General features: G+C 40.9%; 106 protein-coding genes and 4 pseudogenes (1 of these 110 running past the window's edge). 52 read left to right on the forward strand and 58 right to left on the reverse strand.

The features are described from left to right. Positions 1–166: 166 nt before the first annotated feature. From PR809_RS06615 to PR809_RS06630, 4 genes are all read left to right on the forward strand, one after another. Entirely contained in the window at positions 167–1273 is a 1107-nt protein-coding gene (locus PR809_RS06615) for a fimbria/pilus outer membrane usher protein (RefSeq protein ID WP_206276706.1), read from the forward strand. A 297-nt stretch (positions 1274–1570) separates the two neighbouring features. Then, positions 1571–2311 carry a MurR/RpiR family transcriptional regulator gene (locus tag PR809_RS06620; protein WP_102138738.1) on the forward strand — a complete coding sequence of 247 codons (741 nt, stop codon included), beginning with the start codon at positions 1571–1573 and terminating at the stop codon, positions 2309–2311. Positions 2312–2494: 183 nt separating this feature from the next. Then, entirely contained in the window at positions 2495–4051 is a 1557-nt protein-coding gene (locus PR809_RS06625) for a PTS transporter subunit EIIC (protein WP_102138739.1), read from the forward strand. A 14-nt stretch (positions 4052–4065) separates the two neighbouring features. Further along, entirely contained in the window at positions 4066–5436 is a 1371-nt protein-coding gene (locus PR809_RS06630) for a class-II fumarase/aspartase family protein (protein ID WP_102138740.1), read from the forward strand. Between the two features lie 70 nt (positions 5437–5506). Here the strand turns inward: PR809_RS06630 and ytfE are convergent, their stop codons facing one another. Both ytfE and norV read right to left on the reverse strand, forming a co-directional pair. Continuing rightward, positions 5507–6169 carry an iron-sulfur cluster repair protein YtfE gene (ytfE, locus tag PR809_RS06635; protein ID WP_102138741.1) on the reverse strand — a complete coding sequence of 221 codons (663 nt, stop codon included), beginning with the start codon at positions 6167–6169 and terminating at the stop codon, positions 5507–5509. Between the two features lie 59 nt (positions 6170–6228). Further along, positions 6229–7425, reverse strand: a pseudogene (gene norV / locus PR809_RS06640) (anaerobic nitric oxide reductase flavorubredoxin); the annotation flags it as partial. Positions 7426–7605: 180 nt separating this feature from the next. On the opposite strand from norV, the pseudogene norR reads away from it, so the two are divergent. Next, a pseudogene (gene norR / locus PR809_RS06645) lies at positions 7606–9119 on the forward strand (nitric oxide reductase transcriptional regulator NorR). Positions 9120–9166: 47 nt separating this feature from the next. Here norR and PR809_RS06650 read toward each other — a convergent pair. Beyond that, complete coding sequence (locus PR809_RS06650; protein WP_102138743.1) at positions 9167–10987, reverse strand: FUSC family protein; 1821 nt, start codon at positions 10985–10987, stop codon at positions 9167–9169. Positions 10988–11095: 108 nt separating this feature from the next. Between PR809_RS06650 and PR809_RS06655 the strand changes: the two genes are divergently transcribed. Further along, positions 11096–11557: a MarR family winged helix-turn-helix transcriptional regulator gene (locus PR809_RS06655; RefSeq protein ID WP_166266128.1), complete on the forward strand. Its 462-nt coding sequence runs from the start codon at positions 11096–11098 to the stop codon at positions 11555–11557. Positions 11558–11573: 16 nt separating this feature from the next. Here the strand turns inward: PR809_RS06655 and PR809_RS06660 are convergent, their stop codons facing one another. The 9 genes from PR809_RS06660 to PR809_RS06700 form a co-directional block, all read right to left on the reverse strand. Beyond that, positions 11574–12020, reverse strand: a complete 447-nt coding sequence (locus tag PR809_RS06660; protein WP_102138745.1) for a YbaY family lipoprotein — start codon at positions 12018–12020, stop codon at positions 11574–11576. Between the two features lie 26 nt (positions 12021–12046). Then, a complete protein-coding gene (locus PR809_RS06665; RefSeq protein ID WP_166266229.1) occupies positions 12047–12475 on the reverse strand; it encodes a winged helix-turn-helix domain-containing protein in 429 nt (142 codons plus the stop codon). Between the two features lie 318 nt (positions 12476–12793). Further along, positions 12794–13273: a hypothetical protein gene (locus PR809_RS06670; protein ID WP_102138746.1), complete on the reverse strand. Its 480-nt coding sequence runs from the start codon at positions 13271–13273 to the stop codon at positions 12794–12796. After that, the gene (locus tag PR809_RS06675) at positions 13263–13913 is read right to left on the reverse strand and encodes a hypothetical protein (RefSeq protein ID WP_206276704.1); all 651 of its coding nucleotides are present in this window, start codon (positions 13911–13913) and stop codon (positions 13263–13265) included. The genes PR809_RS06670 and PR809_RS06675 overlap by 11 nt, the downstream gene beginning before the upstream one ends. Then, positions 13885–14442, reverse strand: coding sequence for a hypothetical protein (locus PR809_RS06680; protein ID WP_102138748.1), 558 nt, complete (start codon positions 14440–14442; stop codon positions 13885–13887). Before PR809_RS06680 ends, PR809_RS06675 begins: the two co-directional genes overlap by 29 nt. Beyond that, entirely contained in the window at positions 14426–15175 is a 750-nt protein-coding gene (gene sctJ, locus PR809_RS06685) for a type III secretion system inner membrane ring lipoprotein SctJ (protein ID WP_166266122.1), read from the reverse strand. Before sctJ ends, PR809_RS06680 begins: the two co-directional genes overlap by 17 nt. Positions 15176–15178: 3 nt before the next feature. Beyond that, on the reverse strand, positions 15179–15475 hold the full coding sequence (gene sctI / locus PR809_RS06690; protein WP_206276703.1) for a type III secretion system inner rod subunit SctI: 297 nt from the start codon (positions 15473–15475) through the stop codon (positions 15179–15181). 52 nt (positions 15476–15527) lie between these two features. Next, the gene (locus tag PR809_RS06695) at positions 15528–15833 is read right to left on the reverse strand and encodes an EscF/YscF/HrpA family type III secretion system needle major subunit (RefSeq protein WP_166266119.1); all 306 of its coding nucleotides are present in this window, start codon (positions 15831–15833) and stop codon (positions 15528–15530) included. A 49-nt stretch (positions 15834–15882) separates the two neighbouring features. Further along, positions 15883–17091, reverse strand: coding sequence for a PrgH/EprH family type III secretion apparatus protein (locus PR809_RS06700; RefSeq protein ID WP_210848616.1), 1209 nt, complete (start codon positions 17089–17091; stop codon positions 15883–15885). Positions 17092–17316: 225 nt separating this feature from the next. Between PR809_RS06700 and PR809_RS06705 the strand changes: the two genes are divergently transcribed. From PR809_RS06705 to PR809_RS06795, 19 genes are all read left to right on the forward strand, one after another. Further along, positions 17317–18096: a helix-turn-helix domain-containing protein gene (locus PR809_RS06705; RefSeq protein WP_231068073.1), complete on the forward strand. Its 780-nt coding sequence runs from the start codon at positions 17317–17319 to the stop codon at positions 18094–18096. Continuing rightward, on the forward strand, positions 18086–19789 hold the full coding sequence (gene sctC / locus PR809_RS06710; protein WP_206276897.1) for a type III secretion system outer membrane ring subunit SctC: 1704 nt from the start codon (positions 18086–18088) through the stop codon (positions 19787–19789). Before PR809_RS06705 ends, sctC begins: the two co-directional genes overlap by 11 nt. After that, positions 19780–20877 carry a type III secretion system gatekeeper subunit SctW gene (sctW, locus tag PR809_RS06715; protein ID WP_206276896.1) on the forward strand — a complete coding sequence of 366 codons (1098 nt, stop codon included), beginning with the start codon at positions 19780–19782 and terminating at the stop codon, positions 20875–20877. The genes sctC and sctW overlap by 10 nt, the downstream gene beginning before the upstream one ends. A gap of 20 nt (positions 20878–20897) precedes the next feature. Then, positions 20898–22964, forward strand: a complete 2067-nt coding sequence (locus PR809_RS06720; protein WP_166266104.1) for an EscV/YscV/HrcV family type III secretion system export apparatus protein — start codon at positions 20898–20900, stop codon at positions 22962–22964. Between the two features lie 97 nt (positions 22965–23061). Then, positions 23062–23466: a type III secretion system protein gene (locus tag PR809_RS06725; RefSeq protein ID WP_102138757.1), complete on the forward strand. Its 405-nt coding sequence runs from the start codon at positions 23062–23064 to the stop codon at positions 23464–23466. 6 nt (positions 23467–23472) lie between these two features. Further along, positions 23473–24765, forward strand: a complete 1293-nt coding sequence (gene sctN, locus PR809_RS06730; RefSeq protein ID WP_206276895.1) for a type III secretion system ATPase SctN — start codon at positions 23473–23475, stop codon at positions 24763–24765. Further along, the gene (locus tag PR809_RS06735; protein WP_102138759.1) at positions 24765–25220 is read left to right on the forward strand and encodes a hypothetical protein; all 456 of its coding nucleotides are present in this window, start codon (positions 24765–24767) and stop codon (positions 25218–25220) included. Before sctN ends, PR809_RS06735 begins: the two co-directional genes overlap by 1 nt. Further along, complete coding sequence (locus PR809_RS06740; protein WP_206276894.1) at positions 25192–26541, forward strand: SpaN/EivJ family type III secretion system needle length determinant; 1350 nt, start codon at positions 25192–25194, stop codon at positions 26539–26541. Before PR809_RS06735 ends, PR809_RS06740 begins: the two co-directional genes overlap by 29 nt. Positions 26542–26543: 2 nt before the next feature. Continuing rightward, complete coding sequence (locus PR809_RS06745; RefSeq protein WP_166266098.1) at positions 26544–27476, forward strand: FliM/FliN family flagellar motor switch protein; 933 nt, start codon at positions 26544–26546, stop codon at positions 27474–27476. Between the two features lie 10 nt (positions 27477–27486). Further along, entirely contained in the window at positions 27487–28143 is a 657-nt protein-coding gene (locus tag PR809_RS06750) for an EscR/YscR/HrcR family type III secretion system export apparatus protein (protein WP_181490130.1), read from the forward strand. Between the two features lie 13 nt (positions 28144–28156). Further along, a complete protein-coding gene (sctS, locus tag PR809_RS06755; RefSeq protein ID WP_004262998.1) occupies positions 28157–28429 on the forward strand; it encodes a type III secretion system export apparatus subunit SctS in 273 nt (90 codons plus the stop codon). Then, complete coding sequence (gene sctT / locus PR809_RS06760) at positions 28426–29220, forward strand: type III secretion system export apparatus subunit SctT (protein ID WP_206276893.1); 795 nt, start codon at positions 28426–28428, stop codon at positions 29218–29220. The genes sctS and sctT overlap by 4 nt, the downstream gene beginning before the upstream one ends. 17 nt (positions 29221–29237) lie before the next feature. After that, complete coding sequence (locus tag PR809_RS06765) at positions 29238–30344, forward strand: EscU/YscU/HrcU family type III secretion system export apparatus switch protein (RefSeq protein ID WP_206276892.1); 1107 nt, start codon at positions 29238–29240, stop codon at positions 30342–30344. Positions 30345–30455: 111 nt separating this feature from the next. Further along, positions 30456–30950, forward strand: coding sequence for a type III secretion system translocator chaperone SicA (gene sicA, locus PR809_RS06770; RefSeq protein WP_102138765.1), 495 nt, complete (start codon positions 30456–30458; stop codon positions 30948–30950). 35 nt (positions 30951–30985) lie between these two features. Continuing rightward, complete coding sequence (sctE, locus tag PR809_RS06775; RefSeq protein WP_166266096.1) at positions 30986–32899, forward strand: type III secretion system translocon subunit SctE; 1914 nt, start codon at positions 30986–30988, stop codon at positions 32897–32899. A gap of 20 nt (positions 32900–32919) precedes the next feature. Beyond that, positions 32920–34248, forward strand: coding sequence for a type III secretion target, IpaC/SipC family protein (locus tag PR809_RS06780; protein ID WP_206276891.1), 1329 nt, complete (start codon positions 32920–32922; stop codon positions 34246–34248). A gap of 56 nt (positions 34249–34304) precedes the next feature. Continuing rightward, positions 34305–35255: a hypothetical protein gene (locus PR809_RS06785; protein ID WP_166266091.1), complete on the forward strand. Its 951-nt coding sequence runs from the start codon at positions 34305–34307 to the stop codon at positions 35253–35255. 75 nt (positions 35256–35330) lie between these two features. Continuing rightward, positions 35331–36911, forward strand: a complete 1581-nt coding sequence (locus PR809_RS06790) for a hypothetical protein (protein ID WP_272524495.1) — start codon at positions 35331–35333, stop codon at positions 36909–36911. Continuing rightward, positions 36908–37174, forward strand: coding sequence for an acyl carrier protein (locus PR809_RS06795; protein ID WP_272524496.1), 267 nt, complete (start codon positions 36908–36910; stop codon positions 37172–37174). Before PR809_RS06790 ends, PR809_RS06795 begins: the two co-directional genes overlap by 4 nt. Before the next feature lie 68 nt (positions 37175–37242). Here PR809_RS06795 and PR809_RS06800 read toward each other — a convergent pair whose 3' ends face one another. From PR809_RS06800 to PR809_RS06830, 7 genes are all read right to left on the reverse strand, one after another. Further along, positions 37243–38631: an amidohydrolase family protein gene (locus tag PR809_RS06800; protein WP_102138769.1), complete on the reverse strand. Its 1389-nt coding sequence runs from the start codon at positions 38629–38631 to the stop codon at positions 37243–37245. Between the two features lie 141 nt (positions 38632–38772). Further along, positions 38773–39723: a carbamate kinase family protein gene (locus tag PR809_RS06805; RefSeq protein ID WP_206276865.1), complete on the reverse strand. Its 951-nt coding sequence runs from the start codon at positions 39721–39723 to the stop codon at positions 38773–38775. Positions 39724–39804: 81 nt separating this feature from the next. Further along, positions 39805–41367 (reverse strand): xanthine permease, encoded by a 1563-nt coding sequence (locus PR809_RS06810; RefSeq protein WP_102138771.1) that lies wholly within the window; start codon positions 41365–41367, stop codon positions 39805–39807. Positions 41368–41636: 269 nt separating this feature from the next. Next, on the reverse strand, positions 41637–43052 hold the full coding sequence (locus PR809_RS06815) for a DUF1116 domain-containing protein (RefSeq protein ID WP_166266083.1): 1416 nt from the start codon (positions 43050–43052) through the stop codon (positions 41637–41639). Further along, on the reverse strand, positions 43052–44602 hold the full coding sequence (gene fdrA / locus PR809_RS06820) for an acyl-CoA synthetase FdrA (RefSeq protein ID WP_102138773.1): 1551 nt from the start codon (positions 44600–44602) through the stop codon (positions 43052–43054). Before fdrA ends, PR809_RS06815 begins: the two co-directional genes overlap by 1 nt. Continuing rightward, positions 44592–45515 (reverse strand): DUF2877 domain-containing protein, encoded by a 924-nt coding sequence (locus PR809_RS06825; RefSeq protein ID WP_206276864.1) that lies wholly within the window; start codon positions 45513–45515, stop codon positions 44592–44594. The genes fdrA and PR809_RS06825 overlap by 11 nt, the downstream gene beginning before the upstream one ends. Positions 45516–45550: 35 nt before the next feature. After that, complete coding sequence (locus PR809_RS06830) at positions 45551–46156, reverse strand: ankyrin repeat domain-containing protein (protein WP_102138775.1); 606 nt, start codon at positions 46154–46156, stop codon at positions 45551–45553. Between the two features lie 594 nt (positions 46157–46750). Between PR809_RS06830 and PR809_RS06835 the strand changes: the two genes are divergently transcribed. Further along, positions 46751–47683 carry a LysR substrate-binding domain-containing protein gene (locus tag PR809_RS06835; RefSeq protein WP_195698024.1) on the forward strand — a complete coding sequence of 311 codons (933 nt, stop codon included), beginning with the start codon at positions 46751–46753 and terminating at the stop codon, positions 47681–47683. Positions 47684–47685: 2 nt separating this feature from the next. Here PR809_RS06835 and PR809_RS06840 read toward each other — a convergent pair whose 3' ends face one another. Both PR809_RS06840 and PR809_RS06845 read right to left on the reverse strand, forming a co-directional pair. Then, the gene (locus PR809_RS06840; RefSeq protein WP_336298714.1) at positions 47686–48240 is read right to left on the reverse strand and encodes an alpha/beta hydrolase; all 555 of its coding nucleotides are present in this window, start codon (positions 48238–48240) and stop codon (positions 47686–47688) included. Then, positions 48237–48947: pseudogene (locus PR809_RS06845) on the reverse strand (TonB-dependent receptor plug domain-containing protein); the annotation flags it as partial. The gene PR809_RS06840 and the pseudogene PR809_RS06845, both read right to left, overlap by 4 nt. Positions 48948–49211: 264 nt before the next feature. On the opposite strand from PR809_RS06845, the gene PR809_RS06850 reads away from it, so the two are divergent. The 4 genes from PR809_RS06850 to PR809_RS06865 all read left to right on the forward strand — a co-directional run bounded on the left by PR809_RS06850 (position 49212) and on the right by PR809_RS06865 (position 56593). Continuing rightward, positions 49212–50306 carry an efflux RND transporter periplasmic adaptor subunit gene (locus PR809_RS06850; protein WP_195698026.1) on the forward strand — a complete coding sequence of 365 codons (1095 nt, stop codon included), beginning with the start codon at positions 49212–49214 and terminating at the stop codon, positions 50304–50306. Continuing rightward, positions 50303–53389 (forward strand): efflux RND transporter permease subunit, encoded by a 3087-nt coding sequence (locus PR809_RS06855; RefSeq protein ID WP_206276863.1) that lies wholly within the window; start codon positions 50303–50305, stop codon positions 53387–53389. Before PR809_RS06850 ends, PR809_RS06855 begins: the two co-directional genes overlap by 4 nt. Before the next feature lie 491 nt (positions 53390–53880). Continuing rightward, positions 53881–55053 carry a multidrug efflux MFS transporter periplasmic adaptor subunit EmrA gene (gene emrA, locus PR809_RS06860; protein WP_181490006.1) on the forward strand — a complete coding sequence of 391 codons (1173 nt, stop codon included), beginning with the start codon at positions 53881–53883 and terminating at the stop codon, positions 55051–55053. Between the two features lie 16 nt (positions 55054–55069). Next, the gene (locus PR809_RS06865) at positions 55070–56593 is read left to right on the forward strand and encodes a DHA2 family efflux MFS transporter permease subunit (RefSeq protein ID WP_102138781.1); all 1524 of its coding nucleotides are present in this window, start codon (positions 55070–55072) and stop codon (positions 56591–56593) included. 37 nt (positions 56594–56630) lie between these two features. Here PR809_RS06865 and paaY read toward each other — a convergent pair whose 3' ends face one another. From paaY to paaA, 13 genes are all read right to left on the reverse strand, one after another. Further along, on the reverse strand, positions 56631–57224 hold the full coding sequence (gene paaY / locus PR809_RS06870) for a phenylacetic acid degradation protein PaaY (protein WP_102138782.1): 594 nt from the start codon (positions 57222–57224) through the stop codon (positions 56631–56633). A 22-nt stretch (positions 57225–57246) separates the two neighbouring features. Continuing rightward, positions 57247–58185 (reverse strand): phenylacetic acid degradation operon negative regulatory protein PaaX, encoded by a 939-nt coding sequence (paaX, locus tag PR809_RS06875; RefSeq protein ID WP_102138783.1) that lies wholly within the window; start codon positions 58183–58185, stop codon positions 57247–57249. Positions 58186–58336: 151 nt separating this feature from the next. Beyond that, positions 58337–59647 carry a phenylacetate--CoA ligase PaaK gene (gene paaK / locus PR809_RS06880; RefSeq protein WP_094960845.1) on the reverse strand — a complete coding sequence of 437 codons (1311 nt, stop codon included), beginning with the start codon at positions 59645–59647 and terminating at the stop codon, positions 58337–58339. 118 nt (positions 59648–59765) lie between these two features. Continuing rightward, positions 59766–60968 carry a 3-oxoadipyl-CoA thiolase gene (gene pcaF, locus PR809_RS06885; protein ID WP_206276023.1) on the reverse strand — a complete coding sequence of 401 codons (1203 nt, stop codon included), beginning with the start codon at positions 60966–60968 and terminating at the stop codon, positions 59766–59768. Next, positions 60965–61405 carry a hydroxyphenylacetyl-CoA thioesterase PaaI gene (gene paaI, locus PR809_RS06890; RefSeq protein WP_206276022.1) on the reverse strand — a complete coding sequence of 147 codons (441 nt, stop codon included), beginning with the start codon at positions 61403–61405 and terminating at the stop codon, positions 60965–60967. The genes pcaF and paaI overlap by 4 nt, the downstream gene beginning before the upstream one ends. After that, positions 61402–62952, reverse strand: coding sequence for a 3-hydroxyacyl-CoA dehydrogenase (locus PR809_RS06895; RefSeq protein WP_206276021.1), 1551 nt, complete (start codon positions 62950–62952; stop codon positions 61402–61404). Before PR809_RS06895 ends, paaI begins: the two co-directional genes overlap by 4 nt. 2 nt (positions 62953–62954) lie before the next feature. Then, entirely contained in the window at positions 62955–63749 is a 795-nt protein-coding gene (paaG, locus tag PR809_RS06900; RefSeq protein WP_206276020.1) for a 2-(1,2-epoxy-1,2-dihydrophenyl)acetyl-CoA isomerase PaaG, read from the reverse strand. 2 nt (positions 63750–63751) lie between these two features. Next, positions 63752–64525: a 2,3-dehydroadipyl-CoA hydratase PaaF gene (paaF, locus tag PR809_RS06905; protein ID WP_195698033.1), complete on the reverse strand. Its 774-nt coding sequence runs from the start codon at positions 64523–64525 to the stop codon at positions 63752–63754. Positions 64526–64533: 8 nt separating this feature from the next. After that, positions 64534–65592, reverse strand: a complete 1059-nt coding sequence (gene paaE / locus PR809_RS06910) for a 1,2-phenylacetyl-CoA epoxidase subunit PaaE (RefSeq protein WP_102138795.1) — start codon at positions 65590–65592, stop codon at positions 64534–64536. A gap of 10 nt (positions 65593–65602) precedes the next feature. Then, positions 65603–66112: a 1,2-phenylacetyl-CoA epoxidase subunit PaaD gene (paaD, locus tag PR809_RS06915; protein ID WP_206276019.1), complete on the reverse strand. Its 510-nt coding sequence runs from the start codon at positions 66110–66112 to the stop codon at positions 65603–65605. Positions 66113–66116: 4 nt separating this feature from the next. After that, entirely contained in the window at positions 66117–66875 is a 759-nt protein-coding gene (gene paaC, locus PR809_RS06920) for a 1,2-phenylacetyl-CoA epoxidase subunit PaaC (RefSeq protein ID WP_166266047.1), read from the reverse strand. A gap of 10 nt (positions 66876–66885) precedes the next feature. After that, complete coding sequence (gene paaB, locus PR809_RS06925; RefSeq protein WP_004262911.1) at positions 66886–67173, reverse strand: 1,2-phenylacetyl-CoA epoxidase subunit PaaB; 288 nt, start codon at positions 67171–67173, stop codon at positions 66886–66888. 31 nt (positions 67174–67204) lie between these two features. Then, the gene (gene paaA / locus PR809_RS06930; protein WP_102138798.1) at positions 67205–68143 is read right to left on the reverse strand and encodes a 1,2-phenylacetyl-CoA epoxidase subunit PaaA; all 939 of its coding nucleotides are present in this window, start codon (positions 68141–68143) and stop codon (positions 67205–67207) included. 322 nt (positions 68144–68465) lie between these two features. Here paaA and paaZ point away from each other — a divergent pair, with 322 nt between their 5' ends. Together paaZ and PR809_RS06940 are read left to right on the forward strand one after the other, a co-directional pair. Then, entirely contained in the window at positions 68466–70529 is a 2064-nt protein-coding gene (paaZ, locus tag PR809_RS06935; protein ID WP_206276017.1) for a phenylacetic acid degradation bifunctional protein PaaZ, read from the forward strand. A gap of 63 nt (positions 70530–70592) precedes the next feature. Then, positions 70593–71390 carry a class I SAM-dependent methyltransferase gene (locus tag PR809_RS06940; RefSeq protein ID WP_206276026.1) on the forward strand — a complete coding sequence of 266 codons (798 nt, stop codon included), beginning with the start codon at positions 70593–70595 and terminating at the stop codon, positions 71388–71390. 34 nt (positions 71391–71424) lie between these two features. On the opposite strand, the gene PR809_RS06945 is transcribed toward PR809_RS06940, so the two are convergent. From PR809_RS06945 to proP, 3 genes are all read right to left on the reverse strand, one after another. Further along, positions 71425–71736, reverse strand: coding sequence for a monooxygenase (locus PR809_RS06945; RefSeq protein ID WP_166266041.1), 312 nt, complete (start codon positions 71734–71736; stop codon positions 71425–71427). Between the two features lie 79 nt (positions 71737–71815). Continuing rightward, complete coding sequence (phrB, locus tag PR809_RS06950) at positions 71816–73231, reverse strand: deoxyribodipyrimidine photo-lyase (protein ID WP_206276025.1); 1416 nt, start codon at positions 73229–73231, stop codon at positions 71816–71818. A gap of 95 nt (positions 73232–73326) precedes the next feature. Continuing rightward, on the reverse strand, positions 73327–74829 hold the full coding sequence (gene proP / locus PR809_RS06955) for a glycine betaine/L-proline transporter ProP (protein WP_102138803.1): 1503 nt from the start codon (positions 74827–74829) through the stop codon (positions 73327–73329). Positions 74830–75655: 826 nt separating this feature from the next. On the opposite strand from proP, the gene poxB reads away from it, so the two are divergent. Further along, on the forward strand, positions 75656–77380 hold the full coding sequence (gene poxB / locus PR809_RS06960) for a ubiquinone-dependent pyruvate dehydrogenase (RefSeq protein ID WP_206276016.1): 1725 nt from the start codon (positions 75656–75658) through the stop codon (positions 77378–77380). 62 nt (positions 77381–77442) lie between these two features. On the opposite strand, the gene PR809_RS06965 is transcribed toward poxB, so the two are convergent. Beyond that, positions 77443–78342: a DNA-3-methyladenine glycosylase family protein gene (locus PR809_RS06965; RefSeq protein WP_102138805.1), complete on the reverse strand. Its 900-nt coding sequence runs from the start codon at positions 78340–78342 to the stop codon at positions 77443–77445. Between the two features lie 160 nt (positions 78343–78502). Between PR809_RS06965 and PR809_RS06970 the strand changes: the two genes are divergently transcribed. Genes PR809_RS06970 through PR809_RS06980 form a run of 3 tightly spaced genes read left to right on the forward strand, consistent with a single transcriptional unit; the run spans position 78503 to position 79952 of the window. Next, the gene (locus PR809_RS06970; RefSeq protein WP_102138806.1) at positions 78503–79015 is read left to right on the forward strand and encodes a DUF2569 domain-containing protein; all 513 of its coding nucleotides are present in this window, start codon (positions 78503–78505) and stop codon (positions 79013–79015) included. A gap of 40 nt (positions 79016–79055) precedes the next feature. Then, positions 79056–79409 carry a DUF488 domain-containing protein gene (locus PR809_RS06975; RefSeq protein ID WP_206276024.1) on the forward strand — a complete coding sequence of 118 codons (354 nt, stop codon included), beginning with the start codon at positions 79056–79058 and terminating at the stop codon, positions 79407–79409. A gap of 18 nt (positions 79410–79427) precedes the next feature. After that, positions 79428–79952 carry a DUF2569 family protein gene (locus PR809_RS06980; RefSeq protein WP_272524498.1) on the forward strand — a complete coding sequence of 175 codons (525 nt, stop codon included), beginning with the start codon at positions 79428–79430 and terminating at the stop codon, positions 79950–79952. 42 nt (positions 79953–79994) lie between these two features. Here the strand turns inward: PR809_RS06980 and PR809_RS06985 are convergent, their stop codons facing one another. The 7 genes from PR809_RS06985 to PR809_RS07015 form a co-directional block, all read right to left on the reverse strand. After that, the gene (locus PR809_RS06985) at positions 79995–81566 is read right to left on the reverse strand and encodes an ATP-binding cassette domain-containing protein (RefSeq protein ID WP_206276014.1); all 1572 of its coding nucleotides are present in this window, start codon (positions 81564–81566) and stop codon (positions 79995–79997) included. Between the two features lie 357 nt (positions 81567–81923). Continuing rightward, on the reverse strand, positions 81924–83429 hold the full coding sequence (glpD, locus tag PR809_RS06990) for a glycerol-3-phosphate dehydrogenase (RefSeq protein WP_102138808.1): 1506 nt from the start codon (positions 83427–83429) through the stop codon (positions 81924–81926). A gap of 290 nt (positions 83430–83719) precedes the next feature. Then, the gene (locus PR809_RS06995) at positions 83720–84478 is read right to left on the reverse strand and encodes a DeoR/GlpR family transcriptional regulator (protein WP_004262881.1); all 759 of its coding nucleotides are present in this window, start codon (positions 84476–84478) and stop codon (positions 83720–83722) included. Positions 84479–84506: 28 nt separating this feature from the next. Further along, a complete protein-coding gene (glpG, locus tag PR809_RS07000) occupies positions 84507–85352 on the reverse strand; it encodes a rhomboid family intramembrane serine protease GlpG (protein WP_102138809.1) in 846 nt (281 codons plus the stop codon). Positions 85353–85368: 16 nt separating this feature from the next. Then, entirely contained in the window at positions 85369–85692 is a 324-nt protein-coding gene (glpE, locus tag PR809_RS07005) for a thiosulfate sulfurtransferase GlpE (protein ID WP_004262879.1), read from the reverse strand. A gap of 89 nt (positions 85693–85781) precedes the next feature. Beyond that, positions 85782–86360, reverse strand: a complete 579-nt coding sequence (gene nfuA / locus PR809_RS07010; protein ID WP_004266130.1) for a Fe-S biogenesis protein NfuA — start codon at positions 86358–86360, stop codon at positions 85782–85784. Positions 86361–86423: 63 nt separating this feature from the next. Further along, the gene (locus tag PR809_RS07015; protein WP_206276013.1) at positions 86424–87107 is read right to left on the reverse strand and encodes a DNA utilization protein GntX; all 684 of its coding nucleotides are present in this window, start codon (positions 87105–87107) and stop codon (positions 86424–86426) included. 54 nt (positions 87108–87161) lie between these two features. On the opposite strand from PR809_RS07015, the gene bioH reads away from it, so the two are divergent. Beyond that, entirely contained in the window at positions 87162–87941 is a 780-nt protein-coding gene (bioH, locus tag PR809_RS07020; RefSeq protein ID WP_102138811.1) for a pimeloyl-ACP methyl ester esterase BioH, read from the forward strand. Between the two features lie 48 nt (positions 87942–87989). Here the strand turns inward: bioH and PR809_RS07025 are convergent, their stop codons facing one another. The 4 genes from PR809_RS07025 to PR809_RS07040 all read right to left on the reverse strand — a co-directional run bounded on the left by PR809_RS07025 (position 87990) and on the right by PR809_RS07040 (position 93486). Further along, positions 87990–88223 (reverse strand): FeoC-like transcriptional regulator, encoded by a 234-nt coding sequence (locus PR809_RS07025; protein ID WP_102138812.1) that lies wholly within the window; start codon positions 88221–88223, stop codon positions 87990–87992. Between the two features lie 11 nt (positions 88224–88234). Continuing rightward, the gene (gene feoB / locus PR809_RS07030) at positions 88235–90553 is read right to left on the reverse strand and encodes a Fe(2+) transporter permease subunit FeoB (RefSeq protein WP_102138813.1); all 2319 of its coding nucleotides are present in this window, start codon (positions 90551–90553) and stop codon (positions 88235–88237) included. A 30-nt stretch (positions 90554–90583) separates the two neighbouring features. Continuing rightward, positions 90584–90814 carry a ferrous iron transporter A gene (feoA, locus tag PR809_RS07035; RefSeq protein ID WP_004262866.1) on the reverse strand — a complete coding sequence of 77 codons (231 nt, stop codon included), beginning with the start codon at positions 90812–90814 and terminating at the stop codon, positions 90584–90586. 341 nt (positions 90815–91155) lie between these two features. Further along, positions 91156–93486 (reverse strand): Tex family protein, encoded by a 2331-nt coding sequence (locus tag PR809_RS07040; protein WP_206276012.1) that lies wholly within the window; start codon positions 93484–93486, stop codon positions 91156–91158. Positions 93487–93669: 183 nt separating this feature from the next. Here PR809_RS07040 and greB point away from each other — a divergent pair, with 183 nt between their 5' ends. From greB to hemN, 14 genes are all read left to right on the forward strand, one after another. Further along, the gene (gene greB / locus PR809_RS07045) at positions 93670–94155 is read left to right on the forward strand and encodes a transcription elongation factor GreB (RefSeq protein ID WP_102138815.1); all 486 of its coding nucleotides are present in this window, start codon (positions 93670–93672) and stop codon (positions 94153–94155) included. A gap of 116 nt (positions 94156–94271) precedes the next feature. Next, on the forward strand, positions 94272–94991 hold the full coding sequence (ompR, locus tag PR809_RS07050; protein ID WP_004266122.1) for an osmolarity response regulator transcription factor OmpR: 720 nt from the start codon (positions 94272–94274) through the stop codon (positions 94989–94991). Continuing rightward, positions 94988–96319 carry a two-component system sensor histidine kinase EnvZ gene (gene envZ / locus PR809_RS07055; RefSeq protein WP_102138816.1) on the forward strand — a complete coding sequence of 444 codons (1332 nt, stop codon included), beginning with the start codon at positions 94988–94990 and terminating at the stop codon, positions 96317–96319. Before ompR ends, envZ begins: the two co-directional genes overlap by 4 nt. A 473-nt stretch (positions 96320–96792) precedes the next feature. Then, on the forward strand, positions 96793–97836 hold the full coding sequence (gene pstS / locus PR809_RS07060) for a phosphate ABC transporter substrate-binding protein PstS (RefSeq protein ID WP_102138817.1): 1044 nt from the start codon (positions 96793–96795) through the stop codon (positions 97834–97836). 130 nt (positions 97837–97966) lie between these two features. Continuing rightward, complete coding sequence (gene pstC / locus PR809_RS07065) at positions 97967–98923, forward strand: phosphate ABC transporter permease PstC (RefSeq protein WP_004262847.1); 957 nt, start codon at positions 97967–97969, stop codon at positions 98921–98923. A gap of 1 nt (position 98924) precedes the next feature. Next, the gene (gene pstA / locus PR809_RS07070) at positions 98925–99806 is read left to right on the forward strand and encodes a phosphate ABC transporter permease PstA (RefSeq protein ID WP_036958603.1); all 882 of its coding nucleotides are present in this window, start codon (positions 98925–98927) and stop codon (positions 99804–99806) included. 38 nt (positions 99807–99844) lie between these two features. Beyond that, positions 99845–100621: a phosphate ABC transporter ATP-binding protein PstB gene (gene pstB / locus PR809_RS07075; RefSeq protein ID WP_004262838.1), complete on the forward strand. Its 777-nt coding sequence runs from the start codon at positions 99845–99847 to the stop codon at positions 100619–100621. A 13-nt stretch (positions 100622–100634) separates the two neighbouring features. After that, entirely contained in the window at positions 100635–101351 is a 717-nt protein-coding gene (gene phoU / locus PR809_RS07080) for a phosphate signaling complex protein PhoU (protein ID WP_102138818.1), read from the forward strand. A gap of 339 nt (positions 101352–101690) precedes the next feature. Then, positions 101691–102530 carry an ABC transporter substrate-binding protein gene (locus PR809_RS07085; protein ID WP_206276011.1) on the forward strand — a complete coding sequence of 280 codons (840 nt, stop codon included), beginning with the start codon at positions 101691–101693 and terminating at the stop codon, positions 102528–102530. Between the two features lie 110 nt (positions 102531–102640). Continuing rightward, positions 102641–103393 carry an amino acid ABC transporter permease gene (locus PR809_RS07090; RefSeq protein ID WP_195698042.1) on the forward strand — a complete coding sequence of 251 codons (753 nt, stop codon included), beginning with the start codon at positions 102641–102643 and terminating at the stop codon, positions 103391–103393. 1 nt (position 103394) lies between these two features. Then, positions 103395–104147, forward strand: coding sequence for an amino acid ABC transporter permease (locus tag PR809_RS07095; protein ID WP_166266015.1), 753 nt, complete (start codon positions 103395–103397; stop codon positions 104145–104147). Positions 104148–104332: 185 nt separating this feature from the next. Further along, positions 104333–105667, forward strand: coding sequence for an NCS2 family permease (locus PR809_RS07100; protein WP_102138822.1), 1335 nt, complete (start codon positions 104333–104335; stop codon positions 105665–105667). Between the two features lie 366 nt (positions 105668–106033). Continuing rightward, positions 106034–106549 (forward strand): Der GTPase-activating protein YihI, encoded by a 516-nt coding sequence (gene yihI, locus PR809_RS07105; protein WP_166266012.1) that lies wholly within the window; start codon positions 106034–106036, stop codon positions 106547–106549. Positions 106550–106756: 207 nt separating this feature from the next. Beyond that, complete coding sequence (gene hemN / locus PR809_RS07110) at positions 106757–108130, forward strand: oxygen-independent coproporphyrinogen III oxidase (protein WP_166266009.1); 1374 nt, start codon at positions 106757–106759, stop codon at positions 108128–108130. A 175-nt stretch (positions 108131–108305) separates the two neighbouring features. On the opposite strand, the pseudogene ampC reads toward hemN, so the two are convergent. Continuing rightward, positions 108306–109446, reverse strand: a pseudogene (ampC, locus tag PR809_RS07115) (class C beta-lactamase). Between the two features lie 182 nt (positions 109447–109628). Here ampC and PR809_RS07120 point away from each other — a divergent pair. Next, complete coding sequence (locus tag PR809_RS07120; RefSeq protein ID WP_166266006.1) at positions 109629–110510, forward strand: LysR family transcriptional regulator; 882 nt, start codon at positions 109629–109631, stop codon at positions 110508–110510. 78 nt (positions 110511–110588) lie between these two features. Here the strand turns inward: PR809_RS07120 and PR809_RS07125 are convergent, their stop codons facing one another. The 8 genes from PR809_RS07125 to PR809_RS07160 form a co-directional block, all read right to left on the reverse strand. Next, positions 110589–110876, reverse strand: a complete 288-nt coding sequence (locus tag PR809_RS07125; RefSeq protein ID WP_102138826.1) for a helix-turn-helix domain-containing protein — start codon at positions 110874–110876, stop codon at positions 110589–110591. 99 nt (positions 110877–110975) lie between these two features. Beyond that, entirely contained in the window at positions 110976–111197 is a 222-nt protein-coding gene (locus PR809_RS07130; RefSeq protein WP_102138827.1) for a helix-turn-helix domain-containing protein, read from the reverse strand. A gap of 188 nt (positions 111198–111385) precedes the next feature. Beyond that, positions 111386–112372, reverse strand: coding sequence for a fimbrial protein (locus tag PR809_RS07135; protein ID WP_102138828.1), 987 nt, complete (start codon positions 112370–112372; stop codon positions 111386–111388). Between the two features lie 9 nt (positions 112373–112381). Continuing rightward, a complete protein-coding gene (locus PR809_RS07140; RefSeq protein WP_206276010.1) occupies positions 112382–112666 on the reverse strand; it encodes a helix-turn-helix domain-containing protein in 285 nt (94 codons plus the stop codon). A 51-nt stretch (positions 112667–112717) separates the two neighbouring features. Then, positions 112718–113215: a fimbrial protein gene (locus tag PR809_RS07145; protein ID WP_166265995.1), complete on the reverse strand. Its 498-nt coding sequence runs from the start codon at positions 113213–113215 to the stop codon at positions 112718–112720. 13 nt (positions 113216–113228) lie between these two features. Further along, positions 113229–113744, reverse strand: coding sequence for a fimbrial protein (locus PR809_RS07150; protein ID WP_206276009.1), 516 nt, complete (start codon positions 113742–113744; stop codon positions 113229–113231). 9 nt (positions 113745–113753) lie between these two features. Beyond that, positions 113754–114713 carry a fimbrial protein gene (locus PR809_RS07155; RefSeq protein WP_102138831.1) on the reverse strand — a complete coding sequence of 320 codons (960 nt, stop codon included), beginning with the start codon at positions 114711–114713 and terminating at the stop codon, positions 113754–113756. A gap of 14 nt (positions 114714–114727) precedes the next feature. Next, a protein-coding gene (locus tag PR809_RS07160) for a fimbria/pilus outer membrane usher protein (protein ID WP_206276008.1) crosses the window boundary here: on the reverse strand, positions 114728–115343 show its final stretch. It continues 1895 nt past the right edge of the window; only the last 616 of its 2511 coding nucleotides appear in the window; its start codon lies off the right edge, out of view — the gene reads right to left on this strand; its stop codon occupies positions 114728–114730.

Below are 115343 nucleotides of genomic sequence, written 5' to 3' on the forward strand. Positions count from 1 at the left end.
ATTTGATTATTTTAAATGAGCCAAATTATTTTAATAGAAATGACAACGTTAAAATAATATTAACTCCTCTTCAACTAGTAACATTGGGCTACTGCGTTAATAAAATATATTCCGGTTGAAAAATAACTCACAACAATAAATAACAAAAGGTGATGCAGTGAAAGGGATGAAATTAAATATAATTGCATTAGAGATTTTTTTTTGCTGCTATGCAATGGCACCCTCTTTCTCGCATGCCGAATCATATTTTGACCCTGGCTTATTAATGCATGGGAGCGGGATTGATGTTTCTCTACTCGATTTAAATGACTTCGCCAGTAGCAACACCTTAACCCCCGGCGAATACGATGTCATGGTCAATGTCAATTTGATCCCTTCTGGGGAATTCAATATTGCATTTGATAAACAGCCCGATGGCCAAATTATCCCTGTATTTACCGTAGGTGAGCTAAAAAAACTGGGGGTGAATACCTCTGCATTACCTAAATTAAGAGATCTTGGCGAAGAGGCTAAGATCGAAAAACTGTCTGACTATATTGCTGATGCAACTACCACGTTCGATGCCCAAACATTGACTGTGAATTTATCCGTGCCACAAATTGCCATGGTGCCTAACTTCGCGGGTTATGTGCCACCAGAATTGCGTGATGACGGCGTGACCGCATTAGTGATGGACTACGTCTTTAACTACAGTAATAACCGTCAGTTAGCTCAACATCACCAACAATCTAGTACCAGTGATTCTCTATTCGCTAACTTAAACGCGGGGATCAACGTCGGTGCATGGCGCCTGAGGACCAGCTACCTGTACAACTACAGTAAAAGTAGCGGAAACTCAAGCAACAGCGATTCCAACTTCACTAATACTTATGTTTATCGCACCATTAACGCGATTAAATCCACCTTGCGTGCCGGTGAGATTTCAACGGGAGGCAATATTTTTGACTCCATTCCCATGAAAGGGGCAACGCTGAAATCCAACCCTCAACTCGACCCCAGCAGTATGCAAGGGTTTGCCCCTGTGGTGGAAGGGTTTGCTAACACCAATGCCACTGTCACCGTGCGCCAAAACGGCAGCGTGGTTTACCAAACGTTCGTAGCACCGGGCCGTTTTATTATTCGTGATATCCCTGCCAGCGGGTTGGCGGGGGACATGGAAGTGACGGTGGAAGAAGAAGATGGCAAACAAACGGTCTTTACCCAAGCCTATTCCTCACTGCCGATGATGGAGCGCCAAGGCTCGTACAATTATGAGGTTTCTACAGGGCGCTAGGGGATGACTCGGTTCCGTTTCGACCCTTCATAAAACGGTCACAACGACCATTTTGAAACAATCAAAGCAGGCAGCTATCGCGGCAATATACAAGCGCTCACTCACTTAAAGTGGATGAGCGCAGATCTCATCGAAGTCACCTTTCGTGATAAGTATCTTTAGCATTTCACAAAATTTCTTCTTAAACTCAGCGCAGAATAATAATTTGACGTATAATCAACCAATTGAATGGCTGTATTAACTTTATTATCATAAAAAATAATCGTTTATAGGCTGGGTAAGTTCATTGGAGGGGATATGTTAGATTTTTTAAAAAACTACGACAATTTAACTATTAGTGAAAAAAAAGTCTTAAAATACCTGACCGATAATATTGCGGACATCCCCTACTTAAATATTAATGAACTCGTTGCTAAAACCTTCGTGTCTAAAACAGTTATCATTAACTTATCTCAAAAACTAGGCTTTAGTGGATTTAAAGAGCTTAAATTTCAGATTAATAATTATATTTTAACGAAAAATAAAACCGAAAAAACACTTCCCTCATCATATAAGAAACAGCTCGAAAAAAACATTAATAAAAGTTTTACATTAATTAATGAAGCGCAAATTAATGATTGCGCTAAAATATTGCATAAATCGAGAAATATTTTTATTGTGGCAAGAGGAACGAGTAAAGCGGTTGGTTATTACCTTGAGCATTTGTTATTTGCATTAGGCCTGCATTGCTTTTTCATTAATGACTACAACTTATCTGATTCCTTCACACGGCTAGTTAGCAAAGATGATACTGTCATTTTTATCTCACTGTCTGGCGGTACTAAAAAAATCATTGAAACAGCAAAAATTGTGCAATTAAAAGGGGCAAATATCATTAGTATGACTGCGTTTAATACTAATGAATTAACCAGTTATACAGATAATACTCTGTTTTGTTTTGCTGATAATTTTGATACCAAACGGGATGATACAAAATCCAGAATCGGATTTTTTATATTAGTTGATTTACTTATCAATGAATTAGAAAATCTACTTTAAATTATTGTTTTATTATTTGATCTATTTTTATTGTTAGATTCATTCATTAATGCGCTATAATAAATGACTTAGGTCATAATTTCTGACCTAAGATAATTTTTAAAACCGCGACATCATTTCTTTTATAAAACCCCCAAGCTAGTATGCCCTTAATTCTAATAATAGAAGTCATAAGGAAATAGTATGGCCAGAAGAAAGTTTGGTGAGTCAATTCAACGCTTTGGGAGAACATTACTCCTTCCTATCGGTGTATTAGCACCGATAGGTATGATATTGGGTATCAGTGGTGCGTTAGTGCAAACTTATATGATTGCACGTTTTCCTTTTCTCGGTAATGAAACGGTTAACGCATTACTTGTCAGCATTCGTTCAATTGCAGGTGTAATTTTCGATAATATTCCCTTGCTGTTTGCAATGGGGGTGGCCTATGGTATGAGTCATCGAGATAAGGGGATTGCCGTCTTCGCGTCGGTTGTCGGCTATTTATCGCTGATCATCACCATGAACATTTGGTTAGTGCTTACTGGTAAGCTTGCAGACCCTGCAATGATGGGCCAAGTGGGGCAAATTAAAGTTCTTGGTATACAAACCTTAAATATCAGTGCCGCAGGGGGAATTATTACCGGTTTGATTGCGGCCTGGGCGACGGATAAGTTTTATAACCTTGAACTACCTACCGCATTTGCTTTCTTTTCCGGGAAAAAATCCGTTTCTATTATAATGATAGGATTAATGATTGGGGTGGGGGCGTTATTACCATTTATTTGGGAAGTATTGGTCCAAGGTTTAATGAAACTCTCTTCAGTATTTTTAAGTCCTGTAGGGCCATTTTTTACCGCAGGTGGTGAACGTTTATTTATTCCATTTGGTTTACACCATGTATGGAACGTTTTATTTAGATTTACTGAAGCGGGTGGTACTTATGTTATTGACGGACAAACCTTTGTTGGTGTTGTTCCTGCATTAACTGAGGTGCTATTTAACCAAGGCCCGGATAGTGAATATTGGGCGATGATGCCAAGTTTGACTCGCTTTATGGCACAGCAACAAATGTTAGTCACACTATTCCTATTCCCTGCAATTGCCCTTGCTATTTATAAAACATCGAAGAAAGAAAACCGCGCAGAAGTGAAATCCATGCTGGTTACCATGGTATTAACAGCCATGCTTGGTAACGTCACGGAGCCACTCGAGTTTACTTTCGTATTTATTGCGCCATTACTGTACTTAATTTACGCCATTATTGTTGGTATCGGTGCGGTATTACTTTCTTTAGCTGAGGTCGGTATTGGTTATATTCGTGGAACCGTATTTGATTTCACTATTTTTGGTTTACTGTACGAAAATACTAACTGGATCTTCTTGGTTATTATCGGTAGCTGTTTAGCTGTCGTCACTTACTTTATTTTCTACTGGGCCATTATTAAGTTTGATATAAAAACACCAGGTCGCGAAGAATCGAGCAATCTGAAAAATACCTTAATTAAAGAAAAACGTTATGGTGAAATTGCAGAAATTTTAGTCCAAGCGTTAGGCGGCAAACAAAACATTCGTAACGTAGATAACTGTATTACCCGTATGCGTATTGATGTCGGAGAAGTGAACCAAATTGATAAAGATTTAATGTTGGAATCAGGATGTACCGCATTCTTCTTTCCATCGGCAAACCACGTCCATGTTGTATATGGACCGAAGGTTGAGTTCGTTCGCAATGCTGTTGATGAAGCAATGAAGAAATAAAGAAGGGATACGAAATGAGAGCATTATACGATTCTAAAAGTAAAACTATTGATGACCGTGGAATTAAAAACTTATTGTCTGATGAGGCAAAATATTCTACTTGGTTAATGTTTGAATCCATGTTGGCTCAAGCTCAAGCGGAACTGGGATTTATTCCTCAATCAGCGGCAGATGAAATTAAAGAAAAGGCCGTAATCGAAAATATCGATTTTGAAGAAATGAGCCGTATTTACCAAAAAATAGGCCATGGCTTTGTACCTTTCTTGAAAGTTTTAGTGAATGCGTGTTCTGAAGAAAGCGGTAAATATATCCATTATGGAATTACCACGCAAAATATTCAGCAAAGTTCACAGCTCTATATGATGAAAACTGTACACCATAAATTTATGTTGTTACTGGGTGAAATCATCGAAAACTTAGCAGGTTTAGCCGAAAGAACTAAACATATGGTGATGCCGGGAAGAACTCATGGACGTCATGCCATCCCTATCACCTACGGCTATAAAGTTTCGGTGTGGATCAGCGATTTCATTGATTGCTATCAACGCATGAAAGAGTGTGAAAAACGCGTTTTCACTATCATGATGGGTGGTGCAGTTGGTGCATTTAACTCAATGCCTGGTGTTGGTATGGCAGTACAAAAACGTGTCGCTGAACTGGTTGGGATGGAAGCCATGGAAGTGCCATCCAGAAACTTGAGCACACATAAGCTTGAATATATGGCAAATTTAGCGTTGATGGCGAATATTTGTCATAAAATTGGTGAAGAAGTCTATAGCACAACGTTAGAAGAAATTGCAGAGGTCTCTGAAGGATTTACCAAAGGAACTGTGGGTAGTAGCACTATGCCCCATAAAATAAATCCAAAATTGGCTAAAGGAATTATTGCTAACTCGCAGAAATTATATTCCTTACCGAGTGTTGGTATGTATTCCGCTGTAAGGCCTTATGAAGGTGATAGCAGTTCTTATATGTTATTTGATGGGTTAATCGAAGAAGCTTTGGAATTGACCACGGAAATTTTATTAAGAACCGAGGAGCTTTCGAGGACGATTGTGCCACATGAAGAGAGAATGCTTCATAATGTATTGAGAAACAAAGGGTTAGATAATACCGAGTATGTCATGATGAAGATGGCGGAAAAATTGGGTAAAGATAAAGCGCATTCCCTCCTGTATGAAGAAGCCATTAAAACGGCTGCGGATGGGGAAGATTTCTATACTAATTTAACCAAAAACAGTGTGATATCAGCGGCATTCAGCCATGAAGAAATTAAGGCAATGCTTGACCCGAGATCTTATATCGGGCTATCCGTTGAAATTGCAGAAAAAGAAGCAAAACGTGGACTAACCACGGCACAAGAAATTAAACAACAGTACAAATAGGTATTTTTAGTATCTATTAAAAATGTTTAAAACAAGGGGCTGTCTATTATATAGATAGCCCCTTGTTTATTTATTTGCCAGCGAGTGCTCTTGGGAATAATAAATTATTTTCTAGGTTAATGTGATTCATCAAATCATCAATCAATTCATTGATACCATTATATAGTACACGCCAGGTGGTGCAGGCTTCTGGTGGCGGTGTAACATTATTGGTAATACCTTTAATTGCCTCTAATATATCACCTGCATCATCGTGTTCTTGTTCCATAACGCTGATTGGGCCGGCTGCGTTTTTGCCCATTCCGTTTTTTATCATAGGAAACAAAACACGTTCTTCTTTCATCATATGGCTAGTCAATTCTTCCAGTAATGCTTCTAAGTATTTTGATAGCCCTGTTGGTACGGTTGGTTTGTTTGCATGAACTCGTTCAACCTTTTGTGCTTGTAGAATAAGTTCAGGTAATTGCTCTCTGTGCCTATCATGATAACGAACAATAATGAAATCAATAATGTCACTGAGTGGCGCTTCTCGCCAATCTTTCTCTAAGGTTTCTGTTGATAACTCAAGTAATTGACTTTCTAGCTGGTCAATGTCTAAGTTTAATTTTTCTGCACTTCGGCTGAGTGTTTGTTTTCCACCGCAGCAGTAATCCATATTATATTGACGGAACAACGATGAGGCTCTAGGAATAGATAATGCGAGTTGCCCAAGTGTTTTATCTCTAAATTGCATATGAGTTATCCTCTAAAAAATCATAAAATTCTGACGCTTTTTTCTAAATAAATTTATGCAGATAGTGCCCATTGACGAGCAATATTGCGCCCATATTCACGGCAGTCATCCAATGTTTTTGAATCAGGCTTCCATTTTGCTTTTAAAGATAATGCGGTATCAAAACCGGCATCCATCAAACGTGTTTGAACACGGTCAACGGCGCCACCATTCCAACCAAAACTTCCGAAAGCAGCGGCTTTTTTATTTAAAAAACGTAAGCCTGTAATTTCTTCAAGCATACCTGCTATTTTGGGCATCATGACATTATTCATGGTTGAGGTACCGACCAAAGCCGCTTTGGAGCGAAAAACATGAGTAATAATGTCGTTTTTATCACTGCGTGCAACGTTAAATATTTTAACTGCGACATTAGGGTCGGCTTCATTGATGCCTTGAGCGATCGCATCTGCCATTAAACGGGTATTATTTGACATGGTATCGTAGAAAATAGTGATGCGATCTTCTTGGTAATCTGCTGCCCATTTCAAATACAATTCAATGATTTGATTTGGATTATCACGCCATACAACTCCGTGAGATGTCGCTATCATATCGACGGGTAGGTTAAAGCCTAAAATTTCATTTATTTTTGGAGTTACTAAGCGGCTAAATGGGGTAAGAATATTCGCGTAATATCGTTGGCATTGTTCGAATAACTCATTTTGGTCGACTTCATCATTAAATAATCGCTCATCACAATAGTGCTGCCCGAAAGCATCATTACTGAAAAGTACTGCATCTTCAGTAAGATAACTCATCATGCTATCAGGCCAATGTAGCATTGGCGTTTCAATGAAGATCAATTGCTTATTATTACCTATATCGAGTGTATCCCCTGTTTTAACGATCTTGAAATTCCATTCAGGATGGTGGTGGTGACCATTAATTGAGTCAATGGCATTGGCGGTGCAATAGATTGGGGTATTCGGAATAAAGCGCATTAATTCAGTTAATGCGCCAGCGTGATCTTCTTCAGCGTGGTTAATGACGATGTAGTCAATATCACTTAAATCAATCTGTGAGCGTAAATTTTCAACAAACTCACGGCTAAATTTATGATCGACAGTATCAATGAGGACATTTTTTTCTTCACGGATTAAATAGCTATTATAACTACTTCCCTTTAACGTTTTATATTCTGTTCCATGAAAATCACGTACTTCCCAATCACGTTGCCCCACCCAATGAATGTTATTTTTTACATGAATCGCCATATTAATTTTGTCCTGTATTTTTTAAAGTATAAGAAGACATAATCAATATTCATGCCAATATTTAATATATTGATTTTTAATTAAATTAAAATAAATCATTATAATCTATGGTCATAATGACTATGTTAATCATGGTCATTAAGACTATAATTGTTGTCAAATTGACTATGAGGAATGGGCATGGGCTTTTCTGTTGAGGCACTAGCAAAGATTGCAATAGAATTACAAGATGGTATGGGGCATTCAGATCGTTTTCAGCGTTTGATTACCACGCTAAGGCAATCATTGGGGTGCGATGCTTGTGCGTTATTACGCTATGAATCAGGCCAATTTATTCCTTTAGCAATAGACGGATTAATGGCTGATGTTTTAGGTCGCCGCTTCTCTTTGGCGGGGCACCCCGGCTAGAGGCCATTGCAAGAGCCGGTGATGTTGTGCGTTTTCCCGCTGATAGCCAGCTCCCTGACCCATATGATGGGTTAATTCCTCATCATCAGCACCTAAAAGTTCATGCTTGTGTCGGCTTACCCTTATATGCGGGGCAAAATCTTATCGGCGCATTAACATTAGATGGCATGGAGCCTGATCAATTTGATGCATTTAGTGATGAGTCACTTAGATTAATTGCCGCATTAGCCGCAGGTGCATTAAATAATGCATTGCTTATTGAACAGCTTGAAAACCAAAATATATTGCCGAATAACCCCGTACTATTTAAACCTTCAGGAGAAACTGAAATTATTGGTTTATCTCTTCGTATGCAGCAATTAAAAAAGGAAATTGATATTGTTGCAGCGTCAGAATTAAATGTTCTGGTTGGCGGGGAAACGGGAACAGGAAAAGAGTTAGTTGTTAAATCTATCCATGAGAAATCCCTTCGAGCGGCTCACCCTCTTATTTATTTAAACTGCGCGGCATTACCTGAAAGTGTGGCGGAAAGTGAATTATTTGGCCATGTTAAAGGTGCTTTCACTGGGGCAATTAGCCACCGTAGTGGTAAATTTGAAATGGCGGATAATGGTACCTTATTTTTAGATGAAATCGGTGAGCTCTCATTAGCGTTACAGGCAAAATTACTGCGAGTATTGCAATATGGTGATATTCAACGAGTCGGTGATGACCGTAGTTTGCGTGTTAATGTCCGTGTGTTAGCGGCAACTAACCGTGATCTACGCGAAGAAGTGTTAGAAGGTCGGTTTAGGGCCGATTTATTTCATCGTTTAAGCGTATTTCCTCTATTTGTTCCTCCATTAAAGGAGCGCGGAGACGATATTATTTTATTAGCGGGGTATTTTTGTGAGCAATATCGTCAGCGTTTTAGTTTATCCCGTGTGGTACTGAATTCATCATTACAACGGTACTTACTCAACTATTCATGGCCAGGCAATGTGCGTGAATTGGAGCATGCGATTCATCGTGCCATTGTTCTTGCTCGTGCTTCAAGTGATACGGGTGAAATTATCTTACAGCCTCAATATTTTATTTTTGATGATAATAAACATGAATTAACGGAAGCATCACAAAAAGCCGTATCGCTAACTAAAAACTTACGTGAAGCAACGGATGACTTTCAGCGTACGCTTATTACACAGGTACTGGAAAAAAGCCACCATAATTGGTCTGCGTGTGCTAGAGAATTATCTTTAGATATTGCTAACTTACATCGACTAGCTAAACGGTTAGGTCTGAAATAAAACATTAATACCTGTTTTATCAGGAGTACTCATGAATACTTATCTTATTAGCAATGTTTCTTTTCCATATAGAGTTTTACATATTTTTTAAGCTGTTCAAGTTCCTTGTTATCATTTTCGTTACGCTGTAAATGCCGAAATAATATAGAGATTTTCTTTAAATCAACGTGGTTTTGTTGAATACGTTTTTCAAGCGCAATAAGGGCTCTTTTCTTTGATGCGTGGTGTGCAAATTGCTTGTGCAAAATAAGTAGATACAACCAAATACTTTGTCGAGTTATAAAAAAATCAAATATAGGCGAGTGAGGGAGATTTGCTTTTTTTGCTAGCAATAATCCACTAAATAAACGGTGCATAAATTGCGTTGTGGAAGGTTTATTTCCTTGAATTAAAGCCGTTACCCCTAATTTAAATTGCTGCTCAGATAGATAAATTAATTGCTGGTAACGTTTGGTTGGGTTGGTTGGATAAATCCACGCGAAAGCAGCCATTGCAACTAATGGGCCTGAAACTATTGCAATGGCATTACCTATACTTTGAGGGAGTGACAGAGAAAAAGGATAGCTTGGTTGGAGTAAAATTAAAGAAACCATAATATAGTCAAAAGCAATTAAAATTAGGCGGTTATAGGAAAAAATAACAACACCGCTAATAATCACTGGAACAATGAAAAAGGTCATCTGCCATGATGAAGAGGCAAAAGGCCATAAGTACCATGTACAGATTAACGCAGCAATAGCACCAAACAATTGGCCTGTGAAAATATTTTTCATGAATTTAGCGGGGTAATCGAGGGAGGCGAATAGAGCCAACATTACCGAAAGACCGAGAGTAAGATAAGCCAATACTTGCCACTGCGTCCATAGCCATAACAAGCCAACTACAGCGATAGCCATAAAAGAACGAGAGAAGGCATGCCACGCTGAAATTTTATCTTGATGGAGTTTTAATTTGTCGGTTTTATTTATCTTCTTGATTGATTTACCAAAAGTAGCATAGTAAAGCGGGACTAACAGCATTTTAAGTACCCCATTAGGACACAATGACAAAATGTGTTTCCATTGAGTATCTGTTGGCTCTTGCGCAGGAAAATAGAAAGGAGCAATAGGTTGGTATTTATCTAAGTGTAATAATATTTGGCTCTGAAACATGAGTTTTTGACGCGCTTTAGCGACTTGTTTACGGTGATAACGCCAACCAATACGGTGAGTTTCTAAAATTTCTTCATAGCTTGCCATGGTTTGCCAAAGGTGGTCGATCTCGTGTTGCTTAATTGGGCGCTTTTTCTCGAGTGAGTCATGTAATATTTGGAAGAAGAGCGTATTGGTTTGATTTTTAAGAGTAATGACATTATCTTGCTCACGCTTAGGCGTAAAAAGAAAATTGAAAATCACGGCTGAGAGAACGCCAACCAAAATCGTCCATAGCCGATCCCAAGCGACCATAAATAAATTGTCAGTAATGTGAACGCTCAACATGCTCACCATCACAGCGGAGTAACCCGCTAGAAAAGTGCCATAAGCGACAAAGCCCTTTTGTAATTGGCCAATACCACTGCAAATACCTAACCAACTCGCGAGCCCTATAATAAATAGTAATGGGTGAATAAGGTGAAGTTGAATCAAAACGACGCCGGCAAGTACACCAAAGACCGTTCCTGCAAAACGCCACCAACTTTTTTCCAGTAAATTTTCACGCCAAGGTTGGGCAGAAGCCCAGACAGTCATGGCTGCCCATTGAGGATGAACCAACTCTAAGTATTGCGCGATAAACAACGCGGCAATTGATGCACAAGCAGTAATAGCAGCAAAGCGAAAGCGTGCTGGGTTAAATCCCAAGAAATTCAGTAAACTTATTATTTGTGACATAGAATATGAGTGAATTTGGCGTGTTAAAAAGGTATTTAGTTGATAAAATCAACTAAAGTCAGTGTGATTATTCACTAATTGGTTGATAAAATCAACTAAAGAGGCGTTATGCGTACAGAACAGGCTCGAGTATTTGGGGTGATTAGCCGGGCAGCTCACCATTATATGAAATGGATGGGAGAGCCTTACGGTATCAATGCAATTGAGTGTTTGATGATTTTACATATTCATCAAAATGATGCATCAACCCTAGAGCAAATCACCAAAGCGATGGTTGTGGATAAATCAGTAACAACTCGAGGTGTGAGCAAATTTTTAGCTAAGGAGTGGGTTGCTAAAACGAATAGCTTAGTCGATAAACGGGTTTATCATGTTTCGTTGACCCCCCTCGGCAGAACGATTGTGAATGAGCTAAATTGTAAACTAGATAAGTGGAATGATTATTTATCAGCAGACTTGCCAGAGCTGGAGGCTGAGCAGTTATTTAACGCATTAGACAGTTTGGCAAAGCGAGCCATTGAAAGCTCAGTGGCAGATTTTCCGCGTTTATTAGAAGAACCAACTGAGTGAGGTTGAGTAACCAACGTTATGGCTGAATCGTGGACACAGGAAGTAATACTACTTCAGATAAATTCTCAGGTATGGGGCTGAGTTTATTACTCATCATGATTAATTCACCATCTTTTTCAATTCGTGCACTCATTCCTAAGGTATATCGTTTGGATTGAAATTCTTCAGGAAGAGTGACTGTAAATGCGATACTACGTCCTGTGCTTTGTGTTTTGAAACTGTAATCCAGATTAGACTTTGCACTGTTTTCATTTTGTTGTATTGAGGTCAATGACAGCGTAACTATAGCATTTTCAGGAATATCGTAAGAGTGTGAATAAATATTACCACTGATATGGTAAGTGGGGGTATGAGTAAAGTAATTCATTAAAGTATTACTGCAAGCAGATAGCATGAAGGTCATAAAAATTATGAATAATGAAAAAAAATGTTTTTTTGATAGAACGGAGTTAATATTTAACATTAAAATTTCTCTTTAGCAAAATTTAATTATAGTGATGAACGAATAAACATTTTTTGAAGGAAATATCGTATATAGGAATAAATATTTTTTTTTGTGTCATATTTAGAGAGTATCGGCATTTCTGATTTTTCTCCGGTGTATAAAATACCAATACGAGGTAAAGTCATAATTAAATTTTCATCAAGGTCGACTTTTTTAAAGGATTGTCGCAGTTGCCTGACAAGCTTGTAATAACTACTTTCAGTCACGATCGTGCCTCTTTTTTCCCAGATTTCATACATGACTTCTCTTTTGCTATTTGTTTTTATTAATAATAATTTAAGCAGGCATGATTCATTTTCGGAAAGGTTAACGACATTTTTTTCACGAGAGAGAGTTCGTTTCAGTGGGTCATATACGACATTCCCAGATAAGAGGATCATTGATTCCTTTTCATTATAGTCAATATTATTCATAAAATTTTGTACTGTTGATAAATCGGTCATAATTTATATCTATCCTGATTATCGATGAAATATATGTCAATACAAAAAGCGAAGCTGGATAAGATATTTAAAAAATAAAATCGTTTTTTGATATTGGACTCATATGTTTTGATGAGGTGAATTTAAACTATATTCGGAGGTTGTATATATCAATTTTTATTTGTATTTTTTATATTTTCTTATTTTTACCAAATAAATAGGCTTAGAATATTAATAAAATACACTAAACCTATAAATATTAGTCGAGGGATAATAAATGTAAGATGAGAATGGTAGGGGAGCTGATTATCAGATTAGTAATTCGTCTTCCTCATCATCATTCCCTTCTAAACTAATATTAGTCATATTATGACGAATTTGGTTGTTAAGAGGAATACTCATCAAACTGATAGACATATAATGGTTGAGTGAGCGCTTAAATTTTTTATTCAGTGAGGAGAGTTCAGGATCACTTGATGACTGTAATGTTTGGCTAACACCCGCAATAAAGTTTTGTTTTTCATCTTTACCCAATGTAATCATAGTCTTAAATACATGAGAAAAAAATATTTTGTCATCCCCTTTTGATTTAAGCTCATCAATAAATTTGTTAATTTTATTTATTTCTTTAGGGGATAGATCTATTTTTTCACTGGATTGATACGTGTTTTGGCGTTCCATGTTTTTTCCTTGCCATAATGAATTCATTTTACTTTGAGTATTCTCAGGATGAATTTGAGATTCATTGTGTTGAGGAGTGATAACCTTAGCTTGTAGATCAGTCAGCATCTTTGTGTTCTTCCTGTATTGAATTTATTGTTGCTATCAAGTTTTGATAGGCCTTTCTATGCATTTTTAAAATGTTGCATTGTGTTGGAACAGAAAATACATGAGGAATAATATTTTTAGAGGCAGTAATAGGGGAGAAATAGGTAATTTTATTATCAACCTCTAAGGCAATTGTGTTATCAGCAGTGGTTGAAATTTTCATATCAGAACCACTTTTGGCAATACGAGCTTGCATTTTCGCAGGTAGGTGTAATGTAGTATTGGCTATTTTTGCGTATTGCTTTTTAAAATAAGCTGCAACCGCCTCTTGTAGATGGTTATCACCAAAAATATCATTCAATATTTTCATCAGCTGCTCTTTGCTTTGACTGGTATTTTCTTGGTACTTAATTTCACTGGTCTCTATCGCATTAATAAAATCCGTTAATAATTGTTTGATACCGTCGTTATAGCCTTGTTGATAAGCCGTCTGGTAGAGCGCTTCTTGCTGTTGTTCTGCTTGTTGGTAATGTTCACTTGCCTTTTTTTGAGCATATTGAGTGATAGTTTTGTGGTATTTATCGGCACTCAATGCTTGGTATTTGATCAAGACTTTCTCAGACATCGTCTGTTTAACATTTGGGGGTGTTTTCTCTGACATATCGACATGTTTCTTCAATAGTATTCCAAGGTAGCATCGTTTTTACGGATGAAGGTATAAGTTGCTGAGTTTCAAGACTAAACATATATTTAGCTCGAAGAGTGTAAGCGGCGCCAAAGGGGGCTAAACACATCAATAATTGTTGTGCTCCAAGGGCCGTTAATACCTGTGGTGAAGTCGTGGGTTGATTTTCTGACTGCCAAAGTGGGCGACTTAATCGTGTATGTAATACACGGTATTTGGAAAGTTCAACCCACCAAGGGAGAGGTTCGGCGTGTAACAGAACCCCTAAGCCTAACGCCACCTCCGGTAGTAAAGCCCAATGTTCAGATAATATTTTGGGTAATAAGGGGGTTTTCTCATTGGGTAAAGGCAATGAGTATTGCAGAATCAATTGCTGGTTATGTTTACGTTGCAGTAAAGGAGGAAAGTCGTTATATCCGACCCCATTAAATTCGCTATGGAAATAGCAGCCTGGGGCGAGGAAAATGTTTCCTTGTGCAATGAGTAGGTTATTCAGCGCTGTCATCAGCAGGTTTCTCCACTAGATTAGTTGCCGGTTTTTTGTTACTTAGCTGGCGCCACAGTAATAGTAAAATAGTCAACAGAATGATAATCGCAGCGATAATTGAGCTGATTATGATTGGATTAAAAGTATATTCCGGTTCTGATTTAATTTGATATTGCAATGGTGGCCGGTTGACGACGACAACGGAGACATTATCGTAATTTGCTTCAGCAAAACTGTTTGTTAGAAACAGTTTAATTTTATGCATCATCATCTGAGGATCTTCACTTCCAGAATAGGTAACCAAGCTAGATACATTTTGTATTTGCTTGGTCGGATTATTACCATTCAATGGATAACTGACATGAACTCGAGCATTAATAATATCGGGAATGGTGAGCAGTGATTGCTCAAGGCGTTGTTCAATTAAAGAAAGTAAACGAGTACGTTCTGCTTGTGGCGATGCCACCAAAGAATCACCGGGGAATGCTTGAATGATTTCTATTGGTTCTTTTGATGGTAAGTTATATTGACGCAGTAAATCTACTGCAATAACAAAATCACTAGGTTGAACGCGAATGGAATCCCCACTTTTATTATCTTGTTTACGCGTAGCCTCAACACCATGCTCTTGTAGTATGGCTAATACTTCGTTACTTTGTCGTTGGCTTAACTGACTGAGTAATAACTGGTTATCACAACCTACTAAGAAGCTAATAAACCCAATCAAGATAAATTTCTTTAAAATATTCATGGTTTATTGGGCTTTTAAGACTGTATCAATCGCAGAGACACTTTTATGCGTCAGTGTACTAATCATGTTCATCGTCAGGCTGTAATTACCGACACGATTTTGAAATTGTAGTAATTGAGTTGGGTTACTTGGATCAATATTATTTACATTTTCAGTTAATGCTTTTTTTTCTTGGCTGGCGGTTGCGGTGTATTCAGCAAATAGCTTTTTGACTTTGTCTTCAATCGGAAGAGATGATGGGAGAACGGATGTTGTTTCTGTTGGGGTGGTAAGCAGTAAATGTGGTGTAATAGCTAACATAAATTATTTCCTAAATAAAACAGAGCATTATATTAAATAATGCTCTTAAAAATTAAACGTTACGAATAATGGCTTGGTCAGTATCTTTAATTGATTTCATAAAGTTACTCTGTAATTGGCGTGCCATATTATAGTTACCACTCATGGCGGTGATTTTTGCCAATACTAATGGGTTATCGACTTCTAAACTTGTTGAGGAAAGGATTGTGTTCAATTCATCTCCGAACTGTTTAGCTTTATCACTAATACTCGCTGAGGTACGATAGATCATACCCAAGCCATTTTTATCTTTTCCTTCGATTTCTAAATTGGAGCTTGCCCAACGGCCATTATCTAAGCCTGGAATTATATCTGCCATTTTGTTTCCTCTTTATCTGTAAAGTTATACTAATTAATATTTTGTTAAGTTAAAAACTGATTGAATTTAAAAACCAATGATTGTTTCCTAGTAAAATATAACCATTGGCATTGGTGACAAATGATTTTCCCACAAGAGTATTATTTGCAAGGGAAATGGAGAATTGGATATGGTTTTCTCCCCATTGTTTATAAAATGAATTCGTAAAGTTAATCAGCGAGGCAGTTTGGTTGTCATCTAAACTGTCTTTTATTATAAAGATAACTTTATTATCTTTAGTGATTTTACGCCATTGAACATTACTTTCTGTTAATCCCAACTCTGCTTTTTGTAATAATTCACCAAAAATAACCTGTTTTATTTCACTTTTAATGTAGCAGTGGAAGTAGCTAGATAATAGTTTGTCTATTTTCTCCTCTGTATCAGTTGATATATTATTAGCTATAGTGGTTATTTTAGGGTTGCAGGGATTACTAAGATCTATTTTTAATGTGTCTGGAAATACTTCAATGATTTTGTTTTCAATTTCTTTTTCGAGTTTATTTATTATTTTAATTGAGAATTTTTCATTGTATTTAGCTTTGACTAGGCGTTGCATACTCCAATCAGCATCTCTTTGTGTTTTGACTACAATGAGGCTTTCGTTATTTACACTTTGAGTTACAGTAATAGGATAATGGCTACCTTGAAGTATGTATTCTAATGCTTTTACTTTTTTCTCAGCATTTTGGGTAGGAATATATTGGAAAGTAACGTAAGCAATAAATATTGAAAATAAAGTAAAGAAAAAGACCAACATCGTTTGTTTATTAAAAAAACTTTGTTTTTCCTTGGTCGATTTTTTTATTTTAGATTCGATGATAGGTAATGGATCTTTCACTTCCGAGATTAATACGTCTTCAAGCGTTTGGGGGCTTTGCCAATCGGTATCTTGGATTTTTATTGCAATAGGAAATATATCAGCCAAAAGTAATTGCTGAAGAATGATAGGGATTTCAGTACTTAACCCATTATCATTTAGCCGAATTGCCATACCACTTTCAGTATGTTGATTCGCTGTAATAATTGAAAATTCACAAGCAATACCATCGCTAGGGATTTGGTAAGTTGTAAATCCATCATCATTGATGTCAGTTTTGTATTCTAAGCCGTCACCAATGATAATAAGATTGTTATCTGTATTAACCATTAATTCTTGGCCAGTCATAGGGCCACTAGCAATCTTTATTATGCATGTTTGGCTATTTGTATCACTCATAAAAATAATCTCATGGAATTAATTTCATTCTAGTTATGGATTTATTGGGTCGTTATTGGCTGCAAGTAAAACAAGAAATATTTATTTTGTCAGTTGAATTGTTCTTATTCATTCACACCTTTAATTTGAAATGAAAAGTATGAAGGATTCCAGAGTATTCCCTTGAGGTATTCTTATTTATCGCTCATTCTGTGTACACAAAATTACGTTAATAAGGCCTATATAATGTCAAACAAAGATATTGCTACATTATTAGAAAGTAGAGGCTGTTGCTTTTCTTTGCAGGATAAATTGGTCTTGGCTATACCCAATAAGAATGCAACGCCTTTTTTTTATAAATCTCTATATTCAAATTTAAATATTTCAATCGAAAATCAGTCTATATTTATCTGCCAAGAGAATGAGTGGGAGTCAATAGATAAATCACATTGGTATGTGTACAAAATGGATTTGTCAGAATTAGTTGAAATTTTAGCAATTATTGACACAGCGACAGGGCAAGCATTTCTCTCTAAAAAAGAGAAACTAAAAACGGATGAAAGTTGCCAAAACGAATTTATTGTATTACCTGAAGATTTTTCATTAAATATCTCGATTAAAAATATAGTTATTGATTTGATTATTAGAAATCATCCTGTATTTGATAATTGGTGTGAAATATTAAGACGATATGAAGCCTATGGCATGATGCGATTTCTTCTTACTTCTGCTCAAGATGACAAGAATGCCAATATTAATCAGTTATGTGTGCGTTATGGTATATCAGCCTCTTATTTTAGGCAGCTTTATCGAGAAAACTTTAATAAAACGGCAAAGCGAAAAATTATGAGTGTTCGTATGGCTAATGCAATTCTACAGCTAATAGAAAGTGATGACTCAATATTAGATGTAGGGCTGGAAGCTGGTTATTGCTCAGCATCTCATTTTACTAATGATATTAAAAAAGAGTTAGGTCTAACTCCATCAGAAATTAGGCACATTGGAGCAACATTATATGAGCAGTAAAAAAAATCGAGTGTTAGGGTTAACACTATTTTTACTGAGTATGAATTACTATTCGGCACAAGCAGAAGTTATTGTGGCTGAGCCAGTCACGCAGTCAAGAAATCACGATACATTTGTCGCAAATAACATTGCGGTAGGTAAGGTGTTTGATGCAGTCGCTGAGCGTTTAAATAAACCGATTATTCTTAGTAAATTAGCTTCTCAAAAAAAAGTAACGGGTAATTTTAATTTGGCTAATGCAGATGAAATGTTTAAAGCGTTAGCTCGGAGAATTGCGCTAGTGTGGTATGACGATGGTGCTAGTATCTATGTCTACGATAATAGCGAAATGCGTAGCGCGATTATTCCAACGAATAATGTCAGCAGCAATCAGCTGCTTAATTATATTCAACGAAACGGCATTTATGACTCACGTTTTCCTGTACGTTCACAAGAAGGAGAAAGGTTATTATTTGTTTCTGGGCCCCCCTTGTATATTGAATTAATTAAAGCGGCTTCTTTATACCTTGCGGAACAAATTAGGAAAGAGGAATTGTCTAGTGGTGAAGTTGCGGTTATTCCACTAAAGCACGCCTCCGTAACTGATAGAAGTTATTCATTACGTGGACAAAATATTACGATCCCCGGCTTGCTGAATGTGATTAATAACTTATTTAAAAATGGGGCCGCAATTGATGAAACGTTAACTATCCAGCCTCCATCGGTAGCTATTAACTCAACAGGCGATTCAATTGATGAATTGATGGACGCGCCAATTGGTGACTCACTACCTTCTGCGAATAAGTCCCAGTTGGTAACGAAAAGGTCCACTAATAGTGCATTTTCTCTGGTGGCACATCCTGACAGTAATAGTTTGATTGTTAAAGGAAGCCAAGAACAAATTCGTTATGTTCGACAGCTGGTGAATACATTGGATATGCGTCGCCGCCAAGTGGAGCTGTCATTATGGATTATTGATATTACGCGATCTGAATTAGATAATTTAGGTGTGAATTGGGAAGTTGGCACATTTAATACGGGAACGGGGTCAGTATCATTTAATCGCAGTACATTATCGAACAGCCAGCAATTCCTATTACAGATTGATGCATTAAATAAGACAGGTAACGGACACATTGTTTCTCGTCCAGTGCTATTAACCCAAGAAAATATCCCCGCTTTATTTGATAACAACACCAGTTTTTACGCCAAATTACAAGGTGAACGCATTGCGACTCTTGAACAAGTTACTTATGGCACCATGGTGAGTGTGATGCCACGTATTTCTGCGGGTAATAACGTTGAAATGGAAGTCAATATTGAAGATGGCGCAGAAAATCGCGACAGCATGGGTAAAACATCCAGCGTAGAAGGGTTACCTGCCGTTAACCGAACTAGCATTAACACAGTTGCGCGTATTGCGAAAGACAGTAGTTTGCTTATTGGCGGTTATACACGTGAACAATATGTTGAAAATGAAAGTAAAATTCCTTTTTTAAGCGATCTTCCTTATGTGGGAGGATTATTTAGCCATTCATCAACTAATCAGCAGAAGATGGTTCGTTTATTTCTAATCCAACCGCGTTTATTGGATGAAAATGAAGGATGGGATGGGCGACAATTTTCCGAAAAGACGCGGATCAGCAACCATGATAGTCAGCTGCACGGTACTGTTCAATTCCTTCAACAATACATGAGTGAGTCATGGCAATAACCCCACTGAGTTTTAATAACCGTTTTTCAGTTAACACTCAAAACAAAAGTCGTACACCAGTGAGTAGTAATGATGACTCTGATGAAGTAGCTCGTGGCGCGGGTGTTATTGATAGCTCCAGTGAATATGCATCAATGTCGATGTTGGCTGCAAGCCATGTGCGTCGAGGAAGTTCTAAAAAGGGCAGTGAAGAAGAGTGGATGCAATTTTCTGAACGCATCTTAGATAAAGATGCGGATGACAAAGTATTGCATATAGAAGGGTTACTTAATAAACAGTTAATGACCCCAAAACAGTTACGAGCATTTTTACTACAATTTTTTACTGACCCGAGTGACCTGTTAATGCTTCTTGCCGCATTAATCAATCGGAAAAAATTAAAAAAAGAACAAATTGATAACCTTGAAGCTTTAGTGGAATTACTACAGGCAGAAGACACTAAACGGAGTGCTCAAGCTGGTATTAATATTGCATTAATCGCAAAAGCATTTGCTAAGAAATTTAAGTTAAGTTCTGGTGATTTACGTACGGTATATCGTGAATTTATCAGTTATGACGGGCCGGTTGTTTATTTATATGAACAATGGGTAGAAGAAATGGATATCCAAGAGCGTGAAAATATAATGCGTTACCTTGGTCGTGCCCTTGCTTGTGATTTACAAACGTTACCTTTGGGTGATTTAAATATTAGTGCATTTAGTGTTTTTTTTAATCGCATAGGCCGATTACGAGAACTGCAATCATTAGATTATGTGTTCTGCCAGCAATTCTTTCAATCCGGCTTTTTTCGGCTCAATGAAAACTCAAATAAATCAAAACTTGCAAAAGAGCTGAGTCAATTATTTACCCATGGTATTCGTAGCCAAGTTGGTTTTGAAACAGCAGTCATAACTTTTATTTCTGAGGAGCTAAAAGTCATGACTTCAGATATGCGCGGCAGATTTTTACAACTCTTATTGCTGGCTTTTACAGTTATTCCTACGACTGTATTTAGGTCAATGGAAGCAAGAGAGCAATGTATCGAACAATTAAAAATACTCATGGACCAAATTATGGTGCAAGAGCAAATACTACACCGACAGCCATAGTGCGACAGGAAAATTACTCCATGAAAAATATAACCGGATTTTTATTACAAGTCCGTAATCGTCCAGAGCTAATGGTATTAATCATCATGGTTATGGTTATTGCGATGTTGATTATTCCATTACCCACAATATTGGTCGATTTATTGATCGGCTTAAATATTATGATCTCAGTACTGATTTTTATGAGTTCTTTTTATATCACTCGGATCCTAAATTTTCAGTCGTTTCCATCTATTTTACTTATTAGTACGCTATTTCGACTTGCTTTATCAATTAGTACTAGCCGCTTAATTTTATTAGAAGCCGATGCTGGGGATATTATCGCAACGTTTGGTGAATTTGTTATTCAAGATAATTTAGTCGTTGGTATGGTGGTATTTGCGATTGTCACCATTGTACAGTTCATTGTTATTACTAAAGGGTCTGAACGTATTGCTGAAGTCGCTGCACGCTTTTCCCTTGATGCAATGCCTGGAAAGCAAATGAGTATTGATGCCGACCTACGGGCGGGTATGATTGATGAGGCGGGAGTTAAAGAGAAGCGAGGCGATCTCGAAAAAGAGAGCCAGCTATTTGGTTCTTTCGATGGTGCGATGAAATTCATTAAAGGGGATGCGATCGCGGGTATTATCATCATTTTTGTTAATTTAATTGGTGGGATATCTGTTGGTACAGCTCAGCAGGGAATGGATGTTTCAACTGCTCTGAATACTTTTTCGTTGTTAACGATTGGTGATGGTTTAGTCGCACAAATACCTGCACTACTTATTTCTATCAGTGCGGGTTTTATTGTCACTCGAGTGGGGGGTAATGATAAGAACTTAGGTGAAAATATTGTTTCGGAGCTATTTGCGAATGACTTTACGATTTTAATTACAGCACTTATTGTACTTTCCATGGGGTTTTTACCAGGTTTCCCAACCATTATATTTTTACTGTTATCAGGGCTTCTTATTGGGTTATTTGCTTTCAGATATTTTAAAAAGCAAAAAGATAAGCAAAAAACAGTTAAGGGTGAAGCTGAAATCATTAATCCAGATGTGACGGAAGGTGAAACTCAAAGAGAAAATAGTGATATTGAAGATGAATATATTCCAGAAACATTACCAATTATTATTTCGGTTAATCAAAAATATAAACAACATTTAGAGCAAAATAAATTTCTATCCAGAATGAAAAAAGATATTTTTATTCGTTATGGATATAGGATACCGGATATTGCTGTTAATTACTCACCAATAATCCCTGAAAATAAAATAGTGATACTAATTAATGAAATCAAAGCAGGAGAATATGATATCTATTTTCATGGATATCGTTTATTGACTATCAATGATGAACCTGAATATCTTGGTATGACATTGACAAAGTTTACGGATGAATATGGCTCAGTGAGCACGTGGTTTGAACAAAAAGACCTCACGAATATTGAACAGCTCGGTTTAATGGCTCGTGATGACGTAACAGAGGCTATTGATTGTGTCAGTACCTTGCTGTTGAGATTTATTAATGAATTTTTTGGTATTCAAGAAACGAAAAATTTACTTGATGACCTTGAGAGAAAATACCCTGAATTACTAAAAGAGTGTTATCGCCATGCTACGGTACAAAAAGTCACCGAAGTTTTTCAACGCTTATTAATGGAAAAAATATCAGTTCGTAATATGAAATTGATTATTGAAACCTTAGTGCAGTGGGTACCAAAAGAAAAAGATAGTTTGATGTTAGTCGAACATGTAAGAAGTTCAATGGCGCGTTATATTTCATCTCGTTTTTCTGTAGATGGGCGCTTGAATGTCCTCATGATTAACTCACAGCTAGAAGACACGATACGTCAAGGGATCAGGCAGGCTTCAGGTGGCATGTATTTACATCTTGAGCCTGAAAAAACCAATGAGTTGATACAAGCTGCGGAACTCGCTTTAGAAAACAGTTACCTATCAGTCAGAGATGTAAATATTTTAGTGCCTGTTGACATTCGTCGTTTTGTCAAAAAAATCTTAGAAGGTCGTTTTCCTGAGTTAGAAGTACTTTCTTTTAATGAAGTTTCTGAGATGGTCAAGGTCAATGTGGTTAAAACCATATAATCAAAAAATTGACGTTATTAACAAATAAAGCAACTGAATTCAATATAACTAAAAATATTGAATAATTAAAATATATTAAAAATATAAGGATCACCCAATGAAATATAGATTTATAGAAATGCTTAATGAATTTTTAAACACTATGGGACGTAGCGACCTAGTTAACTCTCAGTTAGATTGTCATTCTAACATTCAGTTTGAAATGAATGGTTTTGCTGAAATTAATATTGACCTATCTACAGACGATATTATTATTTGGTGTAGTTTAGGAAACTGTAACTATAGCCATTTAGATGCAACTAGCTCCTTCTTATTAAAATCATTATTAGAATACCCACCAAATAATTTTTATCCAGGCCAACCTGCATTGAACATTGTGAATGATGCTTATGTTCTTTCTGCGGTTTTAAAAGAATCAGCCTTAAATAATATACAATTATTTGCAGATAGTTTTGAAGAATTCTTTGAGCGTGCAAATGAGCTTAGTGCTCAGCTATCGTAATCCATTATGAAGTTATTCGATTTCTGCGCGCATCCTGCGCGCATTCATGGATGCCTAATTGAAGCGCCTTTACAGGGTGTTTTTATCGGTGAAATTTGTTTTATTGAGCGTTCTCTTACGCAGCCCGATATTATTGCGAGAGCGCAGGTTGTTGGTTTTAAAGAGGGGCTCACAGTACTGAGTTTAATCGGTCGCGCACAAGGTTTAACGCGAGAAGTGGTTATTCGTCCGAGCGGTTACCCATTCGTATTTGAAGTGGGTGAACATTTAGCGGGTAAAATTTTTAATGCGGCAGGAGAGCAGGTTGGTGCGTTGAGTGAAGACATTTCCGAGCCAATGTTGCTGAATACAAAATTACTACGCATTGATAGTCCGCCTGCGAGCGTGACACAGAGACGACCTGTTTCTGAGCCGATGGTAACAGGGGTACGTGCGATTGATAGCCTACTAACATGTGGCTTAGGCCAGCGTATTGGTATTTTTGCCGCCGCAGGTAGCGGTAAAACCTCATTAATGAACATGATCATCAACCATGCTCATGCAGATATCCATGTCGTTGCTTTAATTGGTGAGCGAGGTAGGGAAGTTATTGAATTTATTGAAGAGTTAAAGGAGTCACCCCATGCAGGACAGACAATTTTAATTTATGCAACTTCAGACAGCCCACCGATTGAGCGATGTAATGCCGCGTTGCTTGCGACTACGATTGCTGAATATTTTCGTGATAGCGGCCGTAATGTATTGTTATACGTCGATTCAATGACTCGATATGCGCGAGCGTTGCGTGACGTGGCTTTGGCTACCGGAGAACTACCCGCTAGGCGTGGTTATCCTGCGTCTGTTTTTGAACAGCTTCCTATGTTATTGGAGCGACCAGGGCAACTAAAGCATGGCTCGATTACTGCTTTTTATACGGTGTTATTAGAAAGCGAAGAAGAAGCTGACCCGATAGGTGATGAAATTCGCTCAATTCTGGATGGTCATATTTATTTGAGCCACAAATTGGCAGGACGTGGGCATTATCCTGCGATTGATATCTTACACAGTATTAGCCGCGTATTCCAAAAGGTGACGACTCCAGAGCATCGCCGGTGTGCAATTGATTTGCGTGACATGATCTCAAGGCTTGAACAAATTCAGCTTTATCTTGAGCTAGGGGAATATCAACGTGGTGAAAGCCATGAAAATGACCGAGCTTTAGATAAAAAAGAGCAAATTGAAGGCTTCTTAAAACAAGCCATGGATGAGCCGATGAATTTCGACAACATGTTAAGTATTCTCAATGAATTGGCATCTTAATGATCTCTAATTTATTGGTTTTAACTGAGCGACGTTTTGACCGGACATTACAAGAACAATCGCAATTAAATTCAATAATAAAGCAACAGCAACAACAATGTATGGATATTCGCCAGCGTATTTCAGTTTTGGCGATACAGGCCGCATCTTATGAAAAATCAGAAGAATTAAGTCGAGCCGCTTTTTGGGAAAGGCAGCGATTGAAGGCGGTGGTTTTAGCGGAAATTGCCCAATTTGAATTTCAAATAGAAACCCTATCAGTCGAAATATCAAAAAATAAAATATTGCAGTCTGAAATTGCTAAACGTGTTTTTATTTTACGTAATAAGTGCGAGAAATTCCGAAATTATCTCAAGCAACAACGTATAGCAAGAAGGTTAAAATCAGAGCTTCAGCAACAAAATGAAATTGAGGAATTATTCGTACATGTCAGTAACAAAAGCGAGCTCATATGAAAATACACATCGTGTGGTGGCCGAAGAAAATGGCATATCATCAACATATAGCACCACTGAATTTAGCCATAACAATATAGCTAAAAGAATGGCAAAAGCAGCGAACGACAAAAATATGTTGGTGCTCTTCGAACATAAGAAGAAGAATCAGCAAAAGGATGCATCTCCGTTCTTAACTGTAGCCCCTCCTTCTATGCAACAAACATCGCAATTAAGTAATTTAGCTAAGGGGATTATTACATATAAAGAGAGCACATATATTGATGAAGGCATCCAGACAGCAGGTCAAAATAAAGAATTCAACACTAAAGGAGTTGAGTCACTAATCAGTCACTATGTATTTACGGAGGATAATAGTGAAAATATTAGTCACATTACTAGCACACCTGCCGTTGATCTTATCGATATATTAAATAAATCAGACATTGATAATAATCTGTCGGTGACGTCGACTATTCCAGTTGAACAAAATATTGTCGATGAAGATGAGACTCCGTTATTTAACACTATGATGGTTGCCTTTCCATTACAGGACATTCAGCAGCGAGAAAAGGGGAAGGCTAACGACCATTCAGGTCAATACGGAAAAAGTAAATTTCAATTAAGTGATGAGATCCAGCTCAATATGGAAAATTCGTTGGCGGAGTTAGCATCTAAGAGTGCTTTAGAGCCAACATCAAAAGAGTTAAAACCGCAGATTAAAACCGGGCAAGAGCATATTAAACATGCAATTGAACCTGCTAGCCATCCTCATATTGACGAACAGCCTTTTACAGAAAATAAGCTAGTTATACAGCCAGTTGCATCATCGGAAACCTCTTCTTCATATGATAAGAAACGGGTTTCATTACCTGAAAACGCGACAAATAACTTCTCTGACACAACGCAAGATACGATGGTTTCTCCACAAACTACATCTGTAGAAGAGATGGAGTCGCCTACCAATTTTATGGCAACGGTTTTTAATGGGGCGATGTCCTCGTCTGAGCCAGTACAAGCTACACAGCCGAAGCAAGAGGTGCACCGAATACCAGAGCTGATAGAAAATAATCCACTTTTAGGCGAAAGCAAACAGCTGAAAGCGGTATCCCGTAGTCTCACTTACACCTTTAACCAGTGGCAAAGTAGCCCATCAGTGACATTTGAATTAGCATCTAAAGGGGAGTTCGTTGCCTCGACAGCGAGTCAAGAAGTTCAATTGGCATTGAATGAAAATAAGCATTTATTGAACCATGAAACTAGTGTGCATATTCAACGTGAAGATGAGCGCCAGCAGCATCGAAACCGACAGCAGCATGACCAACCGCAAGAAGAAGATTAATTATGTTGAAGATTCGACGGATCAGCTCTCAAGAAAAACAACTTAAAATTTGGCAGCAATGTTACCCAGTTAATGTACAAATAAAACAAGCTAACCGCAGTATTCGTTATTTCCAACTATCGCTAGTAAGTGAAACACAAAAAATAAATGCATTAGTTGCTGTTGAAAGTTGGTGTCAATATCGTTGGCCTAAATTGGTTCATTATGCATGGAATTCATTATCAACAAATCAGTTATGTGAACTGTTTGCTTCTGAATATATTGGAATGACATTTTTCTCCCAGTATTTCCGTTGTGAATCTGTCGAGATAGTTGATGATATACGCATCAACTATCAGCCTTGGTTAATTGCGAAAGAAGCGAATCTTGGAGAAGTATTATTAGCAGAGCCAATTGAAGGTCTCGAAAAAAAGCAGCGAACCAATCAGATATTTGGTCATTTAAAACTGCAAGCTGATTGGATATTAGGATATAGCTATATCAGCGCCAAACTTTTACAAACCATAGAATTACGTGATGTGTTGAGTATCCAACAATTACAGTTAAATATGTCTGTTACAGGGCAGGTACTAGCACAATTTCAAAAACAAGAAGAAGGACTATTTATGATTGAAGAATTGATGGCACCAGAAGATGAAGAAGAGTTAGTATTTTCTGAAGAAGATGGAGTGCAAGAAATTGTACGTCCCTTTAATGTAAAAGAAATGAATATCAAATTAACCTTTGTTTTAGGCCATAGTGATATTACTGTTGATGAGCTTTCAAAAATGGAGCCTGGTTATATTTATTCTATTGGTGAGAATAAAGAGCGTGAAGTTAAAGTCTATGCTAATAAACAACTGATTGCGGAAGGCGAGCTTATTTATATTGGCAATAGTGATGAGTTAGGTTTAGAAATCACGCATATTGTAAGCTTGGGAGATAAAAGAGTTTAATATGCCAACAATACCAGATGGAATTCCATTATTAGCGATTATCGCATTCTCTACATTACTACCATTTATTATTGCTGCGGGAACCTGTTATTTAAAAATATCTATTGTATTAATTATGGTTCGTAATGCAATGGGGGTCCAACAAGTTCCTTCTACCATGGTTTTAAATGGCATTGCATTGCTGCTTTCTATTTTCGTCATGATGCCAGTATTACAGGATGTGAATAATCATATGCGACAAGAGCATGTTGATTTTAGTAATGCCGAGTCAATCGATAATTTTGTTGATAATGGATTGGGGGGATACAAAGCTTATTTGAAAAAATATTCAGATCCGCAGTTAGTAACATTTTTTGAATCAATACAACAAGGTCGAAGTGAAGAGGATGTGACTGCTGATGAAGGTGAAGCTACACTGTTTTCTTTATTACCTGCTTATGCATTAAGTGAGATTAAATCAGCCTTTGAAATTGGTTTTTATATTTATTTACCTTTTGTGGTGGTTGATTTAGTTATTTCCAGTATTCTATTGGCACTTGGTATGATGATGATGAGTCCAGTGACAATTTCTATTCCAGTTAAATTAATTTTATTTGTTGCAATTGATGGTTGGTCACTAATTTCTAAAGGGTTAGTGATGCAGTACATTGAATTAGCGCAGCACTAAAGCGAATAATATTATGGATCAAATTGTTTATTTAAGTAATAAAACGATGTTATTAATCGTTATATTATCTGCAATACCCGTAATAGTGGCGACTGCGGTGGGGTTATTGGTAGGGTTGCTGCAAACCGTCACGCAACTTCAAGAGCAAACCTTACCTTTTGGTATAAAATTATTAGCTGTTTTTGGTTCGCTATTTATGATCTCAGGTTGGTTATCCGATAAGGTAATGAATTTTGCATTAGAAACCTTAAGTGCAGCGATCCCCGCTATTGGGCTATTCGGATGAACCAAGAAATACTATCGCTGATGTCCTCACTCTATTTTGTCTTTCAAGAGGGGTTGATAAAAATAGCGTTAGCTTGGTTAAGAATTGCACCGGTGATGTTTTTATTGCCTTTCTTAAGTAATAAACTACTCAATGGTGGAATTATTAAAAACTGCGTAGTGGCTTATATTGCGTTAGGTTTATGGCCCTTTTTTTCTTCTTATGAAATACAATGGGATGAAATTAACTTCGTTGATGTATTTATTTATGAAATTTCGATTGGACTCGTATTAGCGTTGATATTAGCTTTGCCTTTTATGATAGCCAATGTGATTGGCGAGTTAATCGATACACAGCGGGGTGAAACTATTAGTAGTATTGTTGATCCGGCAAGTGGTTCAGAAGCATCAGAGCTGGCGGTCTTATTGAGTCATATCACTTGTATGGTATTTTTAGCTCAGGGAGGAATGTATCAACTCGCTAATATATTCGCACAAAGCTATCAGTTATTACCCTTTGCTCATGGATTTACTTCATTTAATAGCCTCCCTTTAGGGGCGTGGTTAAATAAGATGGTAGTTAATGGCGTTGTTTTGACTGCACCAATATTAGTGACATTATTTATTACAGAGGTTGCTCTAGGGTTATATTCGCGTTTTTGCCCTCAATTAAATGCGTTTTCGTTATCTTTGGCAATAAAATCAATCATCGCATTTTGTGTGTTTTTACTTTATTTTCATAATGAAGTCCCTGACATATTAGTGAATATGATTTCAATTTCACCGCTACGAGATGTATTTATTTCCTCTTAATTGCTACGAGTATAAATATGGCTGAAAAAACAGAAAAGCCTACCGATAAAAAAATTAGAGATTCAGCTAAAAAAGGGCAAAGTTTTAAGAGCAAAGATAGTGTTGCGGCAATTGTATTAGTAGTAAGTGCATTCGTTATTGATGGCATCTCTAGTTTATATGAACTGGGTGGGTTAATGCGTAAAATATTTTTATCTCCAACGGAAATAAAAATTGATGCATTACTTTGGCAATTTTTCACAATATTTTTAAGTATTGTTTTACCCGTTCTATTTGTTTGTTTTTTATCTGGTACGATAATTTCTTTATTGCAAAGTCGATTTAGATTGGCTAGCGAAGCAATAAAAATTGATTTTACCAAATTAAACCCAATTTCAGGTTTTAAAAAAATATTTTCATTAAACTCATTGAAAGAATTAATTAAGGCTATTCTGTATTTGATTGTCTTTATTGTGTCAACACTAGTCTTTTTTATTGTTTGGCGGAAAGATATTTTTATGCTCTACCGAACTATGATAAATGGGGTTATTAGTCAATGGGTTGACCTGTGTGTAACATTTATTGTGGTTTTTCTTGCGGTTGCCCTAATAATTATATTAGTTGACGCAATAGCTGAGTTCTTTTTGTATATTAAGAATTTAAAAATGGAGAAGCAAGAAGTAAAAAAAGAATATAAAGATAATGAGGGAGATCCTCATATAAAAAGTGCGCGTCGAGGAATGCATCAAGAATTACTGTCGGAAGAGGTTAAATCAAATGTCCGTAATTCAACATTTGTAATGGCAAATCCAACGCATATTGCATTACTTATCTATTATGACTCCAGTATTGCACCATTACCTTTTTTATTTTCTAAAAGTAAAGGCCTGCAAGCAAAAGCAATTATTAAATACGCAAAGCAACAAGGTGTTCCAGTTATTAGAGATATAGTCCTAGCAAGGCAAATATGGAGGTCATATAAGAATGACAGCTTTATCGATGAAAAAGGTTTAGAGGATGTTATGCAAATAATATCATGGTTGATGCGTATAGAATTAGTAAAAATGGGCATCGATATTGATAAAGCGTTGGAACAAATGGCTGAAAATGAGATGGATTCACAAAACAATAGCACTCTTAATTAATAATTTATTTATTACTTAAATCGTTTTTTTAAAGAAAGAACTAAATGGGTTAATTATGATGCAAGCATAAAGTGTGCGTTATGTATTGCATATCAACAATAAGGTAAATATATGAATAATACGGAAACAGAGTGTTTTCAAAGCGCTGACATGGAAGGGTTACTTGATAATATCACGTCTGCATTAATGGATGGGGCGACTTATAAAGATATTCACGGGATCCCACAGAGCACAATGGATGGCATTTATTCCTATGCATACGAATTCTATCAGCAAGGTAAATTAAAAGAAGCAGAAACTTTTTTTAGATTTTTAAGTATTTATGATTTCTATAATACAGACTATGTGATGGGGCTGGCGGCTGTCTATCAATTAACGAAGCGATATGACAAAGCAACTGAATTATATGCTCTCGCATTTGTATTGGCGAAAAATGATTACCGCCCACTTTTTCATGCAGGGCAATGTAATTTAATGATGAAAAAAAGTAGTGCGGCAATTCATTGTTTTGAGAGCGTTGTAAAAAGTAGTACCGATGTTGATTTACAAAATAAATCTCAAGCTTATTTAACCGCATTGGAAAAGAAACTAGAAAAACAAGTTTAGAAAATAAAAACCTAATATGAAGTAGAGGAAATTATATGGTTCAAATTACCAATTCAAGTAATGAACGAATAAATAATATTCATACATTTCTACAAGGCAGTAATCCTATTGGATTAGGGGATGATTGCCTCAAGTCGGTATTGGTTTTGGAAATGGCGTGTGAGGAGTTAACGTCAGCAGAGCAGATGAAGCGTAGCCGCATTGAGAATGCACCACAGTTACCGGCACCCAAAAACAATTTATCCGTTATGTTCAAGGCAGCCGCGGCAAAAGAGGAAAAACTATCACTAAAGGAAAAAGGATTTAACGCATCTTCAGTACTCGTTGAGAGCCTTTCAACATTACGCCAATTATTACATGAAGGAAATATTAGTGAGTTAGCTAATCGTCTCCAATTGTTGAATATAGAATCAAATTCACTTCGAGAAAAAGGGAATGATTTATTAAATTCTTTTTCAAATAATACGAATAAAGCCAGCGAACTTAATAATGAAGTTAATGCGTTAAAACAAGAACGTGTTGAAAGTAAAGAGCGTTTAGCGAGTCTTCAGTCTCAGCAAGGCGGCAACCAAGAAGAGATTAGCCTGCAAATTAAGGCGGAAAATACAAAGATTACCAGTTTAGGGACTAAAATTGATAACTTGCTTGAGTTAGCTGGTAATTATGCGAAAGACGCGAATGAAGATGCCAAGAAACTCAATCAATTTGTAGAAACAGCACCACGCCGCGTTGAGGTTGATGGTGAAAAATGGGAAAACACTCTGGCATTGCTCACGATGCTAACAGCTCAGCTGAAAAAATCGATGAATGAAGATTCGATTCGTAATATGAAAGAGCAAGAAGAAGTGATGGCAACCATCAATGAAGCTACCCGAAAAGACTCAGATAAAAAGGCCAAAGAAGCGGAAGAAGCCCAGCGTAAAGCTGATGAAGCAAACAAAGCGGCCTCTTGTGCCAGTAAAATTTTTAGCTATGTGATGCTTGCCGTGTCTGTTATCGCCACCGTTGCGACGTTTGGTGCCGCTGCACCATTAACGCTTGCAGTTGCTGCTATCGGTATTGCTATTTCAGTGGCTGATATTGTTTTAGAAGAAACGGGGCAAAGTAGCCTTATGCAGATGCTAGCAACGGAAATTTCTAGTGCTGTTACCGACATGTTGATGGCTTTTGGTGTTCCTGAGGAAAAAGCGAAACAAATTGGGAGTATTGTTGGAATGATTTTGGCCGCAATCGCATTCCTAGCCCTCTCATTAGCTTCTATGTCATCTTTTGTGAAAAACATCGGTAATGTTGCTGGCAAGGTAGTAAAAATGCTGGCTAAAAATGCAGGGACATTATTGAAAAGCATCATTAAGTCGATGCCAAATAGTTTGATGAGTGCCTTAGGTAATATCGCAAATGGAGCCGGAAAGGTAGGGAAATCGGCAGATGACATGGTAGTACTTACTAAGTTTAGCAAGTTGGCAGATAGCATTGATGACTTACAGCAAGCCGTAAAAACCACCACTAAGGTCGCTAAAAAAGCCGATGACATGAAAGATATTGCGAAAGCGGCAGATAAAGTCGCAGACCAAACTGACAATGTCACGGGTATCACTAAAAACTCAGATAAAACCGTAAACACGGTTAAAACTCAAAGTGTTGCAGCGGCTCGCCTCGAAGTAGGAATGAAGGGAACCGGAGCGGCATTAACGGTTGCGAATGCGGCGACAACCGGAGGGCTAAATTTGCATGCGGCGGGCCAAATTAGAGATATGAAAGAAATGCTTGCAGGGATGATGCTTAACAATGAAACCATTCAAGCGCTGGATGAATTATTAAAAAGCTTATTGAAATCCATGTCTCAACATTATGAGATATCTGAGGAAATGTTCAGTGGAATGCTGACGTCATTAAATCATTCAGGTCAAGTGAAAGCCAATACACTGAAAACCGCCCGCTTTGCATAATTAATATAGGAATTTATCAAATGAGTCTTAATATTCAATCAGAACTAAGTAATCCCGTTTTACGTCGTAATCCTGTTAATTTTGGTGACGTTTCCCCAGTAACTAACAGTAATACAAAAGCAGTAGCCACTCCTTTACTGCAGGGAGTGCAATTAAATGATGTGCACACCGTGGCATCAGGGCCTGAGATGCAGATGGACAAGCCATTATTAAAAGTAACTCAATTTTCAATACATGATGACCAGATGCTTGCGGATATTTCTGCGTTAACGAACTCCGATAAGTTAGCCACATTGGATGATCTTCATACCTTCCGAACACTAACGCCAGAAAATATTCAGCAGGCAATTGGCAAGGTGTTAACAGAAGAAAAAAGTCATATTGAACAGCTTATTGGAGATGCTCAGTTACCAGATGAAGCTGATTTAAAACAAATGTCCCAAGCCGTTCAAGTTTTGATTGCCAGTAGTTTCTTCAAAGATTCACCTTCAGGGCGGGTTGATAGTGGTAATAAAGGTCAAGAACCTATTGATAGTATTAAGAATAACTCGTTTGTTGGAATTATTAGTAATGATTTACTGGTGGAGCTGTCGAAAATTATCCGCAAAGTGATGGCAGAAATCAATATTTCAGACCGGCGTATTAGTGCGGAATTTCTGCAATTAAATGCCAAAATGGTACAAGCTTCTGCAGACTCAACAATTCGTGAAGGGAAAGAAACATTTAAAGGCGCGATGATGGGCTTCTTTACTTCTCTCGCGATTACTGCTGCGGGCAGCGCTTTCCAAGCAAGAGGGCTGCGCCAACAACACCAATCGATTAAAAATAACTTAATACCAGGAAATCAAAACATCAGTGGTGCAAGTAAGTTATCTGGGTTAAATGGCAACGTGGGAAGCGATGCAACGAAACCGAATACCTTGAGTTTAGTGGGGAAAGATGGCTCAACAGTGACGCTGAGTAATCAAGCGACACAAAGTCAAAAGAATCTTGCAAGCCAAAGAATTGAAGAAGCAAGCAAACGTACGAAAGATTTGGGGCTGTCACAGCATGAAAAGCACGAGCAAGTCATGAACAAATCTCGCGTGCAAATGGGCGTGGCAGAGCTAGCCTCTCGAATGTCAGATAACGCGGGTCAATTAGCGACAGCGTCAAATCAAGTTAATGTGAAATCGGCAGAAGCGGATAAAATGATTGAACAATCCGTGGCAGACACTGCACGTTCAGTTTACTCCGATAAAGATAAACAAATTGATAAGAGCCAGGATATTGCGAAACAAATGCAAGAGCATTTACGTGAAATTCGTGAAGGTAGCCTAAGAACAATGCAAAGTATGGTAAGAGGCTAAAAGCTATGGGTTGCTGTAATAGTAGCAGTCTAGATAGTTTCTTTGAATATCAGCCGATGACGGAATTGGTTCCGACAAAGCAAGAACCAATTCCCATTCATGAGGAGAAAACTGCGTCTGATAAATTACATCAACTCTATCTACAAATCCTTGATAAATTAAATCAAATTCAATATTCGGTGCCAGAAGAGACTTATCAGCAGCAACAGAAAAATCATTCTCCTAAAGAGATTCAGCTTAGAGCGAATACTCTGGAACTCGAAAATAAATATGTGAATGATACTTATGCGGAGGCTAAGGCATTAAGAGCGACAAGAAGAGTGGAAACTCTCGAAGATGGCCGCTCGCATATTAATGGGCTGACTGGGTTGATTGATAATATTCATACGGATTATCAGAAAAAATACGGTGAATTAGTGAAAGCATCAACTCAATATATGCAAGATATGAACATGGCATTGGGTACTATTAGTCGTCATATTTCCGCTGGGGATGATAATAAAATTCATTTTAAACCAGGGGAATATCTGGCCTCGATCGATAAAATTTTATCAAAGTATACAAATAAGCATTATCCAGATGATGGTGGGTATGGTTCGTATTTTAATAATTGGGATGTTAAATATAAAGAGACTAACGAGTTATTAAGTATTGACTTCACACCTGAGGCGTACACTTTTTGGAAAAAAAAACTGGATGGTCAGGGGTTTGTTGTTAGGAAGCACGACCAAAAAATTCAAATTTACCCGGATTTAGAATATATCCAGGAAACTTATAAAATAGTTCGTAGAACCTCTGGTATTTGGCATGGTAGTGATATTTTGTCACAAGAATTCCAAAGCTTACAAACAGCCATTGATAGTCAAAAAAATGCGATTAATAGCTCAGTATCACGTTTATTAGAAACCTTTCGACAAGATAATAGCCACTTTGAAACCTTAATCCAGTTACTTATTCAACTCTATAAAGATTTACAGCAATATAATAATGGCTACGTCAATATGTAATGTCAGAATTGAATTTTGCCTATAGAGTGAAATTTGATTTTTATTTAATTTTATATTAATCAATAAGGAGAGGTGATGATGAACATTGAACGTAATAATATACCTATGTCACCTGTTAATAATTCATTATCTGCACCTGAAAATAATAAACTATTTTCAAGAAATATAAATTCAGTTAATAATACAGGTCAGGAAGCTCTTTTTCCTGTCAAAGAAAAAGGTATTAATAAAATATATGATATTCCAGGTGATAATAAAGGGTTGCATCCTAGTAATCAGGATTTGCAGGCGAATATAGTTAAATCGCTATTAAGCGAGAAATACCCTGATATTAGTTTGGAAATGATAACCAAAACCCAAAATTTAGGGGCTGATGGCTATTTAGAAGAAAAAGAGTTGCAATATATTTCTAAAAATATATTTGTTGTTTTGACATTGTTAACTGATGAGGAAATTAAAAAGTCAAATATATTAGACTGTATGGCAAAGTTAATTAAGAAAGTTAATAATAGTAGTGGTAAAGACACTAAGCAGATGGTTAAATCATTGAAAGAAGTGTTTGAAGCAATGCCTTTTAATAATATCTGGAGTGAAAGAAATATTTATGATTTGTCTCAACGTCTTTTTAATAAATATGTTAAGCCTAAAGCTAAAGAAAAATTAACATCTTTGTTAACTGAAAAAACCATCGAAGAATTCCCGATCGATAAATTATTTGTTAATTTTCTTTTTAACACAAAAAATGAATTAATTATGGAAGCGAAAAATCAGCTGAAAAAACATAAGTCTGATGGATCAGTTGATAAACACTTACAGCTAGATATTATATTTTCGGGGGTGGAACAGTATCTTGAAACTATGAAGGAGTTAACTGTTTCTATAAAAACGGATGATGAGACTGAAAATACGGCAGCTCCAAATCCAGATAAAAAGATCAAACCAGAGGATAGCGTGGATGGTGGTAACGAAAGTATTTCTGATGACAACAAAGAAGCGCCCTCTCCGCCAACTAAACCTATAACGGTTAACTTTAACAATATCTATAATGTGATGCAGGGGACTGCAAACACAAATACAAATACAAATACAAATGATAAACATGTAGATCCTAAAGAGCAGCAGGTTGAAGGTAACAATCAAGAAAATGGTCAAGTCGCTGATCAACAAATGATAGATGATATGGCACTGGATGGAATGAATAAAAAACCAGCAATAGATTTTAATGTTTTATTGGGGATAAAAGATGCAGCCAAAGAAACAAAGCCTAATGTAGACCCAATAAGACAAGAAGCCCTTTTGGAATCCCGGCCTTTATTAGTGAGGAAATCAAATACTATTGCTCAGGAGCAGCTGAACTATTCAGCACCTTCAAGGCAGGAAACTACGTTTTCACCTAATACTTATCAAAAGGACAAAAATAACCGCTGGGTACTCAAAGAGCAAAAAGATCAAAAAGCGGTGACATTATCGGCAAATGGCGCACTCACCCGTAATTTATCAGATAAGGCAATCTACCAAGGCGACCGTGAAGCAGTTAAAACAGTCGTGGATACTTACTCACATATTCCAAATACGGGTAAGCCAGTGACGTTAACTGAAAGAGGTGCGTTAACGCGTGACCAAAGCAAGAAAGACGCTTACACCACACCAGAGTGAGAAACCAATTGAAAAATGAACAAACAGACATTCACTGGCAATGGCTTTCAGAGCAAATTCAATTCATACGGACTTATTCGGGCATCGAAAAGGCCCTTACGATAGATTCTGAGTTGATCTGTGATGTCCATATTGATTCGCTGGAAATGTTAGAGTTGATAGCGGCTATCGAGCAGTATACAGAGCAGCCAATTCACGATGCAGTTTGGATGAAATGGCATAATTTACGAGACATTGTCGAGTACCTATTGAGTGTCAAATAAAAACAGAAGGCCACGGTATTTAACCGAAGCATAAAAGAATAGCCCCTATAGGCGCTATTCTTTTATCATTATGCTGCAGACTTTGGCATCATTCCGTGGGCTAAATGGCCTTTATGGAAAGTCGCGAACCTTGGTGAGATCCGTGCGACGGCTTCGGCAGAACAAGATGCATCAAGCAGCACAAAGCTGGCATCATCCCCTTTAGCTGGCCACACTTGTTGGCCTTTTTCATCTAACGGCAGAATATTGCCTGTTGCGATGGCAAGTGAACGGGATAGCGATAGCTCATCAGGGCGAGTATACAGCTGCGCGTACAAATTGGCTTTTTCTAGCATATCGCCTAGGCCAAAGGGCGACCAATGGTCAATCACACTGTCCGTTCCGGTCATCACAAATACCCCATTTTTATTTAGGGTTTTCAGTGGCATATGCAGTGTGCCAATCGGGACGGTAGAGGCAATGGTGATTTGTTGCTCAGCTAACTGTTTTGCCGTTTTTTCCGCTTGTTCAGGGGTGAGTGTTGCCAGTGCAAAGGCATGGCTGATGGTTACTTTACCGCGCAAGCTGCGGTTTTCATCCACTGTTTTAATCATATAATTGATAGCGGCAACGCCTGCTGGGCTCGTTTCATGCAGATGAATATCCACGCCTTTGTTGTAGTCCAACGCAATTTGGAACATCGAATCGAGGGATTTTTCCATCGCGCTATCTACATTGGTTGGGTCTAAACCGCCAACGTAATGAGCGCCTGCTTGCATGGCTTCACGCATTAAACCTTCTGACTTGGAGTGTAATAAGCCATGTTGTGGAAAGGCGACAATTTCGCAAGTGAGGTCTTGTTGGTGTTCACCAAGCACTTTTTGTAAGGCTTCTAAATTTTTTAAACCGGAAACGGGCTCTATATTACAATGGCTACGCGCAATCGTTGATCCTTGGGATTGGATCAGTGCGATCAGCGCATTTGCTCTTTCTTCCGTGAAGGGTTGTAATTCAGGTAACAATTTTTGCTCTAACGCGATCATATCCATGATGGTTTTGCCTTCACGTGACTGTGGTGCTTGCCATGGCCCGCCATAGAAGGTTTTATCAAGGTGGATATGCATGTCACGAAAGGCCGGTAGCATCAGTTTACCTTGCGCACTATAGGCATTTAATGTGCCATCTGCATGCTGTTTATTCGGTAAAACAGCTGCAATTTTACCGTCCCGGATTTCTACCGTATGTAATGCGGTTTGGGTGCCGACGACCGTTGAGTCCTGATAATTAAAGCCAGTTTCGAGTAATACGTCATCGAGGTAATAATGTTTATCCGTAATACTAGATAGGCCTGCTTTTTGGCTAGTTTGGCCTTGAGCGGAGGCAAAGCCCGATACCGCGCCGAATAAAGTGCAAGCGGCTGCGACTTTAGCGCTGGTGGAAAGGAACTCTCTTCTGCCTGATGATTTTTCTGCTTTCATAGAAACTCCTAGTGATATCCATTTACTGTCGAATTTCCTGTTTTTAAGCGACACTTACCCACTCAGATCGTCATTAAACGATCTGAGGGATACTGCAATTTGCGATTAACAAAAAATTCGCATGATCCAGATTATAGAAACTTACCCTTGAATAATATGGGTTCCCGTTTCACCGCGTAAGGCTTCTGGTAGCTTTTCAGGGGTGGTGATGATCACGCGTTTACCACCATTGGCAATAAACGATAGGCTGGCTTCAATCTTCGGTAACATGCTACCCGCAGGGAAATGGCCTTCTTCCATATAACGCTGCATGTCGCGGGTGCTGGTTTCACCGAGTGCTTTTTGTTCAGGTTTGCCGAAGTGAATACACACTTTTTCGACACCTGTGGTGATAATTAAAATATCGGCATTGAGCTCTTTCGCCAGTAAAGTTGTTGAGAGGTCTTTATCAATCACCGCGTCAACACTTTTGTAGCCACCATTGCCGTTGTCAATGACTGGAATACCACCACCACCTGCAGCAACCACCACATAATTGTGTTCTGTTAAGGTGCGGATAGCTTGTGATTCAATGACTCGTTTGGGTTCAGGGGAAGCCACCACTCGGCGGTAACCGCGGCCAGAGTCTTCAACAAAATGCCAGTTTGGGTTTTCTTGCTGCAATTGCTGGGCTTGTTGCTCAGTGAAAAATGCCCCAATCGGCTTGGTTGGCGCGCTAAAGTTTGGGTCATTTTTATCGACTTCAACTTGTGTCACTACCGTAATCGCTTGTCGGTTATGGCGTTTTGCTAAGACATTAGTCAGCGCTTGTTGAACTAAATAGCCAATTCCACCTTGAGTATCTGCCACACAGTTAGCCAGCGGTGTTAACGGCAAACCTTCGGTTTCGTGGGCTATCTCAGCACGGCGCAAATCTAATCCAACTTGAGGTCCATTTCCATGGGTCAAAACAATGTTGTAATTGCCTTCAAGCATGTCACTAATATGATGTGCGACTTCTTGAACGGCTTTTTCTTGAGCTTCGATAGACTGGCTGTTGTTATCTTTGATAATACTGTTGCCCCCGATGGCAACAACCACGAGTTCTTTCATTGTTAATGTATCCTGATACAGAGAGTTAACTGAGGGTCGGTGTACTGAGTTGAGTACATCGACCCTGTAAAGTGTGCTGGATTACACTGACTTACTGAGTTTCTCAGATTTTTCAGCTTGTTGCTCTTCCACAGATTTTCGGCTATCTAAAAAGTGCTTGAGTACAAACAAAGCCGCCATCATGAGGTATGCGTAAACAAACATCAAGGTCGAACCGGTGGCAATTCCGACCGCTGGGGAGTGAATAATTCCGAAGAAGACTAATATTGCCCCCGCAGCAGCAGCAATAGCTCCACGCAGTGGCTGGTTGAGGATAGCAAAGATAGCAATACAGCCCCACAACATACTGGCTAAAGGTGCACCGTTACCTAAATGGACCAGACCTTGGTAATAAACCCCTTTGTGTAGCAAGGTTTCAACACCAATTGCACTTGCAGAGGTACCTGCCGCGCCCATAACACTATTAACCATCGTCAATGCCCAGTTAGCAATCCATGGGAACAGACAGATAAAGATAACGGGGACTTCAATTTTTGGCGTTTCTCGTACCACTTGGTTGGCGGTGACAACCCCGATAAACACCAGTATTGGCACGATAGCGGTCATTGGAATGATAGCTAACATAAAGGCACCGATACCGAATAATGGTACGATAAACATGGTGATACCAGATGCTAAGGTATAACCCACGCTTGCGCCCATCGCTTTCCAACCCGCGTGACCCACATAAACGGTTACTGGGAATGGGTTACCCAGAAAACAACCGACAGTAGATGATAAGCCGTTAGCTAACATGACTTTACGAGTATTATATTCATCACCTGCAGCATGCGCACTTTCAATATTTTCAAGGTCGAAGATATAGTTTGCTAAGCCAAGTGGCACCGCAGACGCTAAGTAAGGCAGAGCGTGGGGAAGGCCTTGGAAGAAGCTATCAATATGGATACCTGGTGGGTTGAAGCCAAATGATGCCATTGAATCTTTGATTGCTTCTGCACTTTGCAAGCCGGAAGCCCATGCCAGTACGGTACCAGCAATTAGCAGCAATAAGCCAGTTGGGATGCGAGCAAAAATCGGTTTTTTACCAAACCAGTTAATGAAAATTAATAACAGCACAATGAATGAAACCGTTGGTGCTTCAAACGCTTGCAGCATCGGGTTCATCGCCAGTAACAGTAATCCTAAACCGGACAAACAGGATAACAGTACGGTGCGAGGGATCATTTTACGGATGGTTTCACCTAAGAAAGAACCACCGACGAGGATCATTGACTCGACAAAACACCAAACTAGTGCGATTTGGATCGCAAACTCGGCATTCTGTGTTGTCTGGTAGACAGGCATGATGACTAAGAACGTCACCGTAAAGATAGAAGGGGCACTCGGGCCTGATGGAAGCGCTGTTACGTCATCGCGCCCAGTTTGCTTTATCATTTGCTGGCCAAAGTAAGCGTAGCTTACGCTGGCAAGTAAAACAGCGAAACCAAAGGCAGGAGCGATACGGCCGTAAACAATTTCTGATGGGATGCCGACAACGAAAATCAAGAGACCCATCATGGTGAGTAGGTTAGTTAGGTTATTGGTCATTAAGCCAAAATAGGCGGCCAAGTCCCCACGTTTCCATTTGATATTTAGTATACTCATAAGTATTCTCCCATACCCGTCATTACCCATCATACTTTAAGCTGCAACTGTGTTGGCTACACTCGGCTACACAGGTCACATACTGAAGTATGCTCCCTGAGATATCCTCGTTTGCCGCCTTGCTGCAACTTAAATTATTTTGGGTAACTGCTTACTCATTTTAAGCCGCAACAAAGTAGTTTTTGTTTTACTTCTGTATGTAAATAATTTGGGTATTGATATTTTATTATTGCCCAACCGGAGTTGGGCGTCTTTTTTATGATTGAAAACTAAGCATATTTCTGTGCGTAGGCCAACATGGCTTTTTCAAAGCAATCAAACGGCGGGTGAACAATACCTGCCCCAATCATACCGATGCCCGCATCTTTATGGGCAATGGCTGTGTTGATAACAGGTAAAATACCGCTGGCTGAAACCTTCGTAATATCAATAGCGGTAGGGATACCCATAAAGCCCAGTAATGGAATAGTCACGTTCGGGTTCTCACCTAAGGTGATTTCACGCATTTGGCGAGAGAAATCGACCGCTTCTTCTACCGTACCGCCAACGAGTGCCACGATAGCGGGTGCAGTTGCCATAGCAAAACCACCAATACCGTAGGTTTCTGTGATTGCAGAGTCACCGATATCTAAACCAGAGTCTTCAGGTTTGTAGCCTGCAAACATCGGGCCGATAACTTGCTGAGAAGGTCCTGTGAACCACTGTCCCGGTAACCCACTGATACGTAAGCCAAACTCATAGCCATTACGCGCCATGGTGGTGACAACGGTGCTGTATTCGATACCGTGAGCGGCATCCATCGAAGCTTTACACATCGCCATCCACGTTGGGCCGGAGAAGTAATCGCTGCTTGCAACAAAATCAAAGACTTCTTTTTGCTGCGCGACAGAGAAATCAGTTTGAATGATCCCAGTCGTGAGCGCTTGGATAAGTAAGGTTGTTCCTGCATTGTTACGGTTATGGCACTCATCACCCATATGCAGTGCTTGCGCAAGCATCAAACGCAGGTCGATTTCACCAACGATTTTCATTGCGTCGCGCAGCATTGGGCCTAAGACATCACGCATCCAATTTAATCGGTCAATCACGCTTTGGTCGTTGGCGCCCATACGCAGGATTTTAGCCATTTGCTCACTGAGGTTAGTAAACGCACGGTTGCCATAGGTTTTGTTTTCAACAATATGCATAAACATTGATGCTGAAGTGACACCTGCCATTGAGCCAACACAATCGTGTTCATGGCAAGGTGAGAAAATGATTTCCCCCGAGGCCGCAACGCGTTCTGCATCAGCTAAGTCTTTTGCCAAGCCTTCGAAAACCAGCGCGCCCGTCACCGCACCTTTCATCGCGCCACACATATCTTTCCAAGCAACCGGTGGGCCTGCGTGCAGGATAGTGTTTTTGGTCATGCCTGGAACCACGTTAATCGCTTGGTCGTAACCGATTAACACAGGCTGAGATTGAATAATACGCTCAAGTGCTTGGGCATTAGCCGCTGCAATTTTTTCTTGTAGCGTGGCATTACCTTCAATTTGGTCGAGGGCGCGAATAACCGCAACGTTGCCTTGTCCTGGAGGAGTCCAATTTAAATGAGTGACCGGAACATGCTGTTTTTTCAGGTCATCACTGAACATTTCGATGCCAATATTGATGACATTTAATGGCTGCTTAAATAATGAAGTCATTATGCTTTCTCCCCTTTCCATACAAACTCACGCCCTAATAAACCCGTATTGGTGCTGCTACTTGCCCAGATAACACCGGCATCTGTTAGCATTTTGACCTGCGCATCCATCGACGGTGTGTCTTGGTCAGTCCCTAGCACATAGCCTAAAATTTCTAGTTCACGCCCATCTTGTTTGGCAATATTCTTCGCTTCTTTAATCGCGTCTATCATCACGCCGACTGGGTCTTCGTGAGAACCAAAACCTAAAACGAAGTCCATCATAATGACGCCAACTTCAGGGTCGCGAGCCTCTTGTAATAAGCGTTCAATACGGTTGGTAGGGTCGATCATTGGGTGCGGTTTACCGTTGGTAAAGTCGTCATCACCAAAATCGAGGAAGGTGTGTGCAATACTTTTGTTGAGGTCTTTTAAGCGGTAGTCAGGGTTTGGCTGAATATTGCTGTAAACATCATCGTATTTTTCCAAGGCGGCAAACATGGCTTCATCGCATAGCGTTCCACCACAGAATAAGCCACGAATATATTTCTGCTCAGGTTTCAGTTTTGCTCTGACTTCATCAATAAGTGGTAAATTAAGAGGGTGTAAATCTAAATCTTCTTTGCGAATACCGGTTAATAGAACCGCTTTCAGTGCTGCTTCTTTGGTGCTTTGTGCAAAGGTTAGACCCGGCTTATCTTCTGGTAGCGGTTGGCTACCTAAGAAACACACGACAACAGGTTTGTGGCATTTTTCCGCTTGTTCTAACACTTTCTTGGCAACGGCAGGAGCTGGTGGCTTAGAAATCAGTGCGATAACTTGGGTTTCATCATCGGCATCGAGCATTTTCAGGGCGTCAATCATCATGATACCGCCAATTTTTTCGCTTAAATCGCGACCACCGGTACCAATTAATTGGGAAACGCCTGCACCAAATTCGTGAATACGGACGCTGAGTTCTTGGCTACCGGTGCCGGATGCACCGATGATGCCAATGCTGCCACGGCGTACATTGTTACCAAAGCACAGCGCAGTACCGTTGATAATGGCGGTTCCGCAGTCTGGGCCCATCATCAGCAAGCCTTTCTTGCTAGCCAGCTGTTTAAGTGCGAGTTCATCTTCAATGGAGACGTTATCGGAAAACAGCATGACATTGAGGTCATTTTCTAATGCAATGCGCGCTTCACGAGCAGCAAACTGGCCATTGACTGAAATGACAGCAAGGTTGGCATCTGGGATATGTGTTTTTGCTGAATTAATGGTGGCGTATTTGGCTTCATGTTGCCCACCGCCCTGGTTTTTCTTATTAAATAGGTCTTCGATAGCAATTAATGTGGCGTCGTTCGCTTCATTGCTTGGGCCTTTGATGACAATCATTAAATCGCCATTTTTAGCCTCTTCTAATTCAGGGGTTAGTAACCCTAAATTACGTAAAACGCCTTTATTCATCTCTGTAGCCATCGCGACAAACGCTTGCTCAACATTGTCGAGTTGATTGGCTTTTGTCGAAATAGACATCAGTGATACGGAATCAAAATAGGTATTCTTTTTTATGACAACTTTAGTCGACATAGTTTTCTCCGAAATAATGGGTGATATACAGGGCATCTCGCAAGCCAAATAGCATGTCGCTGCCAGAACTCGACCCGATATTTAAAATCTCTAAAATTTGTGGATAAATATCTGTTTCTTTCGCAGCAACTAATGATTGAATTAGTTGCTGCATGTTTTCTCGAAATTCTCGGTTTAATGCTTTTTCTAATGTGATGGCACTGATTGGTGTCGTCTGGCCTAGGCTGTGGGTTACTCCTTGATAAAAATCAGGGTAAAAAGTGGCAACTGGATGGCCGTTTAATAATAAAAATGCCATTAACCCAACTAAGTAATCATCTCCTGAAGGTGTTAGCCCGATACCTAATCCAACAAACTGGCGGATCACATGAGTCATGTTTTCTTTATTTTTCTTAATTATTGATTCAATCAATTCAGAGCGTAATTGAAGCAATTGTTCTGTCATAGAGAGATAAAAAAAGTTATCCCCCTGATATTTAAATAGAGAATTTTTATTTTCAGTTAAGATTAAATCCAAATTATTTCTTTGCTCTTCGATATATAATAAATAATTTGGGTTTTTAAGTTTGTTATCACTAAAGTTGATAACAGGTTGCTGCCATTCTTTACATAAAGAAAATGATATTAAATAATGACTGCCAATCAATATTTCTTTATTAAATAAATAAATGGTTTCTCCTTCTTTAATATCGAAAAGAGAAAAGTCTTTATTGATTAATCGGCAACTATTTGGTGCATTATCTAATTGAGAACAAAGCAAAGTATAAAGTACATTATCAATAGAAAAGTTAATGGCTTTATTAAAGACTTGTTCTACTGTTCCTTGAGGTTGTGGCTGATGCAACAAATTGAGAAAATGTGTATCAGCCGTTAGCCCGTATAACCTTTGCCGATGAGATATGGATGCGTTCACATGCCTCCTTATCCTATTTAGAGTCTATGATTTCGCTATGCGCCTGCGGCAATCAGTAGCTCCACAATTTCGTTGTAACCCTTTTCACGCGCTAACTCTAATGGTTTTTTACCATACTTATCAGTCATGTGTGGGTTTGCACCATGGTCTAATAGCAATTTAACGATTTGCTGTTGTTTTTCGCCACCGTCATTGAGCACGATAGCTTCTAATAGTGGTGTCCAGCCTACAAAGTTAGTGTGGTTGACATTAATATCGGTTTTTTCAAGTAATTCACGAACAATTTCCACGTGGCCTTTTTCACTTGCAGGTGTAATGCCCACACCACCAAAACGGGTTAATAAATCTAAATTTGGTTTTGCAGGTAAGACAATGCGCAACAACGTGAGGTCATCATTAAGGCAGCTTAATAAGAAAGGGTTAAAACATGTTTGGTCTTGTTTATTAATATCGGCCCCTGCATTAATTAGGAAAGAAACACATTCATAATGTTTATTCAGGCTTGCATTAACAATCGCCGTACGGCCTTGGCGGTTGGTGGTATTAATATCCACACCTTTTTCAAGACAACTTTTTAATATTTCTAATTGTCCTTGTTCAGCTGCGGTTAAAAAATCGTGAGCGAGAGTACTAGCGGTCATCATTTTCCCCTTAGGTTGGTTTTTATTACCAACATAGATAAAGACAATTTGAAGATTATTTATGATGTGTAGAGCATAGCAATTGTCATTAATAAAAAGAATCCATTTAAATTTAATTCATCAATGAGGCGTTTGATTGTTGAATTAAATTCAATAATCTGGCTTTTTTGTGCGTATGAGCATCCTTTTTTATCGTTTATTGATGGTTTATGACTATTTTTAGACCCAAATTGTGTGATTTTTTTTGTTAATTAAAATCGAAAATCATGATTTACTCAGTTCTGTGATAGACATCAAATTGAAAGTTTTTAATTTGTTAAATTTGTAATTTTATTGATCTCATCTGTATCGAATGTTAATGCTTGGTTTGCCTATTAAATTCAATAATATTAGGTATTTCGAATATTAATAGTGACGTTAAATGTATGGTTTTTACTTGGGAAAAATATATATCAAATTTAATCTATTCCAGTTGTTAATAATTCTGTTAAGCTATAAAAATATGCTCGAAAAATAATCTGATTTTTGCGTTATTGAATTTTATTCACATAAAAAGATAATTTGTCTAAAATTTAAACACTCTTGGTGGTGGGTATGAACTCAATTTTTACGGAAGAAAACTTACTGACTTACACAACAGCAGCGAAATTTGCGAGTTTTAGTAAAGCCGCGGAAGAATTAGGCGTTACCACCTCCGCGGTAAGCTATACCATCAAACGTATTGAAACTTATTTAGATGTCGCATTGTTCATTCGTAATACCCGTAATATTGAACTCACAGAAGCGGGTTACTATTTTTATCGAAAAGCGACCGATTTGCTTAATAGTTTCCATTCCATTCAAAAAAGTATTTATTCCATTGAGCAAGGTATTGAAGCACGGGTGCGTATTTGTATTAATCAGTTATTATATACGCCTTATCATACCGCTAAGTTACTGCAAATATTAAAAAAACAGTTTGCAACCTGCCACATCACCGTGACAACAGAGGTATATAATGGGGTTTGGGATGCCATTATTAATAATCATGCAGATATTGCGATTGGTGCTCCAGGCACGTTGATGGATGGCGGTGGGATTGATTACACTGAAATTGGTGCGATCCATTGGCAATTTGCTATTGCGGCAACTCATCCATTGGCGCTGATGCCAGAACCCATCGCTGAGAGCCAATTGCGTCTTTATCCAAATATTATGGTAGAGGATACCGCGCATACCATTAATAAGCGGGTGGGGTGGCTACTACATGGGCAGGAAGCAATTCAAGTTCCTGATTTTAATACTAAATGCCAGTGTCAGATACTCGGTGAAGGGATTGGCTTTTTACCTGATTATATGATTAAAGAACATGTTAAACACGGCCTGTTGGTAACAAAACACATTCAGAACCCACGACAAGACTCCCATATGCTATTAGCCACACAACATTCGGCTACTGGGCTTGTGACGCAGTGGATCCGCAAAGAATTTGGCGAAAAGGGGGTTCTAGCAGACCTTTACAGCGACCTCCTAAAACCCATCAATTAGTATTATTGGCTAGCGACATCAAGGGCTTTATCGATGGCATCAGGGATCACTGAACCGTGGTTTTTGCCATCGAATAAGGTAAATTCACAGTGCCTTTGGTGGTTTGCAATCTCAGTGCAAACTTGGCGTGTGCTAATCCAACTTTTGCGCGCTTGGTAATTTTGTACTTGTTCGGCGCTCAATTTGGATAAATCAGGGCTCTCTTCTAAACCGCCTAAAGTCACAAATAGGGGGGAAGCCGTTTGTTTAGCTGTCAGCTTCGCTAAATCCACCATACTTCCTTTACCCCACCATAATGACGGGCTGGCAGAAACATAAAACTGAAAATCATCCGGTTGTTGTTGATATGCCATTAAGGTGAATAATCCACCAAATGAATGGCCAAATAGGGTTTGCTTGTTTTTATCAATAGGAAGCCGCTGTTCTGCCCATGGGCGAATAGTGTCAGTTAAAAATTGGTATAGCGCAGGGGAGCCTCCGCCTTGTTTAAATTCGTCACCGATAACCGGTGGGGTGTAATCGAGCGTTCGCCATGCTTTTGGAAAGGCTTCGTCGATGGGGTAAACGTCAGTTTTGCGGTTAGGCTCTTATTATCTTTCTTGTGATGGCCATCAGCGATTTTATCTTCCTGACGATAGTCCCCACCACCATATAATTGCAGGCCGAGTTTATCTTGAATTAATGGGCCTGATAGGTAGAAGTTACCGTCGGTTGAATTACCGCTATCGCTATTTTCTTGGATAATCGCGCCTGTTGTCACACTACCGTGCCATTCATTGGTCACTTTTTTGGTGATGATATTGATAACACCACCCATCGCATCAGAACCATACAGGGAGGACATAGGTCCACGGATCACTTCGATGCGTTCAATCGCTTCAACAGGTGGCATAAAGCCCGCTTCAAAACCACCACTCCCATTTGGACGTGATTCACGGCTATTTTGACGACGCCCATCGACCAATATCAACGTGTATTCGCCGGGTAAGCCACGGATATTAATATCTTGTTTGTTGGCAGCACCAACGATACTTACCCCTTCCACGTCTTTAACCGCATCGGCGAGGTCACGAACAGGTTTATTTTGTAGCTGGTCTGCCGTGATCACAGTCACGCTAGCAGGAGCATCACGCAGTTGTTGCGAGAAGCCTGACGCACTGACGACCATGGTATCTGTTTTACTGTCTGCTGCTGTAGCACTAAATGAAGATAAAGCCGCACAAACACCGGCGGCAATCAGGGTGTAGTGATATTGCGAAGTCATAGTTATCCCTAGGAAATATAAATGAGAATGATAATTATATTGTTTGCGAATATTATCACTAAAACATATCAAAAATAAATAATGGGCTAACTAATTTATGAGCAATATTTGATCTCAGCTAAGAATTTTCACCTATAGTGTTCTCCCCCTTTTTACCATTTTTACCAAGCTTAACGAAAAATTAAGGTTTAACTTTGGTTTATGGTGTTTGGGGATGCGCAAATTTACTCTAGTGCCAACGTTAACTAGAAAAATTTGAATTATATGAAACATACATTTTTAGCCATTTTATGCTGTTTTATTATGGCAGTGGCTCAAGGGGTACAAGCGGAAGAAATACGCTTAAGTGTGACGCATCCGCAAAAAATTAAAGTTGCGGATGCGGTTAGCCTTCCTGGCCAATTTGTGGCGAGAAATGAAATTTCTATCGGTTCGCCATTACAACAACAAATCGTCACCGCAGTATTTGTGGAAGAAGGGGAGTGGGTGGAGAAAGGCCAATTGCTTGCCACCTTAGAATCGCCAATCCAAAGTGCTGCTGTACAACAATTGAAAGCTGAAATTGATAAGGCTGCGGCTTATATCAAACAGCAAGAAGCACTCAGTAGGCAGTCACAAAGTGAGCTTCAGCGCTTGTCTCCGCTGGCTAAAACAGGAGTTATTTCAGCAAATGACTTTGGAAAAGCAAAAAACGAAGCTGCAGCGCAAAATGCACTTCTCACAGCAAGTCGGGCAGAATTACGCCAATTACAAGCCCAACTAAGGCGTGAGCAAAGCCAAGAAGATAAAGCAAAAATTATTGCGCCCGTTGCAGGTGTGATCAGCGAGCGCCATGCAATGAGCGGTACGCTATCCGATAACGCATTGTTATTTAAACTAATCGAAAATAACGAGCTAGAGTTTGAAGCCCTCGCACACCCCTCTGAATTAGCCCGCATCCTTGGGGATAACCCCGTTATGATGAAAGTGAATAACAATACGGTCATTTCGGGAAAACTACGTTATTTATCACCCAAAATAGAGGCTTTAACCCAATTAGGAAAAATCAGAGTGACGCTGACCGAACCCGTTCAATCGATGAGATTAGGGGAAATCGGGATGATGACCTATACCAATTCACCGCGTGAATACATATCACTGCCTTATAGTGCGATTCGTACAGAGCCTGATGGTCAACGTTTTATTTTTAGTGTGGCAAATGATGGGCGCGTAGAAAAACTGCCCGTCCAAATAGGTAAAATTCAACATGGTCATGTTGAAATATTAAGCCCGTTAGCGGCTAACCTTGACGTGGTGACTTACGCTCAAGCCTTTTTATCTGAAGATGATAAAGTTGTTCCTGTAAGGGCACCGCAATGAAGCTACAGCTATCGTCTTGGGCGATAACGCGTCCAATCCCAACTATTGTGATTTTTTTAGCCCTGACAATCGCTGGGATTTTCTCTTTTAATCAATTACCTATCACAGCAAACCCAGTGATTACCTTTCCGATTGTTACGGTTACTGTCACACAGGATGGCTCATCACCGACAGAGTTAGAAAATGCCGTCACAAAGCGAGTTGAACGCGCAGTTTCTGGGATCCCCGGTATCCGCCATATTACCTCATCGATTAGTGAAGGCGCATCAACGACAACCATTGAATTTGATTTAAGTGTTGATGCCCATGTCGCCACTAACGATGTACGTGAACAAATTGGGCAAATTCGTGGGGAATTGCCGCAAACTATCGACGAACCGTTAATTAACCGTATTGATGTCGAAGGTGGGGCGATTTTACGTTATGCCGTTTCATCTGAAACTGAATCTATCGCCGACTTGTCTTGGTTTGTCGATGACACCGTGAGTAAGCAGTTGATTACTGTGCCAGGGGTGCAAAAGGTCAGTCGGTTAGGGGATACAGAGCGAGTAATTCGCATTGAGCCGGACGCAGATAAACTTGCGGCAATGCAGTTATCGATAGCGAGCATCAATGAAGTATTAAAAAATAATCATCAGAATTCTGCTGGGGGAAATGCAAAATACAATAGGTTACAGCATACCATTCGTGTTTTAGGGGAAAAACAGGCAGTAGATGATATTAAAAACATCATGCTACCCATTGATAACCAAAAATCTGTCAGGTTGGGGGAAATCGCTAATATTTATGATGGCCATAAAAATGTGAAATCTATTTCGCAACTTGATGGTAAAGAGGTTGTCGGGTTTGCGGTATATCGTGCAAAAGGCTCTAGCGATACCAAAGTAGCTCAGGGCGTTGCACAAGCACTGGAAAAGCTACAAAAAGCCAACCCAAATGTTGAAATAAGCTTGGTTTCATCGACGGTCAAATACACGGAATCGAGCTTTACGCTAACGATTCAAACCTTATTAGAAGGGGCCTTTTTAACCATCGTTATCGTATTTTTCTTTTTGAAAAGCTGGCGAGCCACGTTGGTGGCAGCAGTGGCATTGCCTCTGTCGATATTACCGACCTTTTTTATTTTGATGTTATTTGATTACAGCTTAAATAGCATCACATTACTGGCCCTGACGTTAGTGATTGGCATCTTAGTGGATGATGCGATTGTTGAAATTGAAAATATCCAAAAATATATTGAACGCGGTGAGCGGCCGTATCTTGCTGCATTGAAAGCCTCTGATGCAATAGGTTTTGCGATTGTTGCCATTACGCTAACGATTGTCGCGGTATTTTTACCCGTTAGTTTTATTGGCGGCTTTGTGGGGCAATATTTTGTACCATTCGGCATTACCGTTTCTGCCGCTGTGTTGTCTTCCTTGTTGGTGGCAAGGTTAGTTACGCCATTAATGGCAGCCTATGTATTATTGCCACAAAAAGGTGCCCATGAAGGCGTTAAAACAGCAAATTGGATAGCGCGTTATACCCGTTTTTTATCGATGACACTAAAACACCGTAAGTTCGCATCAATGCTAGCTGGTGGGTTTCTGTTTGGTTCAGTGGCGATAACCAGTTTTTTGCCTGTGGGGTTCATGCCAGATGGTGATATCAGTGTTAGCCAAATTAATATTGAGCTGCCACCGGGAACGCCTGTTGAGCAAACGCAGAAAAAAATTAATGAAATTGCCAAACAGCTAAAAGATAGGCCGGAAATTTTATCGGCCTACTCGATTGCCGGAATTGCGGATGATTCAGAAGGCGTTGCTCAGCACAAAGGCGAAATGATTTTAACCTTAACTGAGCCCAGTGAGCGTGAATTATCACAAAAAGAATTTGAGCTGGCTATCTCTGAGTGGTTAAGCCAAAAAACGGATGCACGTTACACTTTCAGCAACAGTAATGGGGGAAAAGAATTTTCGTTAATGTTTACAGGGAGTGACCCTGAACAACTCGAAAAATCGATGCAAAAATTGCGCGAGGCAATGGCAAAAATTGATGGGTTTAAAAATGTCCAAGTTATGAAACCGCTATTACGTAAAGAATTGATTGTTAAACCTAATGTGGTAGATGTTGCCCGAACAGGCGTCAGTGTGGAAGAGATTGCAAACACACTACGCATTGCGACTATGGGGGAGGCAAATTCACGTAGCGCTAAGTTTAATCTGCCAGATAGGCAATTAGCCGTACAGGTGATTTTACCGGAGTCCCAGCAAAATAATATTGATGTGCTGAATAATTTATATGTAAGAAGCCAAAATGGGCAAAACGTCCCGATTAAATCTGTTGCTAATATTGACTCCAGTGATGGCCCTTCCCAGATTGAGCGAATTAATCGCCAAAGACAGATGTCGATAGAAGCCAATTTGGAAGGGCTCACATTAGGGGAAGCGTTAGATATTGTGGCGCAACTTCCTGAGTATCAACAACTGCCACACAGTATTTCCCAAGTGGAATACGGTGATATGGAATATATGATTGATATGTTCGAACGCTTTGGCACTACGATGGTATTCAGTGTGTTACTGGTTTTCGCTATTTTAATCGTATTGTTTAAAGATTTTATTCAGCCGATTACCATACTGGTTGCCTTACCCTTTTCGATTGGCGGGGCAATTATAGCTTTAGTGTTATACGGTGCGATGATCGATTTACCTGTCATTATTGGTATTTTAATGCTGATGGGGATTGTGACGAAAAACTCGATTTTGCTGGTGGAATTCATTCTTGAAAAACAACGTTCAGGTATGGCGCGAGAAAAAGCGATTATTGAGGCAGGACAAGAGCGTATTCGGCCCATTATTATGACGACCTTTGCCATGATTGCAGGGATGATCCCCCTAGTACTAACAAGTGGGGCAGACGCAGGGTTTCGAGCCCCTATGGCCATCGCTGTGATTGGCGGTTTGTTGAGCTCCACGATCCTTAGCTTGTTGTTTGTCCCTGTGATTTATAGCTTGATGGATGATTTAAAACGTAAATTATTACCTCAGCTCGCCAAATTAACCTCAGTGACAAAAGAAGACCGCAATATTAAGCACTGGTAAAGGGATAAAAGCTGGCCGAAAGGCCAGCAATGACTCACGTACTTTGTTACTCTGTTAAGCATCGTATTGATGAGGCCAAAAATGAAAATCGAGACGATTAATTATATTAAAAAGCAAGCGGCAGCCCGTGATCAAAAATTAAAGTCTCAAGTTAATGAATCATAAATATAGCCTAATAAATAGGGTTATTACATCAAAAAAAGAATATCAATAATTGAATGACTAATTGCTATCAAAAATAAATGTTATTTAATGTTTTTTATTTTTAATTCTTATCATTAATCTAATTAGGAACGGATTTGATTAAATTGATAATAAAAATCAATTTAACACCTAACTCAGTTTGTTTATAATTACTTGTTTTATATCAATGCATTAATGGTTTTTCGTTGGAATTGATTTAATTGTAAATTATTAGCTATTGCTTTATTACATATACTTCGTGAATATAGAGGGAGAATTAATATTGATTTCAGACCTTGAGAGTTATTATGAGTCAAGATACCCATTCAGAAATACACAATCAAAAAACGACGAATGAAAAACGTAGAACAATATGGATGGTGGTAGCCACAATAATTATCGTTCTATTATTTGTAGCCTATGGTGTTTATTGGTTTTTAGTTTTACGCTTTCAAGAATATACCGATGACGCTTATGTATCCGGTTTGCAGATCCCGATAGTTGCGCAAACAACGGGTAATGTGACTCAAGTTAACTTTGAAAATACTGACTTGGTAAAAGCGGGTGACGTATTGGTTGTATTGGATAAAACTAATGCCCGATTAGCATTTGAACAAGCCAAACATGATTTAGCAACAACTGTGCGCAAAACCAAAGAGCTGTATATCAATGGTGATGAGTATCAAGCGCAAATTCAAAAAAACCGGGTGACACTTGCGCAAGCGCAAAAAGATTATCAACGTCGTGTGGCGCTAGGGCGTAGCGGTACTATTTCGAAGGAAGACCTACAGCATTCGCAAGAAGCCGTACAACTTGCGCAGGCGGCTCTGGATATTTCTATTCAACAATATAATGCCAACCGTGCATTGCTGCGTAACACGGAGCTTAAAAAGCAACCGGCAATTCAGCAAGCGGCTGATAGCGTACGCAGTGCGTGGATAAACTTACAACGTACTGAAATTAAAAGCCCGATGACGGGGTATGTTTCACGGCGTAATGTTCAAGTCGGTTCTCAAGTCAGCCCACAGAGCTCTTTAATGGCCATTGTGCCTGTTCAGCCTGTTTGGGTAGATGCAAACTTCAAAGAAACCCAACTGGAAAAAGTCCGTATTGGGCAACCCGTGACTATCAATAGTGATTTTTACGGAGAGGATATCGTTTATAACGGCACTGTTGTTGGGCTTGATATGGGAACCGGTAGTGCTTTTTCATTATTACCCGCTCAAAATGCAACCGGGAACTGGATTAAGGTGGTACAGCGTTTGCCTGTACGTGTTGAATTAGACCCTGAGCAGGTGGCGAAACACCCACTGCGCATTGGGTTGTCCATGAATGTCACGATAGATATTAAAGACCAAAATGGCCCTGTTTTAGCGGAAGTTCAGCGTACAGTACCAGCATTTGAAAGTGATGTGTTGGTCTTAAACTTAAGTGATGTCGACCACATCATCGACACCATTATCAGCGATAACGCAGACTAGCTTGAAAGGAGCCGTTGTGGCAGATATTCAACCACTTAAGGGTGCAAAACTGGTATGGGCAACCATTGCGTTGTCCCTTGCAACTTTCATGCAGGTGCTTGATTCCACGATTGCTAACGTGGCTATCCCGACGATTGCCGGTGATCTCGGGGTTTCCATGTCACAAGGAACATGGGTCATTACCTCGTTTGGCGTATCGAATGCGATTTCTATTGCGATTTCAGGTTACCTCGCGAAGCGTTTTGGTGAAATCCGTGTTTTCTTATGGGCAACGGCACTTTTCACATTATTTTCATTACTTTGTGGGTTTTCCGATAGCCTTGGTATGCTGATTTTATACCGCGTATTGCAAGGGGCTGTTGCAGGGCCGGTGATCCCGCTTTCGCAAAGCCTTATTATGCGTTGCTACCCGCCGAAAATGCAAAATATGGCGTTAGCATTTTGGTCGATGACCATCATTTTAGCTCCAGTGTTCGGTCCTATTTTCGGTGGTTATATTAGTGATAATTTCCATTGGGGCTGGATATTCTTTATGAATGTGCCTTTGGGAATTTTCGTCATTATTGTTGGCTCTATTATCCTAAAAGGGATGGAGTCGAAGATCGTGAAAGTCCCATTCAATGTGATTGGTTTGGCGCTACTTTCGGTGGGCGTTGGTTGCTTACAAGTTCTGCTCGACAAAGGTAAGGAGCTGGGATGGTTGGCGTCTAATGAAATTGTTATCTTAGCCGTTGTTTCAGCGATTGCATTGGTCTTCCTCGTAATTTGGGAACTTACTGACAAAAACCCAATTGTCGAATTATCGTTATTTAAATCGCGCAATTTTACCATCGGAACGATTTCTGTCAGTTTGGCATATATGGCCTATTTCGGCGCTATTGTATTGTTGCCGCAGCTCTTACAAGAAGTGTATGGCTATACGGCAACATGGGCAGGGTTAGCATTGGCACCCATTGGTTTATTGCCTGTGTTGTTCTCGGCTCCAGTGGCAAAATTATCCGATTTTCTCGATATCCGCTGGATAGTGACCTTTAGCTTTGTATTTTATGCAATTTGTTTCTTCTGGCGCGCGTATACGTTTGAACCGGATATGGGCTTTTCTGCTGTGGTTTGGCCACAACTGGTGCAAGGGATGGCGGTGGCTTGCTTCTTTATGCCACTGACCACATTAACCCTTTCTGGCCTACCGCCCGAAAAACTCGCTTCGGCGTCGAGTTTAGCCAACTTTTTCCGTACCTTAGCGGGTTCAATAGGGACTTCCATAACCACAACGTTGTGGAGTGATAGAGAAGCCGTACATCATAGCCAATTAACGGAATTTATTACCGATTACAATCCTGAGTCTTTAGGGATGTATCAAGAAATGGCCGCTCATGGGCTGAGTACCGAACAGACTTCCGGTTTTATTGCTCAGCAAATCACTAGCCAAGGGTTAATTATTGCTGCAAATGAGATCTTCTGGTTATGCGGTTGGGTATTTATTGCGCTGATTATTACCGTTTGGTTTGCTAAGCCACCATTTGGCAGTAAAGCGAAATAATTAATGGATGGGGCTAAGTATTATAGCCCCATCTAGCTTATAGCTGGGATTTAGGAATAATATTCTCAAAACTTAGGGTTGGCCGGTTTGTTTCGACTTCTTTGAGCGGCTCGACTTCTTTAAACGTGTTTAAGCAGCGCGTGACTAAGTTTTGATAATCTTTAGTTCCGCTGGTTTTCCATGCAATTTCTTTTTCTGATAATGTGCGAAGTACTTTTGCAGGCGTACCAACGATAAGACTATTATCAGCAAATATCGCCTCGGCTTTGATAAAGGCGCAAGCACCGACAATCGAGTTTTCGCCAATTATTGCTCCATCCATAATCACACTGTTCATCCCGACTAAAGCATTACGCTTGATATGGCAGCCATGTAAGATAGCCCCATGGCCAATATGCCCATTTTCCTCGACGATCGTTTCATACTGTGGGAAACCGTGCATGACACAATTATCTTGCACGTTTGCGCCATCTTTGATGATCAATCGGCCAAAATCGCCACGTAAACTGGCATTTGGGCCAATATAGACATTTTTACCAATAATAACATCTCCAATCACTACCGCAGTAGGGTGGACAAAACTTTCAGGGCTGACGACTGGCGTAATGCCATCGATTTGATAAAAAGGCATATGGGCTCCTGTAATAGAGGTTTTAGGCCGCGAGCTCTCGGAGTACACCACCAAAGCGGCGATAGTAAGCGCTGGATGGTTGAGGAAGTTCACCAACCGTACTTTCGCACTGTTCAGAAACGTATTGGGTCGCGGCTTGGTCGATACGCTGATAAATATTGGTGCAAAGGTGGCGTGCAATATGACCTTCCCATTGTGTGGGAAGGAGCTCGTCTGGCAATAATGGGTCTTTTAACGTGACACGACGATAGAAATGGATCAGCAATAAACGTAATTGAAAGCTGTGTTCCGGGGAAATTTGCGCATCAATATTTTCTTTAAGCAGTAATGCGAGTGGCCTAAATAATGAAATAAACTGGTGATAGTGTTCTGAAATTTCTTGCAAAGACCAAGCATGGGAAACCAGTTCTTTGAGGTTTTTTTCTGAGCGGCTATAGGGGTAATCTGCGTGAAAATAAATTGTATTTTCAGTCGCATTGAGTTCATTGAGTAGCGTGGCTACATCACTTTGTGCACAGCTTGGTGCCGCCATGAGTGAGGTATTAAATTGCCCGAAACCGAGCCAACTAAGTTCCTTTTTTAGCCTGATTTTTTCATCTTTTTCAGCGGTTTCAAGAAGGAGTAAATCCCACTTTCCATCCCAATCAGGTTGTTCTGCGAGATAAATTTTATTTTCTGCACGGCGAAATCGGCTTTGCCCGCGCTCAGAAATACGGTAATAGCTGCGACGGCCGATTTTTTCTGTATCAAGCCAACCTTCTTTTTGTAAGCGGAAAACAGACGTTCGGACAAAACGATCAGTAAAACCCATCGGCTCTAACAGCTTAGTTAAGCTTCCTAACCACACTTCGCCACCACGATGGTGCAAAGCATCACCATATAGTGAGCTAATTAAAGAGGTGCCGCTAATAGGTTGGCTTGCTATTGCATGTTGTATGAATTGGTTAAGTTTATTTTCCATTTATATTTCATCTATAAAATTTATGTATCAGAAGGCTTACTGAATAGTAGACATAAATTTAAAGGTTGTCTTCCATTACCTGTTTTAAACACTTTCTCAGAGATTAAGGCATATCAGAGTAGTTCATTCCAATATGCCTTAATAATTTGAATTAAATCGCAATTCTAGTATCAATTACTCGTTCTGCTTTGCCTTGAGAACGGGGGATATCACCGCAATTTACAATACTAATACGGGTGCTAATACCCACCATCGATTTGATTCGGTGCTTTAAATGGTGGCAGATATTACAGCGTTCATCATAAGTGAGCTGTTCAGGGTGTTTGAGCTCAACACGGACAGATAAATTGTCCATATTGCCTTGGCGACCAATCTCTAATTGGTAATGAGGAGAAAGCTCCTTAAATTGCATGATTTGTTCTTCAATCTGAGAAGGGAACACATTCACGCCGCGAATAATCATCATGTCATCTGAACGACCGGTGATTTTACCAATTCGACGCATATTACGGTTGACCCCTTGCATGAGGTGGGTGAGGTCGCGAGTTCGGTAACGGATAACAGGCATAGCTTCTTTTGTAAGGGTAGTAAACACTAACTCACCATGCTCACCCGCCCCTAATGTTTTTAAGGTATTGGGGGAAATAATTTCTGGATAAAAATGGTCTTCCCAAATCGTTGGGCCGCTCTCGCCTGAATCCGCGCACTCCATAGCAACACCGGGCCCCATTACTTCAGATAAACCATAAATGTCTAATGCTTTGATACCAAGGCGGGTTTCAATTTCAGTTCTGAGGGATTCAGTCCAAGGTTCTGCACCAAATACGCCTAATCTAAGTGAGCACTTACTAGCATCTCCACCCATGATTTTCTCAAGTTCATCAATAATACTTAAGCAGTACGATGGAGTTACCATGATCACATCGGGTTTGAAATCCGCGATTAATTGCGCTTGTTTTTCAGTTTGCCCACCAGACATAGGAATAACCGCGGCTCCTAGGCGCTCCGCACCATAGTGGGCACCTAGCCCTCCGGTGAATAAGCCATAGCCGTAAGCAACATGGACTTTATCGCCTCGGACAGTGCCTGCAGAGCGTAAACTACGTGCGATCAGGTCAGCCCAGTTATCGATGTCTCGTTGGGTGTAACCCACCACCGTTGGGCGGCCAGTAGTTCCCGAAGAGGCGTGAATACGGATGATTTGGTCCATTGGCACGGCAAAGGTGCTAAATGGGTAGTTTTCACGTAAATCCTGTTTGGTCGTGTAAGGGAATTTTTCGATATCACTCAGTTGTTTGAAATCGTCAGGGTGTACACCCGCATCATCGAATTTTTTACGATACATGGGTACATTTTCATAGGCGTGAGTGAGTGTCCACTTCATTCGAGAATACTGTAAAGACTCGATCTCATCCCGCGATGCAAATTCAATTGGGTCGATGCTATCTTGTATATTGCTCATAATTGCCTGTCCTCATAATTATTATGGTTACCAGTTCACGCTAATCAATGACGTTCCTGGTATAAGCCTGAGCAGGTGTAGGGTTTCAGGCTGTTTTTTATTTGTAATAAGACGTTGTTCAGACTCGTTCAATAATCATTGCTATCCCTTGGCCAACGCCGATGCACATGGTGCATAATGCATAACGACCTTGTTTGCGGTGCAGCTCATTGATAGCAGCAATAACAAGCCTTGCCCCACTCATTCCAAGTGGATGACCTAGCGAAATTGCCCCTCCGTTAGGGTTAACGTGTGAGGCGTCATCAGGTAAACCAAGCCCCCTTAAAACGGCAAGTGCTTGTGCGGCAAAGGCTTCGTTTAATTCGATAACATCCATTTGTTCGATGGTGAGCCCTGCCATTTTTAATACTTTTTGCGAAGCAGGCAGCGGGCCGATGCCCATCAACCTTGGCTCGACTCCACAAGTAGCTGTAGCGATGATACGAGCCCGTGGTGTTAACCCTTGCTGCTTGGCAATCGTGTCGGATGCGATAATCAGTGCGGCAGCCCCGTCATTAACACCGGAGGCATTACCCGCTGTTACCGTTCCGTTATCGCGAAATGGCGTTTTTAGTTTTTGTAGTTGTTCAAAAGTCGTTTCTGCTCTTGGGTGTTCGTCTTCGCTGACGACGTATTCACTTTTACGCTGTTTGACCGTAACAGGGATGATTTCTTGCGCAAAAATGCCGCTAACTTTTGCAGTTTCGGTGCGTTGTTGGCTGCGCAATGCAAAAGCATCTTGGTCTTCACGGCTAATTTTGTAGGTTTCAGCCACATTTTCCGCAGTTTCTGGCATCGAATCTGTGGAAAACTGTTGTTCCATTAGTGGGTTGATAAACCGCCAACCAATAGTGGTATCAAACACTTGCGCTTGGCGTGAGAATGCAGATTCTTGTTTGCCCATGACAAACGGTGCTCGGCTCATGGACTCAACACCTCCGGCAATCATCAGCCCAGACTCTCCAGCTTTGATACTTCTTGCCGCTAATGCAATGGCATCTAGCCCAGAGCCACATAGGCGGTTAATGGTGGTTCCAGAAACGGAAATAGGGAGCCCGGATAACAGCCCAGCCATACGTGCCACATTACGGTTGTCTTCTCCTGCTTGGTTTGCGCAACCCAAAATAATGTCATCAGTCAATGACCAATCAAGTTGTGGGTGCCTCTCCATTAGGGCTTTTAATGGCACTGTGGCAAGGTCGTCAGGACGTAATGGTGACAAAGCGCCACCGTAGCGGCCAATTGGGGTGCGGACACCATCACAAATAAACGCATCTATCATGATTGTTCTCCTGTTAAACGATGGCCTAACCGATGAGAACGACCGTGGAATAGCGCGAGTGTTTTGCCATCTTGGTTCGTTATCTCGACTTCATATAAACCGTTGCGTTTGCCTTGGTGTTGCATTGTGGCGGTGGCGGTTAGTAAGTCACCTTCAAAACCGGGACGAATAAAATCAATGGAACACATTGAGGCAACAGCGGCATGCCCTTGGCTATTACAGGCGTAGGCAAATGCAGTGTCGGCAAGGCTAAATAGCTGCCCACCGTGGCAGGTTTTATGACCGTTAAGCATTTTTGCTGTGATAGGCATTTTCAATTGCGCAAAGCCCTCTTCGACTTTTTCAATGGACATACCCATAGCTTTTGCGCATGCATCATCACGGTACATAATGTGAGCTGATTGCTGAGCTAGCGTCTCGTTTGGCAGTGAAATCATGGTATCTCCTTGAAAGTTAAAGATTGATAACCCGCTGCTAATTGCCTTAAAAGCGGGTTCGGCCGATAACGGGTGTCCCCATAAAACTGAGCCAAATTTTCAAGAACTGACAGCACGCGTTGCCAGCCTAGTTGCATACCCCAAGCAAGTGGGCCTTTGGGGTAATTCACCCCAAAACACATGGCATTATCGGTATCTAAAGCAGTTGCTATCCCCTTATTGACGATATCTAACGCTTCATTGCATAACATCGCGACCGTTCTCATGGTTAACAGCGCTGGGTAGTCGGGTAATACAATCACGTGTTTCCCTAATGATTGAAAAAACGCGATAGCTTGCTGGTTTTGTTGCGCATTATTTTGTGCTGCACAGCTTAACGTGATGGTTGTTGCGGCAAGGTAATTTGCCGATAAGTCAAAATGCACGACGGCTTGTTTTTGTGTTTGCGCATGTGATGATGTCAATTCACCATTCGTTAACATAATAATAACGTCATTAACAATAAGTGTCGGGGATTGTTCGGAATGTTGTGTTAATCCTTCGAGAGAGATCCCATTTTCAGTTAAAAGCTGCGCAAACTCAGGAAATATCTGCCAATCGCCACGAGCTTTTATATTTTGAGGTTGGTCAAGGTGGATTTTTTCTGCAACGGAGGGTAAAGGTTGAGGTTTATTATCATCATAATGATAAAACCCTTGCTTCGATTTGCGGCCTAAATGACCAGCTTGGACTAATTCTAATTGCATTAATGAGGTTTGAAAGCGTGAGTCATAGCCGAAGGCCTGAAATACCGACTCAGTCACTGCATAGTTCACATCATGGCCAATCAAATCAGTTAGTTGTAATGGCCCCATAGCGAAACCCCCTGCGTCACGTATTGCGCTGTCTAATGTGGCAGGAGACGCAATTTGTTCTTCAAGGGCACGTAATGTCTCAGCGTAGAATGGTCTGGCGACACGATTAACAATAAAACCAGGAGTTGAACGACAAACTACAGGCACTTTTCCAAATGATAGTGTCAATTCTTTCAGCTGTTTTATCACTGTATCTGATGTTTCTAGCCCACGGATCACTTCAACCAATTTCATCACGGGAGCAGGGTTAAAAAAGTGTAACCCTGCAAGGCGCTCAGGATGTGTGAGTTGTTTACCGATTGCGGTAATTGATAAAGATGAAGTATTACTAGCAAAAATGGTTTTTTCGTTACAAATGCCTTCAAGTTCACTGAAAATAGCTTGTTTGATTTCAAGTTTTTCAGCAACAGCTTCTATTACCAATTGTGCATCCGACAGTGCCGAGAGGCTTTTTGCCACTGCAATTTTTGCGATAATCGCCTCAGTGACCTCGGGTTTTGCTTTTCCTTGCTCAACACGTTTGCGTAAACGCAGGGTCATCGTTGACAGACTATGGTTTAAGACATCTTGGTTAACATCAAACAACAAGACACGTAAACCCGCGCTCGCGGCAACTTGCGCTATACCAATCCCCATGGTTCCAGCGCCAATTACCGCGACGGTGTTGATGGTTAAATTCAAAGGTAAGGTCATGATTATCTTCCTTTAAACTGTGGTTCACGTTTATTTAAAAAAGCATTAACCCCTTCGCGATAATCTTCACTTCTCCCGCCAAGGCGCTGTAAGTCACGCTCAAGGTTGAGTTGCTCATCAAGAGTATTAGTTGCTGCGGCATAAATGGCCTTTTTGATAAGCCCTAAGCCATAAGTAGGTTGGGTTGCAAGGTGTTGTGCAAGCTGTTGAGCGGTATTAATGAGTTCTTCATTTTCAGTCACCTGCCAAATCATTCCCCACTGTAATGCTTGTTCTGCACTTATTTTGTCGCCTAATAACGCCATTCCCATTGCTCGTGCATGGCCTGCTAACTGAGGTAAAAACCAGCTCCCCCCTGAGTCAGGAACCAAGCCAAGGCGGCAAAAAGATTGAATAAAATTGGCACTTTTTGCTGCGATAACAATATCGCCCACGAGTGCAATGGCAGCGCCTGCACCTGCGGCAACACCATTGACCGCGCAAATAATCGGTTTCGGTAGTGCGGTTAGGCGACGGATCAAGGGGTTATAGTAAGTTTCAACGGAGAACCCGAGGTCGGGCGCTTCACTTCCCACGCTTACATTGCGATCATTCAGATCTTGTCCGGCACAAAATCCACGGCCTGCGCCAGTGATCACTAAACAGCGTACGGTTTCATCGCGTTCTGCTATTTTGATCGCTTCACTGAGCTGGCGATGCATTTCATCATTAAAGCTATTCAATCTATCAGGGCGATTGAGAGTGACGGTGAGAACCCCATTTTCTAACGTAGTGAGGATCATTGCTTCATTGGTCATGATTATTGTCCTGTAAATTGAGGTTTTCGTTTTTCGAAGAATGCCTCGATCCCTTCACGTCGATCGTTCGTCCCCGCTAAAGTCACAAAATATTGGCGCTCAAGTTGTAACCCTTCGGTAAGGTGGTTTTCTTGAGAATGCACCAGTGAGGCTTTTGCGGCTTGTACGGCTAAAGGCGCATGCATCGCGATGCGCTCTGCCAGTTTTTGGGCGCGTTCTAGCACTAATTTATCCACACAAATTTCGCTGATTAAGCCTGCTTGCAACGCATGTTTTGCACTGATCGGTTCACCCGTTAGTACCATTTGCATGGCGAGGGATTTGCCTACCGCACGGATTAAACGCTGTGTTCCTCCCGCGCCTGGCATTAAACCCAGAGTAATTTCGGGTAACCCGAAGCGAGCTGATTCACCGGCAATAATGATGTCGCTGGCGAGTAATAATTCAAAACCTGCCCCTAGAGCATAACCATTCGCAGCACTAATAATGGGCTTTGATATCATCGATAACCTGCGCCAAACTTGGGGACGTTTATCGGTGATCGCGTTAGCAACGGTTTGTTGCTGTAGCTCTTTAAGGTCGGCACCGGCCGCGAAAAAACGCGGATTACCGGTGATCACGATCGCCCCGATCTCATCATTTATTTGTGCTTGTTCGAGCTGCTGAACCAGCAACTCTAAACAAGCGGTGCTCAGGGCATTACGCACTTCTGGACGGTTTAACGTGAGAGTCAAAACTCGGTTATGTTGTTGTGATAAAATCCAATGGTTTTCCATTACAGCTCCTACACGTCAAAGTCTAGAACAACACCATCGCCTTTTGGCCACGCTTGGCAGCTAAGGATGTACCCCGCAGCGATTTGGTCAGGCTCAAGGCTGTAATTGACCCCCATTTCCACTTCACCAGAGCGCAATTTACATTTGCAGGTTGCGCAAACGCCCCCTTTACAGGCGTAGGGTAAATCCGCGCCTTGGCGTAGTGCGGCATCCAAAATACTGTCATCTTGGCTATCCATGGCAATGTCCATGGTTCTGCCATCAAGGTGAATACTGACTTGGCGTGTTTCGCTAGTCATGGCGGTTGCGGGTTTGAATTTGGTGCCTGAAGTGTTGAAACGCTCGGTGTGAACATATTCCTTTGGCATGCCATAGCCGACTAAAGTGTCATGCACTTCATCCATCATGCTGTCAGGCCCACAAATAAACGCTCGGTTAAATTGTTTAAAATTCAATAAGGTTTTGCCTAATGCACTGAGCTGCTGTTGGCTAATTCTGCCACTGAGTAGTTCGCTATCCTGTTGTTCTTGGCTAAATAAATAGAGAACTTGAAAGCGCGTAGAAAAACGGTTTTTCAGGTCTGCGATGCTTTCTTTAAACATCACAGAGCGGCTATTGCGGTTACCATAAATCAACACAAAACTGCTTTTTGGCTCAGTTTGTAATGTGGCTTTAATGATGGAGAGCAATGGTGTGATCCCAGAGCCTGCAGCAACGGCAAGGTAGTGTGCGTGGGTATCTGCCTCTGGCTGGTAACCAAATTGCCCTTGGGGAACCATGACATCAAGGCTATCGCCAACTTGTAGCTCTTGGTTAACGAAATTAGAGAAGCGCCCTTCGTAAATGGCTTTCACCCCAATTTTTAGTGTGTTTTCATCCGGTGAACTGCAAATGGAATAACAGCGACGTAGGTTTTCGCCATTAATAGAGGCCTTCAGTGTGAGATGTTGCCCTGGGCGGTAATGATATTGCTCTCGTAATGCATCTGGTACGTTAAAAGTAATGGCGACAGCTTCAGGGGTGTCACGCTCAATGGCAGCAATACTTAAACGATGAAATACAGTCATATGGGTGCCCCTAAATACATTTAAAGTAATCAAACGGTTCTAAGCATTCAGTGCATCGATACAATGCCTTACATGCAGTGGAACCAAATTCACTAATTTTTTCGGTCTGCTCGCTGTCACAACGTGGGCAACGAACCGCACCTTTGTGTTCTGGGTGCTCGCAGGACGTACCTTGTGGTGGTGCGATACCGAATTCACGCAAGCGCCTTTTCGCATCCTGATTCATCCAATCTGTTGTCCAAGCTGGGGTTAACAGAATTTCGATGTCGATGTTTGGAAAACCGGCATTACCTAGAACAGTTTTGATTTCATTGATTAAAAATTCAGTTGCTGGGCAACCTGAGTAGGTAGGTGTAAAAATAACTTTCCAGCCCTGAGCCGCAGGTAGCACATTGCGGATCATGCCGAGATCAGTAATAGAGAGTGCGGGTAGCTCAGGATCGGGTATTTGGTGAAGCTGTTGCCAGATCTGGTGAACCTGGGGCGATTGAAGCTCGCTATATTGCAGTCTCTGTTCCATAACATCACCACTGGCTGTTCGGGTAAGCGCGTTGCACAAACTGCAATTGCGTTAATAACAAGCCCAAGTGTTCTGTATGGCTGCCTTGCTTGCCGCCTAAGCGATACGCGTTTTTCTCCGGTATAGTGAGGGTCGCTTCAGTGAATGTTTCGTTAATGGTGTTAACCCATGCGGCTTGTAAAGTGCGCGGGTCAACGGCGATACCTGCTTCGCTGAGTGTGATTTCAACGTCATCAGCATGGAAAAGTTCGCCAGTGAAACGCCATAACTCATTGACTGAACGTTGGATCCGTTGATGGCTTTCTTCACTGCCATCCCCTAAACGGATCATCCAACCACGGCTAAAACGCAAGTGATAAACGGCTTCTTTGAGGGATTTCTCAGCAATGGCTGACAGTTGTTCATCACGGCTATGAATTAGCGCTTCATATAATGGAACATGATAAGCATCCATAAAAAATTGGCGCACTAGAGTGTCATCAAAGCCATTGTTGGGTTGCTCAACCAGTAATAAATTGCTGAACTCTCGTTCATCGCGCAAAAAGGCAAGGGTGTCTTCATCACACCCAGCCCCTTTTAATTGCGCGGCATAGCTTAAAAAGTTACGCGCTTGCCCTAGCAAATCTAAGCCGATATTCGATAGCGCTAGGTCAATTTCGAGCTCAGGGGCATGGCCGCACCACTCGCACAGGCGCTGCGCTAAAACTAAGGGGGTATCGCCAAGGCGTAATGTGTAATGGTGGAGCTGTTCTTGTTGGTTCATGGCAAGCTCCTTACATATTTTTGATGCCATCAGGGATGGTATAGAAAGTTGGGTGACGATAGACCTTGGTGTCCGCAGGGTCGAAGAACGTGCTTTTGTCTTCGGGCTGTGAGGCAATTAAATGTGCGGCCTTCACCACCCAAATTGAGCAGCCTTCACTACGTCTTGTATACGCATCGCGTGCATTTTCCAGTGCCATTTGGTCATCAGCAGCATGTAAACTGCCAACATGGCGATGCGCAAGCCCTTGCTTACTACGGACAAAAACTTCATATAAAGGCCAATCTTGATTGCTCATGGTGTTTTCCTTTTCGTAAAATGGTCAGTGATTAAGCCGCAGTTTTAACGGATTTTTGTTTACGGCTATGTGCCATTGCACCTTCACGTACCCATGCGCCGTCTTCCCATCCTTTGCGCTTAGCGCTAAGGCGTTCGTGATTACAAATGCCATTGCCTTTAATCACCTGATAAAACTCTTCCCAATCGATTTCACCAAAGCGGTAATGACCAAGTTCTTCATCCCAAACCAGATCCGGGTCAGGGATCGTCATACCTAACGCTTCCACTTGCGGAACAGTGTTATCAACAAACTTTTGTCGTAGCTCATCATTACTGAAACGCTTGATTTTCCAAGCCATGCTTTGAGCGCTGTGCGGGGAGTCAGAATCATTGGGGCCGAACATCGTGAGGACGGGCCACCAAAAGCGGTTTATCGCATCTTGCAGCATCGCTTTTTGTTCATCGGTGCCTTCTGCGAGTGCCATAACAGCTTCATAACCTTGGCGTTGGTGAAAACTTTCTTCTTTACAGATTTTCACCATCGCTCGTGCATAAGGGCCATAAGAGGCACGGCACAGTGCTACTTGGTTCACAATTGCCGCACCATCGACTAACCAGCCAATTACGCCAATATCTGCCCAACTTAACGTGGGGTAATTGAAGATGGAGGAGTATTTCATTTTTTCATCAAGTAACTTTTGGTAGATATCTTGACGAGAGCAACCAAGGGTTTCGGCAGCGCTATATAGATATAAACCGTGGCCTGCTTCATCTTGAATTTTGGCCAGTAAAATCGCTTTCCGACGGAGTGTCGGGGCGCGTGTCAGCCAATTTGCTTCTGGCAGCATGCCGACGACTTCTGAATGGGCATGTTGGCCAATTTGGCGGATAAGGTTCTGCCGATACGCATCGGGCATCCAATCCTTGGGCTCGATGGAAATATCGGCTTCGATTTTGGCTTCGAAGTTAGCCTGATTTTGCTCGCTCATTGATTTTTCCATTAAGTGATTCGGTTGTGTTTTATTTTGTATGAATAATGAATCATATATATTTAACATCAATGCTAGAAACTGTTAACAAAAAGATCAATGTTTATTAACCCTGTTTTGCGAGTGGCTTCACAATCAATAAATTAAACTCAAATAAAAACAATTAGTTAATATTATTTATTTTTATGTGGTTTTGATGGAAATAAGCATTTAAGACAAAATTGTTCTTAATTTGTTAAATTTAAATTAGCTTCTATGCTTATTTTTATGATACATATTTGTCATCTAATTTGATTTGGTGTTTTTATTTCTGGAGAGGAATATGCAGCATTTAACAAGTTACATTATGGGTAAATGGGTACAAGGTGAGGGCGCAGGGCGAAAAATTCACCATGCACTAACGAATGAAATCTTATATACGGTGACGACTGAAGGGTTGCCGTTAGCAGAAAGCTTACAGTATGGCCGCCAAGTGGGAGGTGAAATATTGTCAGCGATGACATTCCAGCAACGCGGGCAGATGCTTAAGGCACTCGCAAAATATCTACTGGAACATAAAGCGCAGTTATATGCGATTTCGGCTCAAACTGGCGCAACCAAAGCGGATAGCTGGGTAGATATCGAAGGGGGAATTGCCACACTGTTTTCTTATTCGGGTCTCGCTAACCGTGAGCTACCAGATGACACGATTTGGCCAGAAGAAGAAATGATCCCGTTATCGAAACAAGGGCAATTTATTGGCCATCATATTTTAACGTCTCGCCGTGGCGTTGCCCTGCACATTAATGCATTTAACTTCCCTTGTTGGGGAATGTTAGAGAAACTGGCGCCAACATGGCTTGCTGGCATGCCAGCCATCATCAAACCTGCAACCGCCTCAGCACAGTTAACACAGGCGATGGTGAAGTTAATGGTTGATAGCGGCTTGGTACCTGATGGCGCAATTCAACTGGTTTGCGGTGGTGTTGGCGATATGTTTGAACACCTTGATTTTGAAGATGTGGTGACTTTTACAGGGTCCGCTAGTACAGGGCAAAAGCTGAAATCGCATCCACGTATTATTGCCAAATCAGTGCCTTTTACAATGGAAGCGGATTCACTGAACTGTGCAATTTTAGGCGATGACGTTCAGCCAGAGCAGCCTGAATTTGCTTTATTTATTAAAGAAGTCGCTCGTGAGATGACCGCGAAAGCAGGCCAGAAGTGTACCGCGATCCGCCGCGTTATCGTGCCCAAAAATCAGCTCGAAAATGTGAAGCAGGCATTATTGAAACGCCTATCCGCTACAACAGTGGGTGACCCTGCGGTTGAAGGGGTCAGAATGGGGGCATTGATTAACTTAGAACAGCGCCAAGACGTACAAGAGAAAGTAAATTATTTACGTGATCATGGCTGTGATGTCTTATGTGGTGGGCAATTCGAAAAGCTGGATGTGATTGGTGCAGATAGCCAACATGGGGCTTTTTATCCACCAACGTTGTTGTATTGTGCAGAGCCTTTTAAATCTACAGCAGTACATGAAATCGAGGCTTTTGGTCCAGTCGCCACGTTAATGAGCTATGAGAATATCGAACAGGCGGTGCAATTGGCGATTTTAGGTGGAGGGAGCCTTGCGGGGACGTTAGTCACTGCTGATGCACAAGTCGCGCAAACGGTCATTCGCGCGAGTGCGCGAGCTCATGGGCGGATGCTAATTTTAAATGAAGCATCAGCCGCGGAGTCCACTGGCCACGGTTCACCGCTTCCGCTACTGGTACACGGTGGCCCAGGGCGTGCGGGTGGTGGTGAGGAGCTAGGTGGCTTGCGAGCAGTCAAACACTATATGCAGCGTACTGCCATCCAAGGTAGCCCTTCGATGCTAACGGCAATTACCAAGCAATGGCTCCGTGGGGCAGATACCATCGCTGATGCGGTCCATCCATTCCGTAAACACTTTGAAGATTTAGTGATTGGCGACACGTTACTGACCGCAAGGCGTACCGTTACAGAGGCCGATATTGCTAATTTTGCCTGTCTCAGCGGTGATAATTTTTATGTTCATGTTGATAAAATTGGCGCAGCACAGTCGCTATTTGGTGAACGGATTGCGCACGGCTATTTTGTCGTTTCCGCCGCCGCAGGGTTATTTGTCGATGCTGGTGTTGGGCCCGTGATCGCCAATTATGGCATGGAAAGCTTGCGTTTCATTGAACCTGTAAAAATCGGAGACACCATACAAGTTCGCCTAACGTGCAAGAAAAAGATCAAGAAAACGCAGAAACTTGCTGAAGACAAACCTAATGGCGTTGTTGAATGGGATGTGCAAGTGTTTAATCAGGACGATACCGTTGTGGCGTTGTACAGTATTTTAACGCTGGTGGAGCGTCGTGTAGGGGATTTTCACTAGTCATTATACGGTATGAATTAATTGTCGAGCTAATAGGTGCTTTTTCAATCATTTTCTGTTGTGATGAGGAAATCACCAACTGAATGTAAGGAAACAAAGATGAAAACGCACCATCAAGCGGTTTATCAACAATTTGATGAGCAAGCCAACTCGTATTTAACCAGCCAAGTTCATGCACAAGGTGAAGACTTACTTGTTTTGCAACAATTGCTACAAGGTTGTCAGGACGAGGACGTGCTAGACCTTGGCTGTGGAGCAGGGCATGCCAGCTTCCATGCAGCGCCGTTGGTGAAGTCAGTGACGGCTTATGATTTGTCGGACTCAATGCTCAATGTTGTGGCTAAAAATGCACAAGAACGTAAGTTAAATAATATCACCACCTGCAAAGGGACTGCGGAGTCTCTACCGTTTGATGACAATGGTTTTGACCGAGTGATTAGCCGCTACTCTGCACACCATTGGCACGATGTGGAACAAGCACTGCGTGAGGTGCGCCGAGTGCTCAAACCGGGTGGAAAAGGTATCTTTATTGATGTGGTATCACCAGGGCATCCATTATTGGATATTTACTTACAAAATGTCGAAGTGCTTCGGGATACTTCACATATTCGTGATTATTCCGCTGGGGAATGGTCAGGCATGTTTAATAATGCAGGGTTATTTGTTCAGCGGGTACAAAGTTTCCGTTTAGCGCTGGAATTTACCAGTTGGGTCGAACGGATGCGTACACCACAGGCACTCGTTGAAGCTATCCGCCACTACCAAGGAACATTAAGTGATGAGGTAAAAAGCCACTTTGCCGTACAAGCAGATGGCTCATTTACCTCAGATGTGATGTTGTTTGAATTTCAGTGCCAATAGCTATTTATTGAACTGAAAATTATTGTACTAAAAATTATTGCACTAAAAACTGCGCTTGGTTCAATTGGCTAAGCGCCTTATTGACTGCAAAAATTTCACCACGTACTTCAGGGATACCGAAAGATTTCAGGCGTGCGCTGTGTTTTTGTAGATATGCTTTGGCATCGGCTTCAGTGGTAAACAGATAAACGCCCCCGGCTTTTTGAGTTTGTTGGTTTTCTGTCCAAATTTTCCACACAAAACCAGGTTCTTGGTTGATTGAATTGGCTAATTCATCCATTGCCGCGGTCATTTCTGCACCCCAAGGCCCTTGATACGGGAAATCAACTTGTAAAATAACGCTCATATCTGCTCCTTATGATTGAAGCGCTATAATAATTCTTAAAGCAAATAATAACTTTGCTATTTATCGTATTTTAAACGATTTATTGCTTCAAACTATTACGCTTACCTGCTTCAAATGCCGCCAAAGTGGCGAGACGGGCTTGTTTATGGTCAACAATTGGTTCTGGATAATTAATCGGTGTACTGCTGAGCACCGCCCATTCATGGGGTGTATGAATATACTTATCGGGAACTTGCTGTAATTCTGGCAACCAATGGCGAATAAAAGCCCCTTGTGCATCAAACTTTTGCCCTTGAGTGGTTGGGTTAAAGATACGAAACCAAGGAGAAGCGTCAACACCAGTCGAGGCAGACCACTGCCACCCACCGTTATTTGCGGCTAAACTGCCATCAAGCAGTTGGCTCATAAAGTATTTTTCACCTTTTCGCCAATCAATCAGTAAGTCTTTGACTAAAAAGCTGGCGACAATCATACGTAGGCGGTTATGCATCCAACCTGTTGTATTTAGTTGGCGCATAGCGGCATCCACTATTGGGTAACCCGTTTGTCCCGTTTTCCATGCTGCAAAATCGGTTGAAGAATCATTCCAGTGAATATGTTGTGTCCATTGAATAAATGGCTGATGGCGACATAGGCGTGGGAATGCCACTAAAAGATGCGAATAAAATTCACGCCAAATTAATTCATTTAACCAAGTGAATGCCCCGCTATCTGGGTAATCCAACACTTGGGGATTTTCTGCTTGTAATCGGTTGAAGCATTGGCGAGGGGACAGCACCCCCACCGCGAGGTAAGGTGATAATTGGCTGGTACCATCAATAGAAGGAATATCTCTATCGTTTTTATAACCGACGACTTTCTGGGAACAAAACTGCCTGAGTCGCGTTAAAGCAGATTTTTCACCAGCAGGAAATTGTGCTGAGTCTTCAATGGGTTGATGCGGAAATAACGGTAAAGTCTTATCAATGTTGATGGCGACCGCTCGTTTTTCTGGGGCACGCAGTGAACGACAATCTGTCACGGTAAGTTGGGTGATGAAAGCTCGGCGAAAAGGGGTATAGACTTGATACATCTCCCCTTTTTGGGTAGTTACGGAGCCGGGGGGCAGTAATAAATAGTCATCGAAAGCATGGATATGCAACTCATGAGGTTGATTGATTAACCACTCGTCCCGTTGTTTTTCGTTCCATTCATATTGTCGATTAAAAAACAGGGCATCAGCCTGTTGCGCCTTTGCGTAATCGAGTACCCATTGCGCTGCGTCGGCAAAATTAGCCACAGTTTGACAAACCAGTGGAATACCAAGCTCAGCAAGTGAATTCTGCAGTTCAACAAGGTTCTGGTGAATGAATGAAATTTGCCGTTCAGCCATATCATGTTGTTGCCACTGCTCTGGTGTTGCCGTATAGAGAGCAATAACCTTAGCTTGAGGATCCACACACGCAGAGGAAAGCGCTTTGTTATCAGTGACCCGTAAATCATTACGAAACCACATAAGATGACAAACTTGTTTGGCTGCCACCGCCTCCCTCCTTGGTTGAAGTTTTTGTTGGAATCAAAACAAAGGGCCGTTTACCGGCCCTTTCATGTTTAATCTAATTTAGGATGCTGATTGATTAAGGATTGGCGTTTTTTCTCAAGCTCAGCAATTTGTTGGTCAATATCTTCAACTTTCTGCTCAATATTGTCAAAGTGCTCGCTAAGAATTTCTTTTGCCTCGGCTTTATCTGATGCCGCAGGTGTTGCACCACGCAATGGTTTATTCGCTGTTTCTGGCATTCTAATACCCGTATATAAACCAATTAAAGCAATCACGATTAAGTAATAAGCTGGCATATATAAGTCAGTGGTTGATTCGACCAACCATGCCGCAACAGTCGGTGTCGCACCGGCAATTAATACTGAAATGTTAAAGGCAATCGCTAACGCACTGTAACGAATATGTGTCGGGAAAATCGCGGGTAAAATGGAAGCCATAACCCCGGTAAAACAGTTCAACAGCACCGCTAAAATTAATAAACCTAGGAAAATTAAGCCAACAGAACCACTGTTGATTAACATAAATGCAGGGTATGCCAATAAAATCAGACCGACACTACCGGTAATAACAAATGGGCGGCGACCAATTTTATCACTGGTTAAACCGATAATTGGTTGAACAAATAACATACCAATCATAATTGCAATAATAATTAGCACACCATGGTCAGTAGAATAATTCAGGTTGTGTGATAAGTAACTTGGCATGTAGGTCAGCAACATATAGTAAGTCACATTGGTTGCGATAACCAAGCCAACACAAATCATCAAGCTTTTCCAATACTTAGTCGCCACTTCACGTACTGAGATTTTTGGTGGATTTTGAATATTGGCTTTATCTTGTTTTTCTAACGATTCAACATGTTGTTGGAACGCAGGAGTTTCTTCCAGTGAATGACGTAGATATAACCCGATGATCCCTAACGGTAATGCTAAGAAGAACGGAATTCTCCAGCCCCAATCATGGAAGTTGGCTTCTCCAACAATGCTCGATATCAGGACAACGACACCCGCACCTAAAACGAAACCAGCGATAGAGCCAAAATCTAACCAACTGCCCATAAAACCACGTTTACGGTCTGGTGAGTATTCTGCAACGAAGATTGCAGCACCAGAATATTCGCCACCTACCGAGAAACCTTGAGCTAGCTTAGCAATTAATAACAGAATTGGCGCCCAGATACCGATGCTCTCATAGGATGGGATCAAACCGATACAGAAGGTACTGATTGCCATAATGATAATTGTCATCGAAAGGACTTTTTGACGGCCGTACTTATCACCTAAGATACCGAAAACGACCCCACCTAATGGCCTAACTAAGAAAGGCACGGAGAACGTGGCTAATGCGGCAATCATCTGGACGCTCGGTGATGCGTCTGGAAAGAAAACCTGACCTAGAACATAGGCTAAGAAACCGTATACCCCAAAATCAAACCATTCCATCGCATTACCCAGCGAAGCCGCGGTAATTGCTTTTTTGAGTTTACCGTCATCAATAATAGTAATATCACTAATATTTAACGGTTTTTCTTTTTTCTTCTTGAATCTCATGAAACCATCCTCTTATTTTAATTTCAATAATCGAAACAACAGCACTTAAGATATGGGTTTTCATACATCGGAAAATATAAAACCTTATTATTTAGAATAGACGTTGTTTTCGCAATAGATAAGTTTTTAGTGTTTTTATGTAGCGCTGAAATAACAGGCTAAAGCAGGTATGTAATGGGTAGAGAAATGAGAGTACTTGTGTTGTAAATACAGCAAGAAAACCACCTTGAATTAATAAATACACATTCAATACTACATTAATATCGGATAAATGTAAAATGAAGGTGTTTTATACCAATTCATTTTTCTTTGCAGGGTTTTGTGTTGGTGGCTAGACGATTGAGCCGAATATTCGAAAAAATAGAATTTGGATAATAAATGGGCTGAAAATAAATTGTTTTAAATCAATTCAATACCATTTCATTTGGCAAGTTTCAGTCTGTCATAAATATATATAAGGCTAGCGATTTAATATTGTTGAAATAATGGCGCTGTTGCGATGAATAATATATGAAGATAATCTAATCCTTTTCTGATGCTCTCATTGTATTTAAGTTGTTAATAACTCGCCTGTTTATTTATCTTGTTGCTATCCTCTTCTTTTGATAATAACGGTGGATTATGCTGTTCTGTCTTATATTTAATTTGATGAGTAGGAATGAAGAATTTACTTAGTTACAATCAATTTATTGTCAATATTGAGTTTGATATAAGCGAGTATGACAAGATTCTATTTTGAATGTTGCTATACATCTAAAAAGGTCCCTTTCATATTTTGAACTGCAAGATATCAAGGGTACCACATCCGACTTAAAAGAGTGCCATTATGAAAAAACAGAGTGTTGCATCCTATATTGCAAAAGTACTTGATAATGCAGGTGTTAAACGTATTTGGGGCGTTACAGGAGACTCGTTGAATGGCTTAACCGACAGCTTGCGTCGTCAAGGCGCTATTGAGTGGCTAGGTACTCGCCATGAGGAAGTTGCTGCTTTTGCTGCGGGTTCAGAAGCTCAGTTAACCGGCAATTTAGCCGTCTGTGCGGGCTCTTGTGGGCCAGGAAATATGCACCTTATAAATGGGTTGTATGATTGCCACCGTAATCGAGTGCCCGTATTAGCGATCGCAGCTCATATCCCATCCAGTGAAATTGGTAGTAACTATTTCCAAGAAACCCATCCAACTGAATTATTCCGCGAGTGCAGCCATTATTGTGAAATGGTCTCTAATCCAGAGCAAATTCCACAAGTTCTTGGTATCGCTATGCGTAAAGCGATTCTGAATAAAGGGGTATCCGTTGTTGTGATACCGGGTGATGTTGCGCTAAAAGATGCGCCAGAGTCAGCGAAAGAAACGTGGTATCAGCCACAAGCTCCACTGATTATGCCTCAGCGAAGTGAAATCGAAAAACTTGCTGAACTGCTGAATCAGTCTAAGAATATCACGTTATTCTGTGGTAATGGCTGCGCAGGTGCCCATGATGAAGTGGTTAAGCTAGCAGAAACACTAAAAGCACCGGTAGTACACGCGTTACGTGGTAAAGAACATATTGAATGGGATAACCCATACAGCGTTGGAATGACAGGTTTAATAGGTTTTTCATCAGGTTACCACGCAATGATGAACGCAGATACGGTCGTTTTGCTCGGGACACAATTTCCATACCGTCCTTTCTACCCAAGTGAAGCTAAAATCATTCAGGTTGATATTAATGCGGGCAGCTTGGGCTCCCATTGCCATATTGATATGGGGTTGATTGGAGATATCAAAGCGACATTGGATGCATTACAGCCACACCTAGAGACGAGACAAGAGACAAAACACCTCGACGGTGCTTTGAAACATTATTCAGAGGCTAGAAAAGGGTTAGATGATCTTGCTAAACCGGGTCATGAAGGGTTAATACATCCACAGTATCTTGCAACAAAAATTAGTGAATTAGCCGCTGATGACGCGATTTTCACTTGTGACGTGGGAACCCCGACAGTATGGGCTGCGCGTTATTTGAAAATGAACGGTAAGCGCCGTTTAATTGGCTCTTTTAACCATGGGTCAATGGCAAACGCGATGCCACAAGCTATTGGTGCACAAGCCGTTGATAAAAAACGTCAAGTGGTTGCAATGTGTGGTGATGGTGGTTTCAGTATGCTAATGGGCGATTTTATCTCTCTTTCTCAAATGCAATTACCAGTAAAAATCATCATTCATAACAATGGCGTACTTGGCTTTGTTGCCATGGAAATGAAAGTTGCCGGTTTCTTGACAGCAGGAACGGATTTACATAACCCTAACTTTGCAGCGATTGCGAATGCTGCGGGTATTAAAGGGATCCGTGTTGAAAAAAGTGAAGACCTAGACGGCGCATTAAAAGAAGCGTTTGCCCATGATGGGCCGGTGGTCGTTGATGTCTTGACCGCCAAACAAGAGCTGTCTATGCCGCCAGAAATTGCAGCGCAAGAAGCGAAAGGCTTTAGCCTGTATATGTTAAAAGCGATTATGAGTGGTCGTGGTGATGAAGTCGTTCAATTAGTGAAAACGAACTGGCTACGTTAAATCGATATTGCGTATAGCTGGAAAGCCCACTTCTCAATGTGAAGTGGGCTTTTTTTGATTAATCAATACCCTGCGGCTGATTGGCTACGCCATAAATGAGCGGCAACCAGCGCACGCCATGGGGAGAATTGCGCTAACCATTTTTCTGTTTCTTTGGCGTTGGGTTGTTCTGGTTTATCGAGCAATGTTTGCAAATTACGCCTTACCGCAACATCTCCATGTAAAGAGCCATCTAAGTAGTTGAATCCTCTGAGTAAAGCATAGCTCACAGTCCAAGGGCCAATTCCTTTGATTTTTAATAATTGTTCAGTTATTTGATTCGCATTGGAGTGAGTGACATGCTGTGATAAATCAATTTGTTGATTTTCGATGGCTTCACAAAGGGCTCTGAGGGCGGTAATTTTCCCCTTCGAAAAACCCGTTTGGCGTAGCGTTTCGTCATCAACTGATTTGACCTGTGGTGTATCGGGAAAACACCAAATACCCGAAGTGTGCTGGATCCCCACGGCTTGGATGAATCGTCGACGAATGGCAATAGCTGCGTGAACACTGATTTGTTGGCCAATAATAGCCCAAACTAATGCTTCAAATGCACTGGCAGATTGATAAATTCGTAATCCTCTTTGTTTTTCAATGAGCTGGCCCAGTGTTGGGTTTTCACAGTAGTATTTTTCGAACTCATCAATATTCTGTTTCAAGCCAAGTACATGCTGTGCCAACGTTAACAGGTCTTGTTCATTGACAATGACAGATGGGGGATCAATTTCTAATGAAATTATTGCTTGTTGTTTTTTTAGCTCTAATGTCATTTTTGTGGCATGTTGTTGCCATATTATGCCTTTGTGTAATGTATTTTCTTCCACTATTTCCGCAACATTGTGTTGATCTCTTAAATGAAAGGCAAAAAAATCACCATAGAGGTAATTGGTAGGGAGTGGTAACTGTGCGGTAAATATTTGCATAATGATGGCCTTGTCAGATTGTTCTTTATTAGCAATATAATTGTGAATTAGCGCATTTAGTTACTCATTTTTTGTTGAGTAGGTATGCTATCTTATATAGGGTTATTTATTTTGTATTGATATTATTTGTCTGTTTAATAAGGATAATAAGGAAGTGTAAATGAAAACTGAAGGTCACAGTTCATCTCATGGCACTTCGGTACCATCACCACAACCAAGGAAAGAATTAAAAGGTATTGGTGGATGGCTTATTTTACCCATGTTAGGGATAATATTGTCCTTGATTATTTTACCTTTTTCGATTTATGGGCAAAATGCTCAAGTGATTGAATATTGGGTTGAATTAACAGATCCACAATCAAGTTCATTTATTCCATTATTTAAAGAGCTAATCTACTTTGAGGTTTTAGGTAATGTTATTTTATACGCCACCTTACTTTTCCTCAGTTATGTTTTTTTTACAACGAAAAAGCTCACAATTAAAATTTATATTTTTTTCCAGATCTTTTCTTTAGTTTTGACGGTTACGGATATTATACTCGCAAGTATTTTATTGGATTTAGAGGTCGAAGCCTCCGATATCAAAGATATTTTTCGGGCTCTAATTGCTTGTGCCATTTGGATACCATATTTTTTAGTTTCAAAGCGTGTTAAAAATACCTTTGTAAATTAATAAATAAAATTATGCGGTTTACTTATTGGGTAGGTAAATGATGATTAAATGCAAACGAGTTTATGACCCTGTTGACGATAACGACGGTTATCGCGTGCTTATTGATAGACTGTGGCCAAGAGGAATAAAAAAAACAGATTTACAACACGACGCTTGGAATAAAGACGTTGCACCTTCCAATGAGCTACGAAAATGGTTTCATCAGAACACCGATCAGTTTGCACAATTTATCGAGCGATATCAGCAGGAACTTAATAACACAACAGCTTGGCAGGTATTGGTTTCACAAGCAAAGCAAGGTGACTTAACACTGTTATACAGTGCTAAAAATACAGAACATAATCAAGCAATTGTACTCAAGGCATTTCTTGATGAAAAAATGCAAAGTAAATAGTAAATAAAGGTTATTTGAATGGATATTCAGCAATCAGCCACGCAAACAGAGCCCGCAATAATATCACCAATGGCTCACCCGGTAGTTAAAAAGCCGTTACAGGGGATCAGTGGATGGTTAATTTTACCGGTTATTGGTCTGTTTTATATGCTGTACAAAACCGTCATGATGTTATTGCAAGAAATTTCACAAGTACAAACAGCATGGCCATTGGCAACTCATGCAGATTCTGATTTTTATATTCCAGGCTTTGCGACAGGTTTTTACTTCTTACAAATAGGTTATGGTGTTCTAATTGCCCTATTTCTTTGGACATTTATCGCTGTGGTTAAATGGAAAAAACAGGCGAAGTGGCTGTTTATCTCCACCATGGTGTTATTTACGTTAATGGTATTGGTTGCTCGTTTTATATTCCCATATATATTTGGTTTGGAAATCAATCACTCAAATATTATTACCGCTATAAATGGCAGCTTTTATTGCGTGTTATGGATCCCCTACTTTTTAGCTTCTCATCGCGTCAAAAATACATTTATCCATTAAAGTATACGGCCACTCCTATTTTGGCAGTGGCCTAACGTATGGTTATTTATCAGAAAGATTTAGCGTATGGGTTATATTGCAGTTTGCAATAAAGGTTTCATCGTGAGAAACCAGCAAGAGTGTTCCTTGGTAATCCTGCAATAGCGCTTCAAGTAGTTGTTTTGAATCCAAGTCTAAATGGTTATCCGGTTCATCGAGTAATAAAATAGCGGGTGGGCTCGGGCTATGTGTGAGCGCCAATAGTGTTGCTTTTAGTTGCTCCCCACCACTGAGTTGCTGTAGTGGCAGTAATGATTTATCTCCTCGTATTCGTAACATACCTAATTGCGTGCGCCACTGTTCTACTGTAAACAAGGGTTGGTATTGATGAAGGGCTTCAGCAACAGGTAATGTTTTATCGAGTAAGTTGAGGTGTTGGTCTAAATAGCAAAAATCCCCACTGAGGCGGCACTCTCCTGAATCTGATGGCAACAGGCCAGCAAGAACCTTAAGTAGGGTTGATTTACCACAACCATTACGCCCTTGAATATGCCAATGCTCCCCACTGTATATGGTGAATGAAAGTGGTGACGAATAACCATAAGGCAAACGCAAATCAGAAGCAAAAATGGTGACTTTATTACCTTCATTTTGATAGTTAATTGTCATTTTTTGTGGCTTGATGTGGCGGGCTTTCTCTTGGTTTTCCTGTTGTTGATTTTGTAGGTTATCCATAACCCGTTGGTGCCGCTCTGCGACGTTTGATTGCCTTTTCTCTGCCCGGTTTTTTTGCATATCAAGCAGTAATAAGGATTGCGACCCACCATAGCGAATTTTCTCTCCCTGTTTCTTGCGTTGGGCGGCTTTTTGTAATGTGGCTTGTTGCTGTTTTTTCTCTTGATGTATACGTTTTTCTAAGCGCTCACTTTGTGCATCGATTGCAGCGATTTCCGCGGTTTTTTGGGTATCGTATAACGCATAATTCCCCCCATACTCGTGTAACCCTTTTTCCGTTAATTCAAAAATAGCATCCATTTCGCCTAACAGGGTTCTGTTGTGAGAAATAACGAGACAACCAGCTCGGTGCTCTGTGAGTTTCTGGCTAAGCCATTGCCGACTTTGTGTATCTAAATGGTTATCCGGTTCATCAAGTAGCAAAAAGTGGTCTTGATGAAGAAATGCACGGCAAAGGGCTAGGCGAGTACGTTCACCTCCACTTAAATGGGCAATGGGGGCTTCCATTGAGATAGAGAGCCCTGCAGAGTCCAATAAGCTTTGCCATTGGGAAGGTAAATGCCATTTATCTTCTGTGAGCTCAAAATCTGCCAAAGAACCATTTCCTGCCTCAATGCGTAAGAATGCGTGATAAAGCTCAGATATACCTAAAGCATCGACAAGCGTTTCTCCCGCTAGTCGCGTTAATTGCTCGACATAGATAAAGGGGCGGTTCCAATGTACATTTCCTTGCGTAGGGGATAATTGGCTAGCAAGAATACGCATCAAGACGGATTTTCCTTTGCCATTATGGCCAATTAGGGCATTTTTTTGGCATGACAACGTCCCACTTAGCGGTGAAAAAAGAGCGGTTTGGTTAAATTCAATATTGAGCTGTGAAAAGTGACAAGCAATCGTCATATGCACCTCCAAAATAATGAGGACAGACAACGTCGTTGACTTATCAAGAAGCGTCGATGAAAGCGGTTGCCTGCCAGGAACAGAAAAATGAATACCAAAAGGGTATTGGAAAATATTTTCTGGCAGTGCTTAGTTCATCGTGAGGCGTACCTGCGAAGTTGGGTGAGAGATAAATTCGCATACATTATAAACAGGTCAAATTGATTTGTGCAACTTATCGTGATTGGGTTTTTTCTGGAAGTCGTACTAATTATTTAAAAATAGAAAAAACGATTTAAAAATAGAAAAAGCCAGTCAACAACTGCGACTGGCTTTTTCCATTAACAACGAGATTTTATAACAACGAGATTTTTACGATTATGCAGAAGTATTCTCTGACAACCCATTTTTTGCTAACCAATGAGCAATGCGCTGTTTTTCTTCTTCATTCAGCCACATACCCAATTTAGTGCGACGCCAAATAGCATCATCCAACTCTGTTACCCACTCATGTTTGACTAAGTAACGTAATTCCGCTTCATAGACATTCGCAGAGAATGCTTCACCAAGGTCACTGAGTGAATTCGCGCCTTCAAGGATCAATTTACTGTTGCTACCGTAAGTTCTGGCAAAACGTAGCGCTAAGCCTTCAGGAAGCCATTGATAATGTTGACGTAATACACGTGCATAACCATCACGGTCACAACCTTCGATATCACCACCTGGTAACTGACCATTTTTAGTCCATGGACTACCTGCATTTGGATAGTAAGTGGCTAATTTATTTACAGCAGCTTCCGCTAACTTACGATAAGTTGTTAATTTACCACCAAATACCGACAACAATGGTGCTTGGCCTTGCTCATCGTGAATATCCAATGTGTAATCACGAGTAATAGCTTGTGGTGAGTCTGACTCATCGTCGCACAGTGGGCGAACACCTGAGTAGTCCCAAACAATATCACTCACGGTTAACTGTTTTTTGAAGTGGTCGTTATACACTTTCAGTAAATAGTTAACTTCGTTCTCATCAATTTTGACGTCTTTCGGGTCACCTTTATATTCTACGTCAGTGGTGCCGATGATAGAAAATTCATCCATCCATGGAATAACAAATACAATACGGTTATCTTCATTTTGTAAGATATACGCTTGTGGTTCATCATGAGCACGCGGAACGACAATGTGGCTACCTTTGATCAGGCGAATACCGTAAGGTGATTTTAATTTCAGGCCATCATCAAAGAACTCTTTTACCCAAGGCCCAGTGGCATTAACCAGCCCTTTCGCTTTCCATGTATGGGTTTCACCCGTACGTAAGTCTTGAGCTTCAACAACCCATAAGCCATTTTCACGGTAAGCGCGAGTCACTTTTGTGCGAGTGCGAACTTCACCATTTTTACGTACCACTTCTTGAGCGTTTAACACAACTAAACGCGCATCATCAACCCAACAGTCAGAATATTCAAAACCTTTCGTTAATTCAGGTTTGAGTACGGAATTTTGGTTGAATTTCAGCCCTTTACTGCTTGGTAAGCTCACACGTTTGCCTAAATGGTCATATAAGAACAGGCCAATACGGATCATCCAAGCTGGACGTAAATGAGGCTGATGCGGTAAGCGGAAGCGCATTGGGAAGGCAATATGTGGCGCTAATCGTAATAGCACTTCACGTTCAGCCAATGCTTCGCTCACTAATCTAAATTCATAATGTTCTAAGTAACGTAAGCCACCATGAATGAGTTTAGAACTCGCAGATGAAGTGGCACTTGCTAAGTCTTGAGCTTCGAGCAGTAATACCGATAATCCACGACCTGCAGCATCTGCTGCAATTCCAGCGCCGTTGATCCCGCCGCCGATGACAATCAAGTCTTTAGTTTCCATGCATCCCCCTGAGATGTTCGAAACACTTTCAATAATGTTCGTTTTCGCTCATTTGATTGTAGTCAAAATAGATAGTGATGCCAACTATTATTAATGAAAAAAATAACAACTGCGTGATATTGGTAACAATTTTTTTTCAATACCCACACATAAAATATTGTTATTCACAATGGAAAAAAGAGAATTTCGCGCGAAAAAGAAAAAATGATGGTAAGGCTGAGGGCTAAAATAGGGGGATAGCAAGAAGCATGATGGCAGTGAGGACTACCATCATGAGAATAACTATTTGATTAACAAAGCTCTAATTGAACATTATGTTGCTCAATGACTTTGAGAATACTATCTGGTGGCTGTTTGTCAGTAAATAAGTAGTCAATCAGGTTCATATTGCCCAAGTTAACCATCGCGTTACGACCAAATTTAGAATGGTCGGTGACAAGCATGACACAGCGTGAGTTTTCAATAATTGCGCGTTTGGTACGAACTTCGTGGTAATCGAACTCAAGTAATGACCCATCCATATCAATACCACTGATACCTAAAATGCCGTAATCTAATCTAAATTGGGAAATAAAATCGAGGGTCGCTTCACCGACAATACCGCCATCCCGTGAGCGTACTTCACCACCGGCTAAAATGAGGCGAAAGTCTTCTTTTGGCATCAGCAACGTGGCGACGTTGAGGTTATTGGTCACCACACGTAGGTTTTTGTGATTAACCAATGCATGGGCAACGGCTTCGGGTGTGGTACCAATGTCTATAAACAGTGTTGCACCATCAGGGATCTGGCTTGCAACATGTTGTGCGATACGCGCTTTTTCATCTGACCACATGATTTTACGGTCATTATAGGCCGCATTTACAGAACTTGAAGGCAGTGCTGCGCCACCGTGGTGCCGCTGAATTTTATTTTGTTCAGCGAGATCATTGAGGTCTCGACGGATTGTTTGAGGGCTAACCTCAAAGTGTTCGACGAGTTCTTCAGTACTGACATATCCCTGAAGACGCACAAGCTCAACTATTGCATCATGTCTCTGGGTTTGTTTCACAGCGTTAGCCTCTAATTATTAAAATGTTTTATCTGGAGCTCTGGTGTTTAAAACTGTGTCTATTATCCCATACTCCCATTAATAAGCCGATAATTAACCCTGAAGTATGTGCGGCATTGGCGATATGCATGCCTAAAACATCGAAGTAACCGAAAAAAAGCCAGATAATGGAGAAAATCATTAACCCTCGAGGAACGCTAACGCCACTTTCTGGCCGACGTTCACCCGTTAACCACACATAGCTGACAAGAGCATAGACGACACCAGATAAGCCGCCAAAGTTGTTTTCACTAAATAGCGATTGTCCCCAGTTACTAAACAGCGCAGAGACCAATAAGATAGTGAATAACTTACCCGTCCCGAGTTTTCGCTCAACTTGCCCAGCGAGAAACCACCATAGTGCAAGATTGAAACCAATGTGTGATAGCGAAAAGTGCACCAATGCAGGACTAAACCAACGCCAGAGTTCCGTTTGTTGGTCGCCAATAGGCCATGCCAAATAACGTAGAACTTCTCGAGCATCGGTCATTTCTACCCAAAGATATACAACAATCGACAATAAAATAACAGCGATAGTTAAAGGGCCAGATTGCTCTTTAAGATAACCCCAAGTTAGATAATTGCGATATTGAAATTGAGTATCTGCGCTTCCTGTGTGCCAACTGGCTTCTAAGTAGCGAGGGTGATTTGGGTCTTGTAGAAAAATATCTAATTCTTTTTGGACTTGAGGTTGAAGCTGCTCATCTTCTAGCCAAAGCTCAAAGACGGCTTGTTCTTGTGATGGCTTTATTTTTAGGTGAATATTTTTGCTCGCCATATAGTCAACAAAAGCTTGCGCCATTCTGGGATTAGCAAAGGAGGTGATGTGGATCATGAATGCGTTTTCTCATCTAGAGAGCCGTAACGGCTTGTGGATATTCCCTTAACCAAGCTTCAAATCCACCATTGATGCTATATACAGATTCAAAGCCAATGTTGATCAGATACTGTGCAGCACCTTGGCTACTGTGCCCATGGTAACACATCACCATAACAGGTTGTTCGTAATCCGTTTGTTCTAGAAATTGGCTCAGTGACTCATTGGTGAGGTGATAGGCCCCACTAGCATGGCCTGCACGAAAACTTTGTGGGTCTCGCACATCTACCAGTATGGCGGTGCCGTCTAACCAATGTTGGTAGGCTTGCTCTGGTGTTAATGTTTCAAAATGGTCCATAAAATACCGAATACAGTAGGTAACAACCCATAAAAGGTTAAATGATAGGCACCCGTAAAGAACCGAGTGCCAAATATTCGTGGTATTGATTAATAGAAAGAGTGCTCGCCACGTTGGTGCTCGGTCAGGTCTTTAACGCCTTTTAACTCACCTTCAAACATTTTGAGAAGTTCTTTCTCGATACCTTCTTTAAGGGTGACATCGACCATTGAACAGCCGTTACAGCCGCCACCAAATTGCAAAATTGCAAAGCCTTCGTCGGTGATTTCCATCAGGGAAACACGGCCACCGTGGCTGGCAAGTTGTGGGTTAATTTGTGACTGTAAAACATACTCAACACGCTCAATTAATGGTGCGTCATCAGAGACTTTACGCATTTTGGCGTTTGGTGCTTTTAACGTCAGTTGTGAGCCTAGTTGGTCGGTGACGAAGTCAATTTCGGCATCATCCAAGAATGGGGCGCTAATTTCATCAACATAAGCAGATAATTTCTCGAACTTTAGTTCTTTATCTGTGGCTTCAACGGCACCCGGAGGGCAGTAAGACACACCGCATTCGGCGGTTGGCGTGCCTGGGTTGATAACAAAAACACGGATTTGAGTTCCTGGCTCTTGATTTTCCAACAACTTGGCAAAATGAGCCTGTGCTGCTTCAGTAATATTAATCATAATCATTTGCTCAATAATAGTTGACTGCTTTAGTTGGTTATAATACGCCCATTTACCCCTTTCCTACAAGGTGCGACACAGTGACCATGCATCAACAGTATGCGCTCCCGCACAAATCAACAATTGTGCTGCGCTATTCATGGTAAAACCTGTTGTAATAACATCATCAATAACAGCAACATGTAGGTTTGAAACAGAGTCGTTTAAGGTAAATGCTCCCTTTAGGTTGTTTCGGCGATACTCACGTTTTAGTGTAGTCTGTGCCAGTGTAGCACGACTACGCGATAATGAATTTTGCGAATAGGGGATATTTAACCATCTGGACAAATTTTCGCCTATTAATGCCATGTGGTCAAATCCTCTCCACCATAGACGGCGACGATGCAGTGGAATGGTGATGATTAAGTCCGGTTTTTGCCATTGTTGTTGGCGATAACCTGTGAGCCAAAATAATGCAAAGATACGTGCTAAAGTAAAAGCAAGCTGAGGTTGTTTTTGAAATTTAAAACGATGAATTAACATGCGTAAAGCGGCTTGGTAGGGGGTTACAGTGATAATTTTCTGCCATGGGGGTGGGCTCTTTAGGCAGCGTCCGCATTCCATGGTCGGCTGTTCACAGGGTAAAGCACAACGTAAACAGCAAGTTGGCATTTTAGGCAGTCCTTTGAGGCAAAAACTACAAACACCCTGATGAGGTAACTTTAGTGATTGATGGCATAGCCAGCAGCCCCCTTCCATTGTTAGCATAGTAGCGTCCCGTTAAAACGAATTGACAAATAAATGAATGAAGAGAGTGTAACGATGGCAAAGTTATATTGGCAGACCGTTGGTGAAGGTAAACAAGATCTTGTGTTGCTGCACGGATGGGGGCTGAATGCCCAAGTCTGGCAAACAATTATTCCGCGAATCGCTTCGCACTTTCGGGTTCATTTGGTTGACCTGCCGGGCTATGGGCGTAGCCAAGGTTTTTCCCCCATGAATATTCAATCGATGGCGAATATTTTGTGGGAACAAGCACCTAAAAACGCGATTTGGCTTGGTTGGTCACTTGGCGGGCTAGTTGCAAGCCGTATCGCGCTTGACCATCCCTATGAAGTTAAAGGGCTCATTACGGTTGCTTCCTCTCCGTGTTTTAAAGCCGAAGAAAACGGTTGGGCAGGGATCCGGCCAGAGGTTTTATTAGGTTTCGAGCAGCAACTTTCGGCTGATTTTCATCGCACAGTCGAGCGTTTTTTAGCATTGCAGACATTAGGGACAGAAAGCGCCAGAAACGACGCAAAAACCTTGAAATCTGTGGTACTCGAACAGCCTATTCCAACGGTTGAAACGTTAAATGCAGGGCTTGAATCATTGCGCACCGAAGATTTGCGCGAGGAATTAAAGCTGTTACCTATTCCTTTCTTGCGTATTTATGGTTATCTCGATGGCTTGGTACCGCGCAAAATAGTGCCAATTTTAGATGAACTTTACCCTAATTCGCCATCTGTCATTGTTCGAAATAGTGCTCACGCACCATTTATTTCTCATCCTGATGAGTTTTGCGAATACCTGTTGGATTTTCAAAGTCGTATCGAGGAATAAATAAAAAAATCAGCCTAATTCGAGGCTGATTTTTTTGTGGTGTGCCTATTATTTGATTTTATATACAAAATGAGTGCAATCAGTGCTTTCAGGGCAGCCTTTACAGCTACTGCCTGTTAAACAAGCACTGATATCAACTTGTTCAATTTTCTCTAAGCTAACGAGTTTCTCAACCATTGCTTGAATTAATGGAGCCGGTGTATTTAGCTGCTCACTGAGTAGCGCGATGTCAGCTTGCCCATATAAGGCGATTAAATCTCTTATTTGCAGCAAGCTAGTCATCGTTTTATTCCTTAGTGGCACGCATCACTTGAACAGCCAGAACATTGCTCTGCGGTTCTGTTCTTGATGTTCAGGGTTACGCGGCTACGCATGCGACGTAAGAATATGAACAAGGCAAGGTTGAACAGAACAACCGCGGCTATAGTAATCAAGCTGCTTTGTGGGTGTTCGCTAAATGTGGCAACTTGGTAAAACAGAGCCGCAAGGCTATAAGCCACATTTAAGCCCCACAGAATGGAGAAGCTCATCCAACTTTTATTGGTTTCACGTGCAATAGCACCCATTACTGAGACGCAAGGCACATACAGTAAGACGAAGATGAGGTAGCTATAGGCTGCAATTCCTGAGCCAAATTTCGCTGCCATGGTGCCCATTGAGCCGGATTCCATTTCCCCATCGCCTTTGCTGGCTTCGATAGGGTTCGATAACGCGCTTAAGGTAAAGGTCTCTTTTAAGCTATCCCAAGTTTCAGAAACCGCATCTCCCAGTTCTTCCCATAAATTGAAAGATTCTGCATCGAACGGCTCAGAAGTAATGGCTTCAGCGGTATACAGGGTATTTAGTGTTCCCACTACCACTTCTTTGGCCATCGCCCCGGTAATCAACCCAACAGTTGCTTGCCAGTTATCTGCATGAACACCGATAGGCTGTAAAGCAGGGGTTATCACTTTACTGACAGAAGCCAGTGCGGAGTCATTAATATTATCAACAGGTTTACCAGAGAAAGAGAAGCTATTTAATGCGCCAATAAAGATACTGGCAACGATGATGACTTTACCTGCACGTACCACGAAGCCTTTTAGGCGCTGCCATGTTTGAATCAGCAGTGTTTTGATATGTGGCACATGGTAAACCGGAAGTTCCATGATAAACGGAGAGGCTTCGCCACGCATTAGAGTATGTTTTAGTAGTAACCCAGTTAAGATAGCGACAACAATCCCTAAAATATAGAGTGAAAAGACCACGCTCGCCCCATTTTTGCCGAAGAAAGCGGCAGCAAAAACGGCGAAAATAGCCAATCTTGCACCACAAGACATAAATGGTGCCATTAAGACCGTAATTAGCCTTTCACGCGGTGCGTCGAGCGTGCGTGCACCCATAATTGACGGTACGTTACAGCCAAAACCGACAATCAAAGGCACGAAAGATTTACCCGGTAAACCTAAGGCTTGCATGAGGCGGTCCATCACGAAAGCGGCTCGCGCCATATAGCCCGAATCTTCCAGTATTGAAAGAAACAGATACATCATCCCAATTTGTGGCACTAACGGTAAAACCGTGTTAATACCGCCACCAACACCTTGGGCAAGGAAAATAGTTAGCCAATCAGGGAAGCTAAAGTAGGCACCAACCCACTGAATACCATGAATAAATATCGCTTCTGACGCACCTTCAAAGAAGGGTTGTAAGGCGCCACCGATGTTGATGGCTAAAACGAACATCAAATACATCACAAACAAGAAAATAGGTACGCCGAGCCAACGGCTCAGAATAAATTTATCCAGTGATTGTGTTAGTCGATTTGGTTCAGCGGCACTATTGTTAATCGCAGCATTGCAAATGGTCGCAATAGATTGATAACGTGCGTCGGCAATGAGTAATTCAGGTTCTTCGTTTAAGCCTTCTTTCAGTGTTTGGCGTATCGCCAGCAATTGTCCTTCAGATATTTCTGCGCGTTGGCGGCTATATATGTCCCCTTCGAGGATCTGTAATGCTAACCAGCGGCGCTGCTGGTGGCTAAATTGTTGTGCTGAAATTTGTTCAGATAGTGAGTCTACAGCTTGCAATAACTGTGCTGGATATTCCACAAGGGCTTGCTGGCTATTTTGTGGATGTGTATCAATGGCTTTTTTCAGTTTATCGATACCAGTTGCTCGAGTTGAAACCATTGGGATCACAGGGCAGCCGAGCTGTTTTTCTAATTCAGCAATATTAATATCAATATGTTGGCTTTGAGCGATATCCAACATATTCAAGGCGACAATACATGGAACGCCTAACTCGACTAATTGCAATGTCAGGTAGAGGTTACGCTCTAAATTAGACGCATCGACAACATTAATGAGCATGTCTGCCTCACCACTTAAAATAAAGTAGCAGGCGATTTGTTCGTCAAGAGAGGTTTGCTCAGAAATAGTGGTCAGAGAATAGGTGCCGGGTAGGTCAACAAGTTCGATTTTGTGGTCATCTGTATGGAAGCGGCCCACTTTTCGTTCAACAGTGACCCCCGCCCAGTTACCGACCCGCTGCCTTGACCCTGTGAGCTGGTTGAATAAGGTCGTTTTGCCTGCATTGGGGTTACCAATTAAGCCGATCGTTAATCGTTTCATAGTGTTTGCCAATAATAAAAAAAGAAATACTTAAGCGGTGGTCGCTTCATCTAAATTGAGTAGGGCAAGATCCTTTTTGCGTAGCACTAAGCTGACACGATGAGTTTCTATTTGAACAGGATCACCAAAAGGCGCTAAGCGCACCACTTTAAAGACAGAACCCGGAAGTAAACCAAGTGAGAGCAGTTTTTGTCGGTATGCAGGACTAATCTCTGGAGAGAAGCCAAGTATTTTGTAACTGCATTGAGGAAGTATTGCCATAGTGTCTTCCTAATCATTTAATTAATAATGATATCGATGACAATTGTTAAAGAGTGCAATTGCTCAGGTAATAAAGTCGCCAAACAAAAATAAATCTAATTAACAATGAGAATCATAATCATCCACCTTTTGTTATATTTAGCCTCTTTTTTCGTCAATTTGACTTGATATGGATCAACGAAGCATTGAGTTTACGGTGTTCCGCTAGCGAAATTAATGGTGGAGTCAGTGAAGGGGGGATGGCTGAATTATACCCAATATATTGTTTGAACTAATCAATCACAGCATTATTTATTGAAATGGGCATCACAATAGGTACATTGCGATGCCCATAAAGAAAGTTAACGTTTCTTACCGAATGCCGCGGCAAGGGCATCACTCATGGCGCTGTTACCTGAAGATGCGCTGTTTTGGCGTGAGTTACCTCTTGATTGAGGCGCCTTACGCGCATTTTTGTCCTGTTCAGGGGCTGCACGGCGAGGGGCACTGTTAGAATCACCCGCTTGTTCATCTAAACGCATCGTTAACGCAATACGTTTGCGTGCAATATCCACATCTAACACTTTGACTTTCACAATGTCGCCCGCTTTTACCACCTTGTGTGGGTCTTCGACATAACTATTTGAAAGTGAAGAAATATGAACTAAACCGTCTTGGTGAACACCAATATCCACAAAAGCGCCGAAGTTGGTCACATTGGTGACTGCACCTTCTAAGATCATGCCAGAAGTCAGGTCTTTCATGGTTTCTACACCTTCGGCAAAGGTGGCTGTTTTAAACTCAGGGCGTGGGTCACGACCCGGTTTTTCCAGTTCTTTAATGATATCGGTGACAGTTGGAACCCCGAATTGCTCAGTGGTAAAGTCACGTGGACTCAAGGTATTAAGCACCTGTGAGTTGCCCATAATTTCTTTGAGTGGCTGGCGGACAGACTCAAGAATTTTTTCAACAATCGGGTAAGCTTCAGGGTGAACAGTAGAAGCATCTAACGGGTTTTCACCATTGGTGATACGCAAGAAGCCCGCACACTGTTCAAAGGCTTTTGGCCCAAGGCGTGCAACTTTGAGCAACTGTTTTCTATCACTAAACTGGCCATTCTGGTCGCGCCAGTCCACCACGTTTTGCGCAATCATTTTGCTTAAACCGGCAACGCGAGTCAGTAAGGCAACGGAAGCGGTATTCAAGTCAACACCAACGGAGTTTACACAGTCTTCGACAACTGCATCGAGTTTACGCGCTAATTGTGTTTGGCTGACATCATGCTGATATTGGCCAACCCCAATGGATTTTGGGTCAATTTTCACTAATTCAGCCAGTGGGTCTTGTAGGCGACGAGCAATAGATACGGCACCACGTAAAGACACATCTAAGCTTGGGAATTCCAAAGCCGCAAGTTCAGAAGCGGAATAAACAGAAGCGCCAGCTTCGCTGACAATAACTTTCTGCGCAGTGACTTCAGGGTACTGTTTTTGAACTTCAGCAAAGAAACGTTCCGTTTCACGAGAAGCTGTACCGTTACCAATGGCCACTAATTCGACGTTATGTTTTTGGCAAAGTGCCGCAACGATGGTTGCCGATTTTGCGGCTTGTCCGGTATGTGGATAAATCGTATCCGTTGCAATTAATTTACCTGTTGCATCCACGACAGCAACTTTCACGCCAGTACGCAAGCCAGGGTCTAAGCCCATGGTGGCACGCATTCCCGCTGGAGCCGCCATCAGTAAGTCACTAAGGTTACGAGCAAACACGTTAATAGCTTCCTCTTCAGCTTTTTCGCGCAGTGAGCTCATGACTTCTGTTTCTAAGTGCAGTAATACTTTGACACGCCATGTCCAGCTGATCACGGCTTTACGCCATTGGTCAGCAGGAGCATTATTTAAACGAATATCTAAATGGCGGGTGATAATTTCTTCGCAGTAACTTTCTTTTGGTGGTTCATCAAACTGAGGGTCGCAGTTTAATGAAAGCTGTAAAATCCCTTCGTTACGACCACGGAACATTGCAAGGGCTCGGTGAGAAGGAACCTGAGCAACGGGTTCGTGATGTTCAAAGTAGTCACTAAATTTTACCCCTTCTTCTTGCTTACCTTCAGCAACAACAGAAACAAGGTGGGCATTTTTCCAAATATAGTCGCGAACTTTCGCTAAAAGAGTTGCATCTTCGGCGAAACGCTCCATAAGGATATAGCGAGCACCATCTAAAGCGGCTTTAACATCCGCCACACCTTTATCTGCATCGATATAGGTTTTTGCGAGTTCATCAGGTGACTGGCTTGGGTCATTCCACAGGGTATCCGCTAAAGGCTCGAGCCCTGCTTCAATAGCGATTTGCCCGCGGGTGCGACGTTTTGGTTTATAAGGAAGATACAGGTCTTCAAGTTCGGTTTTATTGAGCGTTGTGTTGATAGCGGAGGCAAGCTCTGGTGTCAATTTACCTTGTTCTTCTATCGACTTGAGGATGGTTTGCTTACGGTCATTCAATTCGCGCAAGTACCCTAAACGGCTTTCTAGCTGGCGAAGCTGAGTATCGTCCAACCCACCGGTAACCTCTTTACGGTAACGCGCAATAAACGGGACAGTATTTCCTTCATCTAATAGCGTGATGGCAGAAAAAACTTGTTTCGGCTGGGCTTGCAGTTCCGCTGCAATAATTTGGCTTAGAGTTTCATTCATGTCGAGTTTCAATACCTACTGTTTAAATACCTACTGGAAGAACAGTTAAAAATTTATTGCACTGTTATACTTGGTGGTAACGAGAATTTCCAGACTGAATTTGAGCCTATTGGTAGGAAAGTCTCAGATTATGTTCTATAAAATATTATAATTATGGGCTCCATTGGCTAATATTTGAAGGTTATGACTAAAAGTCTTTTAATTACACGTGAAGGTTGGGATGCGTTAGATAAAGAATTGAAATACCTGTGGAAGGATGAACGCCCTCGGGTAACTCAATCTGTTTCAGAGGCCGCAGCTCAAGGGGATCGCTCAGAAAATGCAGAATATATTTACGGCAAAAAAAGGTTGCGTGAAATTGATAGACGCATCCGTTTTTTATCTAAAAGGTTAGATCAGTTAAGGATTATCGAGCCTGATCCTCGCCAAGAAGGCCGTGTGTTTTTTGGCGCATGGGTTAAACTAGAAGATGAAAATGAAAATATCAGAATATTCCGTATCGTCGGTGCTGATGAATTCAACCCTACGAAACAATGGATTTCAATTGATTCTCCCGTAGCGCGAGCCTTGATAGGTAAACAGGTTGATGATGAAATAACAGTAAATACGCCGGGAGGGCAGGTGACTTATTTTGTATTAGAAATAAGCTACAAGCCACTAACCGTCTGAAGTGTAAAATGATTCATTAAATCCCATGTTAGTGGTAAATTAGTGAGCATTAATATTGTTTTACTTACATTCATTAAAAAAATAATTTGAAAGATGCACATCTTGAGGGCTACAAAATGCAGGAAAGTTATAAGGTTCTTGTCGTCGATGATGATATGCGTTTACGTGCGCTGCTGGAACGCTACCTCACTGAGCAGGGTTTTCAGGTAAGAAGTGCTGCAAACGCTGAACAGATGGACAGAATCCTGACGAGGGAATCTATTCACTTGATCGTCTTAGATTTAATGCTGCCGGGCGAAGATGGCTTATCAATTTGTCGTCGCTTACGTAGTCAAAATAACCCAATTCCAATTATTATGGTGACAGCGAAAGGCGAAGAAGTGGATCGTATCGTTGGCTTAGAAATCGGTGCGGACGACTATATTCCAAAACCTTTTAATCCACGGGAATTGCTAGCTCGTATTCGTGCGGTATTACGTCGTCAAGCTAATGAATTACCGGGCGCGCCATCTCAAGATGATGCGATAATTACCTTTGGTAAATTCAAATTAAATCTTGGGACGCGAGAAATGTTTCAAGGTGATGAAAATATGCCGTTAACTAGCGGTGAATTCGCGGTGTTAAAAGTATTGGTTTCTTATCCAAGGGAACCGTTGTCGCGTGACAAGCTAATGAGCTTAGCGCGAGGCCGTGAATACAGTGCGATGGAACGTTCTATTGATGTTCAGATCTCACGTTTGCGTCGCATGGTTGAAGAAGACCCAGCACATCCTCGTTATATTCAGACGGTTTGGGGATTGGGTTATGTGTTTGTTCCTGATGGAAGTAAAGCATGAAGCGACTGAGGTTCTCAAGGCGTAGTACATTTTCTCGCTCGTTATTTTTATTTGTAGCCTTACTGTTTGCGAGCCTCGTAACCAGCTATATGGTTGTGTTGAATTTTGTTGTGATGCCTAGCTTACAACAATTCAATAAGGTGCTGGCATACGAAGTAAGAACATTAATGACAGAGAAAATGGTCCTACAAGATGGAACCTCAGTGCGTGTATCTCCCGCGTTGCGTAAGAAAATCTACAATGAATTAGGGATCACCTTTTATGCACACTCAGCAGCGATGGAAGAAGGACTGAATTGGGCAAAAGAGTATGATTTCCTAAGCGAACATATGTCGGAATATATTGGTGGCAAGGCAAGTGTTCACCTCGAATTAGGCCGAGAGTACCCCATTCTATGGTTAACGTCTTATCTTGCACCTGATATTTGGGTGCGAGTTCCACTGACTGAAATTGGACAAAACCAGTTCTCCCTTGTTTTTCGCTATACATTAACGATTTTTCTCACCATTTTTGCGGGGGTATGGTTGTATATACGCTACCAAAACAAGCCATTACTTGAATTAGAATACCACGCCGGAGAAGTTGGTAAGGGGTTTGTCTTACCCCCAATGCAGGAAAAAGGTGCCACCGAGGTCAGGGCCGCTATTCGGTCTTTTAACCACATGGCAGCAGGAATTAAAACCTTAGAAAATGACCGAACTGTCTTAATGGCAGGGGTAAGCCATGACCTAAGAACCCCCTTAACCCGTATTCGTTTAGCAACAGAAATGATGAGCCCAGAAGATAGCTACCTGGCAGAATCCATTAATAAAGATATTGAAGAGTGTGATGCGATCATCGGCCAATTCATGTCTTACCTGAAAACGGGTCAAGAAATGGATATGGAATTCTGTGACCTTAACGCTATCTTGATGGAAGCAGTGAACTCAGAAAGCAACGTCGTAGGCGAAATTGAAACCGCACTTGAGCCTGGCTCAATGATTGTTAATGGTAACCCATTAGCAATTAAACGCGCGATTACCAATATGATTGTTAATGCCTACCGCTATGGTAATGGCTGGATCAAGGTCAGTAGTGGTAAAACGGAAGACTCAGTTTGGTTCCAAGTCGAAGATGACGGAGCAGGTATCAAAGAAGAAGATATTCATCGTCTGTTCCAGCCATTTGTGCAAGGTGAAAAAGCCCGTAGCAACAAAGGAACAGGGCTAGGACTGGCAATTATTCGCCGAATTGTTGATGCCCACGAAGGGAGTATTGAGATCCATAAGAGTGAGCGTGGTGGGTTTGCGATTAGGGCTCTTCTCCCTCTTAAAGAAAAAGAAGACTGATATCTCGTCATATTTCAAGCTGTAGGGGTGTTGCCTACACTCAACTACCCTAGTCACATACTTGTGTATGCTCCTAGGGATATCTTCGTTTGGCGCCTACCTACAACTTGAACTATTTAGAGCTATCTTTCTACTCTTCACACTTTGCGCCGCAGCGTTGTTGGCGGCAACACAAATTGTTTTGAGTATTATTTTATGGTTGCAGGGTAAAAAAATTTTCGCTTTTATGACAGTCTGTCATTTTTCTTTTTGGTATCAGTGTTGAAACTGAAATTTTTTAACTATTTGAATTTTATAATATAAAGATTCACTTCCCTTCGTTTTTGTTTTCTCTCCAGTGAAAAAATCAGCAATTGTCATAAAACTGTCATAAAAACGACATGTTGTCGTAACTAAATTGTCCTATTTTTCCTACCGTGACATACACCCAACAATTTTATACTTGATTGTTTCTATACATCCCCGGAGGGATTATGAAAATGACGCGTACCACCTTAGCAAGCGTAATGGCAGCAACTTTATCTCTGACCGCAATGTCTTCTTTTGCTGCTACCAGCCTGACCGGAGCTGGCGCGACCTTTCCTGCTCCTGTTTATGCGAAGTGGGCAGACTCTTATCAGAAAGAAACAGCTAATAAAGTAAACTATCAGGGGATTGGTTCTTCTGGTGGTGTCAAACAAATTAATGCAAAAACAGTTGATTTCGGTGCATCCGATGCCCCATTGACTGATGAAAAATTAAAAGAGGATGGCTTGTTCCAATTCCCTACTGTTATCGGTGGTGTGGTACTGGCTGTCAATGTAAAAGGTATTGAGTCAGGGCAACTGACTTTAGATGGCAACACATTAGGTGACATCTATTTAGGCAAAATCACTAAATGGAATGACCCAGCAATCGCTAAATTGAACCCAAATGTTAGCTTGCCAGACCAAGCTATCGCAGTCGTTAGACGCTCTGACGGTTCGGGTACCACATTCGTATTCACAAGCTACCTCGCTAAAGTCAGCGCAAGCTGGAAATCAGACGTTGGTGCAGGTTCAACCGTTAACTGGCCGAAAAATAGCGTAGGCGGTAAAGGAAATGATGGCGTTGCCGCTTTCGTACAGCGTCTACCAGGTTCTATCGGTTATGTTGAATATGCTTACGCAAAACAGAACAACCTTGCGTATACTAAATTAATCTCTGCCGATGGCGAAGCGGTTTCACCAACGGGTGAAAGTTTCAGCGCAGCAGCGAAGAAAGTTGACTGGTCTAAATCTTTTGCTCAAGATTTAACAAACCGTGATGGCGCGAATGCATGGCCGATTACTTCAACCACATTCATCTTAGTTCACAAGCAGCAAGCGAATGCGGAAAAAGGCAAAGCAGTTCTTGACTTCTTCAACTGGGCTTATGATAAAGGTGGTAAACAAGCGGAAGCATTAGATTACGCAATTCTACCTCAAGAAGTCGTGACCGCAGTACGTGCAGCATGGAAAACAGAAGTTAAAGATAGCCAAGGTAAAGCATTATTCTAGGTGAGCTTAGGTTTTCTAAGTGCACTTAGGGTTGGAAATGGCGGGTAAGTGCTGAGGAACAGGGCTTACCCGCTCATCGTTGTAACGCAATCCTGTGAAAAAGAGCAGGAATGAAATGAGAACAAAGCGCATGGCCGAGAAAACAACGGCATTTAGAGCTCCCAGCAAATCAGGTGATGTGATTTTTAGTGCACTGGTAAAGATTGCCGCGCTCATCACTTTGTTAATGCTCGGAGGCATTATTATTTCCCTTATTTTTGCATCTTGGCCAAGTATGCAAAAGTTTGGGTTTTCGTTTTTATGGACCAAAGAGTGGGATGCTCCAGCGGAAGAATTCGGTGCCCTTGTGCCTATTTACGGCACTATCGTTACATCGTTAATCGCTCTGATTATCGCCGTTCCCGTTAGTTTTGGTATAGCGTTATTCCTAACAGAGCTGGCGCCTAATTGGTTAAAACGTCCTCTTGGTATCGCGATTGAACTTCTTGCTGCTATCCCAAGTATTGTTTATGGGATGTGGGGGTTATTTGTCTTTGCACCCCTGTTTGCAGAATATTTCCAAGAACCAGTTGGTAATGTGATGTCGAGTGTGCCGATTGTCGGTGAATTATTTTCAGGGCCTGCATTCGGGATCGGTATTTTAGCAGCGGGGATTATCCTCGCGATTATGATTATTCCTTATATTGCGTCAGTGATGCGCGATGTATTTGAACAAACACCTGTGATGATGAAAGAGTCAGCCTACGGGATTGGCTGTACAACGTGGGAAGTGATTTGGAATATCGTGTTGCCGTATACCCGTAATGGGGTCATTGGTGGTGTGATGTTAGGCCTTGGTCGTGCGCTGGGTGAAACCATGGCGGTGACTTTCGTGATTGGTAATACTTACCAACTTGATAGCGCATCACTGTTTATGCCTGGTAACAGTATCACCTCGGCACTCGCAAATGAGTTTGCGGAAGCAGAGAGCGGTTTACATACCTCGGCCTTGATGGAGCTTGGACTTATCCTGTTTGTTATCACTTTCATTGTGTTAGCAATTTCCAAGTTGATGGTCATGCGTCTTGCGAAGAATGAGGGCCGTTAATATGTCGATATCTCAACCTATCGCAGTGAATGAAAAAGAACGAGCACGCCGTCAAGCGTGGCGCCGCCAAGTTAACAGAATGGCTCTATTTGTTTCAATGTTAACCATGGCTTTCGGCTTGTTCTGGTTAGTGTGGATTTTGTTTTCTACTGTCACTAAAGGGATTGATGGCATGTCCCTCAATCTGTTTACTGAAATGACTCCACCACCGAATACGGAAGGTGGCGGGCTGGCAAATGCCATCGTAGGAAGTGGTTTATTAATCTTATGGGCGACAGTTATTGGTACGCCTTTAGGGATTTTAGCGGGAATTTATTTAGCAGAGTATGGCCGTAAGTCATGGTTAGCTTCAGTTACCCGTTTTATTAATGACATTTTATTATCAGCTCCATCTATCGTTGTCGGGTTGTTTGTGTACACCATTGTGGTTGCTCAAATGCAGCACTTCTCGGGTTGGGCTGGGGTTGTGGCGCTTGCATTGCTGCAAATTCCAATTGTTATCCGAACTACTGAAAACATGTTGAAACTAGTTCCAGATAGCTTGCGTGAAGCCGCTTATGCACTTGGCACACCAAAATGGAAAATGATTTTATCTATTACGTTAAAAGCGTCGGTGTCAGGGATTATCACTGGGATCTTACTTGCAATTGCGCGTATAGCAGGGGAAACCGCACCGCTTCTGTTTACTTCACTGTCAAATCAGTTCTGGAGTACAGATATGAGCGAACCCATCGCTAACTTACCAGTGACAATCTTCAAATTTGCAATGAGCCCGTTCTCTGAATGGCAAGAGCTTGCATGGGCAGGGGTTCTGTTAATTACCCTATGTGTCCTGCTCATTAACATCATTGCACGTGTTGTGTTCGCACAGAAAAAACACTAAGCACCAGATAAATAAAGATTTAGAGAGAAAAGCAAACCATGATTAATGCAAACGATATTGCAAACAGTAAAATTAAAGTCCGTGACCTCAACTTCTATTATGGCAAGTTTCACGCACTGAAAAATATCTCTTTAGACATTGAAAAAAATAAAGTAACTGCGTTTATCGGCCCATCAGGCTGTGGTAAATCGACACTATTGCGTACCTTCAATAAAATGTATGAACTGTATGGCGAGCAGCGCGCAGAAGGTGAAATTTTACTGGATGGCCAAAATATCCTGACTGATAAACAAGATATCGCGCTGTTACGTGCAAAAGTCGGTATGGTATTCCAAAAACCAACACCATTTCCGATGTCAATCTACGATAATATTGCATTTGGTGTGCGTTTATTTGAAAAGTTATCCCGTGTGGAAATGGACGAACGCGTGCAGTGGGCGTTAACAAAGGCTGCATTATGGAATGAAACCAAAGATAAGCTACACCAAAGTGGTTATAGCTTGTCGGGTGGGCAGCAACAGCGTCTCTGTATTGCTCGTGGTATTGCTATTCGCCCAGAGGTTTTATTGTTGGATGAGCCTTGTTCTGCCCTTGACCCAATTTCAACCGGTCGAATTGAAGAACTAATTAGTGAATTAAAGTCAGAATACACAGTGGTCATTGTTACCCATAATATGCAACAAGCAGCACGCTGTTCTGACTATACGGCTTTCATGTATCTAGGGGAGTTAGTCGAGTTTAACCATACTGACAAAATGTTTACTACCCCAGAAATGAAGCAAACTGAAGATTATATTACTGGCCGCTACGGTTGATATGGAGCCGACGATGGATACGCTGAATCACAACAAACATATATCGGGGCAGTTCAATGCTGAACTGGAACATATCCATACTGAATTGATGACGATGGGAGGACTGGTCGAAGAGCAGCTTACCAAAGCCATTACTGCCATGCATAATCAGGATGAAGCCCTAGCGCGTGAAGTTATCGAAAATGACCATAAAGTCAATATGATGGAAGTGGCCATTGATGAAGAATGCGTTAAAATCATCGCGAAGCGCCAACCAACAGCGAGTGATTTGCGTCTGATTATGGCTATTTCAAAAACCATTGCTGAGCTGGAAAGAATCGGCGATGTTGCAGACAAAATTTGCCAAACCGCATTGGAAAAATTCTCTCATCAACATCAGCCTCTGTTAGTGAGTTTAGAATCATTAGGCCGTCACACAGTACAAATGCTACATGATGTATTAGATGCATTCGCACGAATGGATCTCGAAGAAGCTATTCGTATCTATCGTGAAGATGAGAAAGTTGACCAAGAGTATGAGGGCATCGTGCGCCAATTGATGACTTATATGATGGAAGACCCACGGACGATCCCGAGTGTATTAACAGCACTGTTCTGCGCTCGTTCAATTGAGCGTATCGGCGACCGTTGCCAAAATATCTGTGAGTTTATTTTCTACTATGTGAAGGGGCAAGATTTCCGCCATGTGGGGGGAGATAGTCTCGAAAAAATGTTGACTAAAGACGATTAAATGCTCGTCATATTTCGTGCTGTGGCGGTGTTGGCTTCGCTCGGCTAGCCACAACACGAACAATTTAGAGTATTGATGAATGAGGTTAATGTATTCGATAGCCTATTTATTACGATGAATACTCTAACACGTTCTTCTACCGACTTTCTTCTTGCTCAATAAGAGTCTATTGATGGTTTAACCATGTTTGGGGCACTTTGTTATCAAGGTGGCCCTTTTTTGTTTGGTCTTATATTCCATTTTGATATAAATATATTATTTAATATTATTTCAAGTGCTAAGCAATAGTTGATAGCTTGTGATGGTCGATTTACAAAAATTTACCGTCAGGGGTGTTCAATGAAAGCTCGTATTCTAACGACTGTTTTACTTACAGGTTTAGCGCTGACAGCGAATGTCGCTAGCGCAGATAAATTAGATGATATCAAACAAGCGGGTGTGATCCGTATTTCGGTATTTGATAGTAACCCACCATTTGGTTTCATTGACCCAAAAACTAAAAAATTAGCGGGTTATGATATTGATATTGCACAAGAAATAGCAGATAGCCTAGGTGTGAAACTAGAGCTTCGCCCCACTAACCCAGCAAACCGTATTCCACTCCTGACTTCAGGTAAAGTTGACCTAATCGGTGCTAACTTCACCATTACAGATGAACGCGCAAAACAAGTTGATTTTTCTATTCCTGATTTTGCGACAGGCCAAAAATTTATTGCCCGTAAAGGCGTATTAAAAACACCTGATGACATCAAACCACTGCGTATTGGCGCAGATAAAGGCACTGTGCAGGAAGTCACTTTACGTGAACGTTTCCCTGACACAAAAGTGATTTCTTATGACGATACCCCGCAAGCGTTCGCGGCACTGCGTAATGGTAACGTCCAAGCTATCACTCAAGATGATGCCAAATTGGTTGGCTTATTAGGTAATTTACCTGAAAAAGTGAAGGCAGATTTTGAAATCTCTCCATTTAGCCTAACAAAAGAGTACCAAGCATTGGCAGCAAGCAAAGGTGAAACTCGTTTGGTTGAAAACGTCAACGAAACACTGCTGAAACTGGAAAAAGACGGTAAAGCCGAGGTGATCTATAACCGTTGGTTTGGGCCAGATACTAAAGCAGCACAACCACGCGGAGACTTTAAATTCGCGCCACTGAGTGAGCAACAGCCACAGTCTTAATGGGTAACAGTAAGTACTCAGTGATTTGAAGCCCCGCACTCTGTGTGGGGTTCTTGGTTATAAGGGATGAGTTTTTAATCACAAGCGGTGAAGGCAATAGGTCGTGAACAATGTTTGAAAAATTTTTAAATGGTGATTTTTGGTCTGCTCATTTACTAGCGCCGCAGTATCTAGAGTGGTTTGGCTACGGCTTTTTGATCACTGTTTGGATCTCGATTTGTACCATTGTTGCAGCCACTGTATTGGGTTTTATCGTTGCATCAGCAAAGGATAGCCAAATTGCTCCTGTGCGTTGGGCCGTGAGTATCTATATCTCTATTTTCAGAAATACACCTTTGTTGGTGCAGTTATTCTTTTGGTACTTCGCTTCCGGTGAAATTTTACCTACTGTTGCGATGGAGTGGCTCAATACCCCCCATGAAATCCATTTACTTGGAATAACAGTGGGTTGGCCGTCATTTGAATTTTTAGCGGGCTTTATTGGTTTGACCCTGTATACCGTACCATTTATTGCTGAAGAAATACGAGCTGGGATCCGCGGTGTTCGTCAGGGGCAAAAATATGCGGCATTTGCTTTAGGGCTAACTTCATGGCAGGCCATGAAACTGGTGGTATTACCGCAAGCAGTAAAAATCGCTATGCCTCCGCTACTAGGCCAATATATGAATGTGGTGAAAAATTCATCATTAACAATGGCAATAGGTGTAGCGGAACTGTCTTATGTTTCTCGCCAAGTAGATAGCCAGACATTACAAACCTTCGCAGCCTTTGGCGTGGCAACCGTTTTGTATATTGCCATTATTGCAGTGATGGAAGGTTGGGGCCAGTGGCGCCAGCAGCGTAATTTGGCTCAGGGGGTATAAGATGGATTTTTCGATTATTGAGCAGAACTGGCAATATTTGTTATTTGGCACTTTCCCGGATGGCCCATTAGAAGGCGCAGCACTGACGTTAGTCATTAGCTTGCTTGCAGGTGCAGCTTCTATTGTATTAGGTACATTGGGGGGGATTGCATTAGCCATGCTGCGAGGTTTTTGGGTTAACCTATTCGCTGCAGTATTAGGTTTTTTCCGTGCAATTCCAGTAATTATGCTGATTTTTTGGACCTATTTCTTGTTGCCGATGTTATTGGGCACGGAAATTCCTGGGATAGCGACAGTTGTATGTGCATTGGCATTGATTACCTCTGCATATTTGGCTCATGCCGTGAAAGCGGGTATTTTAGCGATAGGTAAAGGGCAGTGGCAAGCCGGGATGTCCTTGGGGTTCAGCCGCTGGCAGGTATTGTGGAATATCGTATTACCACAGGCTTTACGTATGATGGTTCCGTCATTTATTAACCAGTGGGTGGCATTAATTAAAGATACCTCATTGGCTTATATTGTTGGGGTCGCTGAGCTGTCATTTTTGGCGACACAAGTGAATAACCGTGAAATGGTTTATCCTCTTGAAGTTTTCTTATTCGTCGCATTTATTTATTTTGTGATGTGCTTTGCGGTAGAAATCATTGCAAATAGGGTGGCGAAAAGGCTTAGCGCGCAACATCAGCCTCAGAAACTGGCAGCGAAACATCGTTTATTGTTTTGGCGTCGACAAAAACTATTAGCACTGTCTTAAATTAAACGTGGTGGTGAAATAACCACCACTTCTTCTATTAGTTACCATCAATTCTTTTATTATTTCACTCAAGTGTATCAGTTAGTTAGGACATTTTTGCCCATTACAGTTTACGCAATCGTTTTCTTTTGTGATTTTTAATTGTAGTATAGGGCGAAAAAAACTTTTTTTGGGCGCGATATCTAATGAGTAATCAATCTTCTAGCTCGGCACAACCGCAGGGCTTGTTTCAGCGTGTTTTTAAATTACAAGAACATGGCACCACAGCAAGAACTGAGGTTGTTGCTGGCTTCACTACCTTCTTAACGATGGTCTATATTGTCTTCGTTAACCCTCAAATTCTCTCAGTTGCAGGAATGGATATCAAAGCGGTATTTGTCACTACCTGTTTGATTGCGGCTATTGGCAGTATTTTGATGGGATTACTGGCGAATTTACCTATTGCTGTTGCGCCAGCCATGGGGCTGAATGCCTTCTTTGCTTTTGTTGTTGTTGGAGCGATGGGGTACTCATGGGAAATCGCGATGGGCGCGGTATTCTGGGGAGCTGTCGGGTTATTTATTCTGACGCTATTTCGCATTCGTTATTGGATTATCGCCAATATTCCTCTTAGCCTACGCGTTGGTATTACCAGCGGTATCGGTTTATTTATTGCCATGATGGGGCTGAAAAATTCCGGTATTATTGTTGCGAACCCGGACACGTTAGTTTCTATCGGTAACTTAACCCACCATAATGTTTGGCTGGGAGCACTCGGTTTCTTTATTATCGCTATTCTTGCCGCACGCAATATTCATGCCGCGGTATTAGTTTCTATTGCAGTGACAACATTGATTGGCCTAGCTCTAGGGGATGTGAAATATTCTGGGATATTCTCAATGCCGCCGAGTATCACGAGCGTTGTGGGGCAAGTTGATTTCTCTGGCTCTTTAGACTTAGCGCTATCCGGTGTGATTTTTGCCTTTATGTTAGTTAACTTGTTTGACTCATCAGGCACCATGATAGGTGTGACTGACAAAGCGGGTATTACGAATGAACGCGGGACTTTCCCACGAATGAAACAAGCGTTATATGTGGACAGCTTGAGTTCTGTCGCAGGTTCAGCGATGGGGACCTCTTCTGTCACTGCATATATCGAAAGTTCTTCTGGTGTTTCTGTCGGTGGGCGCACAGGTTTAACTGCGATTGTCGTTGGTGTTTTATTCCTATTGACCATGTTTATCTCACCTCTTGCAGGCATGGTTCCAGCTTATGCTACTGCGGGTGCCTTGATTTACGTGGGCGTGCTGATGACTTCAAGCTTAACTCGCGTGAAGTGGGATGACTTAACCGAGTCTGTACCCGCATTCATTACCGCTGTGATGATGCCATTTAGTTTCTCAATCACAGAAGGTATTGCGCTAGGCTTTATTGCGTACTGTGCAATGAAAATTGGTACCGGACGCTGGCGTGACCTGGGTCTGTGCGTGATTTTAGTGGCGGCGATGTTCCTACTAAAAATGGTGCTCGTCGACGCCTAATATTCGTCATACTTCAAGCTGTGGCGTTGTTGTCTTCACTCGGCTACTCGGGTCACATACTTATGTATGCTCCCCGAGATAACCTCGATTGACGCCTAGCCACAACTTGAATTATTTAGAATATTTCTCAAGATGGCTCTCTATTTTTTTAGGTAAAACCACTTGGAAGATTAATCCCCCTTCAGATGGCTTTCCCGTCTTGTTACTTGCATGCAACACAAATTATTTAAGGTATAATCAATAAAGTACTGTTGCGAAGGCAGGGTGGGATAAAAAATCCGCTGAAATTGCAAACTAGTGCTTTCCCCCTTTATGGGATCCTGCTAGATTTCGCAGCAGAAACTGACTTTATCAAGGTATCAGACCATGAATGCACCAAAAAAACCGGCTGCTAAGCCAAAGAAAAAATACCGTAAAACCAAAGAAGAAATTAATGCGGAAGGCCGTGAGCGTAAACGCGAGAAAAAACATCGTGGTCATAAATCCGGTAGCCGTTATGTAGAACAAGCATCTAACAAGCAAAATGGCGGGCAAAATAGTTCAACCGACCCTCGTTTAGGTAGCAAAAAGCCTGTGCCTTTAATTGTGGATGAAAAACAGGCCACGAAACCTGTGGTTGAGAAAAAACAGCCGACTGTCAAAGAAAAATTGACGCCAGAAAAAGAGCTGGAAATGCTGGAAAGCGATGATCGTTTAGATAGCATTTTAGCGCGTCTGGAAGATGGCGAAACCATCACAGCACAAGAGCAGCAGTATGTTGATACCTGTTTAGATCGCATTGATGAATTGATGAATATTCTCGGTATTGAATATAGCGAAGAAGAAGAGGAAGAAGACGAAGAAAAACTTGATGACATTATGCGCATCTTAAAAAGTAAATAATTTCGTTTAAAAGATCCCTCGTGCTAGCGGGGGATTTAGCTATTTTTTCTGCTAACTCACTTTTCTTTGATGTTGTATCAAATCTCTTTTCGCTAACATACTTTATAATATTATTTAAGTTGTGAAACTTTCACACTCACCAAATAACAATTAAATAAGGTGCAACCCGTTATTATGGTTTGAGCTTTTGGTCAATTGAGGAATGTTATGTCAGAGCAAAATATTGTTTGGGATCTTTCTCTCATTCAAAAATACAATTATTCAGGGCCTCGTTATACCTCGTATCCTACAGCCTTGGAATTCAACCAAGACTACGATGAGAATGCGTTTGTTCAAGCAACAAAACGTTATCCCGATCGACCTTTATCGCTCTATGTCCACATCCCTTTTTGCCATAAGCTTTGTTATTTCTGTGGCTGTAATAAATTAGTGACACGCCAAAAACATAAAGCTGATGAATACCTTAAAGTAATTGAAAAAGAAATTATCCAACGAGCCGCTTTATTAAAAAACCGCATTGTGACTCAAATGCATTGGGGCGGTGGTACTCCAACTTATCTCGATAAAGTCCAAGTTAGTCATTTAGTTGGTTTATTGAAAAAACACTTTAATTTTGCAGATGATGTGGAAATGTCGATTGAAATCGACCCGCGTGAAATTGAACTGGATATGATAGACCATCTGCGCCATGAAGGGTTTAACCGCTTAAGCATGGGCGTTCAGGATTTTAATAAAGAGGTTCAGGTGCTGGTTAACCGTGAACAGGATGAAGAATTTATTTTTTCCCTAATTAAACGGGCCAAAGAGACGGGGTTTTCCTCAACGAGTATTGATTTAATTTATGGTTTACCTAAGCAAACCCCTGAAAGCTTTGCGTTTACCCTAAAAAAAGTGGCTGAATTATCACCAGATCGCTTAAGTGTGTTCAATTATGCACACTTACCTAATTTATTTGCAGCGCAGCGTAAAATTAAAGATGAAGACTTACCGAGCGCAGAGCAAAAACTCGATATTTTGCAAGACACAATCGCGACCCTCACCAGAGATGGCTATCAATTTATTGGTATGGACCACTTTGCTCGCCCTGAAGATGAGCTTGCCGTGGCACAACGGGAAGGGGTTCTACACCGTAATTTCCAAGGATATACAACTCAAGGCGACTGTGATTTGCTGGGGCTAGGCGTTTCTGCAATCAGTATGTTAGGCGATAACTACGCGCAAAATCAGAAAGATTTGAAAACCTATTATGCGCAAGTTGAAGAGAAAGGCCAAGCGTTGTGGCGTGGCCTCGTTTTAACCGATGACGATTGCCTACGCCGTGATGTCATTAAAATTTTAATCTGTAACTTCCAATTGGATTTTGCCCAAATTGAAGCAATCTATCCAATTGATTTTAAATCCTATTTTAAAGAGGATTTAGAGTTATTGAAGCCAATGGCAGAAGATGGGTTGGTCGAAATGACAGACAAAGGTATTAAAGTTACGCCGCAAGGGCGTTTACTTATTCGGAATATTTGTATGTGTTTTGATGTTTATTTACGGGGGCAGATGAGGCAGCGGCAGTTTTCCCGTGTCATCTAAATACTCTTCATATTTCGCCCTGTCGCGTTGTTGGCTGCGTTCGCTAACCCTAGTCACATACTTTATGTATGCTCCTAGGGCTTAGCTTCTCTTGCCGCCTAGCGGCAGAACGAACTATTTTGAGTATTAAATATTCGTTATAGCGTTATTCCACATTCAGCATCTTCTGCGGGGGCTAGTATTTCGCTTTTTCGATTAGCTGATAAGCCGCACTGATGCGATCAGGGATGGGATACCATTTGTTGGACAAAATCACAACCGCAATTCGGTCTTCAGGAATAAATGCCGCATAGGTTGCAAAACCATTGGTTGAGCCGGTTTTGTTGTAGAAAGCTTGTGTTTCTGGCGGTAGTGCTGGTGTAATCGCTTCGACCTTTTGTGGCTGTAATGCCATTTCATCTCGGTTACCTTGCTGTAATTGAGAAATGGATACAGGCCATGAATAACTTTCCCACATCATATCTTGCACAAATGAATCGGTCATATAGAACCCAGCATGCGTGTTCTCTATGGCTTCCTGCCACGGTTTAGCGACTTTCTTTGTTTGCATATTAATATCTAAGAAGCGAATTAGATCTTTAGCGCTAGATTTCAAACCATAAGATTCAGCATCTAAAATTTGTGGTGTTACACGAACGGGTTGATTGTTCTTATTATAGCCTTGAGCATAATTTTTCTGTTGATTTTTAGGGACATGAATATAGGTATGTTTCAGCCCAAGCGCAGGCAGCATCAGTTTTTCCATCGCTTGTTCAAATGGCATTTTGAGTTGTTTAGCCGTAACGATGCCGAGTAATCCCACGCCAAGATTTGAGTAAGAGCGATATTGTCCAATAGCTTTTTCAGGTTGCCACTGCTGGTAATAACGGAATAATTCCGCTGAATTCGTAATGCTATCAGGCACAAATAACGATAAACCGGAAGTGTGAGTTGCCAAGTTCATTACTGTGATTTGGTCAAAAGCAGACCCTTTTAATTCAGGAAGATAGTGGCTTACCTTTTGCGAGAAATCGAGTTTTCCTTGGTTTTGTGCATAGGCTGCGTGTGGCTGTGAATGTTTTAGATAAAGAGCCAATCTCAAATAAAGTCTTATCACTGACAGGCACTAAGCTTTGCTTAGATTGCACACCATAATGATAAATATAGTGTTTTCCATCAACGGAAATGGCGACAGACATTCCAGGGATCTGTTTTTGTTCCATCAGAGGTTTAATAATGTCATCCACATCCTTTTGAGTGAATGCATTAGCGGATAGCGTGGTTAACGCCAAACTCAGAGCGACAAAAATTCGCCCCTGACGAAAAAGGGTTTTCATAGAGTTATTCCAATAAGTACAAGTTTAAGTTATTGCTAACAGGAACTGAAAGCGCTTCATTGTAAATATAAAGTGCTTTAATATAGGCTATTAGGCGGTTAAACCGCGATTTCAAAGTAGTATGCATGCTTTCAATCATTATTTAAAACGATATAAAATTCGATGAGGTAAAAGAAAATCTTATGGCAGAAAATTATCGTCATCGGCTTCCTCTCAATGCGCTTAGGGCTTTTGAAGCTTCAGCACGGCATTTAAGCTTTACGCGAGCAGGAATAGAATTGAATGTTACTCAGGCCGCTGTCAGCCAACAAGTTAGGCTGTTAGAGGAGCAATTGGGACTAGAACTATTTATTCGTTTACCTCGAGGGCTTGCATTAACTGAAGAAGGTTTTGCATTATTGCCTGTTTTGAGCCGCTCTTTTGACCAAATTGAGTCACTATTGTTGCAGTTTGAAGATGGTCATTATCGAGAAACCTTAAGTATTTCAGTTGTTGGCACATTTGCTGTGGGCTGGTTATTGCCAAGACTAACGCAATTTTCAGAACTATACCCTTATATTGATTTACGTATTATGACTCATAATAATGTGGTGAATTTAGCCGCTGAAGGCGTTGATTTTGCAATTCGCTTTGGTGAAGGGCTATGGCCCCTGGTAGAAAATATCCCCTTATTTTCAACGGCGCATACGGTGCTTTGTTCAGAGAAAGTCGCGAGCTTACTTAATCACCCATTAGATTTAAAATCTCACCAGTTAATGCGTTCATATCGTAAAGATGAATGGGAAAAATGGTTTTTAGCTGCGGAGATTGAACCTTGGCGTGTCAAAGGCCCAGTATTTGATTCATCACGTTTAATGGTTGAGGCTGCGTTATTAACTGACAGCGTGGCATTGGTGCCAAGTTGCATGTTTAGCCATGAATTAAGTGCAGGGGAGTTAGTTCAACCTTTTGATGTATCTGTAACACTGGGTGGATATTGGTTAAGCCGTTTAAAGTCGAGAGTCATGACACCTGCGATGGCGATATTTCGCAATTGGTTGGTGGAGGAGTCTAAAAAAGAATAATAAGTCGGTGCTATACTATAAATAGAAATAGCACCGATGTTTAATCTATTGGCATATTATAATGCTCATATTCAGAGGTTAGAATACCAAAGCTTCAGCAGAGAAATAATTCTTTTTATTAATAGGGAGTTCTGTACTATTAATATTCGTAATGGTTTCAGTAAAGAAATAGATTGGCGAAACATTAAATATTTGTGCCAATTGGTAAATGGTATCGACATGAATATTAACTTCACCATTTTCATAGCGTGATTGGTGCTGTTGGCTAATACCTAACAACATGCTTAACTCTTTACCACTCATTCCGTGACTTTCTCTTAATGATCTTATTTTTAAACCGACGGATTTAGATATTTTTCGTTTCATGATTCTCTCTCTAATTTATTTTGAATATTTCAATGTGAATATAATTAAATATTTTTAATGTAATTTTTCTAGTGTTGATATTACTAATTAATTTATTCATTAAATGTCATGAGACTGAAAGAATTTTTTAATATCAATCTCAAAATACGTTGCATATTGGAACAATCTATCTAAAGTAATTCTATTCACGCCTCTTTCATATCGTGACTGCTGTTGTGGGCTGATGCCAATAACCTCGGATAATTCATTAACTGAAAGTCCATTCGTTTTCCGATAAAAAAGTATTTTTTTGCCAATTAGGTAAGATACTGAATAAGGCATGTATACTCCTATAGTTATCTTTTTATTTCTAAATAAACACTATGAAAGATTACTTCTCTATCTTAACCATTTTAATAAAATAGTAAATTTGCTATTTATCAATTGTTCGATGATATTTTTCGATGTTAGCAATAAAAATCAAATTATAAATAAATTAATATCTTTTTATGATGAATGTTGAATGCTATTTATTCATATCTTATGTTAACCGACGCTGTTGAGTTTGCAGTTCCTGCAGTTATATTATTAGCAGTCTTAATATATCTAGCTTTCCAATTAAAAATATAATCGCCACCTGCAACATTGTTTTGCAAAGTGAACTTTGAGTTGAGCTTTATCGGGTTACTGTTTCTATCCAATAATTGGATAGCGACTCCGGTCGCTTGCCCTTGCCCAGACAACTTAATCTTCCCTGTATTGGTATCAACATACCCAGCACTACTTGTGACTGTCACTTTTAGATTGGTGCCCGCAGCGCAGCTTAATGTAATGGGTATATTGACACTATTACTGGTAGAGCCCACAGATTTAAATTGAGTGTCATACCAAGTTCCTAAGTTAACATTGTAACTATTTGCTTTTGTTGAGCACTTTAATACATTAATTTTGATAGCACCTGCTGGAATATTCAACGATGTTAAATTCCACGTACTGTTATGTGGTGCGGGGTTACGTTGTGTTAGTCTTCCCACATGCCCTGCCTTTAAATTTCCACCTTGTGTGACTTGCCCAGTTTTTTTAATGGTGATGGTCCAATATGGATTAGGAATTCCCCAAGCGGCAGGGTTGGCACCTGTTGGTGGCCCATAACGTGTATTTAAGAAACCAATTTCGGTTGCTTTTACTTGGATGCTAATACCCGGTATATTACTGGTTGCAATTTTATTACCGTTTGGTACCCAACCATTCACATAGTCAGCATGTAAATAGGCATCACCACACCGGCCATTACTCATTGGGCCTGAATATGTATTGATATGTGAGCTCTTAAAATTGACTTGAATAGTGGCTAAATCACGAGCCCCTGTATCATCATATTGCAGTGAATAGGTTCTTGCCGGTACATTCACCACAACATTCCGTAAATTAGGATTTTGAATACAGGCTGCTTGTGTATATGCAGAATAAGCAAAAGCCGAGCCTATTATTACAAGTAAAGTTTTCTTTTTAGTCATAAAATATCCTTAATATTTACTTTTTTTATTTAAATATTTTTCTTCTATATGCTCAATCTCATTTATCTCCTTAGAATTGAAAACAAAGAAAGCTATAATATCAATTTCAAATATCTTAGAGTAATGATAAAGCCTATCAATATTAATTCGATTAATACCACGCTCATAGCGTGACTGTTGTTGCTCACTCACTCCCACAATATTAGATAAACTTTCTAATGTCATTCCTTTCATTTTTCGGTAATAGGTGATTTTATTGCCAATTATTTTTGAGATAGGATAGTAATTAGGCATACCGCTTTCCCCTTTCCCCTATTAAAACTGATATAATCAAAACAAACTTACTTACTGATATGTAAATGTAAATTCTAAATGGCTTTTAAATGAACCTGCAACCATACCACTTCCATAACCCGAGACTCGTGCTGATAGTGGTATTTCAACATTTCGCGTTTGTGTATTCACATTCGCGGTAATGGTATCGCCATTTTTTATTGTTGTTTTATTGGCGGTATTGGCTAAATTTAATGCCACATTTTTCGCCGTACCATTATTAATAAAATGTTCAGTTACTGTTGAGTCTGGTGTGCCGGATATTTTCATTACAGCTTTGGTGGTGCCGACAGGGCAATTTTTTAGCTTCACGGAAAAATCAACCCACGGAGACTTTTGCGTATCTTTGATATTCCAAATATTAATTTTTTTCAAATCGATTAAATAGTTATTTTTTTCAACCTCACAAGGCGCTGCGATAACGACGCCATGTACTTTAATATTTGCTGTTAGCCCAAATGCAGTTAAAGAACAGCTCATTAGTGATAGTAATAGGATAAAATGTCTCATATTATTCTCTCTTTTATAAATAGGTAATGGTTGCCGTAATATTGGCGGAAATAGTTCCCGGAGTGGCATTACCTAATGAGCTAAAGGCACGTGTGCGTAATGGAATATTAATATTCGCTTGCCCATTTGTCGGAACTTGTAATACTTTTTGGTTACCTAAAGCGGTTGTTCCATTACCATTTTGTAGTTGAACAGCTAGGTTTTTAGCCGTACCTTGGTTTTTGTATAAGCTGGCTGCATCCGCAGTATCCGCGGTTCCTGTAAATGTCAGTTTTACTTGGTTAATAAAAGATGAACAATTATTTAGGCTGATATTAAATGTGTTCCAGTTAGAACCTGAACTTGCATTACGAAATACATCAGCAGAAATATTTTTCAGGTCAATATCAATGTTATTCCCACCGGTAATATTGCAAGTTGCGGCTTTAATATTTCCGGTAAAATTCAATGTCACTGTGCTAGCAGCAAATGAATTTCCACTGAATATTAAGCTACTAAGTAAAAGTAAATTTTTAGATATTTTTTTCATTTTTTATTCCTACTCATAGCGAATATTTACAGTCGCAGAGGCGTTTGCTGTACCTGGCGTGATACTCGCGGCCGTTTTGATATAGCGAGCCTTCCAATTGAACATATAGTCACCAGCAGGCACATTATTTTGCAGGCTATTCATAGTGTTCAATTTGATCGGGTTATTATTTTTATCCAGCAATTGTATTGCGACACCAGTGGCACTACCAGGTCCCGTTAGAGCTAATTTTCCTGTAGCCGTATCTTCATATTTAGAGCTTGTTACCGTCGCTTTAATATTGGTGCCCGCCATGCAGTTTAATGTAATGGGAATATTGATATTTGTACTGGTACTGCCAACAGCGGGAAATTGGGTATCATACCAATCACCTAAGTTAATGGTAGGAACTGAATTTTTTAGTGAGCAACTGAGTACATTTATTCGATAGTTAGTGGAAAAAGAGACAGTTGAAATAATAAAATCAGTACCTGTTTTTCTATTTTGTTGATAAAATCTAGCGAGTTGCCGTGTTGAAATAATCCCACCAGAAGTAACATGACCTGTTTTTTCTATACGAATATCCCATGTCGGATTCGTAAATGTCCATGTAGTTGCCGTATATGGACCATTTACAGGAAAGAAAGTATCTGGCCCAAAGCTATTAATTCTCGCTTTGATACCAATACCATTAATTCCACTTACGGCCATACCATTACTGACTGGTGCTAGATAAATACCAACTTGATTTCCGCCACAATCTTGACCAACACCATTAGTCGGGTTATAAGTCCCCGTATAAATCGGTAAAGATATAGATTTTAATTGATAAGACCTAGTGTCATCATATTGTATGTTGATTGTTTCATTAGGTATTGTTTTTTGTATGTTTCTCCATGTGGGATTTTGAACACAAGCTGCATTAGCATATCCTGAGTATAAATATATAAAACTCACAGTTAATATTGATTTATAAATAAGATTATTCATAACTGGCCTCCTTATTATCGGCAAACAGCAGTTGTTTTATATAACCCCATATAATTCGATATGCCTGCTAAGTTATAATTTACTTGGCACTGTTGTTTATCGTTATATTGAATAATAAAACTGCCATTTTCAGCTAAACCAGATAAATAAATTTCACCATCATTACCAACCATGTTATTTAACTGTGGATTATCTTTAAATATCGCTTGGGCACCAAAAGGTACAGGTTTGCCATCAGCAAAAGTTAATATCATAATGGCTCGATATCCGACATTTGCGGCAAAGCTGGCTTTCACCAGTGCACCACGGCTTGGTGCAACACTTTGGCTAGTTAACTCCATTTCCGTATTTTCAGGTAGTTCAGAAGTATCGATATCAATCACATTTTTACGGTAGGCAGTAACATAAGGCACGAGTGCATAACCTTGGTTATTAGTGACAACCCCTGCTTGGTTTAAGACGGGTACATCACCTGCATCTGGGATTTCAACAATAGCCGCGGTTTCGCCTAATTGTTGACCGAGTACAAGGCCGCCAGAGTGAGCCACTAAACTGCCATTAACCCCGTAATAAAGGTTATAGTTGTCTTTGCTATAGCCAGTTCCGCCTGAAACTTCACCATATTGGCCT

It is taken from the genome of Providencia sp. PROV201 (assembly GCF_028479545.1).
Classification (GTDB): Bacteria; Pseudomonadota; Gammaproteobacteria; order Enterobacterales; family Enterobacteriaceae; genus Providencia; species Providencia huaxiensis.

Excerpts from the sequence above, each read along its gene's own strand:
- PR809_RS07100 (WP_102138822.1), top strand. The coding sequence starts at position 104,333 with ATGAGTAATCAATCTTCTAGCTCGGCACAACCGCAGGGCTTGTTTCAG.
- PR809_RS06720 (WP_166266104.1), top strand. The coding sequence starts at position 20,898 with ATGAAAAATATAACCGGATTTTTATTACAAGTCCGTAATCGTCCAGAG.
- sctJ (WP_166266122.1), bottom strand. The coding sequence starts at position 15,175 with ATGAATATTTTAAAGAAATTTATCTTGATTGGGTTTATTAGCTTCTTA.
- feoA (WP_004262866.1), bottom strand. The coding sequence starts at position 90,814 with ATGGCAATACTTCCTCAATGCAGTTACAAAATACTTGGCTTCTCTCCA.
- PR809_RS06780 (WP_206276891.1), top strand. The coding sequence starts at position 32,920 with ATGAGTCTTAATATTCAATCAGAACTAAGTAATCCCGTTTTACGTCGT.
- PR809_RS07120 (WP_166266006.1), top strand. The coding sequence starts at position 109,629 with ATGGCAGAAAATTATCGTCATCGGCTTCCTCTCAATGCGCTTAGGGCT.
- PR809_RS06675 (WP_206276704.1), bottom strand. The coding sequence starts at position 13,913 with ATGTCAGAGAAAACACCCCCAAATGTTAAACAGACGATGTCTGAGAAA.
- pcaF (WP_206276023.1), bottom strand. The coding sequence starts at position 60,968 with ATGATAGATGCGTTTATTTGTGATGGTGTCCGCACCCCAATTGGCCGC.
- PR809_RS06705 (WP_231068073.1), top strand. The coding sequence starts at position 17,317 with ATGTCAAACAAAGATATTGCTACATTATTAGAAAGTAGAGGCTGTTGC.
- paaE (WP_102138795.1), bottom strand. The coding sequence starts at position 65,592 with ATGACTGTATTTCATCGTTTAAGTATTGCTGCCATTGAGCGTGACACC.
- PR809_RS06735 (WP_102138759.1), top strand. The coding sequence starts at position 24,765 with ATGATCTCTAATTTATTGGTTTTAACTGAGCGACGTTTTGACCGGACA.
- PR809_RS06850 (WP_195698026.1), top strand. The coding sequence starts at position 49,212 with ATGAAACATACATTTTTAGCCATTTTATGCTGTTTTATTATGGCAGTG.
- paaI (WP_206276022.1), bottom strand. The coding sequence starts at position 61,405 with ATGATTTCACTGCCAAACGAGACGCTAGCTCAGCAATCAGCTCACATT.
- PR809_RS07090 (WP_195698042.1), top strand. The coding sequence starts at position 102,641 with ATGTTTGAAAAATTTTTAAATGGTGATTTTTGGTCTGCTCATTTACTA.
- paaG (WP_206276020.1), bottom strand. The coding sequence starts at position 63,749 with ATGACCAATGAAGCAATGATCCTCACTACGTTAGAAAATGGGGTTCTC.
- paaY (WP_102138782.1), bottom strand. The coding sequence starts at position 57,224 with ATGCCTTTTTATCAAATCGATGGCATTACGCCAGTCGTCAGCCCTGAA.
- PR809_RS06945 (WP_166266041.1), bottom strand. The coding sequence starts at position 71,736 with ATGAGCGTTATTTTACAAGTTGATTTCCCGTATCAAGGGCCTTGGGGT.
- ytfE (WP_102138741.1), bottom strand. The coding sequence starts at position 6,169 with ATGCAATTTAGAGATAAAACACTTGGGCAACTCGCATTATCTATTCCT.
- sctT (WP_206276893.1), top strand. The coding sequence starts at position 28,426 with ATGAACCAAGAAATACTATCGCTGATGTCCTCACTCTATTTTGTCTTT.
- PR809_RS06970 (WP_102138806.1), top strand. The coding sequence starts at position 78,503 with ATGAAAACTGAAGGTCACAGTTCATCTCATGGCACTTCGGTACCATCA.
- envZ (WP_102138816.1), top strand. The coding sequence starts at position 94,988 with ATGAAGCGACTGAGGTTCTCAAGGCGTAGTACATTTTCTCGCTCGTTA.
- poxB (WP_206276016.1), top strand. The coding sequence starts at position 75,656 with ATGAAAAAACAGAGTGTTGCATCCTATATTGCAAAAGTACTTGATAAT.
- feoB (WP_102138813.1), bottom strand. The coding sequence starts at position 90,553 with ATGAAACGATTAACGATCGGCTTAATTGGTAACCCCAATGCAGGCAAA.
- PR809_RS07125 (WP_102138826.1), bottom strand. The coding sequence starts at position 110,876 with ATGAAACGAAAAATATCTAAATCCGTCGGTTTAAAAATAAGATCATTA.
- sicA (WP_102138765.1), top strand. The coding sequence starts at position 30,456 with ATGAATAATACGGAAACAGAGTGTTTTCAAAGCGCTGACATGGAAGGG.
- PR809_RS06700 (WP_210848616.1), bottom strand. The coding sequence starts at position 17,091 with ATGAGTGATACAAATAGCCAAACATGCATAATAAAGATTGCTAGTGGC.
- PR809_RS06670 (WP_102138746.1), bottom strand. The coding sequence starts at position 13,273 with ATGCTGACTGATCTACAAGCTAAGGTTATCACTCCTCAACACAATGAA.
- PR809_RS06625 (WP_102138739.1), top strand. The coding sequence starts at position 2,495 with ATGGCCAGAAGAAAGTTTGGTGAGTCAATTCAACGCTTTGGGAGAACA.
- PR809_RS06615 (WP_206276706.1), top strand. The coding sequence starts at position 167 with ATGAAATTAAATATAATTGCATTAGAGATTTTTTTTTGCTGCTATGCA.
- bioH (WP_102138811.1), top strand. The coding sequence starts at position 87,162 with ATGGCAAAGTTATATTGGCAGACCGTTGGTGAAGGTAAACAAGATCTT.
- PR809_RS06810 (WP_102138771.1), bottom strand. The coding sequence starts at position 41,367 with ATGAGTATACTAAATATCAAATGGAAACGTGGGGACTTGGCCGCCTAT.
- PR809_RS06655 (WP_166266128.1), top strand. The coding sequence starts at position 11,096 with ATGCGTACAGAACAGGCTCGAGTATTTGGGGTGATTAGCCGGGCAGCT.
- pstB (WP_004262838.1), top strand. The coding sequence starts at position 99,845 with ATGATTAATGCAAACGATATTGCAAACAGTAAAATTAAAGTCCGTGAC.
- PR809_RS07040 (WP_206276012.1), bottom strand. The coding sequence starts at position 93,486 with ATGAATGAAACTCTAAGCCAAATTATTGCAGCGGAACTGCAAGCCCAG.
- sctW (WP_206276896.1), top strand. The coding sequence starts at position 19,780 with ATGGCAATAACCCCACTGAGTTTTAATAACCGTTTTTCAGTTAACACT.
- PR809_RS06800 (WP_102138769.1), bottom strand. The coding sequence starts at position 38,631 with ATGAAAGCAGAAAAATCATCAGGCAGAAGAGAGTTCCTTTCCACCAGC.
- PR809_RS07145 (WP_166265995.1), bottom strand. The coding sequence starts at position 113,215 with ATGAGACATTTTATCCTATTACTATCACTAATGAGCTGTTCTTTAACT.
- paaZ (WP_206276017.1), top strand. The coding sequence starts at position 68,466 with ATGCAGCATTTAACAAGTTACATTATGGGTAAATGGGTACAAGGTGAG.
- PR809_RS07015 (WP_206276013.1), bottom strand. The coding sequence starts at position 87,107 with ATGCTAACAATGGAAGGGGGCTGCTGGCTATGCCATCAATCACTAAAG.
- PR809_RS06985 (WP_206276014.1), bottom strand. The coding sequence starts at position 81,566 with ATGACGATTGCTTGTCACTTTTCACAGCTCAATATTGAATTTAACCAA.
- PR809_RS06940 (WP_206276026.1), top strand. The coding sequence starts at position 70,593 with ATGAGGAAATCACCAACTGAATGTAAGGAAACAAAGATGAAAACGCAC.
- pstC (WP_004262847.1), top strand. The coding sequence starts at position 97,967 with ATGGCCGAGAAAACAACGGCATTTAGAGCTCCCAGCAAATCAGGTGAT.
- glpE (WP_004262879.1), bottom strand. The coding sequence starts at position 85,692 with ATGGACCATTTTGAAACATTAACACCAGAGCAAGCCTACCAACATTGG.
- PR809_RS06855 (WP_206276863.1), top strand. The coding sequence starts at position 50,303 with ATGAAGCTACAGCTATCGTCTTGGGCGATAACGCGTCCAATCCCAACT.
- paaX (WP_102138783.1), bottom strand. The coding sequence starts at position 58,185 with ATGGAAAATAAACTTAACCAATTCATACAACATGCAATAGCAAGCCAA.
- paaC (WP_166266047.1), bottom strand. The coding sequence starts at position 66,875 with ATGAACCAACAAGAACAGCTCCACCATTACACATTACGCCTTGGCGAT.
- PR809_RS06680 (WP_102138748.1), bottom strand. The coding sequence starts at position 14,442 with ATGACAGCGCTGAATAACCTACTCATTGCACAAGGAAACATTTTCCTC.
- PR809_RS06740 (WP_206276894.1), top strand. The coding sequence starts at position 25,192 with ATGTCAGTAACAAAAGCGAGCTCATATGAAAATACACATCGTGTGGTG.
- PR809_RS06620 (WP_102138738.1), top strand. The coding sequence starts at position 1,571 with ATGTTAGATTTTTTAAAAAACTACGACAATTTAACTATTAGTGAAAAA.
- sctI (WP_206276703.1), bottom strand. The coding sequence starts at position 15,475 with ATGTTAGCTATTACACCACATTTACTGCTTACCACCCCAACAGAAACA.
- PR809_RS06765 (WP_206276892.1), top strand. The coding sequence starts at position 29,238 with ATGGCTGAAAAAACAGAAAAGCCTACCGATAAAAAAATTAGAGATTCA.
- PR809_RS06745 (WP_166266098.1), top strand. The coding sequence starts at position 26,544 with ATGTTGAAGATTCGACGGATCAGCTCTCAAGAAAAACAACTTAAAATT.
- PR809_RS06815 (WP_166266083.1), bottom strand. The coding sequence starts at position 43,052 with ATGACTTCATTATTTAAGCAGCCATTAAATGTCATCAATATTGGCATC.
- PR809_RS07155 (WP_102138831.1), bottom strand. The coding sequence starts at position 114,713 with ATGAATAATCTTATTTATAAATCAATATTAACTGTGAGTTTTATATAT.
- emrA (WP_181490006.1), top strand. The coding sequence starts at position 53,881 with ATGAGTCAAGATACCCATTCAGAAATACACAATCAAAAAACGACGAAT.
- paaD (WP_206276019.1), bottom strand. The coding sequence starts at position 66,112 with ATGGAACAGAGACTGCAATATAGCGAGCTTCAATCGCCCCAGGTTCAC.
- greB (WP_102138815.1), top strand. The coding sequence starts at position 93,670 with ATGACTAAAAGTCTTTTAATTACACGTGAAGGTTGGGATGCGTTAGAT.
- fdrA (WP_102138773.1), bottom strand. The coding sequence starts at position 44,602 with ATGTCGACTAAAGTTGTCATAAAAAAGAATACCTATTTTGATTCCGTA.
- PR809_RS07140 (WP_206276010.1), bottom strand. The coding sequence starts at position 112,666 with ATGCCTAATTACTATCCTATCTCAAAAATAATTGGCAATAAAATCACC.
- PR809_RS06630 (WP_102138740.1), top strand. The coding sequence starts at position 4,066 with ATGAGAGCATTATACGATTCTAAAAGTAAAACTATTGATGACCGTGGA.
- pstS (WP_102138817.1), top strand. The coding sequence starts at position 96,793 with ATGAAAATGACGCGTACCACCTTAGCAAGCGTAATGGCAGCAACTTTA.
- PR809_RS06965 (WP_102138805.1), bottom strand. The coding sequence starts at position 78,342 with ATGCAAATATTTACCGCACAGTTACCACTCCCTACCAATTACCTCTAT.
- PR809_RS07085 (WP_206276011.1), top strand. The coding sequence starts at position 101,691 with ATGAAAGCTCGTATTCTAACGACTGTTTTACTTACAGGTTTAGCGCTG.
- ompR (WP_004266122.1), top strand. The coding sequence starts at position 94,272 with ATGCAGGAAAGTTATAAGGTTCTTGTCGTCGATGATGATATGCGTTTA.
- PR809_RS07025 (WP_102138812.1), bottom strand. The coding sequence starts at position 88,223 with ATGACTAGCTTGCTGCAAATAAGAGATTTAATCGCCTTATATGGGCAA.
- PR809_RS06975 (WP_206276024.1), top strand. The coding sequence starts at position 79,056 with ATGATTAAATGCAAACGAGTTTATGACCCTGTTGACGATAACGACGGT.
- glpG (WP_102138809.1), bottom strand. The coding sequence starts at position 85,352 with ATGATCCACATCACCTCCTTTGCTAATCCCAGAATGGCGCAAGCTTTT.
- PR809_RS07130 (WP_102138827.1), bottom strand. The coding sequence starts at position 111,197 with ATGCCTTATTCAGTATCTTACCTAATTGGCAAAAAAATACTTTTTTAT.
- PR809_RS06695 (WP_166266119.1), bottom strand. The coding sequence starts at position 15,833 with ATGGCAGATATAATTCCAGGCTTAGATAATGGCCGTTGGGCAAGCTCC.
- paaB (WP_004262911.1), bottom strand. The coding sequence starts at position 67,173 with ATGAGCAATCAAGATTGGCCTTTATATGAAGTTTTTGTCCGTAGTAAG.
- PR809_RS06830 (WP_102138775.1), bottom strand. The coding sequence starts at position 46,156 with ATGACCGCTAGTACTCTCGCTCACGATTTTTTAACCGCAGCTGAACAA.
- paaK (WP_094960845.1), bottom strand. The coding sequence starts at position 59,647 with ATGAGCAATATACAAGATAGCATCGACCCAATTGAATTTGCATCGCGG.
- sctC (WP_206276897.1), top strand. The coding sequence starts at position 18,086 with ATGAGCAGTAAAAAAAATCGAGTGTTAGGGTTAACACTATTTTTACTG.
- glpD (WP_102138808.1), bottom strand. The coding sequence starts at position 83,429 with ATGGAAACTAAAGACTTGATTGTCATCGGCGGCGGGATCAACGGCGCT.
- PR809_RS07150 (WP_206276009.1), bottom strand. The coding sequence starts at position 113,744 with ATGAAAAAAATATCTAAAAATTTACTTTTACTTAGTAGCTTAATATTC.
- proP (WP_102138803.1), bottom strand. The coding sequence starts at position 74,829 with ATGAGATTCAAGAAGAAAAAAGAAAAACCGTTAAATATTAGTGATATT.
- PR809_RS07135 (WP_102138828.1), bottom strand. The coding sequence starts at position 112,372 with ATGACTAAAAAGAAAACTTTACTTGTAATAATAGGCTCGGCTTTTGCT.
- PR809_RS06660 (WP_102138745.1), bottom strand. The coding sequence starts at position 12,020 with ATGTTAAATATTAACTCCGTTCTATCAAAAAAACATTTTTTTTCATTA.
- PR809_RS06725 (WP_102138757.1), top strand. The coding sequence starts at position 23,062 with ATGAAATATAGATTTATAGAAATGCTTAATGAATTTTTAAACACTATG.
- sctS (WP_004262998.1), top strand. The coding sequence starts at position 28,157 with ATGGATCAAATTGTTTATTTAAGTAATAAAACGATGTTATTAATCGTT.
- yihI (WP_166266012.1), top strand. The coding sequence starts at position 106,034 with ATGAATGCACCAAAAAAACCGGCTGCTAAGCCAAAGAAAAAATACCGT.
- PR809_RS06650 (WP_102138743.1), bottom strand. The coding sequence starts at position 10,987 with ATGTCACAAATAATAAGTTTACTGAATTTCTTGGGATTTAACCCAGCA.
- PR809_RS06895 (WP_206276021.1), bottom strand. The coding sequence starts at position 62,952 with ATGACCTTACCTTTGAATTTAACCATCAACACCGTCGCGGTAATTGGC.
- PR809_RS06835 (WP_195698024.1), top strand. The coding sequence starts at position 46,751 with ATGAACTCAATTTTTACGGAAGAAAACTTACTGACTTACACAACAGCA.
- sctE (WP_166266096.1), top strand. The coding sequence starts at position 30,986 with ATGGTTCAAATTACCAATTCAAGTAATGAACGAATAAATAATATTCAT.
- sctN (WP_206276895.1), top strand. The coding sequence starts at position 23,473 with ATGAAGTTATTCGATTTCTGCGCGCATCCTGCGCGCATTCATGGATGC.
- nfuA (WP_004266130.1), bottom strand. The coding sequence starts at position 86,360 with ATGATTAATATTACTGAAGCAGCACAGGCTCATTTTGCCAAGTTGTTG.
- PR809_RS06665 (WP_166266229.1), bottom strand. The coding sequence starts at position 12,475 with ATGAATAATATTGACTATAATGAAAAGGAATCAATGATCCTCTTATCT.
- PR809_RS06980 (WP_272524498.1), top strand. The coding sequence starts at position 79,428 with ATGGATATTCAGCAATCAGCCACGCAAACAGAGCCCGCAATAATATCA.
- pstA (WP_036958603.1), top strand. The coding sequence starts at position 98,925 with ATGTCGATATCTCAACCTATCGCAGTGAATGAAAAAGAACGAGCACGC.
- PR809_RS06790 (WP_272524495.1), top strand. The coding sequence starts at position 35,331 with ATGATGAACATTGAACGTAATAATATACCTATGTCACCTGTTAATAAT.
- paaF (WP_195698033.1), bottom strand. The coding sequence starts at position 64,525 with ATGGAAAACCATTGGATTTTATCACAACAACATAACCGAGTTTTGACT.
- phrB (WP_206276025.1), bottom strand. The coding sequence starts at position 73,231 with ATGTGGTTTCGTAATGATTTACGGGTCACTGATAACAAAGCGCTTTCC.
- paaA (WP_102138798.1), bottom strand. The coding sequence starts at position 68,143 with ATGAGCGAGCAAAATCAGGCTAACTTCGAAGCCAAAATCGAAGCCGAT.
- PR809_RS06805 (WP_206276865.1), bottom strand. The coding sequence starts at position 39,723 with ATGAAAGAACTCGTGGTTGTTGCCATCGGGGGCAACAGTATTATCAAA.
- PR809_RS07095 (WP_166266015.1), top strand. The coding sequence starts at position 103,395 with ATGGATTTTTCGATTATTGAGCAGAACTGGCAATATTTGTTATTTGGC.
- PR809_RS06785 (WP_166266091.1), top strand. The coding sequence starts at position 34,305 with ATGACGGAATTGGTTCCGACAAAGCAAGAACCAATTCCCATTCATGAG.
- hemN (WP_166266009.1), top strand. The coding sequence starts at position 106,757 with ATGTCAGAGCAAAATATTGTTTGGGATCTTTCTCTCATTCAAAAATAC.
- phoU (WP_102138818.1), top strand. The coding sequence starts at position 100,635 with ATGGATACGCTGAATCACAACAAACATATATCGGGGCAGTTCAATGCT.